Raw genomic sequence first — 110230 nt, 5'->3', positions numbered from 1 at the left:
GGCGTGGTTGGTGGCGCCGGGCCATGCCCGGCGACGCTGCTGGCCGAGCTCATTGCGCCCGCATCAACGGGCCAGCAGTGCCCGAGCCAGTTCCAGATCGCTCTGCTGCTGCGCGCCGGCATCCTGCTCGCGCAGGTGCACCAGCGCCGCCTGCAGGCGCGCACCACGGATCTGGCCATCGGTGGCCACGAAGGCCGCCGCATCATCGCGCGCGGCCAGCACCACCTTGTGATCACCGGAGCTGCTGCCGGACGAACCGGACGAGGCGCCAGTGGCCGAACCAGCCGAGGTACCGGCGAAGCTGGAAGCGAAGCCGACCAGCGGCAGGGACAGCAGGGCAAGCATCAGCGCGGATCGGATCATGGTGGGCGGTTCGCAGGGGGAATGGGTGAAGCGTAACGGCATCGTGAAAAAGATGTGCGACTCAGACGTCGAACAGCTTGCCGGGATTCAGCCGTGCTTCCGGATCGAAGGCGCGCTTGACCGCCTTCATCAATGCGATCTCGGCCGGGCCACGGGTGCTGTCCAGGTAGCCCTTCTTGACCAGGCCAATGCCGTGCTCGGCGGAAATGCTGCCATCGAAGCGCGCCAGCACCTGCGCCAGCAGCTTGGTCACGTGCTCGCACTGCGTTACGAAATCGGCATCGCTGGTGTCATCGGGCTTGAGCACGTTGATATGCAGATTGCCATCGCCGATATGGCCGAACCAGACCACGTCGAAATGCGGGTAGGCCTGGCCGATCAGCCCCTGGGTTTCAGCCAGGAACGCCGGCATGGCCGAGATCCGCACCGATACATCGTTCTTGTACGGCTTGTAGCGGGCCAGCGCTTCGGTGATGCCCTCGCGCAGGCGCCACAGCTGGGCCGCCTGGGCATCGCTGGCACTGATCACGCCGTCGCTGACCCAGCCATTGCCCATGCAGTCTTCGAAGGCCGCCATCGCAGCGGCTTCCTGCGCCTCGTCGTTGGCCGCGAACTCGGTCACCACGTAGTACGGGTGTACTTCGTCGAACGGGGCCTGCGCCCCATGCGCCAGCACGTGCTCCAGCGCCCGGTCGGTGAAGAATTCGAAGGCCTGCAGCTGCAGGCGCGCGCGGAACGCGGCGAACACCTGCATCAGCACGTCGAAGCTGGGCACCGCCAGGAGCATCACGTTGCTGGCCGGCGGCGGGTCGGTCAGCTTCACGGTGGCTTCCACGATCACGCCCAGCGTGCCTTCCGAACCGATCAGCAGCTGGCGGAAGTCGTAGCCGCTGGAGTTCTTGATAAGCCCCTTGTTGAGCTCCAGCAGCTCGCCGCTGGCGGTCACCACCTTCAGGCCGGCAATCCATTCGCGGGTGTTGCCGTAACGGATCACGCGGATGCCGCCGGCATTGGTGGCGATGTTGCCGCCGATCGAGCACGAACCGCGCGCGGCAAAATCCACCGGGTAGATCAGGCCGTGTTCCAGCGCGGCGTTGTGCAGGGCTTCCAGCGGCATGCCGGCCTGCACCACCAGGGTACGGTCCACGGCATCGTAGGCCAGCGCCTTGTTCATGCGCTCCAGGCTGAGCACCAGCTCGCCGTTGGCCGCCACCGCGCCGCCGGACAGCCCCGTGCGGCCACCGGAGGGCACCACGGCCACGCCTTCGGCCGCGCACCAGCGCATCACCGCCTGCACCTCTTCCACCGTGGCGGGCAGCGCGATGACCAGCGGTGCCGGGGTCCAGCGCCGGGTCCAGTCGCGGCCGTAGTGTTCCAGGTCGGCGGGCTCGGTCTTCAGCTTCAGGCCGGGACAGGCCTGCTGCAGCGAGGCGATGCGGGAATCGGTCATGACGGTCCAGCGCGGTGCGTGAAGAACGGGCAAGCGTGCCAGCGGCGCGGGCGGGCGTCCAGTCCCGCCGACACGCGGCGATAGGTTCGAATGCAACCAATTCCGCACTGCACCATGGCCGCGGTGATCTGGCATAGTGAGCGGCCCCTGTCCCACTGGCCGTGCCGTCCCATGTCGCCGAAGAAGACCTCGTTCCCCAAGCAGGATATCCGTGTGCTGTTGCTGGAGGGGGTCAGCCAGACCGCCGTGGAGGTGTTCACCGCCGCCGGCTACAGCCAGATCGAGGCCCACAGCAAGGCCCTGCCCGAAGACGAACTGAAGGCGCGCATCGCCGAGGCGCACATCGTCGGCATCCGGTCGCGCAGCCAGCTCAGCGCCGAAGTGCTGTCCGAAGCCAAGCGCCTGATCGCGGTGGGCTGTTTCTGCATCGGCACCAACCAGGTGGACCTGGATGCGGCCGAGCTGGCCGGCATTCCGGTGTTCAACGCCCCCTATTCCAACACCCGCAGCGTGGCCGAACTGGTGATTGCCGAGGCGATCATGCTGACCCGTGGCATTCCGCAGAAGAACGCCGAATGCCATCGCGGCGGCTGGTCGAAGTCGGCCAGCGGCAGCCACGAGGTGCGCGGCAAGACCCTGGGCATCATCGGCTACGGCCATATCGGCACCCAGGTGGGCGTGCTGGCCGAATCGCTGGGCATGCAGGTGATCTTCCACGACGTGGAGACCAAACTGGCGCTGGGCAACGCACGCGCCGCGGCCAGCCTGGATGACCTGTTGGCGCGCGCCGACGTCATCACCCTGCACGTGCCGGAAACCGCGTCCACGCAGTGGATGATCGGCAGCACCGAGCTGGCCAAGATGCGCAAGGGCGCACACGTGATCAACGCCGCACGCGGCACCGTGGTCGACATCGATGCGCTGGATGCCGCTCTGGCCAGCGGCCACATTGGTGGCGCAGCGCTGGACGTGTTCCCGGTCGAGCCCAAGGGCAACGGCGATATCTTCGAATCGCCGCTCACCCGCCACGACAACGTGATCCTGACTCCGCACGTGGGCGGCAGCACCCTGGAAGCGCAGGACAACATCGGCGTGGAAGTGGCGGCCAAGCTGGTGCGCTACAGCGACAACGGCAGCACCCTGTCGGCGGTCAACTTCCCGGAAGTGACCCTGCCCGAACATGCCGACAGCCTGCGCCTGCTGCACATCCACCAGAATGTGCCCGGCGTGCTGTCCAAGGTGAACGAGATCTTCTCGCGCCACAACGTGAACATCAACGGCCAGTTCCTGCGTACCGACCCGAAGGTGGGTTACGTGGTGATCGACATCACCGCCAGCGAGGAACAGGCCAGCGCCGTGCGCGACGAGCTGGCGGCGATTGCGGGCACGTTGCGGACGCGCATTTTGTATTGATAGACGCGTCGCGCCATCCACGCGTGGCGTGGATCTACTGGTAGCGCCGGGCCATGCCCGGCGGAATGCATCAACGCGCCAACCACCGGCGCGCCATGCGCTGCATCGATGCGTCCGATTGCGGATCTGCCGCGACCTCGGCCACCGGCCGCCAGGCCAGCGCCAGCGATTCCTCGCTCAGCACGAAGGCCTCGCCGCCCACGGCGCGGATCACGAAACGCACGTCGTAGTGCCAATGGCCCGGTACGTCCTTGCGCTCGGGAATCCAATGCTTGTCCAGGTCGAAGATGGCTGGGTCTTCCAGCACCAGGCCGGTCAGGCCAGATTCCTCTTCCCCTTCCTTCAGCGCCACCCGGGCCAGGTCGCGGTCGCCATCGGCGTGGCCGCCCAGCTGCAGCCAGCGCTGCAGCTTGCGGTGATGGGTCAGCAGCACGCGCTGGCCATCGGCGCTGACCAGCCAGCAACTGGCGGTGAAATGCCCGGCCAGGCGCTCGCGACGGAACGGATCTTCCGGATCGTCCAGCAATGTGCCGAATTCGGCAGCCAGCTCGCCGTGGGACGGCTCCCGGCCGGCATAGTCCTGCAGCAGGCTGCGCAGCCGATCATCAAGCACGGCAAGGGATTGGACGGATTCGTTCATGAATGCGGGGCGATCTGGAAAACATCGGCCATTATCGCCGCGCATTGTTGCGATTGCGCTTGTGCGGTGGCTTCAGCTTTGGCTAAGGTACAGCGGGCCGTTCGCACGGCCTTCACCATTCCAGGCCGCCGGCAACGTATCGGCAGCCCTCCCAATCCGATCATCAGGAAAGTTCTGCATGCTGAAAGCTCTGTTGAGGGTCAAGCCGGTACAACCGGCCGGGCACGTCGATGCTGGCGAACCCATCGAAGGCAGCCTGGACGGCGAAGCCACGTTGAAACGGACCCTCACGGCTAAACACCTCATCCTGCTGGGCGTAGGTGCGGTGATCGGCGCAGGTATCTTCGTGCTCACCGGCCAGGCCGCGGCCAACCACGCTGGCCCGGCGGTGATGCTGTCGTTCGTGCTGGCCGGCTTCGCCTGTGCCCTGGCGGGCCTGTGCTACGCCGAGTTCGCCGCGATGATGCCGGTGTCCGGCAGCGCCTATTCCTATTCCTACGCCACCCTGGGCGAAGGCATGGCCTGGTTCATCGGCTGGTGCCTGGTGCTGGAATACCTGTTCGCCTCGGCCTCGGTGGCGGTGGGCTGGTCGGCCTACCTGATCAGCTTCATCACCACCACCCTGCACATGCCGTTCCCGGATCTGCTCAGCGCCGCGCCCATCGCCTGGACCGGCAGCGAATTCGTATCGTCGGGCAAGCTGTTCAACCTGCCGGCGGTGCTGATCGTGGCGGCCGTGTCGGGCCTGCTGTACGTGGGCGTGACCCAGTCCGCGTTCGTCAACGCGATCATCGTGGCGATCAAGGTCACCGTCATCTGCCTGTTCATCGGCATCGGCGCGGCCCATGTCGACCCGGCCAACTGGCAGCCGTTCATTCCGGAAAACACCGGCGTGCCGGGTGAGTTCGGCTGGAGTGGCATCTTCCGCGCGGCCACGATCGTGTTCTTCGCCTACATCGGCTTCGATGCGGTGTCCACCGCCGCCGGCGAAACCAAGGACCCGCAGCGCAACATGCCGATCGGCCTGCTCGGTTCGCTGGCCGTGTGCACCGTGGTCTACATCATCGTCTGTGCGGTGCTGACCGGCATGATGCCCTACCACCTGCTGGGCACTGACAAGCCGGTCGCTACCGCGCTGGAGCCCTACCCGACCCTGGCCTGGCTGAAGACCTTCGTCGAGATCGGCGCCATCGCCGGCCTGTCCTCGGTGGTGCTGGTGATGATGATGGGCCAGACCCGCATCGCCTACACGATCTCGCGCGACGGCCTGCTGCCGAAGTTCTTCGGCAAGGTGCATGCCCGCTTCCGCACGCCCTACTGGGCCACGATCGTGGTCGGCGTCATCGCCGCCGCGCTGGCCGGCCTGGTGCCGCTGAACGTGCTGGGCGAACTGGTATCGATGGGCACCCTGCTGGCCTTCGCCACCGTCTGCATCGGGGTGCTGGTGCTGCGCTACAGCCGCCCGGAACTGCACCGCCCGTTCCGCGTGCCGGCGGTGTGGATCATCTGCCCGCTGGGTGCGGCCACCTGCCTGTTCCTGTTCTGGCAGGCGTTCGTGGTGCATTGGCACCTGTTCGTGGGTTGGACCGTGCTGGGCATGCTGATCTACCTGGGTTACGGCATGCGCAACAGCAAGCTGGCCAAGTCGCCCTGATCCCCCTACGGGCCGGCCCTGCGCCGGCCCGTCCGTTTTCTCCCGCGCCGCCTCGAACGGCGCTTCGACAAGACCGACACACATGTTCAAGCAACTGTGGGCCACCAAGCATCCGCATGCCGCCCATGAAGACGCCAACGGGCTGAGCCTGCGCCGCCACCTGGGTCCCTGGGGCCTGACCGCGCTGGGCATCGGCGCGGTGATCGGCGGCGGCATCTTCGTCATCACCGGCCAGGCCGCGGCCAACCACGCCGGCCCGGCCATCATGCTGTCGTTCGTGCTGGCCGCGATCTGCTGCGCGTTCTGCGCGCTTGCCTATGCCGAATTCGCCGCGATGGTGCCGGTGTCCGGCAGCGCCTACACCTACACGTACGCCACCTTCGGCGAACTGTCGGCCTGGTTCATCGGCTGGATGTTGGTGCTGGAATACGGCGTGTCGGCCTCGGCGGTGGCGGTCAGCTGGACCGGCTACTTCCTCAGTTTCCTCAGCCAGTTCGACATCCATCTACCGGCGGCCCTGGTCAGCGCGCCGCTGGACGCGCAGCTGCGCCCGACCGGCGCGATCGCCAACATTCCCGCCGCCATCCTGGTGCTGCTGCTCACCTGGCTGTGCTACGTGGGCATCAGCAAGTCCTCGGCGATGAACATGGCCATGGTCATCCTCAAGACCGGCCTGATCGTGCTGGTGATCGTGGTCGGCTGGAAGTACGTGGACACCAGCAACTGGACCCCGTTCATTCCGGCCAACGAAGGCCCGGGCAAGTACGGCATGGAAGGCGTGCTGCGCGGCGCGGCCATGGTGTTCTTCGCCTACATCGGCTTCGAGGCCGTGTCGGTGGCCGCACAGGAATCGCACCGCCCGCAGCGCGACATGCCGATCGGCATGATGCTGTCGCTGGTGATCTGCACCGTGCTGTACATCGCCATGGCCGCGGTCATGACCGGCCTGGTGCCGTTCCAGCTGCTGGGCACCGACGAGCCGGTGGTGACCGCCGTGGCTGCGCATCCGCAGCTGGGCTGGCTGCGCTGGGTGGTGGAAGTGGGCGCCCTGATCGGCCTGGCTTCGGTGGTGCTGGTGATGGTGATCGGCCAGCCGCGCATCTTCATGATCATGGGCCGCGATGGCCTGCTGCCGCCGGTGTTCACCAAGATCCACCCGAAGTACCGCACCCCGCACATCAACACGGTCATCACCGGCATCGGCATTGCCCTGCTGGCGGCGCTGTTCCCGCTGGATATCCTGGGCGAGCTGACCTCAATGGGTACGCTGATCGCCTTCGCCGCGGTGTGTGCCGGCGTGCTGATCCTGCGCCGCACCCAGCCCGACCTGCCGCGCCCGTTCCGCATTCCGGCAACCTGGCTGGTCTGCAGCCTGGGCGTGATCAGCTGCCTGGCGTTGTTGTCGGCGATGACGCTGCACAACTGGATGCTGATGGGCGTGTGGACCGTCGTCGGCTTCGTGATCTATTTCGGCTACGGCTTCAAGCACAGCCGCCTGCGGGGCAAGTAAGGGGTTGTTTTGCTTGCAGGGCCTGCGGCCCTGCACCCGCGCTTGAAGCCAGAGCAACGGCAAGAGCGGGTGTGCTGGTCTGGCGGGAAGGCATGGGTACGCGGGGGACGCCGCAAGTACGTCCCTGTAGGCTTGGCAGCCGCATCCATGCGGCTGACACCCCGCGTACCCATGCCTCCCCGCCCCTGACAGTCTCCCGGCGCGTCCGGTAGACCCACACCACACGTGGATGGACTCTGTCTGGGAGATGCTTCGGTGGTCGATCCACGCCACGCGTGGATGAACTCTGTCCGGCGAACGATGCTCCTGTAGAACCGAGCCATGCTCGGCTGCGAGCAAGCGCAGCGCCGCGACCCGCTTTCCGCTCTTCCTTTTTCACTCCGTGGCCGGGCGCGCACGGAACCTGTCCGTGGCCGGGCGGGGTTGGAAGGCGCCTACGAGCGCCTAGGAAGGGTTTACGGCGTGACCCGCCAGCCCAGCCTCGCATATCTGCAGTCGAGCGAGCTCGACTCTACGCTGCCGGTCGGTGGTAGATCCACGCCATGCGTGGATGAACTCTGTCCGGCAAACGACGCCCCTGTAGAGCCGAGCCATGCTGGGCTGCGAGCAAGCGCAGCGCCGCGACCCGCTTTCCGCTCTTCCCTCTTCTCTCCGTGGCTGGCGCGCACGGAACCTGTCCGTGGCCGGGCGGGGTGGGCTGGCGGGACCGCAGGCGCCATGGATGGCGCCTACGAGCCTCCATGGATGGATTCACGGCGTGTTCCGCGGCCCCACCCCCACCGGCCCAGCCAGCGCTCCTAAAAAAATGCCCCACCACGGAGGGGCTCCGCCGTTCGCCGCTTCCCGCCGAAGGCGCGCTTCTCGCGCTGCAGCATGATTCCGCGCAGACCTGCGCCATCATGGTCACCCCGCCCGCCACGCCAGGACCATCCCATGCAGCAGTACCTGCTCCTGATCTACATCGAGCCCGCCCTGCTGCAGGCCCTGCCCAGCGAAGAATTCAACGCGCTGATGCGCGACTGCCTGGCCCACGCCGACCAACTGCAGGCCGAAGGCACCCTGCTGGCCGCACAGAAACTGCAGCCGGTGGACACCGCACAGACCCTGCGCGTGCGCGACGGCCACAGCCGCGTTCTCGATGGCCCCTTCGCTGAAACCCGCGAACTGCTGGCCGGCTTCAACCTGATCGTCGCGCGCAACCGCGACGAGGCGATGGCCATCGCCCGCGACTTCCCCTGGGCACGCTTCGGCAGCATCGAAGTGCGGCCGCTGGAAGACATGGACGCCGAACGCGAACGCTGCGGCGCGCCCGCCGCTACGGCAGCAGCCGCACCCTGATCTCGCGCCGGCCAACGCCTTCGTTGCCGCTGTAGTCACGCGCACTGGCACGCACGATGTACTCGCCCGGCGGCAGCGCCGCCGGCTGCCAGCGCCCGGTTTCCATCAAGCCATCGCGCACGGTGTTGGTCACCAGGTAACGGAAGCGGGTAACCGCGCTGCCGTGCACGGTAATGCCGCTGTCCGGCGCATAGGCCACCTTCGCCGCCAGGTTCTGCGGCGGCATGCGGTTGAACACGATGTTCCAGCGCGGCTGCTCGTAGCCCTGCAACGCCTGGCCGTTGCCATCCAGGATCTGGTAACCCACCTGGTACGGCCCCAGCCGGCGGCGCGGCAGGTTGTTGTCCACCTGGTCCCACGCCTCCACCACGATCTGCACGCCACGCCCCTGCCGCGCCACCATCACCACGCCATCGCTGCCCGGTGCCATGGGTTGGTCGTTGTCGTCCAGCAACGCCACGTCGGTGATACGCGGGGCGAAGTGGTCGGCGTAGTTGTGGAAGCCCAGTGCCACTGCGTTGGTCTCGAAACCACCGGTGCCCAGCGCCAGATGTACGTGCGCCTGGCTGTTGATGCTACCCAGCCGATCCCCCACGTGGATGCGCGTACCACGACGCACGCGGATGCGCTCAAGCGTTCCATCGTCGGCGTACAGCGGCTGCCAGCGTGCATCGAAGGGTTCACCGCGCGGCGTGCGGCCCACGCGCATGTGGATGTACTTCAAGCGATCCACCGCCAGGCCTTCGCCCTGCCCGCCCAAGCTCCAGGCGGCGATCGGGCTGCTGATCTTGCCCTCGGCAATGGCCAGCACGGTCTGCCCCACATCGCCGCGCACATCGAAACCGCCGTGCAGGTGGTGGCGGCTCTCACCCTTGAAGTTGCCACGTACCTCGCCCAGCGTGCCCACCACTTCGTGCCAGCCGTCCTGCGGTGCCAGCGGCCAGCGTCCGCCCGTATCGGGCAACACGGCATCGGCGGCCGGACCCACCAGGGCCGGGGCAGGAAGCTCGCCTACTGGCAGCGGGCGCAGGCGATGCAGGCGGTAGGCAGTCGAATCAGCCACCAGCACGCTGCCATCGGCATCCACGGCCAGACCGCTGGGGCGCGCCAGGCGGGGCAAGCGGTCGTTGCCCAGCAGCGCAATCTGGTGGCCCTGCGGGGTGATCTGCAGCACGCGCCCATCCAGGTCACCCACGTACAGCACCCCATCGTGGGTCGTGGCCAACGACAGCGGGGCGTTCATCACCCCACCGCTGCTCACCAGCGTACTGACCGTGCCGTCGGCACCCACGCGGCGCACTGCGTTGTTGAACAGATCGGCCACCAGCAGCGCGCCATGCGCGTCGAAGACCAGGGCCACCGGGGTATCGAACCGCGCCTCGCCGCCGATCGCATCGGTGAACCCCGGGCGGTCGCCACCGGCCAGGGTCCGCACCTGGCCATCGGTGCCGATCACGCGGATGCGGTCGTTCCAGGTATCGGCCACGAACACCTGGCCCTGCGCATCCACGGCGATGCCCATCGGCCCATCGAAGCGTGCCTGTGCGGCAGGTCCATCGGCATACCCCTGCTCGCCGCCGGCCAGCGTGGTCACCTGGCCGTCGGCAGAAATTCGCCGGATCGCGTGGTTGCCGGTGTCGGCCACGTACAGGTTGCCCTGCGCATCGGCGGCAATGCCCGAAGGCGTGTGGAAGCTGGCCTGCAGCGCCGGGCCGTCCACGCGCCCCTCGCCCTGCCCGGCCACGGTCTGCACGCGGCCGTCGGGCCACCAGCGGCGGATGCGGTTGTTGTCGCCGGCGTCGGTGAAGTACACCGCGCCCTGCGCCGTGCGCACCACTGCGTAGGGATCAGCGAAGCGTGCCTGCGCGGCCGCGCCATCACGATTGCCGGGATGGCCATCGCCGGCCAGCGTTTCGATCTGCGCCGTCCAGGCCAGGGGCGTGGGTTGCGGCCCTGCAGGGGCGGATACCTCGGCGGCCCGATCAGGCCACCAGGTGGCGGCCAACGCCGCTGCGGTCACTACTACCACGCCCACCACCCACCACTGCCGCTGTGCCATCGCTACGCATCATCCCTGCCGATTTCAGCCCACGACGATAGTCGCTGCACTGTCGTTGTGCCACCACCTGCAGCGCCGGCTACCCGGCCCTTGCTTGCCGCCAGCCGCGCGGCGGGTTTCAATCAGCGCTCACGCCAAGGATGGAACCGCCATGTCCCCTGCCCGCCTGCTGCCACTTGCGCTGTCCGCCGTCCTGCTGGCTGCGCCTCTTGCTGCGGGGGCTGCCGACAGCACCGCCGCCGCCACGTTCCAGCAGCGCTGGGAGAACGCGCAGACCACCGCCACCAGCGGCAACACGCTGGGCGCGATGGTCGAATTCGAAAAGCTGATCGACGATCCGCAGTTGGCCACGCTCGCACCCGAAGCGCGTGCCGAGGGCGCGCGGGTTGGTGGCATGACCGCTTACCTGCAGCATGACAACCCTCTGGCCCGCCGCTACCTGCAGATGGCGCTGGCGGTCGACCCGGGCGACGTAGAGGCCTTGATGCCGCTGGTGTGGGTCGATCTGAGCGAAGACCAGAACGAGCTGGCCGTCACCCATCTGCTGCAGGCCACGGCGCATGCGCGCGAGCCGCTCGAATTTGATACCCAGATGGTCAGCTTCCTGCAGTACACGCTGCGCGACCAGCCTGCGCGCCGGCGCGAGGTGCTCAAGGCCCTGTTCGACAACGGCTGGAAGAGTGATGGGCTGGAGCCAGGCGCCTTCTGGGTGCTCCTGGCCAGCCTGCAGATCGACACCGATTCGGGCCGGGATGTAGCGGCCACGCTTGAGCGCGTACGTACACCGCTGGAACTGATCACCCTGCGCAGCGACAAACGCTTCGACCGCTACGTGGATCGCAATGACCCACGCTATGACCCGGAGCGCGCCGCGCGCCAGTATCTGGATGAACTGCGTGTCTCCAGCCTGCTCGATCGCAGCCTGGACGCCGCGCTGGTCGATTTCAGTTCCACCCAGTTGATGCTGGGCGAGAATGAGCAGGTCGTGCAGTTCAGCGACGGCATCGCCGGGTTCGTGGCCGAAGGCAACCTGCCCAATGGCCCCGAGGCGCAATGGCTGGCCTGGCTGCTGAGCAACCGGATGATCGCGCTGCGCCGGCTGGATCGCCTGGACGATTCCGTGGCCACGGCTCGGCTGGCCGAGAAGGTGGGTTCACGCGGGCCGGACCATGTTGACCACGTGATCAACCTGGCCTTCATGCTGGCTGCCACCGACCAGCTGGACGAGGCCGTGTCGGTGCTGGCGCGGCTGGACGACCTGAGCCCCTATGGCGAATCGGCGCAGGCGCTGGTGGGCTTCCTGGCCGCACGCAGGCGTGGCGACACCGCCGCTGAAGCCAGCGCTCGGGCCACCCTGGTACGCAACCGCGACACGGCACGCACCTTCCACCGGGAAATGCTGCTGGAAGAAGGCGATCTGGACGGTGCAGCTGCTGCGCTGATCGGCCAGTTGCAGTCGCCCGATGACCGTACCGAGGCGCTGCTGGACCTGCAGGACATGCGCGTCTACCCGTCGCTGCCCACCGAAGTGGAGATCGATGCACGCTGGCGGCAGCTGAAGCAGCGCGCCGATGTGCGTGCGGCCATCGCCAAGGTAGGGCGGATCGAGCGCTACGCGCTGTATGGAAACGCGTCTTCGCGCTGAATGCCGCTGCGGCCGGAACCACCCTACTTCGCCGGCACTTCGCTACGGATGCCCATGGCCTGCCGGTAGCGCGCGTACAGCGCCATCACTTTTTCCACGTAGGCCAGGGTTTCCGCGTACGGCGGCACGCCGTTGTAGCGCGCCACCGCACCGATGCCGGCGTTGTAGGCTGCCGCTGCCAACGGGCGGTCGCCGTTGTAGCGGCGCAGCAGGCTGCGCATGTAGCGCGCGCCCCCGTCGATCGATTGCTGCGCCGAAAAGGGATCGCGCACGCCGTACTCCACCGCGGTTTCAGGCATCAGCTGCATCACGCCCTGCGCGCCCTTGCGCGAGACGGCAAGCGCATCGAAGTTGCTTTCGGCATGGGCGATCGCACGCAGCCAGGCATCGTCCACGCCGGTAGCCTTGGCTGCTGCCTTGAACTGCGTTGCATGTGGCGCCAGCTGCGGCGCGCCAACCTTGCCCAGGCCTTCATGTGCCGGCTCGCCCGGCGGCGTGGCCACGGTGAACTTCAGGTACACCCGCGAACCGGGCAGGTTGCGGGTGGAATAGACCAGGGTGCCGTCCTGCTCGCGCTCGTACAGCACGCCGCTGAACACCCCCATGTTGCCCCACAGGTTGGGCGCCTGCACCGCGTTGTCGTCAATCTGTTTTGCCGTACAGCGCGAGCCCGGCTCGGGCGCGGTGGCCAGGCTGACCGTGTTGCCCTGCACGCAGCGGTAGACCGTACGGGCGCTGGCCAGGCCCGGCAGCAGCAACAGCACAACGAGGGCGAGGCGAAGGGTCATGGCGGCCGGATGATCCGGCCGCGCCCGCTAAATCCGGGTGAATGGGTAGAGTCGACCGTTGGTCGACTGCACTCCGATCAGATCGAGAAACGCCTGCGGCGCAGCCAATACCCCACGCCCAGCAGCACGAACCACGCCGGGCTGGCCAGCAGCGCCTGGCGGGTGTCGGCCTGCAGGCTCAACAGCACCAGCACGGCCGCGAAGAAGACCAGACAGGCCCAGCACATGGCCACGCCGCCGGGCATCTTGAAGATCGATGCCGCATGCCGTTCCGGGTAGCGGCGGCGGTAGACCATGTAGGCCACCAGGATCAGCGACCAGACGAAGATGAACAGCACGGTGGCCAGCGTGGTCACCAGGGTAAAGGCGGTCACCAGGTTGGGAATCAGGTAGATCAGCAGCGTGCCGCCCAGCAGGCACAGGCACGAGAACAGCAGCCCACGTGCCGGCACCGCTGCGCGCGACAGCTTGGAAAGCCCACGAGGCGCGTGCCCTTCTTCGGCCAGGCCGTACAGCATGCGGCTGGTGGAGAAGATGCCGCTGTTGGCCGACGAGGTGGCCGAGGTCAGCACCACGAAGTTGATCAGGCTGGCGGCGGCGGGGATGCCGGCCAGCACGAACAGCTGCACGAACGGGCTCTTGTCCGGCACCACCTGGCGCCACGGCGTCACCGCCATGATCGCCACCAGCGCCAGCACGTAGAAGATGATGATGCGCACCGGAATGGAATTGATCGCCTTGGGCAGGTTGCGCTCGGGGTTGGCGGTTTCCGCGGCGGTGGTGCCCACCAGTTCGATGCCGACGAAGGCGAACACCGCAATCTGGAAGCCGGCGAAGAAGCCGACCAGCCCCATCGGGAACATGCCGCCGTCATTCCACAGGTTCGACAGCGAGGCGGTGTGGCCGCTGGGCGAGGTGAAGCCCCAGGCCACCAGGCCGGCCCCGGTGATGATCAGCGCGCAGATGGCCACGATCTTGATCAGCGCGAACCAGAATTCCATTTCGCCGAACAACTTCACCGTCACCAGGTTCAGCCCCAGCAACAGCAGCACGCACAGCAGCGCCGGTATCCAGGCGGCCAGTTCAGGGAACCAGAACTGCGCATAGGCGGCGATCGCGATCACATCGGCAATGGCGGTCACGATCCAGCAGAACCAGTACGTCCAGCCGCAGAAGAAGCCGGCCCAGGGACCCAGCAGGTCGGTGGAAAAATCGATGAAGGACTTGTAGTTCAGATTGGACAGCAGCAGCTCGCCCATCGCCCGCATCACGAAGAACAGCATCGCGCCGATGATCAGGTAGACGAAAATGATGGACGGGCCCGCCAGGCTGATGGTCTTGCCCGAGCCCATGAACAGGCCGGTGCCGATGGCACCGCCGATGGCGATCAGTTGCAGGTGGCGGTTGGACAGGCTGCGGCGCAGGTGCTCCGGGGGTGCGGCGGGTTCAGTCATGGACGGGCGCTGGAAGGGGCGGGTGAAGCCCCTGACGGTAGACCTGCGCGGCCCGGAGCGCCAGTCTCAGCCGGATCGCTGCCGTCATCGGTTGTCGCAATTGCCACAATGTGACGGATTATCGGTCCTGCCCCATTCCGCACAGGCGGCCAACATGCTCAGATAGGGCATCCGCCCAAGGATCGGCCGCCATGCCCGCAGCCCTGCCCGCCCGCCCGGAGTTCCGGCCATGAACCGCCTGCGGGTCATCATCCTCGGCGTCTTTGCCGCCCTGCTGGCCGCCATCGTGCCCATTGCCGCCATGGTCTATGCCACCTGGCACAGCGCTGTGGACGTGGAGCAGCAGCGCCTGCATGGCATTGCCGAACGCACCCTGCGGCGGGCCGACCTGTCCTACCAGGAAGCACTGGCAGCACTCAGATCCGCCGAAGCCAGCGCGATGGCCCCGTGCAGCAGCGAGCACATCCGGCGCATGCAGACCCTGGTGACGACCACCCCGTCCATCGACCAGATGGGCTATTTCGAAGGCGGCCGGCTGCGTTGCACCTCGTGGGGCGCCTTCGAAGGCAACGTGGCACAGCCTGCTGCCGACCATGTCACCAGTGATGGCGCCGGCATCGCCGTGGATATCCGCCCGGCCGCCACCGGCGGGCGCAAGGTGCTGGCCGTACTGTACGGTTCCTACGATGTACTGGTGGACCCACGCCACTTCGTCGGCATCATCGCCGACCCCGATGTGCGCCTGGCCCTGGCCAGCCCGGATGGGCGCCTGCTGACCCGCCAGAGCGGCATCAATCAGGCCCTGCTGCTGAAGCTGCTGCGCGACCCGGGCGAAGGCCTGGACGACGAAACGCTGTATGCCAGCGCGCGCAGTGAACAATGGCTGGCCATCGCCACCGCCCCGCGCACCGCCCTGGCGGCCACCTTCCGCCAGCAGGCCTGGCTGTTCGTGCCGGTGGGCCTGCTGCTGGCCGCCCTGGGCGTGGGCCTGGTGGTGTGGCTGTCGCAGCGGCGCCTGTCCATGCGCGGTGAACTGGCCACCGCCATCCGCCGCCGCGAACTGTACCTGCACTACCAGCCCATCATCGAACTGGATACCGGCATCTGCGTGGGCGCTGAGGCACTGGTGCGCTGGCAGCACCCCGACGGCACCCAGGTACGCCCAGACATCTTCATTCCGCTGGCCGAGGAACACGGCCTGATCCAGGCACTGACCGATGTGGTGATCGAAAACGTGGTGAAGGACATGCGCGAGCTGCTGGTGTCCGACCGCAGCGCACACATCGCCATCAACCTCGCACCGGATGACATCAGCAGTGGCCGAGCACTGAAAGTGGTGTCCGCACGCATGGCCGGCAGCGGCATCCTGCCGCAGCAGATCTGGCTGGAAGCCACCGAACGCGGCTTCCTGGATATCGACCGTGCCCGCACCATGATGGCCGCCGCACGCCGGGCCGGCCACAGCATCGCCATCGATGATTTCGGCGTGGGCTATTCCAGCCTGCAGTACCTGGAGCAGCTGCCACTGGATGCGCTGAAGATCGACAAGTCCTTCATCGACGCGATCGGCACCGAAAGCGCCACCACGCCGGTCACCCCGCACATCATCGAAATGGCCCGCGAACTGGGCCTGTGGGTGGTGGCCGAAGGCGTGGAAACCGAGGCACAGCTGGCCTACCTGCACAGCCAGCACGTGCAGTTCGGACAGGGCTGGCTGTTCTCGCGGCCGTTGCCACGCGATGAATTCGTGGCCTTCCACCACCGGCGCCAGCAGCAGTACGGTGCCGCGCGTGAGCACATGCAGAATCCGCGCAGCGTGCCGATCGAGCGCGAATTCTCCGATACCTGACCGTCAGCCCCAGGCCCGCGGCCGGGCCAACAGCCAGGCCCCGCACACCATCAGCAGGCCCAGCGGCAGCCACGCCAGCTGCTGCGCACCGCCCGCCTGCAGCAGCAACCCGCCGGCCACGCCACCGGCGGCAATGGCCAGGTTCCAGCCGGTCACCAGCATCGACTGGGCAAGATCGGCGGCGGCACCGGCGCGGCGCGCCAGCGCGGTCTGGAACAGCGCCGGCACCGCGCCGAACGCCAGCCCCCACAGCGCCGTTGCCAGCAGCAGTACCTGCGGGCTGCCCGGCCACAGCAGCAGGCCCAGCGCGGCCGCGGCAAAGCCCAGCACCGCCGCCCAGACCAGGGCGCGCAGATGCTGGTCCACGCCCCACGCGGCCACCGCAATGCCGGCAATGGCCGATACACCGAAAACCAGCAGCAGGCGGTCCAGCCAGGCGCCGGCGTGGGCCAGCAGGGCCAGCGGCTCGATGTAGGTGTACAGCACGTTGTGCGCCAGCACGTACAGCGCCATCACCAGCAGGGTGCTGCGCACGCCGGGCAGGCGCCATACCGAAGCCAACGGCGTGCGTTTGCCGCTGCCTGCGGCCGGCAGGTCCGGCAACGCCCAGCGCGCGTAGCCCAGCAGGGCCACGGCCAGCACGCTCATCAGCGCGAACACCCAGCGCCAGCCGATCTGCTGCCCCAGCAGCGTGCCCGCCGGCACGCCCAGCGACAGCGCCAGCGGCGACCCCACCATGGCCACGGCAATCGCCCGGCCCTGCAGCGACGGCACCACCATGCGCGCGGCATAGCCGGCCACCAGCGACCACAGCAGGCCTGCGCACACACCGGCCAGGAAGCGCGCGACCAGGATCAGCGGATAGCTGCTGCTAAGTGCAGTCAGTGTGTTCACCAGCACGAAGCCGGCAATGGCCGCCAGCAGCAGCGGGCGGCGCGGCAACCGCTGGGTCAGCGCGGTCATCGGCAGCGCCGCCAGCAGCGACCCCAGCGCGTACACGCTCACCAACTGGCCGGCCGCCGCATCGCTTACGCCCAGGCTGGTTCCAATCGGGCGCAGCACACCGGCCGGCAGGGTTTCGGTCAACAGAGTGATGAAACCGCCGCCGGCCAGGGCCAGCAGGGCCGGCCACGGCAGCCGCGATGCCTCGCCTGCGGGCAAGGCGTCTGCTGCTGCATGGCCGCTCATCGCGCACCGTCCAGGTCGGCGTAGATTGCATCGCGCAGCGCATCCACGAACGGCCCGTGCATGCCGGCATACAACGTGTTGGTCAGCGCCACCACGCTCAGGCCCCGCTGTGGATCGACAAACCAACTGTGGCCGTAGGCACCGCCCCAGCGCCAGGTGCCCATGGCCTGCGGCGTGGCGGCGGCAGCGGGGTCAAACAGCACCGCCGCGCCCAGACCGAAGCCCCACCCCGCCGGCTCGGGAGGCCCGGCACGGCCGACCTGCAGGCTGACCATCTGCGCCGCCAGCTCCTGCGCCAGCAGTTGCGAATGATCGACATCGCGCAGCGCTTCCAGCACCGCCATCAGATCGTCGGCGCTGCCCACCAGGCCCGCCCCGGCCGAGGGGAAGCGCGTGGCATCGGTGGCACGCGCCGGGCTGTAGGCAATGCCCACGGTGTCCGCGTAGACCGGCACTGTCTCGCCTTCGCCCAGCCGGTGCGGCTGCGGCAGATCGTCCACATAGGGCACGGCCAGGCGTTGGCCTTCGGCGGTGGAAAAACCGGTATCACGCAGCCCCAATGGCCGCGACACATGCTGCTCGAACAGGGCCTGCAGGGGCTGCCCGGTGGCAGCCTCGGCCACGGCACCGGCCACGTCCACGCCCAGCGAGTACAGCCATTGCGTACCGGGGGCGAACTGCAGCGGCACCTGGCCGATGCGCCGCACGTTCTCGGCCAGGGTGATCGGGCTGGCGTCCATGCCATCGCTTACCCCTGCCCGCGCATAAGGCCCCTGCGCGTCGGCTTCCAGGAAGCGGTAGCCCAGTCCGCTGCTGTGGCTCAGCAGCTGGCGCAGGCTGATCTCCGGCGTTTCACCGCTGGCCAATGCCGGGCGGAACTGCGGCAGCCAGCGCTGCACCGGCGCATCCAGATCCAGCACGCCCTGCTGCACCAGGCGCAGCACCACCACGGTCAGCAGCAGTTTGCTGACCGACGCCAAGCGGAACACCTGGTCGCGCTGCATGGGCAGCGCCTGTTCCCGGTCGGCCAACCCGCTGGCGCTGGCGTGGCGCCACGCACCGTGCTGGCGCACCAGCACCACCGCCCCCACGATCTGGCCGGGGTGGGCCTGCTGCAGCACGCGCTGCACGGAAGGAAGCACCGGGTCCGGCGCCAGCGTGGGTCGTGCATTCATCACGGCAATCCTTGGGTGGGAGGGCCGCCACGTTAGAGCCCGCCACCCGCGGGAAAAACCCACGTCACGCTCCCTACATCGTGGACTGCCCGGTCCGCAATCGGCACCATGGGCGGACCCACACTACCGCTATGCCCCCGGAACGCCCGCCATGTCCGTGCTCGACAACCTGACCAACCTGCAGACCTTCATCCATGCCGCTGAAACCCGCAGCTTCGTGGAAACCGGCCGCCTGCAGGGCATTTCCGCATCGGCGGCGGGCAAATGCGTGGCCCGGCTGGAACACGCGCTGGGCGTGCGCCTGTTCCATCGCAGCACGCGCAGCATCACCCTCACCGCCGAAGGCCAGTTGTTCCTGGCGCGCTGCCGGCGGATTCTGCACGAACGCGATGCCGCCCGCACCGAACTGGCCCAGCAGAGCGCCTCGCCCAGCGGCACCCTGCGCATCAGCCTGCCACTGGTGGGCGACCTGACCCTGCCCCTGTTGGCCGACTTCATGGCCGCCTACCCCGATATCCGCCTGGAACTGGATTTCAGCGACCGCCTGGTGGATGTGATCGAAGAGGGCTTCGATGCGGTGCTGCGCGTGGGCGAGCCCAGCGATTCACGCATGAACGCACGGCGCCTGGGCATATTCCCGCGCCGCGTGGTGGCCTCGCCGGCGTACCTGCAACGCCACGGTGTACCGCGCACGCCCACGGACATGCTGCAGCACCGCCTGCTGCACTATCGCTTTCCCAGTACCGGCAAGCTGGAAACGTGGCCGGTGCAGTGGCCCGACGGCGAAGTGGCGCAGGAACTGCCGGTTGCCATGGTGGCCAACACCATTGAAGCGCGCGTGGCCATGGCACTGCGCGATGGTGGGCTGGCCTTCGTGCCCGTGCACTCCGTGCGCCATGCGCTGGCCGACGGTCGCTTGGTCACCGTGCTCGACGAGCACGTGCATTCGTGCGGCATCTTCCACCTGCTGTGGCCGTCCGGCCGCCACGTACTACCCAAGCTGCGCGCCTTCATCGACTTCGTCAGCGCCCGCCTGGAAACCGTGCCGTAACCCCCTTCCTGTAGAGTCGAGCCATGCTCGACTGCTCTACGCTTCCCCGTAGAGTCGAGCTTGCTCGACTGCTCTGCGCAAAGCAGTCGAGCAAGCTCGACTCTACCGTTCAGGCAGTAACGCTATACTCGGGTTTCATTCCCCCAAGAGGCTCGCGACCAATGCGCCAGTAATGCCGCCGTCTGCAAACCGGACGGCCTGACTCTTCCCGCCCCTGCGCGCAGGGGAGACATGGCATTGCTTGGAGGTCGCATGACTTCGCATTCCCTCACGCTTGATCGCGTGTCGTATCGGTTGGCCGATGGCCGTCCGTTGTTTTCCGATCTGTCCTTTTCCTTCGAACCGCTGGCCACCGGGCTGGTGGGCGGCAATGGCGTGGGCAAGAGCGTGCTGGCGCGCCTGCTCGCCGGCCAGTTAGCGCCCGACAGCGGCCAGATCCGCAGCAGCGGGCGGGTGTTCCTGCTGCCCACTCCCGGCTATCCGCCACGCGGCACCGTGGGCGAACTGGCAGGCGTCGGAGAAGTGCTGGCCGCCCTGGCCCGTATCGAGGCCGGCAGCATTGATGAGCAGGACTTCGCCTGCGTAGGCGACCGCTGGGACCTGCGCGAACGCCTGCAGCAGCAGTGGCAGTCCATGGGCCTGCCCGATGATCTGCACGTCGACCAGCCGGCTGCGCGGCTCAGTGGCGGCCAGGCCATGCGTGTCGCCCTGTCCGGTGCGTGGGCCAGCGGCGCCGACTGGCTGATCCTGGACGAACCCAGCAATCATCTGGACGCGCAGCATCGCCGCCAGCTACAGACGCAGTTGCAGCAGTGGCGTGGCGGCCTGCTGGTCATCAGCCATGACCGCGATCTGCTGGGCCACATGCAGCAGATCGTGGAACTGGATGCGCAGGGTCTGCACCGCTACAGCGGACCGTGGCAGCACTATGCCCAGGCGCGTGCCGCCGAGCGCGAAGCGGCTGCCGCGGCGCTGGACCATGCGCGCGCGCAGCATCGCCAGCAACAGCGCAGCGCACGCGAACAGCACGAACGCCAACAGCAGCGCCAGGCCCGTGGCGCACGCGATGCCAGGCAGGCCAACCAGGCCCCCATCCTGCTGGGCGGGCAGAAGCAACGTGCCGAAGCCAGCCTGGGCCGCGCGCGGCAGGTCCAGGAGGCGCGCCTGCAGGCCAGCGCCGCCCAGCTGCGCACGGCAGCGGCAGGCGTGCAGGCGGCGCCGGAACTTGCGCTGTTTGCCGGTGCTGGCGAGCGTGGCAGCGCGCGTGTGCTGCAGGCACAGGACCTCGTACTGCCGCATGGCTGCACGGCACCGCTGCAGCTGTCGCTGCGCCGCGGCCAACGCATCGCCGTGGTGGGCGACAACGGCACCGGTAAATCCACCTTGCTGCGTGTGCTGGCAGGACAGCTGCCAGCGCGCGCCGGCCAGGTGCAGCGGCACGCACCGGTCGCGCTGCTGGACCAGCAGCTGCTCGGGCTGGCCGGTGATCGCAGCATCCTGCAGACCGTGCAGGCCGCCAACGCCGGTGCGGACCCGGCCGAGCTGCGCACGCGCCTGGCCCTGCTGGGCCTGGATGCGCAGCGCATCCAACGCCCGGCCAGCAGCCTGAGCGATGGCGAGCGGGTGAAGGGCGCCCTGGCCAGCGTGCTGTACGCCGATCCCGCACCGCAGGTCCTGCTGCTGGACGAACCCGGCAACGCACTGGACCTGGCCGCGCTGGACGCATTGGAATCGCTGCTGGCCGCATGGCCAGGCGCATTGATGATGGTCAGCCACGACGCACATCTGCTGCAGGCATTGCAGCCCACGCAGATACTGCACGTAAGCGCCGACGGCTGGCAGTGGCGCGACCCACAGATGGGGTCAGATCCCTTTTGCAACGCAAAAGGGCTCTGACCCCACCCGACGCCCCGTCATCCACGCCACGCGTGGATGCTGTTGCTTCAACGCTTCCACACCGGAAACGCCTGCGGCAGCTGCTGCCACAACAGCGGCCCGGCCCGCAGTTCCTGATCGTTCAACAGGCAGGCATCCAAGGTGGCGCGCACCGCGCGTTCGTCCATGTGCACGCCAATCACCACCAGTTCCTGCCGGCGGTCACCCCAGAGCGGGTGCCACAACCGCGCCATGGCCGCATGCTCTGCGTCATCGGCAAACGCCTCCACGTCAGGCAGCGGCGCGCTCCAGCACTCGGCCTGCTGCCGCGCCCAGCCCAAGTCGCTGTACGGAAGTGGCGTGGGCGGCAGCAGCGGCGTGGTGTCTTCGTCACCGGCACGCACACGTTCGCGCGCCGCATACCAGAACCCGGCCGCTTGGGTACGCGTAGCCGCCCCGACGCTGCTCAGTTCACCCACCCAGTCCATCCGATTGGCCAGCCAGAACCAGCCCTTGCTGCGGATCACCCCCGGCATGCCCTGCTGCAGCGCGCGTGCGAAGCGGCCCGGGTGGAACGGCCGGCGCGATCGGTAGACGAAGCTGCCAATGCCGTACTCCTCGGTTTCCGGCGTGTGCTCGCCGCGCAGCTCCTTCACCCAGCCGGGCGCCTGCTGCGCACGCTCGAAATCGAAGCGACCGGTATCCAGCAACTCGGTCAACGGCACATCGCCGAAGCGCGACAGCAGCAGCTTCGCCTCGCGGTTCAAGCCGCGCAGCACGGCCAGCGTGTCCTGCAGCACGTCATCGTCGGTCTGGTCCACCTTGCTGACCACGATCACATCGGCAAATTCCACCTGCTCGCACAGCAGGTCCACCACGCCGCGGTCATCGTCCGGCCCGGCCTGCTGGCCGCGCTCGGCCAGGCGCAGGGTGGAACCGAAGTCGGCCAGGAAGGCGCTGCCATCCACCACGGTCACCATCGTATCCAGGCGCGCGATGTCGCCCAGGCTGAAGCCGTGTTCATCGCGCACGGCGAAGGTGGCCGCCACCGGCATGGGTTCGCCGATGCCGGTCGATTCGATCAGCAGGTAGTCATAGCGACCGCTGTCGGCCAGGCGCCGCACTTCCTGCAGCAGATCGTCGCGCAGGGTGCAGCAGATGCAGCCGTTGCTGAATTCCACCAGCGTTTCTTCAGTACGGCGCAGCGCGGCCCCACCGTCGCGCACCAGCTGCGCATCGATGTTGACCTCGCTCATGTCGTTCACGATCACCGCCACCCGCAGGCCCTCGCGGTTGCGCAGGATCTGGTTGAGCAGGGTGGTCTTGCCAGCGCCCAGGAAGCCGGACAGGACGGTGACCGGCAGGCGGCGGTCGGCGCGGGAAACAGGGTTCATGCGGGGCGGGAGGGTGCGGATGGAATTGTTACTGTATAACATTTCCAGATCCATCCACAGTGCCGCCTCCGGGCATGGCCCGGCGCTACTTGCCGTAGCGGCGCAGCAGTTCCACCAGCACCTCGGCCTCGGCGGCGCGCTGCTGCGGGTCTTCAGCGGCCACCACGTGTTCCTGCAGGTGCTCGTGCAGCAGTTCCATCAGCAGGCCGTGGGCGGCGCCGCGTACGGCGGCCACCTGCACCAGCACGCCGGCGCAGTCGCCGGGCTCTCCCTCGGGTCGATCCAGGGCCTGTTCCAACGCCGCCACCTGGCCGCCGATACGGCGCACCCGGGCCAGCAACTGTTTCCGCTGCGTGTGTACATGTGCCATGTACAAATCATATACCCTATGGGGGTATCCATAAAGACCCCGCACCGCCATGCAACTGGACCTCCTCGCCGCCGCGCGCCGCCACGACCATCGCTTCGACGACGGCAACCCGCTGGCCGAACGCAACACCCGCCGCGCCCTGTGGCTGACCGTCGGCATGATGCTGGTGGAAATCGTCGGCGGCTGGTGGTTCAACTCCATGGCCGTACTGGCCGATGGCTGGCATATGAGTTCACATGCGCTGGCGTTGGGCCTGTCGGTGTTCGCGTACCGCTGTGCGCGCCGTTATGCCCATGACCCGCGCTTCGCCTTCGGCACCTGGAAGATCGAGATCCTGGCCGGCTACACCAGTGCCATCGCCCTACTGGGTGTGGCCGCCCTGATGGCGGTGCAATCGCTGCAGCGCCTGTGGGTACCGGCGCCCATCCACTACGACGAAGCCATTGCCATCGCCGCCGTGGGGTTGGGCGTGAACCTGCTGTGCGCGTGGTGGCTGCATGACAGCCCGGGCCATGCCCACCATCACCATGGTCACGGCCACGAACATGCGCACCACCACGACCATGGTCACAGCCACGATCACGCTCATGACCACGCGCACGGGCACGACCTGAACCTGCGCTCGGCCTACATCCACGTGCTGGCCGACGCGGCCACCTCGGTACTGGCCATCGTCGCCCTGCTGGGCGGAAAGCTGTGGGGCGTGGCGTGGCTGGACCCGGTGATGGGCCTGGTGGGCGCAGTGCTGGTAACCGTGTGGGCCATCGGCCTGCTGCGGGACAGTGGACGCATCCTGCTGGATGCGCAGATGGATGCACCGGTGGTGGCCGAAGTGCGCGAGGTCATCGAACAGGGACCGTGGCAGGCGCGGCTGGCCGACCTGCATGTCTGGCAGGTGGGGCGTGGCAAGTACGCGGTGGCCGCCAGCGTGGTCACCCACGATGCCGCCCTGGACGCCGACACCCTGCGCGCAGCCTTGGGCGTGCACGAGGAGCTGGTACACATCACCCTGGAAATCCACCGCACCGCGTAACGCACCGTAGCAGAGCCAGTCCAGCATGGCTCGACTCTACAGAAGCGCGCTGCCCTCGTAGAGTCGAGCTTGCTCGACTGGCTCTGCGCAGAGCAGTCGAGCAAGCTCGACTCTACAACGGGCTCAGGCAATCACAACCGCAACATCATCCGCGACAGATACACCGCCAGCGGCAACGCGCTCAGCGCCGCGCCGCCAATTCCCAGCCACGCATGGCGCTCACCGCGCACCCTCGCGGCCACGGCAAACCCGCCGCCCACCAGCACCGATGCCAGCACGGCCACCGCCAGCCCCGCCACCGGCGCGCTCGCGCCGAACGCCCATGCCGCCAGCCAACCCGCGCCCCAGCCGGCCACCAGCCCCAGCCAGCTCGCCAGCCCACACCACGGTGCCCTGCCCTGTGCCATCGCCGCTCCCTCGTTCTTGCCGATTATCTGCACGGGCCACGCCCGGCTGCTGCCTACACTAGCCGCACCTGCCCTGTGGGGACATCCCATGCGCACGCTCTGCCTGCTGCTGCCCGGTGCCCTGTTACTCGCCGCCTGCAGCGGCGACACCCACCTGCCGTTCTCCAGCGATCCCTTGCTGGGCTGCTTCGCGACCAGCACGCGCCGCGCCGCCGAGTTCCGCATCGACAAGGAAGGCGGCCAGTACTTCGTCTCCTTCGAGCGCAATGGCAGCTGGCAGCGTGAACCGAACGCGCTGTACAAGGCCAGCCGCAGCGACATCGGCAAGTACTTCCCCGACGATGTCCAACAGATCGACAGTGCCCTGATCCGCAGCGCCGGCGGCTTCGGTCTGTTCCACGCAAAGGACGGCGCCACGCTGAAAGCCAAGGCCCGCGACAGCGACTACATGGCCCTGCTGCTGATCGGCGCTGGGCCCGTGTACGCGGTGAAGTGTGGGTAATCTGCAAGGTTTCTGATGGCGCCGCTGCACAACGCGCCCCAGGCTGAAGCTTTGCCGGGGGACCCCCATGCTGCTCAGTCTTCTGCTCGCCGCCACAACGCCCGCCACGCAGGGCGCCTTCGATCAGATACTCACTACTGCCGAAGGTGAAACGCTGGTACTGCGCATGATCGATTGGCTGATCGACGGGGACGCGAGCGAGCGCGTGACCGTGCACTGGGTGCTGGAGGACGATGGCCGAATGCGCTACGAACTCGACCGCCAGCCAGACGCCACCCGCGCAGCGCACCAGCGCGCCTGTGCGAGAAACGGCATGGTGGCCGGCGACGGAACGTCCTGGTTGGGCGGTGAGGCGGCCACCCACGGCTTCTCCTGCACGTCGGTCCGTACGTGGCCCGCCACGCAACCACGCTAGCGCCAGCGTGGGCGGGTGCCCGCCCGCCACGCACTCACGGCCGGTCAGGTACCATGCCCTCCCCCACCTGCCCCCGGTACCGCCCGTGCCCCATTACTCCGGCCCCCTGCTCACCCGCGACAGCGCGCAGGCGCTGCAGCGCGCGCACGACAAGGGCGCAGGCGACTGGCAGGGCTCACTGGACCTGGGCCGCAGCGAGGAAACCGTCACTCTGGATGCAGAGGGCTTCCAGTTCCGCGGCCAGCACTACCCCTGGCCGGGCAAACTGAAGGACCGCACCCTGTACTACTGGGATGGCGAGGACTTCGCGCCCATTTCCCGCTACAGCGGTTCGCTCATCAAGCTGGTGCCCACCGAATGGGGCGCGCCGACCTTCGAGATCGACGGCATCAAGATGCTGCCGACCTCCAAGCTGTCGCCGTTCGAAGATGCGCGGCGCAAGGTGGAACTGGTGGCGCCGGCCGGCAAGGTCATCCTGGATACCTGCGGCGGGCTGGGCTACTTCGCCGCCTGTGCGCTGGAAGCGGGTGTCGGCCAGATCCGTTCGTTCGAAAAGAACGCCGACGTGATGTGGCTGCGCACGCTGAACCCGTGGTCGCCCGACCCGGAATCGGCCGCCGCAGGCGGGCGCCTGCAGTTCAGCCATGGCGACGTCTCGCAGCAGATCGAACAAGTGGCCAGCAACAGCGTCGATGCCATCCTGCACGATCCGCCGCGCTTCGGTATTGCCGGCGAGCTGTATTCGCAGGTGTTCTATGACCACCTGGCCCGCGTCATCCGCAAGGGCGGCCGGCTGTTCCATTACACCGGCGCGCCGAACAAGCTCACCAGCGGCCGCGATGTGCCGCGTGAAGTGGCCAAACGCCTGGAAAAGGCCGGCTTCAAGGCCGAGCTGGCGCTGGACGGCGTGCTGGCCGTGCGCCGCTGACGCTCACTCGTAATTCACCTTCGCCAACTGCTTCACCCACTGCGGCACCACCGGTTCACCGGCGAAGAAGTCCTTGGGCTTGTTCTCGGCCATGGCCCAGCGGTGCAGCCAGCTGGGGCCGTAGCGGCCGTTGTAGCCTTCGGCACCGCGCGCGTAGGCCGGGTCCTGCAGCGCCTCCTGCAGCGATACGAAGCGATAGCCCCGCCGCTGGGTGGCGGCTACCAGCTCGGCGAAGGTCGCCGCATTGAGCTCGTTGGCATGCATCAGCCACACCTGCGGCAACGCGTAACCCAGCAGCGCCTGCGATTGCCGTTCGTAATAATCCACCTTGTTCAACATGTACGGCACGTAGCCGCGGCGCAGGCGCTGCAGCAGGGCCTCGCGCGCCGGTGAATCGGCCTGCTCGTTCATCACGTTGGCATAGGCAAACGCCCACACCCATTCGCCGTTGTCCACGGTCACCGGCGCAACGCGGTAACCATGCTGCTGGAAGAACACGTCCATCTGCGCCCGCTCTTGGGCGGTGCGTCCTGCACGCAGGTAGGGGTGGCGCATCCACTGTAGCACCTGGCCGCGCTCGGCCAGCAGCGGCCGCAGCGTCTGCTCGCCGCGCAGGAAGTCCTGCTGGAAGGCCGCCACGCCCTTGGCATTCAGATCCATGTGCGAATAGGTGTGGTTGCCCAGTTCGTAACCGGCATCGCGCCAGTCGCGCAGCATCTGCACGCGCTGCGGCTGCACCTGGCCATCCACTTCCAGCTTGTTCTCATTCACGAAGCCCACCACCGGCACGTTGGCCTGGTGAAGCTGCGCCATCAGCGCGGCATGGCGCTGCTGCAGATCGGCCGGCACGATCTCATCCACCCGCGCCCATGGCAGATCATCGATGGTGACCGCAATGCGGCGGTCCACCTCGGCGGCGTGGGCCACCAGCGAAAGCAGCAACAACGGTACGGCACGCAGCAACGAACGCATCCATCCATCCTTGTTCGGGCAGGAACCGCTACTCTACCTGCGCGTGCCCCGCCACAACCACAGCCCCAGCACCACGCCCACCAGCAGCACGGCGGCCAACACCATCGCCAACTGCCCCGGGTTGTGCAGCAGCGCGGCACTGCGCCCCAGGAACAGATCGAAGGCCAGCTGCGGGGTCTGTGCCACCGGCACCGACGGATCACTGGAATCCAGCGCGCAAACCACCGGCGCAAGCTGCTTCACGCTGGCCCACGCACGCTCCTGCCGGAACAGGGTCCACGCGGCCAGGCCCAGCGCGCCAGCGTGCAGCAGCACATAGGCGGTGGCCATTCGCCACACGTGGCTCGTGGCGCCGCGCAGCGCCGACAGCCCCACCCACAGCGCAGACAGCAGGGCCAGCAGCACCCCGGCGATCGGCAACCAGCGCAACGCTTGCCAGAGCTGCAGCGCCTGGGCGCGTTCCAGCATCGCGATCATCACTGCCGTACGCGCGGCCAGATCGGGATGGGCACAGGCGCCGGCGGCAGGCTCCAGCACGTACTGCACGCGCAGGTGCAGGCCGGCCTCGGCCAGGGCCAGGGCCAGCGCCAGCAGGGCCAGCACCGGCAGCACGAACAGCCCGGCGCCTCGCCCGGTCGTCAGTGCCGAAGGCTTCATCCGGCGATGTACCTGGGTGGAACGTGGTCGGTCAGCCATACGCCATTGGCCGAACGGTAGAAGCGATGGCCCTCGGCGTGCATGCGGCCGGCATCCACGCTCAGGATGACCGGCGCGCCACGGCGCGAACCCACCTGCTGCGCGGTCTGTCGGTCCAGCGACAGATGCACGTGCTGGCGCTCACCCGGCCGCAGCCCCTGCGTGGCGATGGCTTCCAGGAAGCGCGGCACGGTGCCGTGGTACAGCCACGGCGGCGGTTCCAGCGGCTGCAGCCCCAGGTCCACCGCAATCGAATGCCCCTGGCTGGCGCGGATGCGCAGGCCGTCTTCACTGAGCGCGAAACGCTGTTTGTCGTTGGTCTGCACCAGCCGCTGCAGGTCCGCGCGATCGAGCGCATGCCCGTGTTCGGCTAGCCGCTGCAGCAGGTCGGCAATGTCGGCCCAGCCCTGCGCATCGAGCTGCAGGCCAATCTTCTGCGGTTCATGCCGCAATACCAGGCTCAGGAACTTGCTGGCCCGGATCAGAGAAACATCCTTGTCCATGTGCATAGCGTGCCGCAGCCGACCACACGATGCCAACCCCGACCTTGGCAGGGCGTCATGCCACGAGCGACGCCGCGGGCTGCCGCCACAGCCAGATGCCCACCGCGAACGACGCCAGCAGCTGACCGATCAGCACGATGGCCATCACATCCGGAGCATGCGGTGGCATCACCCGCGCGGCGTCGAACACCTGGAAGGTCCAGCCCATCGATGCCGCACGCGAGGCGTCCTCGCGCACCAATGCGTCGGTCATGCAGGCCGCGGGCAGCAGCGTGATATAGGCCTGCCAGACCCGGTCGAAGGCGTGCAGCATCGTACCGCCCAGGGCAAGCGCGCCAACCTGCAGCGCCACCAGGCGGCCGGCGCTGACCCGGTACGCCGGGCTGCTGCGTCGCCACTGTTCCACCGAAGCGGCCAGTGCGCCGGCCAATGCCAGCAGCAGCGTGGTGGCCGGCACCCAGGCCAGCGGGTCCCAGTCATCCAGCGCGTTGGCGCGGGCCAGAAGATGTTCGGCCACGCGCATGCGCTCGGTGGCATCCTCGCCCCCGCACGCCGGCGACAGCGGCTCCAGCAGCAATGCGACGCGGTGATGGAAGTAGCCCACCTCCAGCCCCACCGCCAACAGCGACACGCACTGCAACAGCAACAGCATCAAGCCGGGCCCGAAAACACGGCCGAAGAAAGCGGTCATCGGCCACCTGCGTGGTTGCATCGAAGAAGGCGCATCCTAGCCAAGCGCACCAACGCTGTCGGCTGGCAGATGCGACATCGGCGCGGATCTCCGCCATCATGTGCGTCCTGCACAGGAGGGATGCCGATGCTGGGGCTGTATCTGTTCGTTCGCTTGGTAGGCCCGCTGCTGCTGGGTGGCCTGGTCGCGCTGTTTGCGTCGCGCTGGATCAACGCGCGCCTGGCCAAGCGCCCGGCGCAGCAGATTGCGCTACCTGCCGAGAGTCTGCTGGACAGCCCTGCCGCACAGCGCCGTTACCGCCGGATGCGTCGGCGCAGGCCGAACCTGACACACTTTCAGGTGCCGCCGCAGGCACCGCGACACTGGCTCTGGATCACCGTGGCCGTGGTGATTCTCGCGGCGTTTGGCGCGACTGCGCTGACACCGGAGGGCGCACGCTTCCAGGTGATGGTGGAAAGTGCCGTGGGTTATCCGTCCACGGTCATCGACGTTGCTATCGACGAAGGGCAACAGGATGCGCTGCTGCAGGCCTGGGCCCCCGTGCTGATGCAGGCGGTGCGACCGGTCAGCATGCGCTACCAGCGCGGCCGCTACGGACCACCGTTTGATTCCCATGCGGTGATTGCCGTGCATGTACGCCGCCACGGCAACCGCCTGCAGATTGCCACGGGCCAGCCGGTACAGGCCGAGCGCCTGCGTGCAGCGCTGGCCACCCTCACCCCGACTGCCGCGCCGGCCGTGCAGATTTCAGAGCGCACGGTGGCGCCGTGGCGGGAAACCGGCTGGCAGGCCTGGGGGCCGCGCGCAGCGCAGTAAGTCGGCTGCTGCGTGGCTTCGCTCTGCAGGATGCAGTAAGCCCGCCCACTTAGCCGCGCGGAAGCTTGGCCGCCCACATGTTGTCCACCAGGTTCGGATAGCGGCGCCCGTTCTCCTCGGCCCGCTGCCGCGCGGCGTCTTTCTGTGCCTGCGACAGCGGCTGCTTCTTCTGCCCCTTCGGGTTGGGCTTCTTCCAGGGCGGGGTGCGGGGGCTGGCCATGGCCGCAGTATGCCTCTCCGGCCCTACTTCTTCAGGAAGTTCAGCAGGGCCAGGTTGAAGTCATCGGTATGACTGGTATTGCAGCCGTGCGGCGCATTCTTCAGCACCACCAGTTCGCTGCCCTCGATGGCCTTGTGCGTGCGCGCTCCCGAGCCTTCCAGCGGCACCGTCGCATCGCTGTCACCGTGCAGCACCAGGGTGGGCACACTCACCTTGTCCAGGTCCGCGCGGAAGTCGGTGGTGGCGAACGCCTGCATGCAGCCCAGCGCCGCCCGCGGGTCGGACTGGTGGCACAGGGCGATGGCGGCCTGGCGGGTTTCTTCGGTCACCATCAACTGGCCGTTGGCGCTGAAGAAATCGCGGGTGAAGCCCTCGAAGAACGTCTCACGGTTGGCCTGCAGACCCTCGCGCATCGCATCGGCGCTCTCCTGCCTGAGCGGACCGTTCGGGTTGTCCTCGGTCTTCAGCAGGTACGGCGGCACTGCCGCGGCGAATACCACGCTGTGCAGGCGATCCTGGCCATGGTTGGCAATGTAGCGCGCCACCTCGCCGCCCCCCATGGAAAACCCGACCAGGGTGACGTCCCGCAGATCACGCGCGTCGATGATCGACGCAAGGTCGGCGGCCAGCGTGTCGTAGTCGAAGCCTTCGGCGGGCTTCTCCGAGCGGCCAAAACCGCGCCGGTCGTAGCTGATCACCCGGTAGCCGGCATCGCGCAGCACCGGCACCTGCGCCTTCCAGGATTCGGCTGACAGCGGCCAGCCATGGATCAGGATGACCGGGCGGCCGGTACCGCCGGTGTCTTCAACGTGCAGGCGAATGGAAGGGGCAGTCATGGCAGCTCCCGTGGGGAAAGGAGGCACCTACCCTAGGCAGTCCCACCGATAGCCGCCGTGAGGGAATCGGCCGCGGCCGTGACACCGCGTGCACGGTCCAGCCCTGGCTGTCATGCCTGCGGGCGCTTCATGCGGTCATAGACATCATCGGCCTGCACATCCACGTGGTCGACCCGGGTCACCTTGAAGTTCAGGTAAGTGCGCTGGTCCTTGCGCGAGGTATCCAGCGTGGGCGTACCGAAGATGAACACCACACAGGCCTCGCCGCTGGCGGCAAAGCGCTGCAAGCGCTTGATGTGCAGGGCACCCATCTTCGAAGCATTCAGCGCGCTGTTCCAGACCATCGCCGTGGGCGCCTGCGGCGGGTCCAGCACCTGCTCACCCAGCGTATCGACGCGCGTCATGAAGCGGATGCGGAAGCCGTCAGGCGTCTGCGCGATCTTCGCCTTGCCCCAGTACACGCGTGGCTGGCCGGACAGACGGGCCCGGCGCGGCGAGAAATTCTCGAACATGTCGCGGTAGCTCAGCGCCGATGTCGCGCCCGCAGTCAGCGTCTGGGTATCGTCCGTACCGTCCCGGCGTGCCTTCAACCAGCGCGACACCAGCGAGGCCACCGAATAGAAATCGGTGCGACGGCTGCGCAGGCCCGCCGCATCACCGCCACCGCCGCGCGTGCTGCCACTGCCGCCCCCTGCGGCGGGCGCCGCATCACGCACGGTGAAGTAATCGGCCGGCCGCTCGAAAAGGAACCGGTCTGGTGGCGGCGTGCCCACTGCATGGGTCTGGCCCTCGCCTGCGGCGCCCGCGTGCTGCGCTTCGCGCTCGGACGCATACGGACAGCCTTCGGCGTGCGCCGGCCCTTTGTGGAGCACACGGTAATGCGGCTGCACCTGCAGGTTCAGCGCGTCGGTTTCCAGGTTGACGCAGGTATAGCGCGCCGGGCAGCCCTCCTGCGGGCAGGCGAAGGCCCGCCGGTCGTTGATCACCCCCGCCCAGTACAGCTCATAGGCGCGCTCGGCATTGATCACATCGTTGAATTGCTCGCTGTACGCCAGTTCCGTTGCCATCGCCTTCCTGTCCGCTCCGTCAGCGCTGGTGATAGCACTGCACCGCCACGCGCCCAGCGTACCGGGTTTGCATGAACTGGTCCGACAAGCCAGGCACTGATTCCACCGCACCCGGCTCAGCCCCGCGGGCGGGCCACCCGGGTCAGCATCCAGCAGCCATAGCGGCGCGCGAAGGTGTACTGCTCGGCCTGCGCATCGTCGCCCAGGCGTACCTGCTGCCCACCGTCGGCCAGCGGCGTGATGGCCGGGTTAGCACGCAGCGTGGCGCCCCGCAGGCGACGCAGCCGCGCCGGCCCCGCTTCCCGGTGCACTTCGGTAGCCACCGGGCTGCCCTCGCTGGCCACGCCGTAGGCGGGCGTCTCGTACTCCAGCGGATCGGTGGTGTAGCGCATGCGCACCCGGTCATCGGCTGGATCGGTGAAATGGCGCAGGAACTGCGCGAACTCCTGTGCCGGACAACTGGGGTCATCGCCCTCGGCCGGCATCGCCTGCGCATGCCCCGAACCGGCCAGTGCGAGCATCCCCATGCCCAGCAGCCAGCGCCTGAATGTGTGCACGTCCATCGTGCCGTTCTCCCCGAAGCATCCTGGTAAACCTGCGCGCGCCATCCCCTGCACCGCAGGCATACAGGCTAGCAACAAATCGGTTACCCACGCAGCCATGGGCGTTCTACACTGCCACCCCAGATCCAGATGCGGCCACACGGAGGCCCCCATGACCCCCGACCACCCCGATTACACCCTTCACCAGCAGATCCGCCAGGGCGTGGCCGCGCTGGACGAAAAGCATGGCCGCAGCTTCGACACCACCAGTGAAAACCTGACAGCCAGCCTGACCGTGAAGGCCCGCGAACAGGGCCTGGAGCGCGCCGACCACGTGGTGGTGAGCAATGCCACGGCCCAGCACCCGGCCGGGCACAACATCTTCGTGGTGCAGGGCGACCCGGCCAACCCGGCCCATCTGCGCGCCATGCTGCCCACCGCCGAAGCGGCCCAGGTGCCGGCCGAGCAGTCGCTGCAGAAGCTGGGCATTGCCCCGCAGCAGCCGGCCGTGGGTTTGCAGCCGGAACAGCAGAGGCGTGAGCAGGAGCAGCAGCAGAACCCGGGGCAGCGTTTGGGCTGAGGCGTTGTTTACCCGATGGCTGGAAAGTGTTGCGGACTTCCAGACACCATCCGGCCTTCTGGCATAGGCGAACCTGGGGTAGTGGTATCGGGGCTGCGCTACACCATGCGCGGCCCGGACTGTTCCTGCACCTGGCGCTGCTGCACCTCGACCTGCGAGCGTGCCTGCGCGGCTTGCGACAGCTCCTGGGCTCGCTCGAACGACGTTTCCGCGGGTGTCTGTGCAGCTACCGCGGTTGCCATGCTCGCGCGCAGATGTGCGGGGTCACCCGGTTCACCTTGGACGACGAAGATGTTCTGTGCGGCATCGGCCAGCGCCGTGCGGTTGCTCAACAGCACATGATCGACGTGGGTCAGGCCATTGGCCTTGGCCAGGGCGTACAAGCTGGCGCTGATGTTCTCGCTCGTGGCGTCGAACGTGCGGCCGTTCTGTGCGTCCAGCGCGGCTACGCCTTGATTGATCTGCGCCAGCATAGGATCGTTGCGATGGCTGACATCCGCGCCTGCAGCTGCCAGCGCGCGCTCGGGTGACAGCGTGGGCGCGTCGTTCTCAGAAAAGATCTTCTCGCGCCAGTTCTGCGTGGGCATCTCGTTGAAATGCTCCTTGTTCAGATCGCTGTCCGGGAACGGCGGTTTGATCATCTGGATGGGTTTGACGTTGTAAACCGGCTTGATGTCACCTTCGAAATCAATAACACCAAGAACCTTGGAATCATGGATTCCCGCGTGCTTCAGAGAGGCCCAGACGAAGTCGGTGCAGCTGTTTGTGAACGTCTCGTAGTTCTTGGAGAATCCGTACTTCTCCGGATCTTTGGCGAACTCACGGATCCGATCAAACTGATCTTTGCTGATTTCGATGGTGCGGGAATAATAGGGATCTTGGTACTGTCTAGTGTCAGTCTCAACGATGGTCCCTGGGACCGCGACGTCGTGCCACTGGCGCTGATACCCGACAGGCGCCCCTCCCGGCTGGAAGCCATGGCTTATCCGATCATCCCCCGCTGCGGTCTCCATGTACACGTGACCTGAAAGCGACCGCTGCGTGCTGCCGGTCAGCGGCGTTCCTGGTGCAGCAACATAGAGGGTCAGCGTATGCCGTACGTCCTTGTCCATTACTTTGACCTCGCCATGTAGCCAATGAGCAGTTCAACGTTCAAGTTCTTCAGGTCGGATCGGTCTTCAAGCAGCTCGATAGATAGTCTGTATCTGCCAGGCTTTGCATTTGACAGGAAGGCCAGGCTAAGTGGCCTGTAGCGGGACGTCGGGGAGATAAGCCCGGCTGATTCCAGCGGCCACGTTGCGGGGCTCATCGCGACTGCCTGTGGCACAAAGCCCTCCGAGTCCAACGGTACATCCCGACGAATGACGGTGTCATAGCGCGTCAGTGGCAGCAATTCCTCTACGTCTTCATGCTTACCGAACAGGCGCACTTTCGCCAACAGCTTTTTACCGTTGAGCAAACTCTCCGCGCTTGAAACGGCTTCCGCGTCTCCAACAACACGCACGCCAATCCAGACTTCGGCAGTCAGATCTGCTCCAGCCGGCGGCAGCTCAAACTCCAGATCCACAATCGGCCCCGCCTTGTCCAACGCAATCGGGCGGGTCAGCGGAACTACCGTGCGCGCAGCGGCTTCCTCTGCGGTCAGAACCTTCGGCGGGGGCGGTGGTGGCTGGGCAGCGCAGCCAAGCAGCATGTGCAGGGCTATGGCCAGTGCGACGGTGCGCAGGGGCGGCACGGGGGCGATGTGCATCACGGCGTCCATGGGTCAGATCGGCATTCCATCAGGGCCGTGCCAGCGTGTGGCCAGGCCGATGGCCGAATCTTCGCACAGGCTTGTGAACACGCCTGTAAGGCAAATCTGAAAGATGACCTGGGCCACGGTTTTCCCGTGGGCCGGAAAGGAAAAAGGCAGGGTCTGCACCCTGCCTTTCCTGCGGAAAGCCGCCAGGCATGGCCTGGCGCTACCCCATCTTCTCTCGCCAGGCATGGCCTGGCGCTACCCCATCTCCGCTCGCCAGGCATGGCCTGGCGCTACTGCGTTACAGCTGGATGCGGGCGACGCTTTCTTCGCTGCCCTTGGCATCCTTTTCGCCATTCTTGATGCTGACGTACAGCACGTTGTTCTTCGCATCCAGCGCCAGGCTGTTCGGGTGGGTGGGCACGTCGTACGTGGCGACCTTCTGGTAGCTGTTGCTGTCGAAGGCGGTGACCGTACCGCCATCGCGGTTGGTGACGTACAGGCGCTTGCGCGGTGCATCCAGCAGGATGCCGAGCGGGCCGGCATCGGTGGGGATGCTGGCCAGTTCCTTGCCGGTGCTGCGGTCAAGCACCAGCACGCGCTGGCCCGGGTGCTTGCTGGTGAAGCCCTCGCTGCTCTTGGTCATGTAGTTACGGATCATCTCCGAACCCTGGTCGGTCACGAACAGGCGCTTGCCGTCCGGGTCCACCGCGATGTTCATCGGCTGCTCGGCGGCGATCTTGTGCTCGGCCACCACCTTCTTCGAATCGGTGCCCACCACCACCAGATCGGCCAGCAGGTTGCTGGTGTACACGCGCTTGTTGGCTGCATCCAGCGCCAGGCCGGGGGCCTTGGCCTTGCCCAGGCCCGGAATGGTGTCGATCAGCTTCAGTGTGGTGGTATCAACCACGAACAGCACGCTGCCTTCGCCGGAATGACCGGTGACGTACAGGCGGTTGGCCGCGCTGTCGACCACCAGCTCGCGCAGGTCGTGGGTGTAGCCGGCCTTGCCGTCCTTGCCCACCTTCTTTTCCATCAGCTGCACGGTGCCGATGGCCTTGTTCTGCGCGGTGTCGACCACGGTCACCGAGGTGTCCACGGTGTTGCCCACGTACAGGCGGTTGTGGGCATCGTCCAGCACCACACCGAAGGCCTTGCGCTCCAGCGGAATGCGGGTCTGCACGGCCAGCGTGGTCGGGTCCAGGCGCAGCACCTGCGACGGGCCGGCGTTGTCGCCGAAGCCACCGGACGAGGCGACGAACACGGCCTTCTGGCTGGGGCTGTAGGCCAGCTCGTACAGGCCCTGGGCAACGGCCTGGCGCTGCACGGCGGTGGTGGTGCGGGTGGCGGCGGCGGCGTTATCGGCGAAGGCCGACGGCGCGCCCACGCTGAGCGAGATGGCCACGGCCAGTGCGGCCGAGCGGAAAAGCGACAAACGGTTCATGCGAGCATCCTTGAAAGGGCACGGGAGGGTGTCCTGGCTCGCTGGGCCGTACTGCGACGGCCCGCCCCGCATCTGTCTGCGCAGGGTGGGCTGGCTGGGTTAGCAGGCCAATGGTAGCAGGTGGGGCTGGGGCATGGGCCGGGTGCGGCCGGTCGGAGGCCTCAGGCCATGCGCGGGCCTTGCGACTGCTGCAGCTGCTGGTCCTCCTGCACGCGCTGTGCGTCGCGCTGCGGCTGGGCCTGGGCAAGCTGTTCGATGCGCTCGAACGAAGCCGCCACCGGGGTCTGCGCCGCCACATCCGCCGGCAGGCTGGCGCGCAGGTGCGCTGGATCGGCGCGATCGCCCTGCACGATGAACAGGTTGGGCGCTACGTCGCCGCGGCGCTCGCCGAGCAGCACGTCGTCCACGCGGGCGAACTGCTGCTCCTTGGACAGCGCGAGCAGGCTGGCGCTGACGTTGGCGCTGTCTGCGCCGAAGGCATTCATCGCAACGACGCGCTCGTGAATCTGATTCAGGCGAGGGTTATCGGCGTGGCTGGGATCTGCGGGCGTACCGGTCCACGCCAAGGCACCCGCACGGGCGGGATCATTGGCATCGGTGGACCACCGCTGTATCGCGTTGGTCTGCTCGGGCATCGGCTTCCATTCTTCCCGGTCCAGCTCACTGCCTTTCACCTGCGGCCGGATGCTCTGCACCGGCCCGATGTTGTCCAGCACCTTCAAGGTGCCTTCGTACGTCTTGAATTCACCAAAAATGGTGTTGCCGTGGATACCGGCGTGGTTCAAGGCGCCCCAGGCGAAATCCACGCAGGAGTTGGAGGCGAGGTTGTAGTTCTTTACGTCGAAGCCATGCTTGGCGGGATCCTTCGCGAACTCGACGATCTTGTCGTACTGCTCCTGCGTAATCTCGATCGTGCGTTGGTAGCGAGGGTTCTCATACGTACGAAGGTCGTAATCGACAACCTTCCCGAGATCACTGTTACCGGGAATTGGCGTTCGCGTATACCCGAAGCTCTGCTGCGGCTCGCCGGAGCCAACGCGATCAACTGACAGGAACATGTGCCCGACATCGGAGGCGCCAACCTGCTTCCGCTCATTGTTCTCCAACGCCACCAAGGGCGTACCCGGTGCGGCCAGGTGAACGGTCAGGGTGATTCGTTCAGAAGAGTCGTTCTTCATGTTTACTTCCCACGTTGTTGGTAGCCAACCATCACATCAATCTGGAGTCCTTCCAGATCAGGACGATCCTCAAGTAGATCAATCCGCAGGCGATATCGGCCTCGCTCTCCTAGCCCCGCGCTGGCCCACTGCAGTTCGCCATAGCTCAGCTGCTGGGAGTAGAGCCCCGCTTCAGCCAAGGTGCTAACTGCAACATCCGCGGCCCATAACCGCTCACCCACAATGTCCGTTGCCAGCTGCACTTGGCTGCGACCGTCGTCGGAAACTCTCCACAACGGAATGGGCTTGGGCGAAGGGGTATCCAGCCGTTCCAGTACTACACGCGCCTTGAGTCCGTCGCGCTGGATGGCGGCGGTCGCTGCGTGCGCCTCTGCCGGCTCCTTACCCTCGCTTCTGAGTCCGATGATCAACGTTGGGGTGGCGGACCGATCGGGCTCCGCTGCATCAAACGTCGCATCCACGATCCGCCCCGCCTTGTCCAACCGCACGCCGCGGGTGAACGGCACCACGTTACGGGCGTCGGCCTCGACGCGGGTGAGCAGCTTCGGCGCTTGCGGTGACGAACCACTGCCGCAGCCCATCAGCAAGGCAAGCGCCGCAGATGCAACAACAGCACGCACCGCCCGCATCACTGCTCCTTCAACCGCAGCGAATCGGCCACGTCGGTCTGCGCCGCCACTTCGGTGGCAATGCTGGCGCGGCGGTGCCCTGGGTCGTTGCGGTCGCCCTGCACGATGAAGATGCTGCCGGCGGCGGGGCTGTCCTGGGTGGGGCGACTGAGCAGCACGTGGTCCACGCGTGACAGGTTGTTCTGCTTGGCCAGCACCAGCAGGCTGGCGCTGATGCGCTGGCTGGTGTCATCGAAGGTGCGCCCGTGTGCGGCATCCAGCTCGGCCACTTTCTGGATCAGCTGTGCGAACAACCGATGGTCGGGGTGCGAGGGGTCCAGCAGCGTGCCGGCCACTTCAATGGGCGTGGGCGGCGGTTGATCGTCAGGGCGTACCCCCTGGCGATGCAGTTCGGCCTCGCGCTCGGGCATCGGGTGGTGATGCTCGGCGTTCAGATCGCTGTCCGGGAACGGTGCGGCAATGCACTGGATTTCCGGCAGGTTGAACAGCACGGCGAATTCGCCCAGGTCGCTGCCACCATCCAGCGGCGCGGGCAGCGGGTGCAGGCGCGCGTAGTTCAGCGCGGCCCAGACGAAATCGCTGCAACGGTTGATGGTGGCCGGGCGGTCCACGTCGAATTCGAACTCGGCCGGTTCCTCGGCAAAATCGCGCAGGCAGCCGTAATGCTCCTCGGTAATTTCCAGCGTGCGGCTGTAGTACGGGTCCACGTGCTCGTCGGCATCGTCGTGGCGCACCTGTGCGTACTGCACGCCGCTGGCGGTTTCGCCCGGCGACAGCCGCGGTGGCGCGAAGCCGTAGCTGTGGGCCTCGTCACCGGCGGCCACCTGCAGGAACATCTGCCCGCGCGGCGAGCTGCCGCCACTCTTCAGCGGGGTGCCCGGCGCGGCCAGGAATACGGTGACGGTATAGCGTGTTGCCTGCTCCATGCCTGCTTTGCCTTGTTGGGTACTGCGGTCCTGGCCGGATGATCGCACAGGTGGGTGGAGCGGCAGGTGGAGGTGGGGGTGGTGACGCAATTGGCATGCTGAATGTGTGAACCAGCGAACACTGAGGCACGAGAAACACGTCCAGACCATCTTGCGCCAAGCGCCAGCAAGCACCAGCGGCTTTGCCTTGGGCAGTGGAAAAGGATGCCGCCACCGAGCAGCTGCGTCCCTCATCCTTCCAAAACCGCTTGGAGCGTGACAGGCGTCGTGGCGCACGCCGCAGAAGCTGCAATATAGTGCTTCGTACACCGCAAGGAACGGCCGCATGAACCTGCCACCGCCGGGCCGCTGGTTGGCCCTGGCCATCGCCTTGGCAAGCAGCACAGCCTGCAGCAAGGCTCCCTCCAAGGAACCGGAGCACCGGGAAACCCCCATGACCAATACCGCACAGTTCCACACCGTGGACGGCTATACCTACACCACCGCCCCCGTGGAAGCCGCGCTGGGCCCGCACCGCTACGCCTTCCCCGCCAACCTGTACGACGACCAGATGGGTCCGGCGGTGGGCGGCGGCGTCGGCCTCACCCTTCTGTGGCCCGACCTGCAGGCGGCACCGCCGGGCACGCGCGCCTCGCGCAGCATGTCCGACCACCACCGCGCCATCAGCCTGTCGCTGGACTACATCGACGCAGTGCCCATCGCCGAGCTGCTGCCACGCAAGACCAGCACCGAAGCGACCACCGAGGACGGCTCGATCAACCGTGACGACCCACGCCGTCGGCTGGACCTGCGCACCGCCGGCACGCCGCATTTCGGGCTCACCCCGTACGCCATTGATGAAACCCGCATGGCGCAGTTTTCCCAGGCCTATGCCGCGCAGCGCGGCGCGCCGCCAGTGCGCTCGCCCGAAACCGACCAGGAGTGGTACATCGCCCGCGACGCACAGGGCGCGCTGGCAACCTTCATCACCTGCAACCCGCCGCAGGATGGGAACGAGGGCCTGACCGTGCAGGGCACCACGCTGGTGGATGACCCCGATGTGCCGGTGGCCACCTGCCTGCATACCTTCATCGATCCGCAGGATGGGTTGTCGGTGCGCGCGATCTATCCGCGCGTGCTGCTCAAGGACTGGAAGGCCGTCGAGGACGCCACACGCGCCCTGCTGGCCCGCTACAAGCTGCGGTAACCGACCACGGTTCAGGAGGAACGGCACATGGGTGAATTGACCCGCAAGGATCTGGAGATCCTCAAGGAATACGCAGACAGCGGTAACCGCGAGCGCTACTGGAGCTACCTGGCACACAAGGAACAGTCCGACGGCTACGGTCTGCTGGCCCTGGGCGTGGTGCGCAACGACAACCTGCCGGGCCAGGTCGCCAATGCCTACGCGCAGTCGCAGGCCCGCGACCAGCACGAGCGCAACCCGGCCCTGCAGAACCGCAACCTGACCGAGCGCGAGTGGGAGGCCTTCGGCCAGACCTTGCTGCACCGCGACCTGGAACGTCGCCAGCACTGGATGGAGGCCAAGCGCCCCGACCTGGCCTTGAACCTTCCCGGCCGCGATGTGCAGCAGGCGCACGATGAAGCCTTCAAGCGCCACCACCTAGACCCCAACTGCTGGACGCCACGTGTTCTGCTGGAAGCCACGCGCAAGGAACGCGGCGAGGGCAAGGCCGAGGAAGTCTGGAAGGAAATGCTCAACAACGATGTCGGCGGTACCCAGCGCGCGATCAACACGCTGGGTAGCGCGTACCTGGCCATGTCTCCGCTCGGCGCCACTGGCTATATCGGCCGGCTTGGCCTGTACGAAGTCTCGCTGATGGCCGAGGCGCTGCCCAGCAGCGATCCCAACGTCATCGGCTCGCGCAGTTCGTATCACATGTATTCGGAAAAGGAACAGGCCTGGTACCTGCAGGTGCCTGGCAGCATTCCACTGCGCGAGCACAACCCGAAGATCATCGCCTCGCTGGACGACGCCCGTGCCGTGCGCCTGGAGCGCGCGGAGAAGGCAACGCACTTCCACCCCGAGGACAACTACCGCACCCACTTGGATACACCCAAGGTAGTGCTGAACGAGCCACTGGAGCGCGGTGGCCTCGAAACGCAGCTGGCTGCCAACCGCCTCGATCACGCCAACGATCCGGTATACCGGCAGATCCGCGGCCAGGTAGCCAGCCTGCAGGCCGAACACGGCCCGGTGCTGGGCAATGACCCTGATGGCCTGACCGCGCGCCTGACGGTGCTGGCCAAGGAGAACAACCTCAGCCAGGTGGACCACGTGATACTCGGCAAGGCCAGCGGGCCAGGGGGTGCGGGGCAGAATGTGTTCCTGGTGCAGGGCGCGCTGGATGACCCGGCCCACCAGCGTGTAGCGATGTCCGCCGAACAGGCCGTGCAGGCACCGCCCGAGCAGAGCTACCGGCAGCTGGACGCCCTGGCGCAGCGGCAGGTGCAGGATGTGGAGAGCTCCCAGCAGGTGCAGCGGGAAGCGATGCGGATGGCGTGAGCCGTCCGTGGGCCGTGCAGAGGGCAGCGCATGCGCCCTGCACGGCCGACCCGATCAGTCCGGCAGCAGTTCGATCCGCCACTGCTAAAGCAGCGCCTGGATATCCCCGCCTGCATCTCAAGAATCTCCCGAACCCGCCGCTAATGCCGTTCAAGCGCCCGTTCGAGAACCCGATGAGCACCGAATACAGCACGCCGCCGTCCCAGGCCGCCACCGTCAACCCGATGCGTCTGCCCAACACCCTGCACCTCACCCTGGGCGCATTCGCCATGGTGATGGGCCTGGTGCTGCTGCTGGGCGTCAGTAACGCCGAACAGGTACGCGCCATGGGCCTGGGCTCGGTCGGCCGTGCCATGACCGGCCTGACCCTGCTGCTGTTGGGCGGCGTGCATATGGGCGTGGCCATGCGCTACTTCCGCTTCACCGTCCTGCCGGGCGAGGCCGGGCAGATTGCGGTGCCGTCGGGCACCGGCTCGGTCAGCAACCACCTGGTGGGGCTCATCAACGACGGCATCACCGTGCGCCAGCGCCCGGATGATCCGCTGCTGTCCATGCTGTACGGCTTGGTGCCACACCTGATCAACGCGCCGTCGGCCATCCGCTGGCATGCCGAAACCCAGCTGCGCCGCGCCGTGTATCTGGCCGGTGTGCTGGTCAGCTTCGCGCTGGCGTGGGTGTTCGCCCAGCCTGCGGCCTTTGCCTGGATGGCCGGCCTGTACTTCGCGCTGGCCGTGCTGCTGCTGAAGCCCTTCGCCACCTTGGCGGCCATCCGCCGCGGCGCCATGGAAGCGGCCCCCAACACCGTGCCCGCACCGCGCTGGGGGGCGATGGTGGCGCTGCTGCTGGTGTCCATTGCCGGCCCGCTGGCCATCACCTTGTCGCCGGTGCAGGTGCCGACGCCGCCCTTCGCCGTGGCCACCGTCGTGCTGCCCACCATCGCGGTGCTGGGCAGTGCGCTGATCGCCAGCGCGTTGTTCACCGTTTCGCTCATCGCCCAGACCGGCGGCTACAGCGCCTCGGCCGCGCGCCATCTGGTGCGCGAGGATCTGCAGATGCCCGATCTGACCAGCGGCCTGCTGGAGCGCCTGAAGACGCGCATGCCCTACCCCAGCCAGTACTACGCGCAGGACCACGAGGTCAGCAATGATGCCTTCGACGGCCACCTGCTGCTGGAAACCGAACCGCGCGTGCGCGCCGACCAGAGCGCACCGCGCTTGGCCGAAGCGTTCAGTGCCGCCTGGAACTCGGACACGCAGCGACCGCTGCTGGCGCTGGGCCTGTTCGGCCTGGTGCTGGGCCTGGTGGGCGTGGTGTTCGCCTTCCTGTACGCGCGCAGCAGCGGCGCAGCCATGATGGGTCTGATCGCACTGGGCTTCATTTCCTCGGCGCAGTTCGCGCTGGCTTCGGCGCATAAACTGTGGAACCGCGTGGACTTCCAGTCCACCGTGTACCGGGTCAGCTACCGCGGCACCTACCACCGCGCCAAGCGCGTGGCCGGCAATGCCTACGCCGGCAACGGCACGCTGGCCGAGGGCGCCGTGCGCTTCGGGCCGCTGCGGGTGGCGGTCTGCGTGGCCGAAGTGACCTCGGTGGCCTTCACGCGTGGCGGCAAGCGCCACATCACCGCGCTGGACCTGCTGCCGGACGAATCGCGCGCCCTGTTCGGCGTCTTTGAGGACTACAGCCGCGATGCGCAGGATCGGGCCGGCCAGTTCTACCAGCAGGAACACCAGGTGCGTGAGGTGATGAGCCAAGGCGCACGCCCGCCGGAGCTGCCGCAACGCCAGCAGACGGTGGAACAGGTGTAATGCACGGCCCCCGAGGTTCGCTTCGGGGGTTTTCCTTTCGGTGGAAAAGTGTCGCCAGGCGTTACGCTGGCTGGCACTGGAAACGGAGATTCCCGATGTCTCGATTCACTGTGATGCTGGCGCTGGCACTGGCGGCGCTCGCCTGTGGCGCGCCTTTTGCTGCGGCCGGCGCCGAAACGCCCGCTGTTACCACCGAGGTGTTTGTAGAACCCGGTGACAACACCGGCTTCGTGCTGGAACACGCCCCCGCCACGCTGTATGCGCCGCTGCCGCGCCTGCCCGAGGGTGTCCAGGCACCGCCGTTGCCGATAGTCGTGGCGGCCGATGTGGATGCCACCGGTGTGGTGACCGATGTGTTGGTGGAGCTCTCCAGCCGCCTGCGTGACGTGGATCGTGCGGCGTTCAGCACGATCAACCAGTGGCGGTTCGAGCCGGTGGTGATCGATGGCGTTGCAGTTCCGGTGCGGTTGCGGGTGAAGGTGCAGTTCCTGGCGGAAGACTGATAGGCCAGAGCCAGGCGGGAGCTGAGCGCACGCGCCGTGCAAGCGGTCTAGCCCGCACTGGCCGCACGCACCTGTATGTCCTGCTGCACGCGCTCGTCCTCCAGCTGCTGCTGCGCAAGATTGGCCGCTGCACGCTGCGCCGCCTCCTGGCTGACCGCATCGAAGGCCTGCAGCGATTCCTCCACCGGTGTCTGCACCGCCTGCTCGGTGGGCATGTCGGCGCGCCGGTGGGCGGGGTCGGCCGGATCACCCTGCACCACGAACAGCCGGTGGCCAGCGGGATGCTCCGCGGTGGCGTTGCTGACCAGCACGTGGTCCACCCGCTCCAGGTCGTTGTCCTTGGCCAGCACCAGCAGGCTGGCGGCCACCCGCTCGCTGGTTGCATCAAAGCTGCGGCCGTAACGGGCGTCCAGGTCCTGCACGCGCTCGCAGATCTGCTGGTAAAGCGAGTAGTCGGCATGGCCCTGGCGCGTGGGGTTCGTTGTGTCCTCAGGCGCGCCCTGCAGCGGCTCAACAGCGCCGGGCTGGGGCGCAGATGCGGGTGCCGCAGGTTCGGGTACAGCCTCCTCAAGCACCACCTCGGGCGCTGGCGCAGGCTTGACTGCGGGCTGCTCGCCGTCAGGCGCTACGGCGCGATCGACGGCGGGCTGTTCCGCAGTTCCCTCTGGCACAACCTGTGTCGCCTCCGGTTCGTTCTGCAGCGGCGCTGCAGGTTCCATCTGCACGTCCGGCGCAGGGGGCAGGGGCAGTTGGTCTGCGACCACAGTGCTCGCGTGGGCAATGGGCTCGCGTTCTGAGGGCTCGTCCCGCACACGCTGCGCAGTGAAAGGCGCTGCCTCGGCCTGCGTTGGCAGTGACTCAGGCGTAGTGTCGTGGCTCGGCTGCAGCGACGGCTCGGCAGCCACCGGCGTGGAATGCGTGGTAGCGGGACGTTCGGCCTCTACCTGCGCCGCCGGGTGCTGCGCCGCTTCGGTGCGCCGCTCGAGCTCTGCAGCTTCCTCAACCTGCCGGGATGGCTGGGAGGTGCGTGGGTCATCCATCGGCAGCAGTGCATTGGGATCGCGCTCCCGTGTTGGGCCAGCCGGCAGCACCGGTGGCGCAGCTGCAGCCGTCGGCTCAACGGGCGTGGGCGGGCGATGCCGTTCCGCTGCGCGCTGTGCTTCGGCGACGGCGTCGCGCGCGTCGGCAGGTGCGGGATCGTCCGGCCGCGCATGCTGTGCAGCAGCCGACGCCACCTGCCCTGCATCCACCGTAGCCGCGCCCTGCCGATTCGCCTCCTGCAGCGCCTGCTGGTACGCCTCTTGTTCGCGCGGCGACAGTGCGGCAATACGCAGCTCGGGCGACTCGGGTATCGGCGCCTGCTCACCAGCGCGCTCGCGCACTTCACGCCACGCCGCCTGCAGCTCTTCGGTGGTTGTCGTGGCAACCGGCCGGGCCACGCCGTCTTCGCCCACCTGGTAATGGGTGATGGCGCGCGATTCACCCGCGACGCCGTCCACCGCGGGCGCCAATTGCTGCAGTGTGGGCCCATTGATGCCGTGCTGGCTGCGTGTACGCTCCATTGCCAGCTCGATGGCGTCCATCCATTGCGGCGAAGGCGTGATGCCGGCCGAAGCGTATCTATGCCGGACCTCGTTGCGGTTCATCTCCGCATTCGTGGGTGCCGGCCTGGCCTCCAGTTCGGCAAGGCTGCGCTCGAGCGCATCCAGCGATGGCTGCTGGATGGTTCGGGTCAGCTCCAGCTCCAACGCCATGTTGCCCTGGGCCACTACACCCTGGTGCGACCATTGCCCAGCCGCATCGCGGTGATACAGGGTGTTGTCGGACCCAAGAATGGCATCGGGCTTGGCGCGCGCCGCGTCCACGGCGTCCGGCACCAAGGGCACGAAATCACTGGCGCGGCTTGCCGCGCGCGCTTCCAGGTAGCTGGCTGCGATTGCCGCCTTGCCATGCGCGATGTTGTCTTCGATGCGCTGCACGGCCTGCCGGTTCAACTCGGCCGCACGTTCCGGGGTGGCTATCTGGGTTTCGTACACGCCGCGATCGTTGGCCCCCACCACGTCTGTCTTGACCTGTCGGATCCATTGCTCGGTCTGCGGATCGCGCTGCCAGTTCTGGTTGTCCAGACCGTTCACATCCTGCGGGCCAGCGGGAAGGTTGAACGGGTTCTGCGGCTCGGGCGCCTTGCCCAGTGCCAACTCGACCGCACGCACGCTGGCCTTGGCACCCAGCTCACGCGCCTTTTCATAGCTGGCACCCACGCTGAACTCGACAGCGTTGGGCGAACGTTCGGCGGCATTCTCCAGCTTCGCCTGGCGCTGCCAGTTCAGCCCGTCGAACTTCCAAGGCACACCCGCCGCGTCTTCCTGCTGATACACCGCGCGGTTGTCGAGCAGATCGGCGCCCTTGTCGAAGGCCTTGCTCATGAACAGCGCGTCGGCCGCCACCACCGCCGCCGGCACGAAGCTGGAGGTTCCGATGAGCGATGCCGTGGCCATACCGCCCATCCAACCACCGCCACTGCGTGCGAGTGTGTGGTTGAACTCGGACTGGGCGGCTGTGCCATTGCCCTGCTGCAGGTGCTCGGAAATGCGTTGGGTGGTCAGGATGGCGTCCACGCCGGAGGCGAGGAGACCGCCGGAGCGGACGAGCTGGCTGGCGGAGGCTTCGCCTATGAGGAGGTCGAGGGTTACGAAGCCGCCTTGCTGCCTGACCGGCACACGTATGCGCGACGCGGTCTCTTCGCCGAGAGCCGACTCAACTAGCAGAACGCCACCCGGAGACATCTGCAGTCGTCCAGCGCGGTGTGCTTCAGTGATAGCTTCCGATAGGCCACTTCGCTGGAGTTCAATGTTCCCACCACGAATTAACGGCTGTCCCGATGCTTGGAAATGCTGAAGCGTCGTGACAACTCGCTGCTCGCTCGAAGTAACAGCACTCCACTGTCTGGACATGATGGGTGCTTGTTCGTGTACCGCAAGCTGTCCAGCGTACCGAGCCGCATATTCATCTGGCTTTCGATAGAACTGCTGGATCTGTGCTCGCGCTTGGTCCGTGGTCTGCCCTAAGGCCGTGTTCGTACGTAGATCACCATTGACTAGGCCAATCTGTGAAACATCGCTCAGCCGGTGCACCTTCGCCGCAATGCGATCCAGTGCGTCGGAGTCACCGGAAATAGCAGCCCGACCATCCTTGGTTTGCTCTAGCCGCGCCAGATAGTCATCCAACCCCACTCGATAGTCTCTTATCGGACCACCGCTATGAGGAGAGACTCCCAACGCATGGGCAAGGGCTTTGTCGGATGGCATATTGATCAGATTCAGATCCGCGTCTATGTCGAAGCGGCCGGAATTCGTCAACGCCCTTAGCAATCGACTGTTACCCAGAGTTTGGTGCTCAATGGCGTGGTGCTGCTGAAAGCTAGGTACTGTCCGAGGCATTTGAAGGCTCCTTCCTTGCAGCCCGACACAATCAAATATCTGCAGCGTCTATGAATGATATTCCGCTTTCAAACGAATTCCCGGGGACACCCGCAGAACGCACCGCGTCAACGAACGTTCGGTCAGCAATAACAAATGTACTGAAAGGCGTCAGAAAGACATGCGCATCAGCCACAGCTTCCGACCGAAATGTCAGCTTCGCACCTCCAGCAATGGAATAGAACTTCCCGTTCACGAAATCTTCGTCAACCTCGATATCAAGCTTTGAAGCAGACTCGTCCAGCGCATCCAGTTCGCGAACCACATCACAAAGATAGTAGCGAGGACCAATCGCGCCATCAGGCAGACGAACTTCGCACTCAGCGAACTCAAACGCCCCTGGGTCCACCTTATTCATTACGCGGTGCAAGCGTTCCGACACGAGCCAGTAGCCACTGAACCCTCCCTCAAGATCACGGGGCGCGGGACCTTTGGATGCATCAAAGATGATTCTCGGCTTCTCGCGAAGAGCAGGAAATCCGCCTTTCTCGGGGCGAACAATGAGTCGAGGGGGCGTGAGCAACTCCTGCTCATTGTCAAACTCAGCACCTCGAAAGGCACGACGGCTCTCCAGATCAGGGGCAAACAGGTAGTACAGTCCGAGTTCGGGACCATTGAGGCTCATCTGTTCCATTCTCTTGTCCTAGAATTCAATGCGCTGCCGGAAGGGTGGAGTAGCTTACCTCCTCATAGTACTGTCACTATGGGGCGCTCGGTCTCGCACAAGCAAGCGCCCAGGGGCCAGGGATCCAACAGCGCAACGACTACATTTCAGGTGGCTGGCTTTCGTCCTGCCACCCTCCTAATAGTCATCGCTGACAATGATCTTCAACTGCGATGACTCTTCATCCAACGCGTCCAACGTTGTTGCGATGATGGCTCTGCAGGATCACTCCATTGGACTGCATTCTCGCGATCTCCTTCGCAATGACTCTCGTGCGGAATTGCTCGCTGGGCGATCAAAGGCTGGCAGCATCCATCAGCCACACTCCACGCGTGAGGGGAGTGTTTCCAAATCCAGACTCAATCATCGCGTCACGCATGACGCGATCGCAGTACACGTCTGCAGTGAACGGAGTCCTGAACACATGGGATCCAGCTACGACGTCCTTGCGAAAGGCGAGATTGGCGCCACCAGCTATGTCATAGAACTTGCCATTTGGATATCCATCCACGAGCACTTCCACGTTGGATGCTGCCTGATCAATTGCATCCAAGGTGCGAACGACTTCACATAGAAAGTATGAATTGTCCGCAGAGAAATCCGCAGATACAAACGCGCACTTCTTGAACTCGAACCCCTCCGGATCAACTCTTTCAAGTAGATTCTTGAAAGCCTCGGAGACTAGCCAATAGCCTTTGAATCCTCCCTCAAGATCACGGGGCATTTCTCCAATCGAACTGTCATAGCGAAGGCACGGGACATCCCTCAGGCCCGAGAGCCCCCCGCTTCCGGGCGGCAGACTGAGGTGGCGTGCCAGCGGGATGTCCTGTTTGTTCTCCAACACTAATCCTCGTCCGCGGCCACCACCCCTGGTATCCGGCGTTACGAGGTAGAACTCGCCACTCCTCGGCGCGTTGACTTCTTTCACTCTGATCTCCCGATTCGAAGCATTCTCTGCCGTACACACGCCTTGGTGCCCCGGCTTCATCCGCCGCCGATTTCTCCGCCTTCTCGCATACAATTCCGTGCCAAGGCAAATCGCGTGCGCCGGCAACCAACGGCAGCAATGTTTGGACGGCTTCATCCACGATGGCCGGCAACGGCCCCTTTTTACTCGGGGCTGGGCCTTCGGGCAATCGGAATGCAATGAAACCCCATATGGAACGGACCTGCGTCACACCCTGCACCCGCCCTCACGGCGAGGAACCCATCGCCGGCCAGGTCTCCAAGGCACCGGGCTGAGAACTCGAATACAGCCGTGCCCAGCGCAGGGAGGTACTCTGGCCTTGCGGGTGGGGACCACAGCCCCCGGCAAAGGCCAGGACCGTCAAGGAGTTCAACATGCAGACAGCTGATCTTGGCAGCTACGCTCGCGCTGTTCAGCGGAACATTCAGCTGCACGTGGTGAAGCTGCAGGAAGCGAAGAAGGGTTTTGTGCTTCTACCATGTCGCTCGGTGGTCGAAAGCAGCTTGGGTTGGGTCAACCCCTTCAGGCGTCTGGCCCGGGACTACGAGCACCTACCTGAGACATTGGCTGGGCTCCACTTGGTCGTCTTCAGTATCCTGCTGCTGGGAAATGCCGCCAGCCATCTTCAACGTCCATAACACGCTCTAGGTCCCATTCCTTGGCTGATCGATTCTGTTAGCGGATTCGTGCTTCTCAATGAATCCCTCCTGCGCCAATAGTTGCAGGAGAGGATGACTGTCAAACTCAGCTTGCTCAAAAACATGGTGACTTTGCAGAATTGTCATTGAAATCGCCCCTTCCTTGGCAGCAGAAACCAATCTATCGACAGAGATCAGTAGTCAGCTGCATCCTCCAACCAGACCCCGCGCGGATGCTCGCACCCACCAAACCCACTCTCCACAAGGGCATCCCTCATGACTCTGTCGCAGAAGATTCGTCGAGAATGAAGATCCATGAAGAGATGCGATCCACGGGTAACATCCTTATGGAACGCAAGACGCGCCCCGCCTGCGAGGCTGTAGTACTTGCCACCAGGGTAGCCGGTGCGCACGTTGACCTCTGACGCAGCTTCATCAATGGCATCGAGCGTCCTCACCACCTCGCAGAGAAAGCGCGCCTCTCCCTCCTGATCACTATCCTGGACGTACTCGCAGCGAGCGAAGGAAACCGCGTCCGGATCTACAGATTCAAGCACCCGCTTCAACGACTCAGATACCAGCCAATAGCCTTTGAGCCCGCCCTGCAGGTCGAGAGGCAGTTCGCCCTTGCTGACGTCGAAGCGCAATTGCGGCATGACCGCCAGCGCTTTGAGCCCACCACTACCCGCAGGCAAGCTCAGAGCCTCAGCGAGTGGAACATCATCGGCATTGCTCAGCGTGATCCCGTGACCGCGTGCGCCTCCCCGGGTGTCTGGGTCGATCAGATAGAACTCGCCCTTCTTGGACGCATGCTGATTGGCCATTCTCCGTCTCTCACGTCTGTCACCGCAGTTACACTGCGTATCCTCTCTGAAATAGGCTGCCGTCAGAGCTCGGCGAGCCCCTAGCCGCCCCATTGGACCGCGCTCCCTCAATCCAAGCGCCTGCGATACCAGCCAGTAGCCCTTGAAGCCGCCATGCAGATCCGAAGGCATGTCACCGATCAGGCAATCGTACCGAAGCCTGGGAACCGCCTTCAGCGAAGCCAGTCCACCGCTTCCAGCCGGATCGCCCATGAATTCATGGCCAGGGGATCTCATCCTCATTGTCCAACTCAACCCCGTGCCCCCGACCAGGCGCGCCGATATCGGGGCTGAGCACATAGAACATGCCTTTAGGCGGGTCAACCTTACTCATGTCTACCTCTTTCATCCTCGAGCTACTTTGCTGGGACGAACGCGAGCCAAATCTTGCCTGCAGGCGTCGCATGCTGGCAGGGCCGTTCTGTAGAAGACATTGGCAACCCCAGGGCAACTACTACATTTCAGCTGGCTGGCTTTCGTTCCGATGCTCCCTGGGGCAACAGCCGTGCGTTCGCTGCTCAACGAACCCTCCAATGTCAGCCGGTCACCCCGTCATGGAACCAGACCCCGTTTGAAGAGCTCTTGGTGACTATTCCGGCGGCTTCCACCGCCTCCTTGAAGACACGATCACAGAACACACCTTCGTAGTACGGGAGGCGAAACACGTGTGCATCGCCAATGACCTCCCGTTTGAACGCCAAACGCACATCGCCGGTAAGTCCATAGTACTTACCCTCTTCGTAGTCATCGCTGACAATGATCTTCAACTGAGATGACTCTTCGTCCAGCGCGTCCAACGTTCTTACAACGTCACATAGAAAGTACGAATCTCCGCTTGCTCCGTCGGCGAAGCGGTAATCGGTTTCGTTGAACGCAAATGCCGCGGGATCCACCGTCTCCATGACATGTCGAAGCCGTGCTGAGACAAGCCAATACCCACTCATGCCTGCCTCAAGATCCTGAGGTGGCCACCCCTCCTTCTCGTAGTACACAAGACGGGGAACTTCGCGGAGAGCCGGGAAGCCACCGCTATCCGGACGCAGCAGAAACTTTGGAGGCGTCTTGAGTTCCGATTCATTCACAAAAATCACGCCATGCCCCTTGCCGCGACGCCTTGCATCTGGCCGCAACTCGAAGTACTCGCCCTTCTTCGGAATATTCGATGTCATGAGGAGCTGTCCTAGCGAATGATCGAGAGCTCGCAGTCATCGACTGCAGAGGACAAGGCTGCCAGATTTCCAGGCGAGCGCCTAAGCAGAAGCGTGCGCAGGCCTGGGAGGTTCTCAAACACCACACCCTGTCGCCTTCCCCGTCGGCTGGCATCCGGCATCAGTAGGACGAACTCGCACCACTCAGGATGACTCATGCGCGAAGGCTCCATTCCATGCAGATCATCATTCATTCCCGCTCCACGATGATCAGATGCGTGCTGCATCGATGAAGGAGATCCCGCTCAGCCTTGTGGCCTTGGGAATCCCCGCCGCCCGGATGGCGTCGACGAAGCGGCGGTCGGCGATGACAAACGTACTGAACGGCGTAAGGAACACGTGTGCGCCGCTCAGGGCGCTCCTGTTGAACGCCAGGCTCGCCCCACCGGTGATCGAGTAGAACTTTCCATTCACGAAGTCGTCGTCCACCTCTATGTCCAGCCGGGATCTGTCCTCATCGAGTGCGTCCAACTCCCGCACGGCATCGCATAGGAAGTAACGCGGTCCCCGCGCGCCGTTCGGCATGCGGATCTCACACTCCACAAATGCAAACGCTTCCGGGTCGACCGCGCACATGGCATTGCGTAGACGCTCGGAGACAAGCCAATAGCCATCGAAGCCACCCTCCAGGTCGCGCGGCGTGGGCCCTAGAGATGCATCAAAGATGATGCGCGGCGTCTCGCGCAACTCGGGAAAGCCACCATCCTCCGGACGCAGGATGAGTCGGGGCGGCGTAAGCAGCGCCTGCACATTGTCGAAGACGGCACCTCGAAAAGGACGATTCGTCTCCAGATCAGGCGCGAAGAGGAAGTACTCTCCCGTCTCGGCCAGGCCATTGTCTGTGGGCTCCATCGCGTGCCTCCTTGGCATCCCTGTAGCGCTGCAACTCGCTTCTATACGGCCAGCACCAGATCCCCATTGATCAGCGCTACTTTCACAATGTCCTGCAAGTCCCTCACAGCGCCCACTGCCCGTGCAACCGCGGCCGCCTCGACAGGCAGGTAGAGCCGATCCTGCGAGGCATTCATATCGAAGGCTCCGGCCACGTCCAGACGCCGAAGCAATGGGCTGCCAGCAACGATGGTCGGCCCAATGATCAGCTGCAGGTCGAACAGCCCTTCCCGTTCATCACTATTGGACATGCTTCTCCCTTCCAATGGGCACCCGGCAAGATGGCCAGCAACGGCCTCTTTTTACTCGGGGCTGGGCCTTCGGACAATCGGAATGCAATGAAACCCCATATGGAACGGACCTGCATCACACCCTGCGCCCGCCACGGCGGGGAACCCATCACCAGGCCAGGTCTCCAAGTAACCGGCCTGAGAACTCGAACACACCCCTGTCCAGCGCCGGAAGGTACTCTGGCCTCGCGGATGGGGCCAAGAGCCCCCGGCAAAGTCCAGGAATTTCAAGGAGTTCAAAATGCAAGGAAGACAACTGATATGGGCCGCTGCCCTCGCGCTGTTCTGCGGAACAACCCATGCCCAGACCTCCGCTGCCGCTGCAGATTTGGACGCGGAAATGGAGATCGTTACCCGCAACTACATCACTGAAAACCCCAGCGTTTCGATCGATGACGCCATCACACGGCTCGCTATCCAGGGCGAACTCAATCCCACGTTCGAAGCGCTCAGGAACGAGTTCGCGGACCGCCTGTCCTCCCTTTCGTTGCGGCATGCACCCGATCAGCACATCTTCGTGGAACTGACCGGAACCGAGCCGGTGCCCAACCGGGTAGTGAAGACCGAAAGCGGAAGCACGCGCGTGGTGTTCGAGACCGGGAACGTGCACACGGAAGCGGAGTTCAGTCGGATACTGGAACGGAATAACCCGCTGATCTTCAGCTCGATTCCTGGGTTGACAGGCATCTCGGGCTTTCCCGGCGAAAACCGCGTGCTGATCATGATCGAGGGCGATGCGGAGATGGCCAGAAGCCTGGACCCGCAGGTGAGGCAGTTGGCGCGCGCCATGGGGCTCCAGGTCGACATTGAGCCCAACCACGGCAGGTCACGCAATCTCACCACTGTGCCTGGAAGCTGAGAGCCGAACCGGCGGGCTGCTCCGGTCACCGTTACCTGTCGTTCGCCCTGAAAACACGCTGCTGACGGAGCGGCGGCCGCAAAGCCCCCCGCCGCTCCTGACATCCCCATCACCCGCTTTCACGCCGCTGGAATCGCGGCCTGCGCACGATCAGTCACACCCCCAAGCAGACCCCAGCGATGGCTTCCAAAGCCTCGCCATCTGATCCTGATGCAGCAACTCGCCCCCGATTTCTGGAACCTGCGCGGCACCTTCAAGGTCGCCGGGCTGCTCGACGTAGGTACGCAGCTTTCCGTACTCCGCCGCAGCAATGGCCGCTTCGTGGTGCTGGACAGCTACACCCCCAGTGACGCCCAGCGCCAGGCCCTGCTCGGCCTTACCGCCGGCGGCACATTGGTGGACGCGATCATCAACGTGCATCCGTTCCATACCCTGCACTGCGAGCCGTTGCACCGGCTGCTGCCCGCTGCCCGCCTGATCGGCACCCGCCGTCATCTGCAGCGGGCGCCGCACCTGCCGTGGGATCCGCACGTGATCGAGGACGTGGCCACCCAGGCCGACTTTGCCGACGACCTGGATTTCTCCATTCCCGCCGGCCTGGATCTGGTGCCGGCCAATGACAGCGTGCACGCCGGTTCGGTGCTGGTCCGCCACCGCCACAGCGGCATTGTCCACGTGGATGACACGCTGAACGTGCTGGCAGCGCCCGGCATGCTGGGCAGGTGGCTGCCGCAGTCGCGCCTGAAGTTCCACCCCACGCTGCCGCGTGCGCTGCAGGCCCGCGCCGGTGCCGCTGATGCGTTTGATCGCTGGGCCCGCGCATTGGCCGAGCGCTGGGCCGGAACCCCGTTCGTCTGTGCCGCCCATTCGGCGGTGCGCGAGCTGCCCGCCCATGGCTGGCGCGACGAAATGCTGAAGGCCCTGCACAACCTGCAGGGCGCGCTGCACCGCCATCGCCGTCGCTACGGCTGACGCCGCTACTACCCTCGCCCTCCCTTCCCCAAGACAAGGTGGACCTGACCATGACCAAGCAACAGCTCACGACCATCAACCCGCTTACCGAACAGGTGCTGGATACCTACGCCTACATGTCCGACGCGCAGGCAGCGGACACCGTAAAGGCCTGCCACGAGGCTTTCCTGCAGTGGCGCCTGCGCAGTCTGGAAGAACGCGCCGCGGTGGTGGCCGCCATTGCCCGCAAGCTGGAAGAGAAGAAGGAAGCCTTCGCCCAGCTGATGACCAACGAAGTAGGCAAGCTGATCGGTGACAGCCGCAGCGAGGTGGATCTGTGCGTGGCCATCTGCAAGTACACCGCCGAGCAGGGTCCGGCGGTGCTGGCCGATGACGAGCGCCCCTCGGCCAATGGCGTAGGCATCGTGACCCACTCGCCCATCGGCGTGGTGTACGGCATCCAGCCGTGGAATTTCCCGGCCTACCAGGCGGTGCGTTACTCCATTGCCAGCCTGATGGCCGGCAACGGCGTGCTGCTGAAACATGCCGAAAGCTGCACCGGCAGCGGCCTGTTCCTGCGCGATCTGTACGAGGAAGCCGGCCTGCCCAAGGGGCTGTTCGGCGTGCTGCTGATCAGCCACGACCAGTCCGATGCCGTCATCGACCACGACCTGGTGCGCGCGGTAACCCTTACCGGCAGTGAAAACGCGGGGCGCACCGTGGCCGAGAAGGCAGGTAAGGCACTGAAGAAGACCATGCTCGAACTCGGCTCCAACGATGCCTATCTGGTGCTGGACGACGCTGACCTGGAACTGGCGGTGAAGACCTGCGTGAAGGGGCGCCTGTTCAACAACGGCCAGACCTGCGTCAATGCCAAGCGCTTCATCGTGACCGAGAAAAACTACGACGCGTTTGTTGAGGCATACGCAAAGCAGTTCGAGCAGATCCGCATGGGCGACCCGAATGACGGCAAGACCCAGCTCGGCCCGATGGTATCCAAGGCCCAGCGTGACACCCTGCATGAGCAGGTCAGCAAGAGCGTTGCCCAGGGCGCGCGGCTGGTGGTGGGTGGCGAAGTGCCGGCCAGGACAGGCTGGTTCTACCCGGCCACGGTGCTGGCCGATGTGGCGCCGGGCCAGGTGGCGTATGAGGACGAACTGTTTGGGCCCGCTGCAGCCATCATCAAGGCCAAGGACGATGATGACGCCATGCGTATTGCCAACGACAGCCGCTACGGGCTGGGCGGCGGCATCTTCAGCCGCGATGTGAAGCGCGCGCGCGAGCTGGCCACCACGTACTTCGATACCGGCATGGTCTGCATCAATGGCTTCAACGTGGCCGGCCCCACCCTGCCCTTCGGCGGGGTGAAGGCATCGGGCTACGGGCGTGAACATGGGCCTGAGGGGCTGAAGGAGTTCGTCAACATCAAGTCGATTACGCTGCCGGCGGCCCCATGAGCACGCCCCTGCACTGTGATGTGGCGGTGATCGGCGCCGGCACGGCCGGTCTGGCAGCAGAGCGGGCCGCGCGCCGTAATGGAGCTTCCACGTTGCTGATCGATCCGCACTTCAGCGGCACCACCTGCGCCAACGTCGGTTGCATGCCTTCCAAGCTGTTGCTGGCGGCTGCCAGGCAGGCCGAGCGCGTGCGCCGTTCAGACCTGTTCGGCATCCGCGTGGAGGGCATGACGATTGATGACGTGGCAGTGATGCGGCGCGTGCGTGAGGAGCGTGATCGCTTTGCAGCACTCACCCGCAAGCAGATCGAAAAACTGGACCCTGCTACGCGGTTGACCGGTCGTGCGCGGTTTGCCGCGCCGACCACGCTGGAACTGCACGACGGCCGACGCATTGAGGCACGCGCCATCGTCATCGCTACCGGCTCCGCGCCTGCCTTGCCGCCGCCCTTTGAAGCACTGGGCGACCGCGTGCTGACCAACGAGAGCCTGTTCGAACTGAAGCAGCTCCCCAAGCGCGTAGCGGTGGTGGGTGCCGGCTCGCTGGGGCTGGAATTCGCCCAGGCTCTGGCCCGGCTGGGCGTGCAGGTAACGCTGCTGAGCAAGGAGACAACGCTGGCCAAGGTGCGCTGCCCGCGTGTGCACGATGCACTACTGGCGGTGCTGAAGCGCGATATGGAGGTTCACCTCGGTGTGGACGTGGCCCCCCAGCGATGCGATGAAGGCGTACGCGTGCGCTGGAGCGGCAAGGACGCAGCAGATGGCAGCGTGCAGGTGGACTACGTTGTGGCTGCACTGGGCCGCCCGCCCAACCTGGACGACGTGGCGCTGGACAAGGCACAACTGGCACTCGACAAGCACGGCGTGCCCTGCCACGACCGCGAGACGATGCGCTGCGGTGACAGCGCGGTGTTCCTCGCCGGCGACGCCGCCGCCGACCTGCCTCTGCTGCATGAGGCCTCGAGCGATGGCGCCATTGCTGGGCGCAACGCCGCGGCGATGCCAGCGAAGATCATGGTGAAGCGCCACGTTCCGCTGAGCATCACATTCACCGACCCGCCGGTTGCCAGCATCGGTCAATCCGAGGACGAGGGCGCCGTGACCGGCACAGCCGATTTTGATGACCAGGGCCGCGCGCGCGTGGAGGGTGTCAACGAGGGCACCCTGACCCTGTATGCGGCGGCCCCCGAGGGCACGCTGATTGGTGCCGACTTGGTGGCGCCAGCAGGCGAGCACCTGGCGCACCTGCTGGCATGGGCCGTTGAAACCGGCTGCACCGCAAGCCGACTGCTGGAGCTGCCGTTCTACCACCCGACGATGGAGGAAGGCTTGAAGCAGGCCCTGCGCAGTATCTGCGCGGCGACGCCGATTGAGTTGCCGGCGGACCATGATGCGGGGGCGCCAGCGGGGGGATAAGCGGCGAGCAGCCGCGTGAGATTCTGCAAATGGCTTAGCCCCCTCCGCTCGCAGCCCGTATCTGAATCTCATGCTGCACGCGCTGGTCTTCCAGCTGCTGTTCCATCTGGTTGGCCGCCGCACGCTGCTGCGCCTCGCGGCTGACCGCGTCAAACTGTTGCGCCGATTCTTCAACCGAGGTTTGAGCAGCCACTTCCGTGGGCATGCTCGCGCGATGGTGTGCCGGGTCTGCAGGCTCCCCTTGCACCAGGAACAACGTATGGCCTGTAGGACGCTCAGCGGTGGCATTGCTGACCAGCACGTGGTCCACCCGCTCCAGGTCGTTGTCCTTGGCCAGCACAGTCAGGCTTGCCGCCATGCGCTCGCTGATGTGGTCGAAGCTTCGGCCATGTTTTGCATCAAGCGCCTCGATGCCCTGGCGGACCTGCTGATACAGGGCATGGTCAGGATGGCCTGGCTGAGCTGGACCAAACGCGGCGCCCGCCGGATGCGGGGTGGCGACCTCGGTATCCGTTCGTGGCTCAGCCTTCGCCAGCGCGCCATCCTCGGTGATTGCAGTGGATGGGACAGCGTCCTCGTACTGCGACGCTTTCTCGAACCGCTCAGCCACAGGCTCGACAACGTTGTTCTGCGCAGGGAGAGCTTCAGCTATGTCCGCCCGCTCAACAACCGGCGTACGAGTAGCCTCCGGTGGAGTCTCAGGCACGACCGGCGGCACAACCGCGTGCTTCGGCTGAGGAGCAACGTAGCTCGGGGCCCGCTGTGCCTCCTGCGCATGTGCGTGGTGAGGAGCGGCATCCGGAGCGACGGCCGCATCAGCAGGCGGCTCAGGCAGCGTTCGCGCCGCAGGCGCATCAGCCACCTCCCGCGCGCGCTCCTGCGCTTCGGCCTGCTGCGGCTCAGGACGGCGCGGTGGCTCGGGCTCGCGCCGCAGCTCTCGCTGCTCCTCCCGCCGGGCAATTTCAGGGGTCTCGCGCTCGGCGGCAGGCGTGCGCACCGCCACGCGCGGCGCAGTGGCGGCAATGGGTTCAGAGGGAACAGGCACGCGGTGCTGGACCTGCTCGCGCTGGGCTTCTGCCAGCGCTTCATCAGCGTCCGTCGCCACCGAGGCACCGCGTTGAATCTGCTGGGCCGCCGCCAATGCGGCCTGGCCGGCATCCACCGTGGCTGCGCCTTGCCGATTGGCCTCCTGCAGTGCCTGCTGATAAGCCTCCTGCTCGCGCGGCGACAATGCTGCGATGCGCAGCTCGGGCGAATCAGGCACCGGGGCCTGCTGGGCGGCACGCGCACGCACTTCGCGCCACGCCGCCTGCAGTTCCTCGGTGGTCGTCGTCGCCACCGGATGGGCAACACCATCGGCGCCCACCTGGTAGTGGGTAATCGCCCGTGACTCGCCCGCATTGCCCTCGACCGCAGGCGCAAGCTGCTGCATCGTCGCGCCGGTGATGCCGTGCTGGACTCGTGTACGCGCCGTCGCCAGCTCGATGGCCTCCATCCACTGTGGGGATGGCGAGATGCCAGCAGAGGCATAGCCATGCCGCACCTCGTTCCGGTTCATCTCGGCATTCGTAGGTGCGGGGCGTGCCTCAAGCGCAGCAACGGAACGGTCGAGGACCTCAATCGACGGCTGCTGGATCTTGCGCGTCGCCTCCAGCTCCAGCGCCATGTTGCCCTGTGCTACGCGCCCCTCGTGGGACCATGTTCCCGCTTCGTCACGCTGGTAGAGCACGTTGTCCGAACCAAGAATGGCGTCCGGCCGGGCGCGCGCCGCCTCGACAGCATCGGGCACCACGGGCACAAAATCGCTTGCACGCGTGGCGGCACGATTCTCCAGGTAACTTGCCGCGATCGCCGCCTTGCCATGGGCGATGTTGTCCTCGATGCGCTGCACGGCCTGCTGGTTCAGCTCCGCAGCGCGTTCGGGTGTCGCCGTCTGGGTTTCGTAGACGCCGCGATCATTCGCACCGACGACATCGGTCTTGATCTGGCGGGTCCACTGTTGGGTCTGGGCATCGCGGTGCCAGTTCGGGTTACCGAAGCCTTTTCCTTCATCGCTGCGGGCAGGAAGGTTGAAGGGATCCTGCGGTGCCGACGCAGCCTTCAGTGCCAGCTCCACTGCGCTGACGCTGGCTCTCGCACCCAGTTCGCGCGCCTTTTCATAGCTCGCGCCGACACTGTGCTCGGTGGCAACCCCAGGGCCGGCAACCGAGTTCTCCATCTTGGCCTGGCGCTGCCAGTTGTTGCCGTCAAATTTCCACTGCACATCGGCATTGTCTTTCTGGTGATACACCGCACGGTTGTCGAGCAGGTCGGCACCCTTGTCGAATGCCTTGCTCATGAACAACGCATCGGCCGCGACCACCGCCGCCGGCACGAAGCTGGACGTGCCGATGACGGAGGCGGTTGCCATGCCTCCGAGCCAGCCGCCGCCACTGCGTGCAACCGCGTGGTTGAACTCGGACTGGGCGGCCGTGCCGTTGCCCTGCTGCAGGTGCTCGGATATGCGGCGCGTGGTGAGGATGGCATCCGCGCCGGAGGCGAGCAGGCCGCCGGAACGGACCAGTTGGCTGGCGGAGGCTTCGCCGATGAGGAGGTCCATGGTTACGAAGCCGCGCTGCGAGACGGGCTTGTACTGCGCTGGAGATGGTGCAGTCAGATCATAGATTCCTCCCCGCGCGGGCCCGATGGATGGCAGATCATCCACTAAGGCGTGCCGGACGCGCGCGTGGGTCACATCCGACAATGTTAGGCGCCCCGCCTGTTCCGCCTGCGATATCGCCAGACGCATCTCCATTCTGCCTGCCACTTCGCGTGCAAACGCGTCCCGCTCACCCGGGCCGGCAACCAGGTTCTTGGGGCTACTGTGGATCTCATCAATGATCCGCCCGATCCTGGCGTCTGAGTGAGTGACTGCTGCCCACTCTGACTCCACTGGCCCCATTGATCGCAGCATCCTGAGCTGGACTGCATGTTCCGCACGGTACGTTTGCGGGTCGGAGAAAAACCTTACGTTTCGAGCGTTGGCTTGATCCTTTGTCAACGCATCTGGCGTGGTGGCAAGAGCATCTCCATTGATTAGACCAAGCTTCAATGTCTCTTGGAACTCAGTCACCCGTGCCGCAATGCGAGCCGCAGCAGCAGGCTCTTTTCTCATTGCGGCCATACCATCGTCAGTCCTGCGCAGGTCATCGAGAAAGCTGGTAACACCGTCCGTGTACGAACTTCTTGTGCGACCACGGTGGGGAGACGATTCAATATCCTCGGCAAGCTCCCCCTCTACAGGCAAGTAGATGCGATTCGCCGAGGAATCTTTCTCAATGAGCTTGAGCTCATCCAGCCGTTTCAGCAGCGGATGATCTCTGAAGAGATTCTGCTCCAGAACATGGTGACTTTGCAGTATTACTTGACCAGCAGCCATAAGATTCCCTTCCGGCACACGCAGGCACTATCAGATATCCGCAGCGTCGATCAGCCGCACGCCGCGCGTCATGGGCTCCATTCCAAAGCCGCCCTCCAGAAGCGCATCACGCAGAGTCCTGTCGCAAAAGACATCAGCGGTATAGGGCGTTACGAACACGTGTGCCGCGCCTACTACTTTCGCGTCAAACGCCAATCGCGCGCCTCCCGCGAGGCTGTAGTACTTGCCATTCCTATAGCCCTCGGTCAGTACCTTGACCTTGGACGACGCCAGATCAACTGCATCAAGCACCCTCGTCACTTCGCAGAAGTAGTGCGGCGCAGCTGTGGCACCACTCTCCAGGACAAACTCGCATTCGACGAATGCAAAACCCTCAGGATCCACTGACGCAAGCAGTTGCTTCAGCGGCTCTGACACAAGCCAGTAGTCGGTGATGCCGCTCTGCAAATCCTTTGGCATGTCCCCCAGCCGGGGTTCATGCCGAAGGCGTGGCTTCACTTTCAAGTTCGCAAGCCCTCCAGCCTCAGGAGGGATGCTCAGGCTGGCGGGAAAAGGAATTTCATCTTCATTCTCGACCTCAACGCCGTGCCCCCGCCCACCACCGCCCATGTCAGCGCGAAGGATGTAGAACTGCCCCGATTTTGGTCCGCTTTCATTTTTCATACTCGAGCCCTATTCGAGAACATGTTTCACGATCTTGCTGGCAACAAGTAATCGCCAGTTAGCAGTCGCTTCCAGTATGTACTTCTCGACGACATGATTTTACCCCGCGGCAGCACCAGCGGGAACGGTCTGACCAGCGGCGCCTGGTCCACCCGGACCGACGCTGAATGCGAGTCCGCCTGAACTCCGGACTCGGCCTGGCAACCGCCGACGAATGCCATGCACACGGTCATGGCCAAGCAGAGAAGTGTTCTTCCCTGTGGAAGCATTGCGGCCCCTCGTTGCTGCATCAAATGGCTACCAGGGCTATGCCTGACGATCTCTTATACACCTCGGTGAAGAATGCTTCCGCGAACAGGTTCACTCCGTCTCAGCCCTTTCCATTGGAGATCGATTCTTCCTTCAGAATGGACCGGCCAGGATTTCGTAGACAACTCAGAGCCATAATCAATGGTAACGAGAGAGGTGTCTATGACGAGCAAGCAGTACACGGCTGAGTTCAAGGCCGAGGCGGTCAAGCAGGTGACCGAACGGGGCTTCGCGGTTGCGGAGTTTGCCAAACGGCTGGGAGTCTCTTCGCATAGCCTTTACCAATGGCTCCGGAAGGCCAGAAGCGAGGCCCTGGCGGGCACACCCGAGGGGGCGATGCTGCCATCGCCCAAGGATTCAGCCGAGGTCCGGCGTTTGAAGGCCGAGGTCAAACGCCTGACCGAGGAGCGCGACATACTAAAAAAAGCCGCGGCGTACTTCGCCAAGGGATGACGGCGAAGTACGCGTTCATGCGTGAGCATCTGGAGCGATTCAGACTGACCGCAATGTGTCGAGTCCTTGGGGTTAACCGCAGTGGGTACTACGCATGGGCGGGCAATCCAGACAGGCCGCGGCGTCGTGAAGATGATCGCCTTCGCGGCCTCATCAAGCACGCCTGGCTGGCGAGCGGCACGGTCTATGGCTACCGCAAGATCACGCGTGAACTTCGGGAGAGTGGCGAGCGCTGCAGTCGCCACCGGGTTCGACGTCTGATGAAGGCAGACGGCATACGCGCGGAAATTGGCTACGGAAGGAAGCCGCGACATCGAGGCGGGCCAGTCGGATTGGCTGAGAACGTCGTCAATCGTGACTTCTCACCCTCTGGTCCCAACAAGGTGTGGGTCACCGACATTACCTACATCCGCACGTACGAAGGCTGGCTGTTCCTGACTGTGATCGTCGACCTCTACTCACGGCAGGTGGTTGGCTGGGCAACGCAGTCCCAGATGACCACGGATCTTGTGTTGCAGGCACTCGTATCAGCGATAGGGAAGCGGAAGCCTGCTGCGGGCTTGATCATTCACTCCGACCAAGGCAGCCAGTTCACTAGTAGCGACTGGCTATCGCTAATGAAGCAACACGGCATAGTTCCGAGCATGAGCCGGCGAGGCAACTGCCGCGACAATGCAGTGGCTGAGAGCTTCTTCAGTGCACTGAAGAAGGAGCGAATCAAGCGACAGATCTATCCGATCCGGGATGAAGCGCACTCTGACGCATTCAATTACATCGAGATGTTCTACAACCCGATCCGCCGGCATGGTTTCGCTGGCGACCTAGCGCCTGTAGAGTTTGAACGGCGCTACGCGCAAAGCGGCTCATGAGTGTCTACGGAACTCTGGCCGGTCCAGCCGCCCATCCCATCGCCTGCAACCGGACTCCATTGAAGAATCAATCATGCCGCTGAAATTTGAGCGTCAGCCTGGCTGCGCAATCGATCGCCACTCCGGCGTGATCATCACCGCACCGCGCATCCTGCCGGCGAGCCCACCGGAGGATCCGAACCACACCGAGTATCAGTATCTCTTCTATCTCAACGCCGAGAGAGTTGAGGGATTGGGGCTATTTGGAAGCGACGAGATGGTTGAGACAGAGAGTGGCCGCGTACGCGTCTTTGCCCTCGATCTAGGTCGCGACTCGGCTCTGAAGTCCATCCTCGGCTTCAAGCAGACGTTGAACAACCAGGACAGCAACTTCGCCTTCCTGTGTTCAGTTGCACAGGGGTTGGTGCTGGCGAACATGGACCACAGCAGTTCAAGGTATGGCGTGCGATACGTTGCGCTCACCAAGGCCGATGCACTGGCTTGCAACGATATTTCTACCGTTGGCATTGCGCCCGCTCACCATGGAGGCGTCATCATCTTGGCTGAAGCAGTCAATCCCGTTCGTGCGGATTGAGGCTGACCGTCATGTCCAGTTTCATATTCGACGATTTGGCTCTCGCAACATTGCACGGAGCGAAGAACACTTCTGACGGCAGAGCGGTTTCAATGCAGCAGAAGCAAGAGGTGATCTCCTACCTGAGATCACGCCAATCGGGGCCTGATGGCGTTACGAGCTTCGCTGGCTACCTCACGACCAAGATGTTGGCTGCCGGCAGGCGCCATTGGTTGTGGCTCCGAGCTACCTACGAGATGCAAGCCGTTCCAGTCGATCTTCCACGGGGTCTACGGCGCCGGCAGGAGTGCGGTGACGGTATGGCGCACCTTCCGTTCATGCCTACCCCCCCCTATGGCGTACTGCTGTCCCGGCGTGAAGATCGGAAAAGTGGGTTCCCGGGCGGGTGAAGGCGGTCTGCGTGACGGAATCGGCCTGCTGAATATGTGAACGAGAGAGCAGTATTGAAGGCCGAGCTACCCGACTTCTGAAATGCGTGGGGCAACGACCGTATAGTCTGCCTGGGGAGTAATCCCGCTCGCATTCAGCGCGTCGCCTGACCGCCGGACATGCATCTCGTTGGCGACGAGATCTGCGGAGTAATCCGAGCAAGATGTCGCCCCTCGCAACAGCTGCGCGACACCAACGATACGAATTGAAGGAACGACTATGCCAATGGATTTCAAGCCGCTCGGGATCTCTGCAATTGACGAAAGCAGCGGCGTGTCTATCCCGCAGCCCCGCATGCTTCCCGCAACTCTGCCGGGAGGCGGAACAGGCATCGAGTTTCAGTACGCATTTCGACGCAATGGCGAGCGGATAGGCGGTTTAGGAATCTTGGGAAAAGAGACGGCATTGGTTACCGATGGTCACCGCGAGTGGCTATACAAGCTCGAGATCACTCACCACTCGGCATTCGATTCGATCTTTAGATTGAAGCGGAAGATTGGAAACACGGATGATGATTTCATCTTTCTTTCCACCATTGCCGAAGGCCTTGTGGCCGTGTTCGTAGGAAGCCATGACAATGTCGAACCACAGAGAAATGTGGTTGTGACTTCTCTCAGCGCTCTCAATCAACAGGGAATTCTGGTACCCGAGCAAATTCCGTTTTCACAGGATGGCGAGATTGTCTTGGCAGATGCATACGTTCCCGGCAGCCAACCCCGGGCGGTGCAGCCGTGAGCAGATACGTCTTCGATGATTTTGTCCGCACAACCTTGGGTGGAGCGACCAACAGAGCGGATGGAAGTCCGTTATCGCCCCATCAGGTGGAGCGGATTACCGACTATCTCAAGGCACCTGGTTCTGGCCCAGACAGTGCAACCAGCTATGCCGATTTTGTCGCAGGAAAGATGAGCGCGCTTCCGCCTCAGCTTCCAGCGGGGAAGGACTATGTTGCCTTCTCTGGTACGGACAGGGGAAACGCACTCAACTACTCCAACGCGCTCGCCTACGCGGAAGATGTTGATGGGCGCGCAGGGATTATTGGCGATACCGCATGGGGCAAGTACATCCAGAGCATCGAGGACCTGCCGACACAGCACCCCGATTTCAGCATCATGGAAGCCAAGCTAAAAGCCTTCTTGCAGACAGAAGGCGTGATGCCCATGAAGGATAGTTCCGGTGGCGCCCTTCGAGACATCATGTGGAACGCCGGCAGTTCCCAGTTCCTCGAAAACGCCATCGGCACCGGCAAACCGCTTGTCGCCTTCGTAGATGGAGCGCCAGCCAACCGCGGGTTCAGCAACTTCGAGCTACCCACCGCCCTCGAACACCCTCAACTCCGCATCAACGGCTACCCCATAAGCGCCTTCGGTACAGACCCGCTCACCTTCGCCAGCCAGTCAGCCGCCGAGTACCAGACCCTCGAGCGCACCCTGGCCCAGCACGCCACCACCAACACGGGCCAAGCGGTTGACGTGGCCCAGGTGCGCCTGCACCTGAAGCCCATCGATGGCTATGACGCCATGGGCAAGACCCTCTTCGAAAAGCCCCTGCACGACTACAGCGCCCTAAGCCTGCACGAGATGTCCACCACCCGCGCGGAATGGGTCGCTGCTCGCTCGGCGCTGTCTACGGGCCCGCGTCTGTTCGCCGATCTTCCCGAGCCACTGCCCCATTCGCCGCTGCAGCCGGGCGCACCGCGCGGGCCTCCGGGCGTGGCAGTAGCCGAGGCCGTACCCCACGGGGTGAACCCCGGCATGAAGGCACTTGGCGTTGCCGGCGTCGCCCTTATGGCGCACGACTTCGCCACCTCCGGCCACAAATGGGTGGAACTGAACTCGCAAGGCAACACTGCAGGGGCCGATTCCACTTCGGCGCATTTCGTCGGCCGCAACCTGGGCGGTGCGCTGGGCGGCTTCGCCGCAGGTGCGGGCATTGGGGTCGTATCCGGTTCGTGGTCGGGCCCCGGCGCTGTCGTTGCGGGCATCGCTGGCGGCGCGCTTGGCGCCCATCTGGGTGAACAGTGGGCCGCACAGAAGGACATCGAGCGGGTCTATATCCAGCAGGACCCGTTGCATCGCACCTGGACACGTAGCCCGGCAGACCCGGAGGGCCGCTGGCTGCGCAGCGCCGAGCAACAGCAGGTGCAGAGCGCCGATCTGGGGACTGGCGTGGAAGTGCGGCCCGTGCAGACGGCACAGGGCGCCGATGTCACCTTCAAAGCCGACTATGTGGCCACCGGCACGCTGGAGCGCCAGTTGAATTGGCAGGCCGCCCGTGCCTCCTACGAGCTGGGCCTGGCCAACCTGCCACCGCCGCAGAATCCCTATCGACTGAATGCCAGTGGCTTGAAAGAGCCGCCACCCAGCGCCTTCGAGACCGGAAGGGAGTTCGTACGCGATACCGTCTCGCGGCAATGGGAGCTGGAGATACGGGAAGTCGTTGACGGGCGCACACCCATCACCCGGCGCGAGCCCATTCCGCCGGAACGCGAACCGGCCCTGGATGAGCAATCGCGCACCGTCATCGCGCAGAACGCGGCCAACACCCCCGCGTCGGTGGCGTCGCGCTACATGGTGGCCCACGAGCAGGGCCGCTGGAGTGATTTCGGCGACGCGCAGAACCCGTCCGTTCCGCAGGCAATCCGCAAGGCGCAGGACGGCGCCGATACCCTGCGTGCAAGCGACGGCCGCAGCTACAGCCGCCATGCGGATGGCCAGTGGGTCCACGAGGGCGTGGCCTACGACAGCCAGGCAAATCGCAATATCGGCGATGAGCTGGAGATCACCTGGCAGAGCCAGAACGCCGGCATTGCAGACATGGGCAGGATGGCCGAGCAGATCAAGGCCACCGTACACATCGCGCCTGAGGGCGTGCGCGGCCAGGTGGAGACGCTGTACGCAAAGCACGGCATTACACGCACCGAGGAGCAGCTTGCCGCCACGACGGCTGCAGTTGAACAGAAGCTTGCCGCCGTTGGAAAGCAGACCGACATCACGCTGGAACTGATGCCGGACCCGCGCACGCACGCGCCCAGCGCGGACAGCGCCATCGCCTCCTTCGGCACCGCCCCGGGCAACCGCATGGAGCTGACTTCCACCACCACCGTGGAGGACATGGCGCGCATGCAATCGGCCCATGGGGCCCCGTCCCCTGCCCTGCCGCAGAGGGATGGGCAGCAACGCGAACGCCCAATCGTTCCCGCCGTGGTACAGGAACCGGAACGCCCCGGCCATGCAGTGCACGGCCACGCCGGCAAGGCCGCGGAGGAAGCCCAGAATGCAGGCAGCCCGCTGTTGCCGGGCCACCCCGACTACCCCCTCTACGAGCAGATTCGCGATGGAGTAGCTGCCCTGGACGCCAAGCATGGCCGCAGCTTCGACGCGATCAGCGAGCGCATGAGCGCGAGCCTTCTGGTGCTGGCCAAAAACAGCGATCTGTCACGCGTGGACCACGTAGTGCTGAGCAACGCGAGCGCGCAGAGCCCTGCGGGACAGACGGTGTTTCTGGTGCAGGGCGAGCTGAACGACCCCTCGCATGTGCGTTCTTCGATGCCCACAGCGCAGGCCGTGCAGACGCCCGTTGAGCAATCACTGCAGCGGTATGAAAGCGTGAGCCAGGAAGCGCAGCAGCGTGCGATGGGCCGTGAGCTTGAGCAGCAGTCGCAGGAAGAGCGGATGCAGCAGGAGGTGAGAGGGCGTGCGGCGAGTATGGGGTGATCGCCGCCCGGTACCCACTAATTCCCTCTTGGACCATGACCGTGCTACCGATCGATCCCGCCTGGCTGGCCGCCTTCGATGCCGAGCTCCGCTACCTGTTCGCCATCGACCACCAGGATGCTGGCATGGATGCCTTCCTGATGGGCTGCTACGCCGATCTGCCGCCGCGCGAGGCGGCGTTGCGTTTGGCAGTGACTACGATCGGGAGCGCGACGATGCGCTCTGGCCACGCCCTGGGTAACGCAATGGATCGCTGAAGTCCTTTGAACCGGAATCCACTGAAGGATCAATCATGTCGCTAGTGATCGACGCGCCAACCGCACGGCACGTATATTTCTCAGCCAGATGAGCAATGGATTGACTCCATGAAGATTGCTGCTTTCAGCTTCCGCTGTGCTGTCACGGCAGTGCTGGCACTGGGCGCCGGCGGGTGTATGAATTCCTCATCCATGGAATCGCAAAGCAAGGAGGCTGAAATGAGTGAAGATCCCACCGTGCGCCGCACGATCAAAGGGCACACATACACCACTGAACCTGTGGAGGCCAGGATAGGCCCGCACCGATTCATGTTCCCCGCCAATTACTACGACAACCAGATCGGTCCGTACTTCGATGGCAGCGTTGGGCTGACCGTTCTGTGGCCCGACCTGGGCCCCGCCCCACCGGGCACCCGCCCGGATCGTTCGATGGAAGACTTCCAGCGCTCTGTGGTCATTGGCCTGCAGCATATTGATCGCACCCCCATCAGAGGCTTGTTGGAGCGCTATGCCAGCACGGAGCAGACCTCGACGCCGACATCGGTACTGCGCAACGACCCAACCGAACGGCTTGACCTGCGGATACCCCAGCCAGAGCGCTTCGGCCTGGTGCCCTATGCAATCAACGAAGCATTGATGCCTGCGTTCCAGAAGGCACTGGAGCAGGAAACGAAGATGCCCCAGCCCCGCAATCTGCGCATGGAGAAGGATTGGTACGTTGCTCGAAATGGCGATGGCGAACTTACCACCTTCATCAAGTGCGAGAGCGAAGCTCACTTCCCCGACGGTCTCACCATCTCCGGTGATCGACTGGCCGACACGGAAGACAGCCGGGTAGCCGGCTGCATTCACTACTTCGTGGATGTTGAGGACAGCATCTCGATCACTGCAACCTATCCCCGGGTCATCCTGAAAGACTGGAAGCACATCGAGTCTGCTGTGCGCACCGCCCTTGCCAAGTACAAGAGGTCCTGACAATGGCCGCTCAAGGAAGAACTGACGCCCCCGGCCTGAGCCAACGCGATATTGATGTTCTGACCGCCTACGCGAAGTCTGGAAATCGCGAACTCTACTGGAATTACCTGGCACAGCATGGAGGGTCAGATGGCTACGGAAAGCTGGCCTTGGGCGTGGTGCGCAACGACAACATGCCCGGCGCCACCGCCAACAGCTATGCCCAGGAGTTTGCAGCGGACCAGCAGGGCAAGGGCAGCGGCTTCGCTAACCGCGTTCTGAGCGAAAGGCAGTGGGACGACTTCGGTCAAACGCTGCTGTTGAGGGACCTGGAACAGCGCCAGAAGATGATGGAGGAGAACCGGCCTGACCTCGCCCTCAATCTGCCAGTAGCACGCGTGCAGCAAGCGCATGACGATGCGTTCAAGGATCACAAGCTCGACCCAAACTGCTGGACACCCCGCCTTCTGCTTGAGGCCGCCTATGCAAAGGGTGGCACGGAGGCGACACAGGCGATCTGGAAGAGCATGCTGGACAACTCTACGTATGGCGTCATCCGCGGTAAGGACACCGTGGTCAACGTCGCTCAATACATGGAGCCTACAGACGCTGCGGCCTACAGTGCTAGCTTGCTGAGGGCAGGCGCGTTGGCCAGCATCAGTGAAGCAAGTGTCGACCCGAATCACATTGGCAACAAGATCCGGATGCACGAATACTCGCCGGAAAAAGACCAATGGCGGGTGGGCGCGGGTGAAGCCGTAAAGGCAAGCAGCCCCGTCGCCCGTGCACTGGGGCAGATCACGATTGAGGAAACCGATCGACAGACCATTGATCGGCTCAATGAAACACGGGAACTCCGCCTCGAGCGTCAGCAGAAGTCGCACGCGTTCCATCCTGACGATCCACACCGGACGATCATGAAGAGCCCGGTGACCCTGGCGTCCGAACAGGTCCCCCTGCGGGAGGACTCCCTTGCAAGCGCCCAAGGCCTGCCCGCGAGGCACGAGAACGCCGCACTGCATCAGCAGATCAAGCAGCATGTTGCCGAAATCGACGCCGGGCTAGGCCGCCCCTTCGATGAAACCAGCGAAAGGCTGGCCGCAAGCCTGACTGTGAAGGCCGTAGAGGCGGGCATACACCGGGTGGACCACGTCGCCCTCAGCAATGCCACTCCCCAGGCCCCCGCTGGCCACACGGTCTTCGCCATCCAGGGCGACCCAGCTGACCCGGCCCATCTTCGTGCGGCCATGCCCACAGCGCTGGCGGTACAGACGCCGGTCGAGCAGTCCATGCAGCAGCTTGAAGGGCTTCGTGTTGACGGCCAGGAACGTGCGCTGGCGATGCAGAAGGAGCAGCAGAGCCAAGATGCACGCGCCCAGGAGAGCCCATCGCATTCCATGCGGATGGGCTGATCGCCCACTGTCAGCACGCCCCGGCCACAGCCTGATGGATGGATGTCAGGCTAATCCCGACACCACATCAGACAAATCTGATGTTCTAGAGATGAGCAACACGTCACACTCTTGGCGGGGCCAGGCCGGGTCCTGCTCGAAGAGTGCTGCTCGTCAGCCATGGCAGCCTCTGCCTGGTGGATGTCGGTGACGCAGCACTACGCTCTGGCGGTGACATCATTGGCTTCCTGCTTAGAGGAAACATGGTGGCATGGGTGCGCTTCGGGTGCGTCTCGTTGACTGAAACGAAGGCACTCATAGCCGCCGGCAGCCTTGATCACGACGCCGTTGATGAGTACCTCGATGGCGAGTACGCACGCCTGCTGCGGGCATGACCGCGCACGGGCTTCTTTGTGAATTTTGTTCGATCTGCCAAGGGGATGGCTGCAATGGCCTTTGATCTGAGTAATGACGCCGGACTGCGAGAAGCTAGCGCAAGAGCGCTGGAGCTACACCGGAACGGGCACAGCCTGGATAGCTGGATCTCGCGCGTAGCCGAATGGCTTGTTCATGTGGAGGCCGCTGACCACGACACGTTCGTCGGGCGCGACTTCCAACACCAACTCTGGGAAGTCCAGACCATCGCGGCTACCGGCCAGGGCCACATTGATGTGTCTGCCGTCATTGCCAACAAGGAAATCGCCGAGAAGCTCTGGTCACTCAAACAAGCCAGACTGCCCGATTCCTTCAGCGAGCGTGTCGCCTGGCTGGGCGCGGCGTGGGAAGAAGTAAGCGCGCTGGTCGTTGCGCTGACTGACCGCAAGCCCAGACTGAAGCAGTACCGTGTTTTCGCCTCGCTGTGGCCGCAGGACTTCACCACCGTTGCGCACTATCAGAAGCTGAAAAGCCTGGCCAGAGCGTTGGGGCTGAGCATTGGCTCCGACCACCGCACGGAGCTGCATCAACGCATCCTGCAGCGGCTGGATAGCGCTGGCATTGTCTTCCGTAGTCGCGAGGAACGCATGACCCTTCCGTGGGTCCTGTACGTTCACTACGTTCAGGAGAATGGAAGCGAGGCGACCGAGCTTCCCAGCGAATCTGCTGGCGACCTTCGGCTCAACCCGCTACCCGCTGGCCGCCGCCGGCGGGGCATGCTGGCCATCAACGGATCAGTCGCCAGCGTGCTGGCGATGCTGGAGTTTGCCAAGGGAGGGCGCAAGCGTGCGGACTTCCTTGAACATATCCGTTCGGTGAATCCAAAGCTGGCGACCAATTCGCTGGGTACGAACTTGAACGCGTTGATCGCTGAATGGGGCGCGTTGCGCTCGTCTGGCGACGATCTGTTCCTGACACCGCGAGGCGAGGCCTTCCTGGAATCGGGCGAAACAGAGGAGGTCTCCGACTGGCTGCTCACCCAGATCCTGGGCTTCGACAATCTCCTTTACATGCTCAACCAGGCCCCCCTTCCGCAGAAGCAGGCGATCAGCCGTCTGCAGAAGGTCAATCCTGGCTGGACCAGCAACTTCGCCCCGACCGTGCTCATCAACTGGATCAAGGGGATGGAACTGGCCGAGCTGGATGCCGGGAAGGTCCTGCACCTGACCCAGCGGGGGCGTGCGTGGGCGTCCCGTATCCATTGGACACCGGGCGAGCTGTCTCCCGTAGTGAAGGATGCAGACGAGGTCCGGACCGATTCGCCCGTCGATGAAGTTGAGGACCTCTGGTCGAACCTGCCCTCGCTTAGCGAGATCACTGCATCGTTCCCCGCCGATCTGGCCTTCGATCCCAGTCTGATTGCGCAGTTGCACGCTGGGCTGTGGAACCGCAGACACCCGCGCCGCCACTTCGCCGTATTGACCGGGTTGAGCGGCGCCGGCAAGACACAACTTGCGCTGGGCTATGCCAAGGCACTGTGGGCTGGCGTGGCTGAGGCCGATCCTGGGCAGCGCGGGTACCACATCGTTGCCGTACAACCCGGGTGGCATGACCCGAGCAGCCTGCTTGGCTATGTCAATCCGATCGACACCGATGTCTACATGCGCACCGGCTTCCTGGAATTCCTGCTGCGTGCGATTGCAGATCCTGACCGTCCCTACGTTGTGCTGTTGGATGAGATGAATCTCTCCCATCCCGAGCAGTACCTGGCGCCCCTGCTGTCGGCCATGGAGAGCGGCGATGCGGTTGAGCTGCATGCGCTTGGGGATGAGGTTGGCGATGTGCCCGGACACATCGACTATCCGTCCAACCTGGTCATCATCGGCACGGTGAACATGGACGAGACCACCCATGGGCTGAGTGACAAGGTGCTGGACCGCAGTGCCGTGATCGAGTTCTGGGACATACCGGTGAACGACTACCCCGGCTGGACCTCTTCGGCGCTGGGCGCAGAAGCACTGGGACAGGTAAAGGCCGTACTGAACGCACTCATGACGCCGCTGCGTGCCGTTCGTCTGCACTTCGGCTGGCGCACGATTGCCGATGTGCTGGGCTACGTGGAAGCGGGCGTGGAAGGGGGCGCTCTCACTGCGGCCCAAGCCTTGGATCACTCTGTGTATGCCAAGATCCTGCCCAAGCTCCGTGGTGAAGATACCAAGCGGCTACGCGATGCCTTTGATGCGGTCGCAGGCGTGCTGGAAAGCCATGGGTTGAGCAAGTCTGCTGGCAAGGCACGTGAACTCTTTGCGGATCTGCGCGAGCAGGGAAGCGCGCGGTTCTGGCGCTAATGCGATGACAGCACTGATCTGCCTGGACCAGACGGGCGTCGAATTCCACTTGGTACCCGGCGCCGTCTGCGGCGGCTTTCGTGAGCGGGGGGTCTATCAATTCCCGGCAGTTCCGGCAAACGCCTTGCTCTATATTGACGAGGCGTTGCTGGATACGGTGAGTACCAGCAGCGGACCGATGCTGCAGTGGTGCCCCGGCTTCTATGCGGGCCAGGTGTGTGTCGAGCTTGTGGATAGGGCCGGTCACCGGCTGGCCACGTACCATCTGGATGTGGCACCTGAAGAAGGAAAGCTGGGGTCCGACGTGTTCCAAGGCATGTTGGACGACCTTTACGCGTTCGATCCTGCACTGGTTCTTGGCACCGAGGCCGCCCAGTCTGGAATCGGCGTGACCGGCGATCTGACAACGGTGTTGCTGCAGTACGCGCGCTTGAGGCGCCATGCTGATGCCGCACTTGCCGCCTTCACAGCAGTAGCCGAGCGCCCTCTTTCCCGGCTACGGCACGAGCGCCGGCGGACCCCTTTTCACCAGGTGAAGCGCATCGATGCCACATCAGCGCGAAGGATGATGCGTCATCCAGATGCCGGCGCCGTTCTCCGACGGCAGCCAGGGTTGGATGCGTGCGCACCTCCCATGGAGGTGATGCACTCCTACGAGCACCTGGACAACCCCGCGAACCGTGCGCTGGCCCGTTCGTTGGCTGCGTTGCGTCTGCGCTGCAGCAACGTGGAAGAGGCCCTTCGGCGGATAGCACTGCACGAGGACGCCGAAGGCGCTCGCACACCGCTGGCCACGCGTATGGAGAGAAAGCTGATGTTTCTGAATGCTTTCTCCGCACGACTGCGCAGCCTGGCAATGCGCGATCCGTATGCTGCAGTCGCGCGCGCAGAGGTCGATGCATCGGGACTGACTGCAATCTCCGCCAACCCCACCTATGCAAGAGCGTACCGCCTGGGATGGGCAGCGCTTCGCCCGGGCGTGGATGGACCGGATCGAAACGAATCGCTATGGCTGAGTCCTACCTGGGAGATCTATGAACGATGGTGCTTCGTGCAGGTCGTTCAAGCAGTTCGCGCCCTCTTCCCCGGACTGACATGGACGTGCAAGCGCAGCGCGACGGTAGATATCGTCCGGCACGTGGGCACATGCGAGGGGACTCGGGTAGAAGTCTTGTTGCAGCGAACCTTCCCCACAGCGGAGAAGAGCACATCGGGCATGAGCAGCGTTTCGCTGCAGTTGAAGCCTGACATTGTGGTAACCACCGAGATTGGAGCAGACAAGAGGATGCTGGTGCTGGATGCCAAGTACCGCACCTCGCGGAAGAACGTACTGCACGCCATGCGTTCCGCGCACGTCTACCAGGATGCGCTGCGTTGGAATGGGCAGCGCCCCGACTGCTCACTACTGCTGGTGCCACGTGCCGGTGGAGCGCCGTGGCTTGAGGATGTGGCATTCCACGCCAGCCATCGAACTGGCGTGCATGTACTGTCGCCTGACCAGCGCCCTGATGAGCTCCAGGAGATGCTGCGAAGGTGGGTAGGGCCGGCTTAGGTTTTCTGGCGTGGCTTTTTCACGCCAGCCGATACTGATTGATCGCGCCTGGGTATCCCGCTGCTACGCCGACCTGCCGCCGCGCGAGGTGGCGTTGGCGTTTGGCAGTGACTACGATCTGGAGCGCGATGATGCGCTTTGGCCACGCCCTGGGTTGGGCATCAGTGTTAAGTAAGTGACGCAATTGGCCTGTTTTTATCGTGGGCGCTAGATGAGGGTGTGTCGCAATTAAGCATCTGTTGCTGCGAGAAGTGCGCTCCGCGTTCGACGTAGCGGTGGCAGCTTAACTTTCGCCGCAAGCACTGTGCTGCAAGGGGTTTCGCGGCTTTTCTGCCGTGCCACAATGCTGGAAGCGTCAGAACTTTCGGCCTAGTTGACTGCGGTTTCTTGGCATTGGGCATCTGTGCGGGTACATCTTTGCGTGCCACCGGAAAAGGGTGGTACGGGCGTCGAAAACCCGTGTAAGTACCAGATGTTTACGCTTGTCAGCCGGCGCCACCTTCGAGTGGCGTCGGCTGGCAATCCGTTCGCGTTCCATGGCGGGCGGTGCGTGGGGGCTTTCGAGCCCGCCGGTCTGGTACTCACCGGTTTTCGAGCCACGCATCGTCCGCCACCTTTTGGGGTGGCGCTGCCGTCTGTCCTGTACGGAGCACTGCCATGAACGCATCGGAATTCCGCCCCCTGCACGCTGCCACCGACCCGGCCAATGCCGAGCCTGAACTGGACAGCGGTGCAGACTCCACCGCCTTCCTCGCCACACTGCGGCGCATTCAGAGAGGCGCGGCCGCCGATGGCCAGCCCTGGCCGGAGCGCTCGGCCGCGCCCGGGCTGCGCATGGCCTTGGCCGATGCCGACTGCGCCCTGGCAGGCCTGCGCGTGGTGCAGGAGATGCTGTTGGCCGGAGAGCGCGCGCGACAGAACGGAGAACCCGCGCAGCACCTGGGCGACCGCACGATGGAGGGGCTGATGCTGGCGTGCGTGGCGCTGACGGCGCAGGCCAGCGCCTGCCTGCAGGTGCGTGGGTAGTGCCTGCACTATGGGCCTGGTGCGCTGCGGCTGGGTTTCCGCAGCGCGGCCCATGAGGGTGCCGCCCGTCGTTGTAACCAGCACGCTCATGGTGATGGGTCTGGTGATCGCGGACTACTTCCTTCCCCAGGCGACGCTGGAGGTGAAGGCCTACCGCAGGCTGTCCGATTACTCCTTCGAGGTCATGCGGGAAGAGGCCAAGGCGTTTGCTCAGGCGCGGGGTGGCGTCCGGTTGGAGGAGAGCTCGAGGGATGGGAGTGAGCGGTACTTCGTACTGCACGCCGACGGGCAGGCGGTGATGCTGGTGGATAACTCTTCAATGCAACTGGTGGTGATGGTTGTCGGGGATGCGGGGGAGCGGGCTCCGGATTTGCGGGATTTGCGGGAGCAATGGCGGGTGCGGACGCGGCCGGATTGGGACCGGTGGCGCTGATGTGCTCAGTAACCAGTTGTGGCCCCCATAAGTCCGGGCCTGCCTTGCCTTTGAGCTTTCCCGCCACCGCGGAGGAATCCCCTTGCCTGCGCTGCCTGCCGGACGTTCGTGTCTACTTCTTCAACAACTCATCCCGATGGTAGTTGAGGTAGCGAGCCTGAGCCGCAGAGAACGGAATGCGTGGAGTCTTCTGCACAACATCCCATTTCACCCGCACCGCATCTGGCAACTGGCTGCTAAGAATTAGGCCACCATCATCCTCAAAGGAGATGTAGCCCCGGTCGAACAAGCGATCGATATGGGGCGCGAGCATGAGGCCGTTGTGGCCATCAAGGCGCTCGCTGTTCTCGCTCTTTGACCATGGCTTGATGTGACTGGCAATCAGGAAGCTGGCATCGCTGGTGCCGGTCACCCGACAGGCTTTCTCAATGTCGCTGACATTCTTTCGGTAGATACCCTGACCTTTCCTCGCTTTGATCAGCTGGAGCTTCTCGGTTTCGTCGATGTTCTTGTCATTCACGATGTCCTGGACCGGCCCCTCGTCCTGCCACTCTCCGAGGTCATCAAGATCGACTTCGAGCAGCTCCAGCAGCTTGGCAGCCATCGCCTCGGGAACTGGGAACAGGTAGGCCTGATTGCCCTTGCCGTCAGCCTTTAGAGGTGAGTACTTCGCAGGAAGCAGCGGCCCAATCTGGGCCATGTAGTCGCTCACCTTCAGCGGGACGTCCACCAGATGGTAGTCCACCGGCACGGCCCAACCATCCTTGCGCCACTCCTCGTCCGTCTTCTTGAACTCCTCAGGGCGATCCATCGAGTAGTGGGCGCCGCTGACAACTGCGATAGCCCTGATTCGGGTGCTCGCGAACGCAAAGACCACATCACCCGGCCGCACTTGAGTCATGTTCTCGTAGGAGGCGTTGATGTTCCCCTTTACGTTGGTCTTAGGCGACCACAGATAACCTGCCTTAACAGCCTTGTCGAAGGTCTGCTTCTGGTTCACCCACCAGTACCTCATCCCCGCCCCCTGTCTCAACCAATTGATGCGGCCTATTGGCCGTTGAGACGGTGATGGTACCTATGACTGTCGCGATCGGCACGCTGGGCACGATGGGCCGCCACATGAAGCGGCGATACGCTCCATCTAATGCACCACGACCAAGATCCGGCTATCACCTTTATGACGCAGCTAGCAATTCGCGCTCAAGATCAGAACTGAGCAGCCGTAGCCAAACATTCTGATAGAACTAGAAAACCTGCATTGTCAGCGCAACTTGAACAGGTCGACGCCTCTGCTCTGGGCCCAGCGAGCATCGTCCCCTGCAAGAGAAAATTACCACACATTCCTGCCGTACTCGGCCGAATTTTTCGTGAAACACTTCCATTTCCACATAAAACATGCTGATCTCATCGCACGACCTCATGGAAATATATAAAGTCAGATATGACGAAGTGAATCCTCTTTGGCCAAGAAGATAATTCTGTGCGGCACCACCAAGACTCATTTCGGTTCCAGCTTGCGAGGAAGCGGCAGCCATACATTGCGTTTACAGAGGTGATCCGTGCAGAACATCATCTTGAGTACTGGACAATCAAAGTCCGAAGACGATGGGATCCGGCCAAACGGAATCGACCAAATCAACGCTCAACTACTCTTTATCGCCCGTCGCTTGGTCGCCCGGCCGGTGTGCCGGACGTGGGATGGGGGCGAAGATCGCCTAACGCAGAGGAATTCCCGTTAACCAAATATGATAGCCAATAAGCAAACAAAAACTGCTACCAAATGCCCGTCACACACCGCCTGTAGGTAAATTGGACACGAGTCGAATCGGCACGAACAACCCAGAAACATTGGCCACCGTAATCATCCGAATCGACCAAAAAGTGATCGATACCAACTCCCGTCTTTTCCTCCACGTTAATATGCCGAAGAAGAAGTGCATTTAACTCAACTGCATCAGAGTCAGACACACGCTCACCTCGACGATAAGAATTGAGCATTACACGAAAGAATTCCAAAGCATCCGTCTGGCGCGCAAACATGCGCTCTCCAATCTTTACCGGCTTAGCAGGCATCGAATCTCCTATCTCTTATAGATACCACTCAACCGCGGCACTTAGCTTCTGGTTGACATCTGAAACGCTTTTCTTAAAAACAATCTCATCTTCACTTATTCGAAGAACATGGGGAATCAAATCTTCTATTTGATCAGGAAGAAATCCATATCGCATCAGAAGCACATTGATTGGCTCGTTCGTTCCGAATCTAAGCAACTCGATGAACTTCCTGGCCCTACCATCCTTGGTTTTATCATGGTAAATGTGCGCCGCAGCCACAAAAACGTCAAACAAGCTGAACGATATTACCTTGTCAAGGTAGTCGTAGGTATCAAACATCACGACGTCGTAGCTCACACGCACCTTTGGCGTTTTCACAGGGTAGAGCGAAAACTTCGCTTTCAGCGTCGAGTCTGGAAGCGTTGTCGCGGGCTGCGAGAAGTCTGCGTGAACCTTGTCCTTCTCGTCGCGCCGAGATATGGAGCTGTAGCGCATTCCCACTATCTCCCTGAAAGTCCTTCCTGAGAACGATTGAATCAGTATAAAAATCGCCTCTTTGAATACGGCGTTTTCGCCATCGAACAGCGATCTTCCCATGTACGCCTCGTAGATGAGCCTCAGGGAAGCCTCAAACTGCACCCGCTCCGCTCGTCTTTCACTTCCCCGCAGCGCCTGCTTAACGGGTGTTCCCTCCATGTACAGGAGATCCAGGACTGTATTCATCGCCGCTATTGACGGATCAGACTGCAGACGCTCAGCTCTAGGGTTGGGGATATGTAGCTCGTCATTAAAATCGGCGTCTCTGATTGCCTCCACGACCTCCAAGTCTTGTCCCGCCCCATCTCCATCCATAGACTCGATGACGGACCTTTCGGAAAGCCTGTACTCCTCACTTAGTCGTTCTATAAGTACCTTTGGGCTTTTGGTGTACACATAGCCAAAATCGAAACTTTCAGACTCTGACAATCTACCAGCGCGACCTATGAGGTTCTTGAAAGCAAGCGATCGTCTAGCCTTATCTTCCGCGCGTATGGACATCGTATTGAGCCACACCACGTCAAACGGCATGTTCACACCCTGTGCAAGAGTACTTGTCGCGAAACATATTCGACAAAACCCGAGCCTAATGTAGTCCTCCAGCATGAACCTAACTTCGAGCGGAACTGATCCATGATGAATCACCACTCCTTTACGCAAAAGCTCAATCATCTTTGACCGGTGATTGACTTGATCAGCCCCAACGAGCTTGCTAATTTCGTCAATCATCGAGAGAGCTTTCGCACTCGTCAGCGACGGCAACGTTCCAACGTAGCCCTCAAATTCACCCATGAACTTTCCGTCGTATATGGACTTCTTGCTCACGTAGGACAGTATTGACATGCCTGAGTTCAGAACAAACTCAGAGAACTTCCCATCAAATTCGACGCAAGACGAAAGCAGCTCCCCACGAGGTGCAAACGGACTGAAATAATAGTCTTTTCCGTTCGAATGTCTTTGTATGAATATTTTTCCGACGGCTCCCTGCTCATACGATCTCGCGAAAGAAGTTCTCTTTTTAAATCCATGCTTCTTGAATTGAGCATCCGGATTCACCACGAAAGGATGGGCAAAAATAAGCTTGGCGTGCGGGAAATCTTTTGAGACTCGCCTTACAAGATGATCAAAAACGACACCCCTCATGCCCTCGTCAGAAACCTGAGCCTCATCAAAGAAGAAGACATTTATATTTAGCCCAAGAGATTTATCAAAAATATCCCTTGCACGCTCCGGAGTTAGAACGAGTATTCTTCTCGGAGCTCTTATTTTGAATACCGAATCAACGAAGGGCATGACCATCACCCCCTTTTCGCCTGAGAAGTACTTTCGAAGCGCGCCCACGTACTCGGCGATTAGCGCTCGAGATGGCACGACTATCACCGCGTCGCCTTCTCCCTTAGAGATAAAATCTCTAATTGAATAGGACTTTCCGGCACTTGTTGGTGCCGAGATAGAGACCAAGTCGTGATCTTCTATTGCAGAAACCAGACTGGCTTGAACCGGCGTCAGGATATGACCACTATCCACTCTATTCGCCTCACCCATCCTCGAAATGAGAAATGAATATAGGCTTTCAGGCTGCCGCAACTTATAGAACAGCCCCATAGATGCAACTATGTCTTGCTCGAATTTCTCGAAGTCCCCAGCGTGAAATTCTCTGTAGAGACTTATAGTTTCCAGCTTTTCCTGGGAATCCGGCCCTTTATTGTGGAGGTCCTCAAGAATGCGAGATAGCGTTTGTAGCGGATGGCGATCTCTCACAACAGCGTCAGGCGTCATTGGAAACTCCAACCAAGAAAATCTGCTTCAAGCCAAATTTCTGGGAAAGCTCAACAGCTGACGCTAGAGCGTTATTCATTATCTTGGCGTGGTCCTTTCCATTTATAGAGAATGCCGCGATCACTCCAAACTCGTCATTTACCAACAAGGCCGCAGGCCCCGGACAGATGCTCGACAAATGGACGTAATCCCTATGGTGTTTCTCCGCCTCTATGAAATCAGACACCTGCGAGATAGCCAAGCCATGCGGCGACGCGCCCCCAGAGTATTTTGCTTCTCCGAAGTTCAGCATTCCATTCCCGCATACTGTGTGGAAGGCGAATCCTTCGTTCTGCTTCCGCTGGGGTTTCCAGAGTTCCGCGAGCGGAACCTCTGCGTGTCCGAGAAGCGACTTGAGGGCTCGAGCGGAGCCCATCGATACCATGAGCTCACCAAATTCTTCGGCCACCGGAGATCCTGGTGCAACTTTGAATATTTGGCAGAGAATTTCTGCAGTTTCCGCAACTGTCTTTTGGTAGGCACGCTGAGTACCTTTATCGAGGGCGGCCATCCACGAGGTATCAACAACAGTTTCAGTCAATCTCGCGGAAAGCTTGGAGATATCCTTTACGGAAACTTTGCAGCATACGATTGAAAGCCCTGCGTTCCCCAACATGGGAAAGTGCTCACACCCCCAGTCGACATCAGTGCAGCTAGTTCCAGCGGACATCCCTTCCCCCGTCAGCAAATCATGTGTACAACCTACCAAAAATCGGGGAGCCAGTGACCTTCTTTAGTTCTATAGACAAGTCAACTGTAACTACCCCAAAAAAAAGCGGCCACAAGGGCCGCTTTCTTCCTGTTACATCGCTCGGAATCAAACCCCAACAGGGTTAGCCTTCTCCGGATCAATCTTGTACTGCTTGATCGCCCGCGCCACATCCTTCGCCGTCATCTTCCCGTCCTTCGCCAGCGCCGCAATCGCGGCATGCGCGATGTAGTACCGGTCAACCTCGAAGAAGCGACGCAGGTTCGCACGGGTATCCGAACGGCCGAAGCCATCGGTACCCAGCACCGTATAAGACATCGGCACGAACGCACGAATCTGGTCCGCATACGCACGCACGTAGTCGGTGGCGGCAATCGCCGGGCCCTGGCGGCCGTCCAGCAGCTCGGTCACGTAGGCCTTGCGCTGCTCACCTTCCGGGTGCAGGCGGTTGGCACGTTCCACGTCGAAACCATCGCGACGCAGTTCGTTGAAGCTCGGGCAGCTCCAGATATCGGCGGTCACGCCGAAGTCCTTGTCCAGCAGCTCGGCGGCGGCAATCACTTCACGCAGGATCGTGCCCGAACCCAGCAGCTGCACGCGCAGGTCGCCCTTCTTCGGCTTGCCGGCGTCGGTCAGCAGGTACATGCCCTTCACGATGCCTTCGGCTGCACCTTCCGGCATTTCCGGGTGGGTGTAGTTTTCGTTCATCAGGGTCAGGTAGTAGTACTCGTCTACCTGGTCTTCCATCATGCGCTTGGTGCCGTGCTGCAGGATCACCGTCACTTCGAAGCCGAAGGTCGGGTCGTAGCTGCGCACGTTCGGAATGCCACCGGCCACCAGATGGCTGAAGCCATCTTCGTGCTGCAGGCCTTCACCGTTCAGCGTGGTGCGGCCGGCGGTGCCGCCCAGCAGGAAGCCGCGGGTACGCATGTCGGCGGCCTGCCAGGCAATGTCGCCCACGCGCTGGAAGCCGAACATGCTGTAGTAGATGTAGAACGGCAGCATCGGCACGTTGCTGACCGAGTAGCTGGTACCGGCGGCCATCCACGAGCTGATCGCGCCCGGCTCGCTGATACCCTGCTGCAGCACCTGGCCGCTCTGGTCTTCGCGGTAGAACATCAGCTGGTCGGCGTCCACCGGCTTGTACTTCTGGCCGAACGGCGCGTAGATGCCGATCTGGCGGAACAGGCCTTCCATACCGAAGGTACGGGCTTCGTCGGCCACGATCGGCACGATGTGCGGGCCCAGTTCCTTGTCACGCAGGGTGATGTTCAGGCTCTGCACGAAGGCCATGGTGGTGGAATAGCTGCGCTCGCCGCTGCTCTTCAGCAGGCGCTCGTAGGTTTCCAGCTTCGGTGCGTTGAAGCTCTTTTCGGCCTTGCGGCGGCGCTGCGGCAGGTAGCCACCCAGCGCGGCACGGCGTTCCTGCAGGTACTGCACTTCCGGCGAATCCGGGCCCGGGTGGTAGAACGGCACCTGGCCATCGGCCAGCTGCGCGTCGGTCACCGGAATGTTGAAGCGGTCGCGGAAGTGGCGCACCGCTTCGTCGTCCAGCTTCTTGGTCTGGTGGGTCGGGTTCAGCGCTTCACCGGCGCTGCCCATGCCGTAACCCTTCACGGTCTTGGCCAGGATGACGGTCGGCATGCCCTTGGTGTTCACGGCCTGGTGGTAGGCGGCGTACACCTTGTGCGGGTCGTGGCCACCACGGTTCAGGCGCCAGATGTCGTCGTCGGAAAGACCGGCCACCATGGCGGCGGTTTCCGGGTACTTGCCGAAGAAGTGTTCGCGGGTATACGCGCCACCGAAGGCCTTGCAGTTCTGGTATTCGCCGTCGACGGTTTCCATCATCAGCTTCTTCAGAACACCGTCGGTGTCCTTGGCCAGCAGGGCATCCCAGTAACCGCCCCACAGCAGCTTGATCACGTTCCAGCCGCCGCCACGGAACACGCCTTCCAGTTCCTGGATGATCTTGCCGTTGCCGCGCACCGGGCCGTCCAGGCGCTGCAGGTTGCAGTTCACCACGAAGATCAGGTTGTCCAGGCCTTCACGGCCGGCCAGCGCGATGGCGCCCAGGGTTTCCGGCTCGTCGCTCTCGCCGTCGCCGATGAAGCACCACACCTTGCGGTCGCTCTTTTCGATCAGGCCACGGTTTTCCAGGTAGCGCATGAACTGCGCCTGGTAGATGGCGGCCAGCGGGCCGAGGCCCATCGACACGGTGGGGGTCTGCCAGTAATCGGGCATCAGCCACGGGTGCGGGTACGACGACAGACCGCCGCCGTCCACTTCCATGCGGAACTTGTCCAGCTGCTCTTCGCTGATGCGGCCTTCCAGGAAGGAACGCGCGTAGATGCCCGGGGCGCTGTGGCCCTGGATGAACAGCAGGTCGCCCGGGTGGCTGTCGCTGGGGGCGCGCCAGAAGTGGTTGAAGCCCACGTCGTACAGGGTGGCACCGGAAGCAAACGAGGCGATGTGGCCGCCCAGGTCGCCCGGCTTGCGGTTGGCGCGCACCACGGTGGCCATCGCATTCCAGCGGATGATGGAACGGATGCGCCATTCCAGCTCGGCATTGCCGGGGCTCTTGGCCTCCAGCTGCGGCTCGATGGTGTTCACGTATTCGGTAGTGGGAGAGAACGGCAGGTACGCACCCGAACGACGGGTCAGTTCCACCATGCCTTCCAGCAGCTGATGCGCGCGCTCGGGGCCCTCGACATCAATGACGGCCTTCAACGACTCGATCCACTCCTGGGTTTCAACAGGATTGGTGTCGTTGTTCAGCACTTCGTTCAACCAGTTCATTAGCGCTCCCATTACCGCACGCACGCGCGCGACTGTTGTATAGATTTCTAGACCGCAAAGTGTAGCGCACCAAGGGCTTTCGTCACTTCGCTACGCTGCCGTATGGAGGCGTTTGGCCTGTGTCCGCAAGGCCTGTCCCGGGCTGTCCCGGCGCCGGACAGTCTGGTTTTTCAGGCACCTGCGGGCGGCAGGCCCCCTGCCCCGGTGTCGCTTCTGCACCGCTGGGTGCATCGGCAGGACGCAGTGTTACCGCTGGCGATGACCGTTGTAGGGCAAGGCCTGCGCCGTTGTAGGGGCGTTCTGGCGGCTGGCGATGAACCACCGCCAACATGTCGCAACTGCCTCTGGATTGCCCATGGGCGGGGCGGGAAGCTGCACCGCGCAGGCAGCCCCTTCCCCTGCGGCGCCCGCCACCTGGCGCCGCAGCTGCTTCGCCCAGAACCCACCGCAGCTTTGCGGTGGGTTCTCTCGTTGTGGGCCGCCGTGGCCTGAATGCAGCATGGATTTGGCCCGAATCTGGACTTGTCCGGTCCGGCTTATCGATATATCGTTTGCGCACTCGTTACCGATATATCGAAATGAGCCGATCCGCTACCCTGCGGGCCCGCCCGGCCCCGTCCCCCGAAGTGCCCCGCCGCAATGGCCAGCCGCGCGTGCTGAGCCGCGGCGACCTGCGCCTGCTGGTGCTGGCCCTGATTGGCGAACAGCCGCGCCACGGCTACGAGCTGATCCAGCACATCAGCGGCTTGTTCATGCAGGCCTACACGCCCAGCGCCGGCACCATGTACCCGCTGCTGGCCAGCTTCGAGCAGGCCGGCTGGGTGGAATCGCACGAAGAAGACGGCCGCCGCGTGTTCCGCATCACCGCCGCTGGCGAATTCGAACTGAAGGTGCAACGGCCGCAGGTGCGGCTGGCCCAGCGCCGCGCGTTCGACCGTGCCCGCGAGATCACCAAGGCCTCGCTGCCGGCACCGCTGGCCGCCGCCCTGCGCGAGTTCAAGCAGGCGCTGGTGCGCCACCATGGCCGCTGGAGCGAAGGCGAGGCCGAACAGGTGGCCGCCCACCTGCAGCACGCCGCTGCGTTGTTGAACGGATCGCTGGGCGATGGACCGCTGCCGATCACCCCGACCGAGCCAGACTGACGCCCGCCAGGTCTTCCCCCTTTGCCGCGCGCCCCGCGCGACCTTACCGCTACAGGTACTGACATGACCGACCATGAAAACAAGCGACTGCGCCTGGATGTGCGCTTCCGCCAGCTGACCGTGCTGCGCACCGAAACCGTAACCCCGCACATGCGCCGCGTGGTGCTGGGTGGTGCCGACCTGGCCGGCTTCGATTCGCCCGGCGCCGACGACCACATCAAGCTGTTCTTCCCCAACAGCAGCGGCGAGATGGTGCTGCCCACCATGACCGCCGAGGGCCCGCGCTACCCCGAGGGCAAGGAACATTCGCCGGCGCGCGATTACACCCCGCGCTGGTGGGACCATGAAACCGGCGAACTGGCCATCGACTTCGTGCTGCACGACCAGGGCATTGCCGGGCCGTGGGCACAGCGCGCGCAGCCGGGCGACACCCTGGCCATCGGCGGCCCGCGCGGCTCGTTCGTGGTGGCCGACACCTACGATGCCTACGTGCTGATTGGCGATGAAACCGCGCTGCCGGCCATCGCCCGCTGGCTGGACGTGCTGCCCGAGCATGCCGAAGTGCAGGCGTGGATTGAAGTGAGCGACGAAGACGAGCGCCAGGACCTGCCGCAGTACGAAAACGTGCGCATCCACTGGCTGGAGCGCAACGGCTTCCCGGCCGCGACCAGCACCCTGCTGGAAGACCAGTTCACCGATTTCGAAGCCCCCGAGGGTGACACCTTCTACTGGATCGCCACCGAATCGCGCCGCGCGCGCATGATGCGCAAGTTCCTGGAAGGCCACCTGGGTGTACCGCGCGACTGGATTCGTTCCACCGGCTACTGGAAGGCCCACCCGGACGAAACCGACGGCGATTGATCGCCGTTCTGTAGAGTCGAGCCATGCTCGACTGCCGCTGTTCTGTAGAGTCGAGCCATGCTCGACTGCTGTTCGACGGAATCGAGCACGGCTCGACTCTACAGAAACGCATCGCCACGATCTCTGCCACAATCGCGCTCCTTTCCCGCACCTGTGAGGCCCACCATGGGCAAACTGACCCTGGCCGGCATCGACAAGCTGCGTACCCGTTTCGCCGATGACGCCGCCTGCGATACCGCCCTGGCCGCCTTCGCCGACGCCGCCGCCCTGCGCGCGCCGCTGCGCGAACTGCTGGATGCCGAGCGCCGCTACCTGCAGGCCGAATTCGAAGTGGCCCAGGTGGCCGATGTACTGCGCCGCGACCAGAAGTACGCACCGGTGGGCCGCCCGTCGGTGCACATCGTGCAGCTGCGCAAGCAGCAGGCCGCCACCAAGCAGGCCGCCCTGATCGCCCGCCAGGTGGTAGCGCAGGCCGCGCAGACCTTCGTGCGGCTAAGCGGAATGGCGGTGAAGGCCAAGCAGAGCCCCAGCGACGCATGCGCCGCATGGTTGATCGCGCAGCGGTGATTGCAGGGGTACCGGAAACGGCCGACGGGATTCCGGAAACTACCGACGCGGTACGGAACGAACGACGGGGTACGGAATGAACGACGGGATTCCGGAAACGGCCGACGGGGTACGGAATGAACGACGGGATTCCGGAAACGGCCGACGGGGTAGAGTCGACTGTTAGTCGACTATCGCGCGCAGCGCGGGGTTTTGGCATCCCGCGAAGAGCAGTCGACTAACAGTCGACTCTACCAAAGCAGGTTTCCGCGCAGCCCCGACCCAAAGCAGGTTTCCGCGCAGTCCCAGCCCACAGCAGGTTTCCGCGCGTTTCCCGCAGAGTGTGCGGACCAACGGTCCGCACCCACCAGAGCGGTTTCCGGCGCTACCCCACCCCAAAAAAGAAGGCCCGCTTTTCAGCGGGCCTTCTGCCTTCTCACGACGAGTGAGCGGGTTACATCAAGCGGCCGGCTTTTCGCCGGTGGCTTCGGTGGTGATGCGGATCTTCACTTCATCGCTCACGTTCGGGGCGTACGCGCCCACGCCGAAATCGCTGCGCTTCAGGGTGGTGGTGGCGTCGAAGCCCGCCGCCGGCACCTTGGCCATCGGGTGCTCGCCACCGCCGTTGATGGTCACGTCCAGGGTGACCGGCTTGGTGATGCCCTTGATGGTCAGGTCGCCGGTGACGGTCAGCTTATTGGTGCCGGCCGCTTCAACCTTGGTGCTCTTGAAGGTGGCATCGGCGAACTTGGCGGCGTCGAAGAAATCGGCGCTCTTCAGGTGTTCGTCGAACTTGGCGGTGAAGCTGTTCAGGCCGCTCAGCGGCAGCTTCACTTCCACGGTGCTCTTGGTCACGTCGGCGGCGTCGTACACCAGGGTGCCTTCCACGTTGCCGAAGTGGGCGCTGGGGTTGGAGAAGCCGAAGTGGCTCCACTGGGCCAGCACGTCGGTGTGGCTCGGGTCCAGCTTGTAGGTGCCCGAGGCGATCTGGATCGCTTCGGCAGCCGGGGCAGCAGCAGCGGCGTCGGCAGCCGGGGTGGCGGCCTGTTCGGTGGTGGCCGGGGCGGCGGCATCGGCGGCCGGGGCAGCGGTGTCGGCCGGCTTCGAGCAGGCGGCAATGGCCAGGGTCAGGGCCAGCGGCAGCAGCAGTTTACGGGTGGCGCTCATCAGGAAACTCTCCGGATCGTAGGGTGGGTACACGGTGCAGCAGGGGCCCGCCAAGGTGGCTGGGCCGAAACCGAGACAGCGACTTACGCGATGCGCGCCGCTTCGTCGAACGACAGACGCGGCAGACGGGGGAACAGGCCCGAGGGGTCACCGTAACCCAGGTTGACCAGGAAATTCGACTTGATGCTGGTGCCGGCGAAGAACGCTTCGTCCACCTTGGCATTGTCGAAGCCGGACATCGGGCCGGCATCCAGGCCCAGCGCGCGCGCGGCCAGGATCAGGTACGCACCCTGCAGGCTGCCGTTGCGGAACGCGCCTTCGTGGCGGCCTTCACGCGGGCCGTCGAACCAGGCCTTGGCATCGGTGTGCGGGAACAGGTACGGCAGCTTTTCGTGGAAATCTTCGTCGAAGGCCACGATGACGGTGACCGGCGCGGCCAGGGTCTTGTCATGGTTGCCTTCGGACAGCGCCGGGGCCAGCTTGGCCTTGGCTTCGGCCGACTTCACGAAGACGAAACGCGCCGGGCTGCCGTTGGCGGCGGTGGGGCCCCACTTCAGCAGCTCGTACAGCGCGTGCAGCTGGCTGTCGTCCACCGCCTTGTCGGTGAATGCGTTCTGGGTGCGGGCGGTGCGGAACAGCTGGTCCAGTGCAGCAGCGTCAAGCGCGTGGGACATCGTGGATCTCCAGGGCAGCAACAGGGAAAAGGGCGAAGCAGCGCAGGGGCTGCGGCGCGAAACAATGAGCCGCAGTGTAGAGTGTCGCGACTGTTGCAACACCCAGCAGGGCTGAAACGAATTAATGCCAATGGTGAAACGATCGAGCGCGCCGTGGACGATCACGGACGGCCGTGCAGGCAATGTGCGCCAGGCCGTGGCGCTGGCCTCGGCGCTGCGCCTGGGCACCCACCGCCCGCTGGTATTGCAGCCGCGCGCACCGTGGCGCTGGCTGTCGCCGCGCCGCCTGCCCGGGGATGTGCGCGGTTACGGTGAGGCGTTGGCGACACTGGCTGCCCAGCCGCCGCCGCTGGCGATCGGCTGTGGCCGCCAGGCCGCCGGCGCGCTGCGCGTGCTGCGTGCACGTGGCAGCAAGGTGGTGCAGATCCTGGACCCGCGCACTGCCGCCCGCCATTGGGACCTGCTGGTGGTGCCCGAACACGATGCCCTGCGCGGCAGCAATGTGCTGACCCTGCTGGGCAGCCTGAACCCGGTGGACGATGACTGGCTGAGCCTGGGCCGCGCCGCCTTCGCCGATTTCAATGCCCTGCCCGGCCCACGCACCGCCTTGCTGGTGGGCGGGCCGACGCCGCTGGCGCCGTGGGACGAAGCCGGCATGGTGCGCGTGTTCCAGGCCCTGGCCGAACAGCTGCGCAGCGAAGGCGGCAGCCTGCTGGCCACCACCTCGCGGCGCACACCGCCGGCGCTGGCCGAGACCCTTCGTGCCATCTTCGCCGACCTGCCGCATGTGATCTGGGGCGACGGCGGCGATGGCGTGAACCCCTACGCCGGGCTGCTGGGCTGGGCACAGCGGGTGGTGGTGTCGCCCGATTCGGTGAACCTGCTGTCCGAGGCCTGCGCCACGCGGCTGCCGGTGGCGGTGGCGCTGGCCGATACCGCGCAGGGCCGGTTGGCCCGCTTCCAGCAGCAGCTGCGCGAACGCGGGCGGCTGCAACCGCGCTGGCTGGACTGGCAGTGCGCGACCATCGAGCCGCTGCGCGAAACCGCACGGGTGGCGGCCGAAGTGAAGGCCCGGCTGGGGCTGGGCTGACGCCAGGCGCGCCCGTGCCGGCCGCACAACGCCGCCACGGGCATTGGGTATGATCGGCCACGCGGGGCCGCCCCGCGCCCGCTCGCTCCATGGAGGAACAGACGATGCGTACCCTGCCCTGCACTGCCGCCGCCCTGGCACTGGCCATGGGCCTGCTGGCCACCGCCCCTGCCGATGCGCGGCGCGTTTATCACATTGTGGAAAACACGCCGGAGCCGGTACGCCTGGATGTCTCGCCCGGCCTGGTGGCCAGCATGGCCGCCGCCGACGAAGCCGCACGCAACCCGCCGCCGGGCCAGGCGCCCACGCCTCCGTCCAACGGTGCGCCGCCGCCGATGCAGGTGGTGTCCATCGGCACCAACGTGGATGGCGAACGCGAGGTGCTGCTGCAGCAGCCGGGGCAACCGGGCAACACCGCCGCGGTGCGCTGGCCGAATCAGGTGGGTGACCCGTCGGTGTTGTTCCATGTGGGGCAGCAGGTGCAGTTCGACCACACCCCGTCCGAAGGCCGGAAGGGCCTGATGGCGCGTGATGCGCAGGGCCGCCCACTGACCCATATTCCCGAACCGGCGCCGGCATCGCAGGGCTGGAACACGCAGTATTGAGCACCCAGTACCAAGCCCGCAGTACCGAGGCTGCCGCGCCGCCTGAACGGCGGTTTTTGGCGTTGCGTGGGTGCGGGGGGATAATGGCCGATTCCTTTTTCCTTCCCGCCCGCCATGTCCGTGCGTCCTGCCCCCGTGTTTGCTCCCCTGACCCCGCGCGCCCTGGTGCTGGCCGTGCTGGCCATGGGCGCGGTGGTGCTGCTGTCCAACGTACTGGTGCAGTACCCCATCAATGACTGGCTGACCTGGGGTGCCTTCAGCTACCCGGTGGCGTTCCTGGTCAGCAACCTGATCAACCGCCGCTTCGGCCCCGGCCCGGCGCGCCGCGTGGCGTGGATCGGTTTCCTGGTGGCGGTGGTGCTGTCGGTGTGGGTGGCCACCCCGCGCATTGCCATTGCCTCGTGCTCGGCGTTCATCGTGGCGCAGCTGCTGGACATCACCGTGTTCGACCGCCTGCGCCGTGGCAGCTGGTGGCGCGCACCGATGGTGGCCACCACCTGCAGCGCCACGGTGGACACCACCATTTTCTGGTCGATCGCCTTTGCCGGCTCCACCTTGCCGTGGGTGAGCTGGGCCGCCGGCGACCTGGCCGTGAAGCTGGCCATCGGCGTGTGCCTGCTGGCCCCGTTCCGCGCGCTGCTGTGGAAGATGGCGCCGCTGCGCAGCGAGCTGCGATAAGCGCGGGGTCCCGGCCGGCCACATGACCCGGTAGTGGCCAACCTTGGTTGGCCTGCGGGTTCTCTGCGTGCCAACCAAGGTTGGCACCTACCAAGAGCGCATTCCCGGTCGGCCACATGACCCGGTAGTGGCCAACCTTGGTTGACCCGCGGGTTCCGTGCGTGCCAACCAAGGTTGGCACCTACCAAGAGCGGGTTCCCGGCCGGCCGCATGACCCGGTAGTGGCCAACCTTGGTTGGCCCGCGGGTTCCGTGCGTGCCAACCAAGGTTGGCACCTACCAAGAGCGCATTCCCGGCCAGCCACATGACCCGGTAGTGGCCAACCTTGGTTGGCCCGCGGGCTCTCCGTGTGCCAACCAAGGTTGGCACCTACCAAGAACGCATTCCCCAGAGCGGGTTCCCGGCCGGGCGCGCATCACGCGAACGGCAATCCTGCAGCCACGCATGCAGCGGTAATCACGCTGCAAGCGTCTTCAATCGCAGGCGTGGGCGGGGCCAGGCGCGGGCGGCGATCCAGCGTGCAGGCCAGGCCGACATCCAGCAGCGCGGCATGCGCGCCTTGCAGTTGCTGCGCGGTAGCGGCAGGCAGGAATTCCGCCGCGGCCAGTGCATCAATCAGCGAGGGCGTGTCGCGCGGCTGCAGCAGCGCGGGCTGCTGCGCGCTGCGCGCCAGTACGCCGGTCTGCAGCAGGAATTCCAGATCCACCACGCCGCCGCGCCCCTGCTTCAGGTCGAAGAGGCCGGCATCGCTGCGGTCCAGTTCGCTGCGCATGCGCCCGCGCATTTTCAGCACGTCGGCATACAGGGTGTCCGGGTCGCGCACGCGACCCAGGGTCTGTGCGCGCACCTGTTCGAAATCGGCCAGCAGGCTGGCATCGCCGGCCACGCCGCGCGCACGCACCAGGGCCTGGTGTTCCCAGGTCCACGCGCGTTCGCGCTGGTATTCGGTGTAGCTGGCCAGCGAGGACACCAGTGAACCCTTGCCGCCGTCGGGGCGCAGGCGCACATCGATGTCGTACAGGCGGCCGGCGGCGGTGACCGCACCCAGCAGCGCCATCACCTTCTGCGCCAGGCGCGCGTACCAGCGCCCCGGTTCCAGCGGGCGCGGGCCATCGCTGGCGTCCACGCCGGCGGGATGGTCGTGCAGGAACACCAGGTCCAGATCGGAACCGAAGCCCAGTTCCAGCCCGCCCAGGCTGCCGTAGCCGATGATGGCAAAGCGCCCGCCGGGCACCTGCCCGTGGGCGGCGTGCATGTCAGCCTCGGCCAGGGCCAGCACGGTCATCACCACCGCCTGCGCCAGTTCGGCCAGTTGCCGGGTGCTGTCCACCGCGCCCTGGCGGCCATCCAGCGTGGCCATGGCCATGCGGAAACTGAGCGCCAGGCGCGTTTCGTTCAACCAGCGCAGTTGCGATTCGGGATCTTCCACCGGCAGCACCTGCCGGCATTCGGCCAGCATGCCGGTGAAGGCAGGCATCGGCCCGGACACGCGCACATCCAGCAGTTCGTCCAGCAGCAGCGGATAGGCGGCCAGGCGTTCGGCCAGCAGCGCGCTGCGTGCCAGCACGTCGACCAGGCGTGCCAGCGCGCTGGGTTGTTCGTCCAGCAGTGCCAGATAGCTGGTGCGGCGCAGGACCGCCTGCAGCAGGCCCAGCACGCGCTTCAATGCGGCATCGGGCTGCGGCGAACGGGTGGCGGCATGCAGCAGCGCCGGCAGCACGCGATCCAGGCGCGCACGGGCGTTGTCAGAGAGCGCCTTCACCCCGGTGCTCTGGGCGAAATCGCGCAGCGACTGGTCGGCGCCGTTGGCATCGAAGAAACCGGCGTCGGCCAGCAGTTCCGCATTGCTGCCCTCGGGCAGGCTGCGCCAGTAGCTGGCCAGTGCATCGGGCGCGGCCTGGCCCTGGCGCGGCGCCAGCAGCGCAGCGAATTCGGTGCTGACCCGCTGCTGCTGTTCGGCCAGCGCGGCGCGCAGTGCGTCCCAGTGCGGGTAGCCCAGGCCCGTGGCGATGCGCTGGCGATCCAGTGGATCGCTGGGCAGCACGTGGGTCTGGGCATCGCGCAGCATCTGCAGGCGGTTTTCCAGCCGGCGCAGGAACAGGTAGGCCTCGCGCAGTGCCGCGCCATCGTCCGGGGCAATCTGCCCGGCGTTCACCAGCGCCTGCAGCGCCACCAGCAGGCGACGCTCGCGCAGCACCGGTTCGCGGCCGCCGCGGATCAACTGCAGCGCCTGGCACAGGAATTCGATTTCGCGGATGCCACCGGCGCCGCGCTTGATGTCTTCGTGCAGCTCGCGACGCGCGACTTCGGCGGTGATCGCCGCCTTCATCTCGCGCAGGCCGTCCAGCGCGGTGAAATCCAGGTAACGCCGGTACACGAACGGGCGCAGGCTCTGCAGCCACGCCTCGCCGGCGGCGATATCGCCGGCCACGGTGCGCGCCTTCAGCCAGGCGTAACGTTCCCAATCGCGGCCTTCGCGCTGGAAATACTGGTCCATGGCAGCGAAGGACAGTGCGACGCGGCCGGCGCTGCCGAACGGGCGCAGGCGCAGGTCCACGCGGTGGCTGAAGCCATCGACCGTGGTGTCGTCCAGCAGCTTGGCCAGGCGCTGGCCGAGGCGGGCGAAGTACTCCTCGGCGGCCAGCGGGCGCGGACCGTCCGATTCGCCGCCGTGCGGGTAGGCGTAGACCAGGTCGATATCCGAACTGAAGTTGAGTTCGCCGCCGCCCAGCTTGCCCAGGCCGAACACCACCAGCTGCAGCGGCTGGCCGTCGGCATCGCGCACCACGCCGTGGCGCTGGGCGAATTCCTGCTGCAGCGCCTGCAGGGCCAGCCGCAGGCAGTCCTCGGCCAGCACGGTGGCGCCGGCCAGGGTCTGCGGCACGTCGTCCAGGCCGGCCAGGTCGCGCCAGATCAGCCGGGTGGACATGGCGGTGCGCCAACGCCGCAGCTGCGCCGGCCAGTCGCTGGGCTGCAGCGGGTCGAGCACCGGCGCCGGCACCGGCGGGCAGCCCGGCGCGGCCAGCTGGGCCAGCAGGCCGGGTTGGCGCACCAGGGTGTCCAGGGCGAAATCGCTGGCCACGGCCAGTTGCGCCAGGAACGGCAGCCGTTCGGCGGCGATGGGCTCGGGCACGGCCTGGGCCAGGCGCGCCAGGGCGCGATCTACCAGGGGCTGCAGGGAAGCGGGCACTTCGGCGGGGGCAACGGTCATGCCCCGATTCTCGCGGGGTCGGATCCCTTTGCCAACGGCTTGTCGTAGAGTCGAGCTTGCTCGACTGGCCGTTCCAGAGCAGTCGAGCAAGCTCGACTCTACGCGGAGCACTGCGTATTCAGCTTGGGCGCCAGGCAATAAAAAAGCCCGCTTGCAGCGAACTGCCAGCGGGCTCTGCTCCCTCCCCCACGTCGGGATGCAGGGCCATCGTGCGGGCTGCGGGCGGACAATGCACGCTGCACTGCAAAACAAAACTGCTGGGTATGGTAGCCCCGGCCCCGGAAAAGCCATTCCACGAAGGTAGAACGCCCCGTACCGGGGGGGATGGTCGATAATCGAGCTTTCCCCCCAGAAACACTGTCGTCATGTCTGTTGATCGCATCGCCAACGCGCGTCTTCGTGACCGCGTGGTCTCTGCCGAGGCCGCAGCCGCGCTGATCCAGCCCGGTGAAACCGTGGCCATGAGCGGCTTCACCGGCTCCGGTTACCCCAAGGCCGTTCCCGTGGAACTGGCCCGCCGCATCGAAGCGGTGCACGCCCAGGGCAATCCCTTCCAGATCAAGCTGATGACCGGCGCCTCCACCGCGCCGGAGCTGGATGGCGCGCTGGCCAAGGCCGATGGCATCGCCATGCGCATGCCGTTCCAGAGCGACCCGGATGCGCGCAACCGCATCAACGAGGGCAAGCTGGATTACATCGACATCCACCTGAGCCACGTGGCCCAGCACGTGTGGTTCGGTTTCTACGGCGAGATCGACACCGCGGTGATCGAAGTGTCGGCCATCCGCGAAGACGGTTCGCTGGTGCCGTCCACTTCGGTGGGCAACAACAAGACCTGGCTGGACCTGGCGAAGAAGGTGATCGTCGAGGTGAACGAGTGGCAGCCGGCCGGCGTGGATGGCATGCATGACATCTACTACGGCACCGCCCTGCCGCCGCACCGCAAGCCAATTCCGCTGGTGAACGCCAACGACCGCATTGGCGATACCGCGCTGCGCTGCGACCCGGACAAGATCGTGGCCGTGGTGCGCACCAACGGCCCGGACCGCAACAGCCCGTTCAGCCCGATCGATGCCACCAGCGAACAGATCGCCTCCCACCTGATCGAATTCCTGAAACATGAAGTGAAGAAGGGCCGGCTGCCGCCGAACCTGCTGCCGCTGCAGTCGGGCGTGGGCAATATTCCCAACGCCGTGCTGGCCGGCCTGGCCAAGAGCGGTTTCCGCGATCTGGCCGCGTTCACCGAAGTGATCCAGGACGGCATGCTGGACCTGCTGCGCGACGGCGTACTGAGCTATGCCTCGTGCACCGGCTTCGCACTCAGCCCGCAGGCCAATGAAACGTTCAAGGAACACATCGATTTCTACCGCGAGCGCATCATCATGCGCACGCAGGAAATCTCCAACCACCCCGAACTGGTGCGCCGCCTGGGCTGCATCGGCATGAACGGCATGATCGAAGTGGACATCTACGGCAACGTCAATTCGACGCACGTGATGGGCACGCGGATCATGAACGGCATCGGCGGTTCGGGCGATTTCGCGCGCAACGGTTTCCTGTCGGCGTTCCTGAGCCCGTCCACGGCGAAGAACGGCACGATCTCGGCGATCACCCCGATGGTGAGCCATGTCGACCACACCGAGCACGACGTGTCGGTGATCGTGACCGAACAGGGCCTGGCCGATCTGCGTGGCCTGACCCCGCGCAAGCGCGCGCAGGTACTGATCGACAACTGCGCACACCCGGATTTCCGTCCGCAGCTGCAGGATTACTTCGACCGTGCCAGCCGCGAAAGCTACGGCAAGCACACCCCGCACCTGCTGCCCGAGGCGCTGTCGTGGCACCAGCGTTGGCTGGATACCGGCACGATGAAGGGCTGATTGCGGTCGGGGTCAGAGCCCTTTTCTGCCGAAAAGGGCTCTGACCCCACCTCTGCATCAACCGCGCAGCGCCGCCAGCGATTCAGCCTGCAGGCGCTCGTAGATCTCGAACTCGTCATTCACCACCACGCCCAGCGCCTGCTCGAAGGCCTCGCGGTTGGCGTGCGCGGCATAGGCGCGCTGTTCTTCGCCGCCCAGGTTCGACTGGAAGATGCCCGCGGCACTGACCGGCAGGAAATCTTCGTAGACGATCGGGTCGGCCGTGGCCAGGCCCGCCGCCACCAGCACTTCGGCCGGTAGATCGGCCACGCGCTCCGGCGCAGCACGCCCGGCCTCGGTCAGCTGGTAACGGTAGTAGCCCAGGCCTTCCTGGCGCAGGGTGTCATGGTCGTCGGGGAAGCTGGCGAACACCGCCTGCAGGCGCTGGCCGTAGTCGCCGCCGGTGCTGCCGGCACCCCCGGCATCGCGCGCCTGCGCCAGCAGCTGGTCGTACAGCGCGCGGCCCTTCGGGGTCAGGGCCAGGCCGCGCTGTTCGATCTCGCCGAAGCGCGCGGTATGGGTGCCGGCGTCGCCGCCTTCCGCATCCGGGAAATGCACGGCCTCTTCCAGTGCCTTGAAGCTGGTCTGCCGCAGCAGGATCGGGCAGGCGCGGCGCGGCGGGCCCTCGATCACCGCCTTGGCGGCCATGCCCTGTTCGATCATCGCGCCCTGCGCGGCATCGATATCCAGCGTGCGCGGGGTCAGGTGGTTGATATGTGGGCCACGGAAGCTGACCACGTCGGCCACCAGCCGGTGCGCGTTGTGCAGGGCGTGGTAGGTGGGCAGATCCACGGTGGCATCGCCGTGCCAGCGGAAGGTTTCCAGTGCCTCGGCCACGAAGCGTTCGGCATCGGCCTGCGACAGGCCACCGTCACGCTCGGCTTGGTCGATCAGCGCCAGCGCGCCGTCGGTGAAGATGCGGCGGCGTTCGAGGATGCCCGCGGATTCGGCGCGCAGGGTAGCGTCTTCGATCAGTTCCAGCCGCAGCAGCGAGGTGAACACGCGGAACGGGTTCTGCGCCAGCGCGGCGGCAGTCAGCGGGCGGAAGGCGGTGGAATGCACCGGCACGCCGGCCACCGACAGGTCGTAGTAGCCCACCGGGTACATGCCCATGACCGCAAACAGGCGGCGCAGGGTGGCCAGTTCCTGCACCGTGCCGACGCGGATGGCGCCATGGCGCTCTTCGTCCAGGCGCGCACGTTCATCGTTGCGCTGCAGCTGCGCGGCCAGGGCCGGGTCTTCTTCCAGAACCTGCGTGTTGATGCGCTCCACCAGGTCCACCAACGCGCCGTACAGCGGCACTTCGGTGCGGTACATGCGGGACATGGCCTGGGCGAACAGGCGGCGGATCAGATCAGGCGAAACGAAAGAGGCGCTCATCGGTTACTCGATCACGGGAACGGGGAACAACGCGAATGCCTATTGTCGCCGCAGCGCGCGGCCGCGGCGAGACGCACAGCAGCATGACGGATAGGGGCGTGCGAACCAAGGTTCGCACCTACCGGGCAACTGCCGGGCATGGCAGCAGCCGGGGACTGCTTTGGTAGGTGCGAACCTTGGTTCGCACTCGCCGGGCATGGCCCGGCGCTACCGGCCCAGCTGGCGCTTCAGGGTGGCATCAAGGGTGATCGGCCGGTCCCAGTGCTCGAAGCTGGCCACCACGGCGTGGCGCACGGCGCGCACGTGCAGATTGGTGGGCTTCACCGGCATGCGCTCGACCACCGCTTCCCAACCGCCTTCCGGATTCTGGCTGAAGGCACGCACGCTGTCGCGGCAGGTCTGGCCGCTGGCCTTGGCCCAGAAGCAGGCGAAGTAGATATCGCCGGCCTGCCAGCCATGGGCGGTGAACAGCGCGCTGACATAGGCGCGCGGCACGTCGGCATAGCGCGAGACTTCGTCCAGGAAGGCGTCGGGGTAGCGCTCGGCGTAATGGTTGATGTCCTGCAACTGGGCATCCAGCCAGCTGTCGCCGCTGTTCACTTCGTAGGCCGCCGAACGTTCGGCGGTCTGCTGGGCCAGCACGGTGGCCGGCACCAACAGCAGGATCGACAGCAGCGCGCGCAGGATCAGGTTCATGCCCCGATTCTGCCGCAGCCGCTGCGCCCTGTCAGGCCGCGGCGGCCTTGGCCTCGATGGCGGCCAGCGCGGCCGGCCAGTCCCAGGCGGTATCGGCGGTGACCATGCGCGGCTCGTCCTCGGCCACGCCGTGCTCGGTTTCGTGCGCCCAGGTGACCGCGTACGGGGTATGGATGCCCCAGCCACCCAGGGTGACCACCGGCTCGATATCCGAACGCAGCGAGTTGCCGACCATCACGAACTGCGAGATCGGCAGTTCGAATTCGGCCAGCACGCGGGCGTAGGTCTGCGGGTCCTTCTCGGACACGATCTCGATGCGCGGGAACAGGTCATGCAGGCGGGCGACGTCGATCTTCGCTTCCTGGTGGAACAGGTCGCCCTTGGTGATCAGCACCACCGGGTAGTGTTCGGCGATGGCCGCCACCGATTCGCGCACGCCGTCGATCAGCTCGACCGGGTGGCGCAGGGTGTCATGGCCAATGTCCAGGATGCGCTGGATGTCCTTGGCTTCGATGCGCTGGCCGGTGATGTCGATGGCCGCTTCGATCATCGACAGCGCCATGCCCTTCACCCCGTAGCCAAACACGCCCAGGTTGCGCTGCTGTACTTCCAGCAGGTGGCGCGCGGTGCGGGTGTCGTGCACGTCGATGTAGCGCGACAGCAGGTCCAGATAATCCTGCTCGGCCTTGCGGTAGTAGTCCTCGCTCTTCCACAGCGTATCGTCACCGTCAAAACCGACCAGGCCGATGGCGCGCGACGGCGCGGGCGTGGAAGTGTTCATCGCACAAGGATACAGGCCCCCGGCACGCAGAAAAAACCCAGGCGGCCGAAGCCGCCCGGGTCCCCATGCACCGGTTGTCCCGACGGTGTTGGATCAGCGGCCCGGCGCGGCGTTGCCACCGGCCGCGGCGCCCTGCTGGGCCGCCACGTAGGCCTTGTATTCATCGGGGCTCAGTTCCCCATCCTTGTTGGCGTCGGCCTGGTCGAACACCTGGGCCAGGCCCGCGTTCACCTGCGCCTCGGCCTTGCTGATGGTGCCGTTGCCATCGGTATCGATGCTGGCCCAGGTCTGGCCGCCGCCACCGCCACCGCCACCGCTGGCCTGCGCCGACGCTGCGGCCGCTGCGTTGCTGGCCTGGTCAGCGGCCTGGCCGGCCTGTGCCGCAGACTGCTGGGCCTGCGCGGCCTGGTTCTGTGCCTGCGCGGCCTGCTGCTGGGCGGACTGCGCCATGGCCGGAAGGGTGAGCAGGCTGCCAGCAGCAACGACCAGGGCGATCAGGGGCTTACGGTTGCGAATCGTCATAGGGGATGTCTCCTTTGGGTGGTGTTGCGCGGCCTGTTGTTTCCGCACGGCACCTACCCTGCCACCCCGTTTCTGAATCGATTTTGCGCCGCGACCGCCGCCAACACGCGGCATTAACCACTCGGCCACGCGCATGCTTTAGCGCAGTGGTTAGCGCGAAGTGAGCGGCTCATAAGACGCGCATTCAGCGCGCGCGGATTTAACCTGCAGGCAACGAAAAACCTGCGTCAGTCGACGTTCTGCGTGGATGACCGCGAACTGAACACGATCCATCCCAGCGCCACGCCGGCGAGCGCGCCGGCGATTTCCAGCACCACCCGGCTACCCAGTTCGTTGGGATCGTGGATGGTGGACAGGAAGATGCGCGCATACAGCGGCGACTCCAGCCGCACGATGCCCATGTAGAACAGCTTCCAGATATCGATGCCGGCGCCGATGATCACCGCCAGCACGCACGAAGCACCGATGGCCTGGTTCACCGAACCGCCCAGCCCGCGCACCACGCGCAGCATCAGCAGGTACATCAGCAGGCCGACCAGCAGGGCGATGCCGCCGGCTTCCAGGGTGCCAAGCAGGCCGAAGTGCAGCGGAAGGTTCATGCGGGCGCGCGTGCGGGGAGAGGCGGCCAGTGTAATTCCATCGGCAGGGCTGCGCCCTGCACCCCTGTAGAGTCGAGCCATGCTCGACTGAAGCAACGGCAACGGCAACGGCAACGGCAAAAGCGTGCATTGCGTGGGATGGCGGGACGGTGTGGATGAAATCCTGGACGGGCATCGAACACCATCCACGCGTGGCGTGGATCTACTGCACGGGGACGTCGTAGGCGGTGCCGGGGTCGGGTTCGGGCTGCAGGGTGTAATGCCACCATTCCTGCGGGTAGTTGGCGAACCCGTGCCGGGCCATGGCCAGCAGCAGCTGCTGGCGGTTGCCGCGCTGCGCCGGGGTCAGCCCCGGTGTTTCGGTATGCGCGCGCACGCCGAAGAAATCGAAATCGGTGCCCATGTCCATCACCACGCACGCGCCCGTGCGGCAATCCAGCAGGCCCAGGTCGACGGTGGCGCCACGGCTGTGGCCCGAACGTTCGGCGATGTAGCCGTCGGCCAGCAGCTGCGGCTTGTCCAGGTCTGGGTACTGCAGGGCCTTGCGCGACTGCTCACGCGGATCGTGCACCCAGGCCATGAACGCCTGTACCGCCCGCACGGGGCGGTAGCAGTCGTACACGCGCAGGCCATAGCCGGCGCTGCGCAGGTCGGCTTCCACCTTCGCCAGCGCCTGCGCCACCGGTGCCAGCAGATAGCAGGCCGGCGCCTGGTAGCCCGGCACGGGTGCGCCGGTGAAGTTGTTGGCGCCGGCGTAACGGATGTCGAGCTGGATCTGCGGCGACAGCGAGCGGATCTCCACCAACCCGGCCGCCGCAGCATCGGTGGCCGTGGAAACACGCGGCGGTTCAACGGCGCGGGACGTCGCCGCCGCTGTCAGTGCAATCGCCAGTGCGAGTGAAATGTAGATCCTGGAAGTCATAGCTGAAGTCGATCTCGGGGTCGATGGCACGCAGGTCCAGCGTTGGCGACGCGCCGTCGCCCGGCTGCAGCCATGCCTGTGCCTGCTCACCCAGCGTATCCCAGTGCAGCAGCCAGCGCCCCTGCACCTGCTGCACGCTGGCCTGCAGCTTCGGTGACTTTTCCACGGCAAAACGCAACCCCTTCGGCCCGGAGCACAGCGACGCATTGCCCAGCCAGGGATCACGATAGCGGCCCTGCCAGCGCGCCAGGTCGTCAGACGTAGCCGCGCGCGCCCCGGCGGTGGACGGCCGCCCGCCAGCGCTGGCCGCACGCACCGCGCGATCGGCGGCCAGTTCGGCCAGATAGCTCATGGCAGAGGCGGCCTGCTCGGGCGCGGTGTAGCCCTTCAGCATCGACTGCATCAGCGCTGTGCGTGCATCCTCGCCTTCGCCGTTGATCAGCATCACCACGCCCACCTTGCGGTCGGGCAGCAGCCCCAGCGAGGAATACATGCCCGACAGCGTACCGGTGTGCGCCACCTTCCACTGCCCGTCCATGTCTGAAACCCGCCAGCCATAGCCATAACCGTAGAAGTGCGCGTTGTCCCAACGGCGCTGGCGTTCGCCCAGCGGCATGGGCATGTGCAGGGTCCACAATGTGCGCCGCTGCTCGCTGCCCAGCCAATCGGGCACCAGCGCCGGGTCCAGCAGCACCTGCATCCAGCGGGTCATGTCAGCCAGCGAACAGCGGATGCCGCCGGCGGCCATCGAGGTCAGGTCAGGGCTGCGCGCGCCGTCGGCGTTGACCACCACCGGTTGCCCATCGCGAACGGTATGCGGCTGCGCCACGTTACCCACGCGCTTCACCGACCACGCACCCACCTGGCAGCGCCGCATGCCCAGCGGCTGGAACACCTGTTCGCGCAGCAGCTGGTCATAGGGCTTGCCGCCGGCGGCGGCGGCCACTTCGCCGGCCACCACATACATCAGGTTGTCGTAGGCATAACCACTGCGGAAGCTGCTGACCGGCTTCAGGTGGGCCAGCCCAGCGATGATGTCGGCGCGGGTGTAGGCATTGGGCTCGGGCCACAGCATCAGGTCGCCCGCGCCCAAACCAAGGCCGCTGTTGTGGATCAGCAGGTCGCGCACCTGCATGTGCTCGCCTACCCAGGGGTCATGCATGCGGAAGGCCGGCAGGTACCTGCGCACCGGGTCATCCCAGCGCAGTTTTCCCTGCTCCACCAAGCGGGCCAGCAGGGCGGCGGTCATGGCCTTGCTGTTGGACGCGATCTTGAACAGGGTGTCTTCGTCGATGCGTCCACCATCGCCGCGTGCGCCCTGGACGTAGCGGTAGGCCACGCGGCCGTCTTCCACCACGGCCAGGGCGATGCCCGGCAGGTGCTCGTGCTGGACCACGGCGGCTACGTCGGCATCGATGGATGCGGTGCTGGTGGCCTGTGCGTGGACCGCCGGTGCCAGTGCCAGCAGGGCCATGCCGGCGTAACGCCGGTAACGGCCCCGCACGCGGTGTCGCGCGCCCTGCGAAGAGCAGTCGAGCAAGCTCGACTCTACCGGGCGCGCGCCGGCGGGACGGCTCAGAAGTTCCACGTCACCACCAGCTGGGTGTAGCGCGGGGCCTGCCAGCGCGTGCCCGTGCCGAAGGTGGCTTCGCGGTACACGCCCGGCTGCGCTTCGTAGCGCTGGTGCACGTTGATGGTTTCCTGGTTGTTGAACAGGTTGTACACCGACAGCCGCGCGCTCAGGTCGATGCCCTCCACCGGCAAGCGCCAGGTCACGTTGGCCCCCAGCGTCCAGGTCCAGGGCAGGCGGCCGAACGCACCGCGCGGGCTGTACTCGAACTGGCGCTGGTCATACGGCCCGGAACAGTTGGCCACGCACAGCCAGCCGGTGCCGCCGCCGCTGCCCTCGCTGGAGGTGCTGCCGCCGGCGATGCTGTCGTTGGGCCACATCACGCCATAGGCGGTGATCGGGCCACCGGACTGCACCTGCAACGTGGTGCCGAACGACCACTGCTTGTTCAGCGCATACGCCGCGCGCAGCTTGAACTGGTGGCGGAAATCGTTGAACAGCACGCCATAGCGTTCGTTGGTGGCCGGGTGGTCCCAGAACTGCACCATGCCGGTGTCGCCGTAGTTGGTATCCGAGTTCACCGGGCCTTCGAAATTGCCTTCGCTCTTGGACCACAGGTAAGAGGCGTTGAACAGCCACTTCTCGTCCCAGGCGCGGTCGATCTGGAATTCCAGGCCCTTGTAGGTGCGCTTGGGCTTGGAATAGCCGATCACTTCGCCGCTGCCGCCCTTACGGTAGCCGCTGTTGGCGGTATCGATGGTGATCCAGCCTTCCTGCGCGCAGCCAATGCTGGAATCGCCCCAGATCGTCAGCGATTCGCCGGGGTTGGCGATCGGCCACAGGGTGCTGGGGGTCGGACCACACGGGGTGTAGTTGATGCGGATGTCATCCAGCGCGCGGGTCATGCGCCGGTAGGTGGCATTCACGCCCCACGACCAGGCCTGGTTGATCATGCTCTGGAAGCCCAGGATGTACTCGTCCTGGTAGACCGCCTTCAGGTCCTTGTCCACGCTCTGCCGCAGGTCGGCGCCGCCGGTGTTCATGCGCGTATCGGTCGGGCCGATCTGCTGGCCGATGATGGGCGCCATGTACGCCGAGCCGGTGGGCGAGGTCTGCTGCTGCCAGCCTTCCAGCACGTAGTAGCTGTATTCGTCGGTCAGGCCGCCGGCGAAGTTGACGTTGATGTTGTTGGTGACCGGCAGGTAGTAGCGGCCGGCGTTGCCGAACAGCTTGGTGCTGCCATCACCGCGCATGTCCCACGAGAAGCCCACGCGCGGCGCCACCAGGTCGTCCATCTTGATGAAGGCATTGCCCTGCGCGGTGCGGTTCTCGAAGCGGTCCCAGCGCACGCCCAGGTTCAGCATCAGGTTCGGGGTGACGTTCCAGATGTCTTCCAGGTAGAAGGCATTGGCTTCGGTTTCGAACTTGCCACCGGACTGGCGGTTGCGTGCGCGCAGCATTTCGGTCACGCCGGCCGGCACGTAGGCATTGGCGCCGTCCCACACTTCATCGCCGGGGCGCGCCACGTAGGCGGTATAGCTCAGCGCGGTGGGGCCGGGGTAACGGGTGGACTGATCGGTGGTCATCAGTTCGCGGTCCACGCCGAAGCGCAGCAGGTGGTCGCCCAGCTGCCATTCAAAATCCAGGCGCGCCACATCGCGGGTGTCATCACGCTCGGCCACCGCGGTACCGGTGGGATGGCAGCCGGCGCGCAGGCCCTGCAGCTTGTACAGGCGCGTGCCGTAGGTGCTGTCGGTGAACACCGGGCTGCAGGCCTGGTCCAGCGACGAATTGGTGAACGCACGCTGGTTGTTCTGGCCCACCATGGCGCGGGCGGTGAAGTTCTGGCCGAAGTGGCCGGTATAGGTGGCCGACCAGTTCTTGCCGCCGGTCTCGGTTACCGAATCGCCGCCCCAGGCGCCGATCTCGTCCTCGTCCCAGTCATAGCCATAGGACGCGTTGGTCACATCGCCTTCGTCGGAAAACGCCAGCAGGGCCAGGCTGTGGTTGTCGTTGATGTTCCAGTCCAGCTTGGCGCCCCAGAAGCCGTTGCCGGAATCATTCTTGAACCACGTACTGCCATCGGACGAGGTGTTGTGGCCCTTGTCGCTGCGGTCTTCGTACATGGCAAACAGGAACAGCTTGTCCTTGATGATCGGGCCGGAGCCCCAGACGTTGGTCTTCAGGAACGAGTTGTTGTCACGGCTGCCATACGAATGCGCACTGCCATCGCGGTGGAAGTGGTCGCCCGCGCTGGAACGCCAGGCGCTGGGTTCGGCGGTCACTTCCACGCCGCCCTTGAATTCGTTGCTGCCCGAGCGGGTGACGGCGTTGATGACACCGCCGGTGGAACGGCCGAACTCCACCGAATAGCCGCCGGTCTTGACCTGGAATTCGTTGAAGAACGCGAACGGCGCGGTGCTGAAACCGCGCCGGGTGTACATGTCGGTCACGTTCAGGCCGTTGATGAACACCGCGTTTTCGGCCACCGACGAACCGGCGAAGGACAGGCCACCGAACGAGGAATTGCCGCCCACCACGCCCGGCGCCATCAGCGCTACCGCCGACAGATCCTGCGCCACCGGCAGCCGCGAGATCTCCTGGCGGTTGATGTTGAACGAGGTTTCGGTGGAATAGACATCCACGCGGTTGACCACGCGCGTGCCGCGCACCTGCAGGGCGTCCAGGTTGGTCACGCCGCCACCGCTGGCCAGGTTCACCGTGGTGGTGCCGCCCACCGCCACGCTCACCGCCACCTGCTCACCCAGGGTCTGCCCATCGCGGCTCAACTGCAGCTGGTAGTCGCCCACCGGCAGTTGGCCCAGGCGGTAGCTGCCATCGGCGCCCACGGTCACCGTGCGGGTCAGGCCGGTGCTGCTGCTGACCACGGTGATCTGGTCACCGGCACTGGCCCGGCCGGCCACCGCGCCGGTCACGTTCTGTGCGAATGCGATGCCCGGCGCGATCACGCCCAGACACGCGCCCAGGGCGACGCTCAACGCCGCCCGCTTGATGCTGTAAGCCTTCATCCCCTGCTCTCTCCTGCAAGAATTGAATGGTGTGGAATGGATCTAGCGGATATCGCGCTGGGGTTGCCTGGCGGGCAGTACCTGCCACTGGAGGTCATAGCTCCACTGGTCGAAGTACAGGTTGCCGCCTGCCCACTCGGCCTCGCCGCGCTGCGAGTCGACCGTTTCCGAGCGGTAATGCTGTTTGGCCGGCACCAGGGGCTGGCCGAAATCGTCGTTGAAGGCGATGCGGTAGCCGTCCAGACCACCCAGGTAGAAGTCGCGCAGCGCAGGCACATCGCTGGCCAGCGCGCCGGTGGTCACGTCCATCGGCAGCCAGCCATACGGCGCCAGGTAGACCTGCCCCCAATCGTGCAGGTTGTTGTAGCCGCTGCCATCGTCTGAAAACACCATGCCCGACTGCCAGCGCGCGGGAATGCCGTTCATGCGCAGCAGGGCGATCAGCAGCAGCGTCTGCTGGCCGCAGTCGGCATGGCCGGCGCGCAGCGCGTAATCGCTGATGTTGCTGAGCGTGGAGTACTCGCGCGCACCGGCCCACGGAATACGATCGACCGCGGCGAACAGCCTGCGCACCACTTCATACGGCCGCGATTCGCCCTGCAGCACCTGGTCGGAGAACAGTTTCAGCGCCGGGCTGAACTGCACATGCGGCACCTGCTCGGCCAGGTACGGCTGCAACGCGGGGTCGGCAGGCGTGGCCTGCACGCGCGCCGGATCGATGGCCGTATGCCGCGCGAAGATCGTCAGCGCGTAGCGGATTTCGAAGCGGGTGGGTTGCCCGGCCACGGCTTTGGCTTCCATGTACACCGTGCGCTGCAGGGTGCTGCGCGGCGCTACCTGCGCGTTGCCCGGGGTGTTGCCCAGCCACTGCAGTTGTTCCTGCTGGCCGGCAATCTCGCGCGGGTACGGAATCCACGCGCGCACGGTTTCGCCGGCCGGCACCGCATCGGCCTTCACCGTCAGCGATTGGGTGAATGCAATGCGCTGCGGCAGCACCGAGGCATTGCCGGTGCGCGCGGCCGCAGCCAGCACCTGCTGGTGATGCGCGTTCAGCACTTCGTTGGGGCCGGGCGCTGGCAGCGGCGCATCGGCACGGCGCCGCGCACGCGCTTCATCACTGAGCAGGAACAGGTTCGACGGCGCGCGTTTGAAGTACCAGCGGGTGCCGTCGATATCCAGGTGCTCAATCAGCCCGCGCTGGTCCCAGCGCGCGAATTCTTCGTCGGTCAGGTCGGGAATCCAACGGCGCACGGCCGCCTGTGCGGCGGCGCGGTCCAGGCTGAAATCCAGACGGACGCGGCGCATGCGCTCGTCCTGGAACTGCAGTTCGGCGGTGCCGGGCGCTTGTGCGATCAACGCCTGCGCCTGCGCGAAGTGGCCGGCGTCGACGGCATCGATCACCTGCAGCAGGCGGGCGCCAGACGACGGTGCCGCCGCAGCCGCGCACGCCCACAGCAGCAGCGCGGCACCCAGGCCGGCGGCAACAGGCAGACGCGGTTTGCGAACGACGGATTCCACAGCGACACTTCCCCAGCGCGGGTGGTAACGGCTGTGTAACACGGGCGGCAGGGGTGGTCAATAATTTATTCTTGCTTTCGCCGTCGAAAGGAATAAATATTCCCACAGGCATTCGAGGAGGGTGTGCAGCGCATGATCCTGGCTTCCCGCAAACCGCGCCGTGGCACCTGGCGCCGCTGGTCCCTGGCCCTGTGCCTGCTGGCCACGCCGGTCTTCGCACAGGCCGCACCCGATCCCGGCGCAGCGCTGCCGTATGTGATCGGGCTGCACGAGGCCTACCTGACCCCGGACTACTGGGCCGCGCGGCTGGACAACGCCGATGCACCGATCCTGGACCGCGCGCAGATCCAGGCGCAGAACGCGCGCATGCGTGCTCAGGATGCCCACATCCAGGATATCGCCGCACTGCCCGCGCAGCTTTCGGCGCAGCAGGTGCGCGCCAGCATCACCGCCCTGTCGCAGTGGCCGACGCGTGCGCTGTACAACGACGCCGGCCAGGACATCGCCCCGGCCCAGCGCAGCGCGATCGAGGCCAACCTGGGCCTGCAGGGCGTGCCGGCCCAGGTCAGCCCGGCCTATGGCCTGGTGGTGAAGCGTGCCGCACTGCGTACCTTCCCCACCCGCCAACGCGTTTTCAGCAGCCGCGGCGATACTGATATCGATCGCTTCCAGGAATCGGCGCTGTTCCCCGGTGACAAGGTGGCCGTCGTGCACCGCAGTGCCGATGGCCGCTGGCTGTTCGTGCACAGCGAACGCTACAGCGCCTGGATCGAAGCCGAAGCCGTGGCCACCGGCGAGAAGGCCAGCGTGCTCGGCTATGCCACGCAGGGCCCCTACCGCATCGTGACCGGTGCGGTCGCGCATACCGCCTACACCCCGGAAGAACCGCGCGTATCGCGCCTGCAGCTTGACATGGGCGTGCGCCTGCCGGTGCTGGCCGACTGGCCGGCCGCCACCGCGGTGAACGGCCAGCAGGCGCATGCCGCGTGGGTGGTGCAGCTGCCGGTGCGTGAAGCCGACGGAAGCCTGAAGCTGGTGCCTGCCCTGCTGCCGCGCTCGCAGGACACCGCCGCCGACTACCTGCCCCTGACCCCGCGCCTGCTGCTGCAGCAGGCCTTCAAGTTCCTGGGCGAACGCTACGGCTGGGGTCACGACTACGACACCCGCGACTGCAGCGGCTTCGTTTCGGAAATCTACCGCAGCTTCGGCGTGCTGCTGCCGCGCAATACCAGCGCACAGGCAGTCAGCCCGGCGCTGGACCGCCTGCCGTTCACCGACAAGGACAGCAAAGCCGTGCGCGACCGCGCCGTGGCCAACCTGCAGGTAGGCGACCTGGTCTACATTCCCGGCCACGTGATGATGGCCATCGGCCACGTCGACGGCCGCACCTGGGTCATCCACGATACCGCCGGCGGCAGCTGGTTCGGCGCCGACGGCAAGCGCGTGCAGGCCCATCTGAATGGTGTCTCGGTCACCCCGCTGGAGCCGATGATGGCCAGCGACACCGTCCGCTACATCGACCGCATCACCAACATCCAACGCCTGCGCACCAAGACCCCTGAATGAAGATCACCGCCATCGAACTGGGCATGCTGCGCGTGCCGCTGAAAACGCCGTTCAAGACCGCCCTGCGCACGGTGGAAACCGTGGAGGACGTGGTGGTGCTGGTGCGCACCGATACCGGCCACACCGGCTACGGTGAAGCACCGGCCACCGCGGTGATCACCGGCGATACCCACGGCTCGATCATCGAAGCGATCCGCCACTTCATCGCCCCGCGCCTGATCGGCCAGGACGTGGTCAACCTCAACCGCCTGAGCGGACTGGTGCAGACCGCCATGGAGCGCAACACCAGCGCCAAGGCCGCAGTGGAAATCGCGCTGTACGACCTGTGGGCGCAGCTGCACGGCGCACCGCTGTACCAGATGCTGGGCGGTGGCGATCCGGTCATCACCACCGACATCACCATCAGCGTGGACTACATCGACAAGATGGTGGCCGATTCGCTGTCGGCCATCGACCGCGGCTTCGAATCGCTGAAGATCAAGGTGGGCAAGGACATCGGCCTGGACATCGAGCGGGTGAAGGCGATCCACACCGCCGTGCAGGGCCGCGCCCTGCTGCGCCTGGATGCCAACCAGGGTTGGACCGCCAAGCAGGCGGTGCATGCCATGCGCACGCTGGAAGAGGCCGGTGTGGTGCTGGAACTGCTGGAACAGCCGGTGAAGGCCGCCGACATCGACGGCCTGAAGTACGTGACCGACCGGGTGAACACCCCGGTGATGGCCGACGAAAGCGTGTTCAGCCCAAGCCAGGTGATGGACCTGATCCAGCAGCGCGCGGCGGACATCATCAACATCAAGCTGATGAAGACCGGTGGCCTGTCCAACGCGATCCGCATTGCCGACATTGCCGGCATCTACGGCGTGCCGTGCATGATCGGCTGCATGATCGAATCGAGCATCAGCGTGGCCGCCGCCGTGCACCTGGCCGTGGCCAAGAGCGATGTGATCACCAAGGTCGACCTGGACGGCCCTTCGCTGGGCCAGTTCGACCCGGTCAGCGGAGGGGTGCATTTCAACGAATCGGAGATCAGCATTGCCGATGTGCCCGGGCTGGGCATCACCGAAGTGCGTGGGCTGGAGATGCTGGGTTGACCCGATCAGTCGAGCATGGCTCGACTCTACAAGGGCCGCGCCACGGTAGATCCACGCCATGCGTGGATGCTCTTGCCTTTGCTCTAGCCCGTATCCCCTTCGCGGCTGGCACGCGCGCGATCTGTCCGGGGTCGGGCGGGTGG

94 protein-coding genes and 2 pseudogenes are annotated in these 110230 nt (G+C 64.9%); 44 read left to right on the top strand and 52 right to left on the bottom strand.

The window, feature by feature from the left end:
- Window positions 1-63: 63 nt before the first annotated feature.
- Window positions 64-363: a DUF2388 domain-containing protein gene (locus IAE58_RS01050; protein WP_199934526.1), complete on the bottom strand. Its 300-nt coding sequence runs from the start codon at window positions 361-363 to the stop codon at window positions 64-66.
- Between the two features lie 61 nt (window positions 364-424).
- Window positions 425-1813 carry an FAD-binding oxidoreductase gene (locus tag IAE58_RS01045; RefSeq protein WP_164275494.1) on the bottom strand — a complete coding sequence of 463 codons (1389 nt, stop codon included), beginning with the start codon at window positions 1811-1813 and terminating at the stop codon, window positions 425-427.
- A 171-nt stretch (window positions 1814-1984) separates the two neighbouring features.
- Here IAE58_RS01045 and serA point away from each other — a divergent pair, with 171 nt between their 5' ends.
- Window positions 1985-3226 carry a phosphoglycerate dehydrogenase gene (gene serA / locus IAE58_RS01040; protein WP_199934527.1) on the top strand — a complete coding sequence of 414 codons (1242 nt, stop codon included), beginning with the start codon at window positions 1985-1987 and terminating at the stop codon, window positions 3224-3226.
- 70 nt (window positions 3227-3296) lie between these two features.
- On the opposite strand, the gene IAE58_RS01035 is transcribed toward serA, so the two are convergent.
- Entirely contained in the window at window positions 3297-3866 is a 570-nt protein-coding gene (locus IAE58_RS01035) for an NUDIX hydrolase (protein WP_233615039.1), read from the bottom strand.
- A 178-nt stretch (window positions 3867-4044) separates the two neighbouring features.
- On the opposite strand from IAE58_RS01035, the gene IAE58_RS01030 reads away from it, so the two are divergent.
- The 3 genes from IAE58_RS01030 to IAE58_RS01020 all read left to right on the top strand — a co-directional run bounded on the left by IAE58_RS01030 (window position 4045) and on the right by IAE58_RS01020 (window position 8368).
- On the top strand, window positions 4045-5520 hold the full coding sequence (locus tag IAE58_RS01030) for an amino acid permease (RefSeq protein ID WP_108749481.1): 1476 nt from the start codon (window positions 4045-4047) through the stop codon (window positions 5518-5520).
- A gap of 82 nt (window positions 5521-5602) precedes the next feature.
- On the top strand, window positions 5603-7030 hold the full coding sequence (locus IAE58_RS01025) for an amino acid permease (RefSeq protein ID WP_199934529.1): 1428 nt from the start codon (window positions 5603-5605) through the stop codon (window positions 7028-7030).
- 933 nt (window positions 7031-7963) lie between these two features.
- Complete coding sequence (locus tag IAE58_RS01020; RefSeq protein WP_108755287.1) at window positions 7964-8368, top strand: YciI family protein; 405 nt, start codon at window positions 7964-7966, stop codon at window positions 8366-8368.
- Here IAE58_RS01020 and IAE58_RS01015 read toward each other — a convergent pair.
- A complete protein-coding gene (locus IAE58_RS01015) occupies window positions 8346-10427 on the bottom strand; it encodes a gluconolaconase (RefSeq protein WP_199934214.1) in 2082 nt (693 codons plus the stop codon). The two genes, IAE58_RS01020 and IAE58_RS01015, sit on opposite strands and share 23 nt — an antisense overlap.
- A 151-nt stretch (window positions 10428-10578) precedes the next feature.
- Between IAE58_RS01015 and IAE58_RS01010 the strand changes: the two genes are divergently transcribed.
- Entirely contained in the window at window positions 10579-12072 is a 1494-nt protein-coding gene (locus IAE58_RS01010; RefSeq protein ID WP_199934215.1) for a hypothetical protein, read from the top strand.
- 23 nt (window positions 12073-12095) lie between these two features.
- Here the strand turns inward: IAE58_RS01010 and IAE58_RS01005 are convergent, their stop codons facing one another.
- Window positions 12096-12860: a lytic transglycosylase domain-containing protein gene (locus tag IAE58_RS01005; protein ID WP_199934216.1), complete on the bottom strand. Its 765-nt coding sequence runs from the start codon at window positions 12858-12860 to the stop codon at window positions 12096-12098.
- Window positions 12861-12937: 77 nt separating this feature from the next.
- Complete coding sequence (gene cycA / locus IAE58_RS01000) at window positions 12938-14314, bottom strand: D-serine/D-alanine/glycine transporter (RefSeq protein ID WP_199934217.1); 1377 nt, start codon at window positions 14312-14314, stop codon at window positions 12938-12940.
- 229 nt (window positions 14315-14543) lie between these two features.
- Between cycA and IAE58_RS00995 the strand changes: the two genes are divergently transcribed.
- A complete protein-coding gene (locus IAE58_RS00995) occupies window positions 14544-16163 on the top strand; it encodes an EAL domain-containing protein (protein ID WP_199934218.1) in 1620 nt (539 codons plus the stop codon).
- Window positions 16164-16166: 3 nt separating this feature from the next.
- On the opposite strand, the gene IAE58_RS00990 is transcribed toward IAE58_RS00995, so the two are convergent.
- Together IAE58_RS00990 and IAE58_RS00985 are read right to left on the bottom strand one after the other, a co-directional pair.
- On the bottom strand, window positions 16167-17351 hold the full coding sequence (locus IAE58_RS00990) for an MFS transporter (RefSeq protein ID WP_199934219.1): 1185 nt from the start codon (window positions 17349-17351) through the stop codon (window positions 16167-16169).
- Window positions 17348-18526: a serine hydrolase domain-containing protein gene (locus IAE58_RS00985; RefSeq protein WP_199934220.1), complete on the bottom strand. Its 1179-nt coding sequence runs from the start codon at window positions 18524-18526 to the stop codon at window positions 17348-17350. The genes IAE58_RS00990 and IAE58_RS00985 overlap by 4 nt, the downstream gene beginning before the upstream one ends.
- A gap of 151 nt (window positions 18527-18677) precedes the next feature.
- Between IAE58_RS00985 and IAE58_RS00980 the strand changes: the two genes are divergently transcribed.
- Both IAE58_RS00980 and IAE58_RS00975 read left to right on the top strand, forming a co-directional pair.
- Window positions 18678-19577, top strand: coding sequence for a LysR family transcriptional regulator (locus IAE58_RS00980; RefSeq protein ID WP_199934221.1), 900 nt, complete (start codon window positions 18678-18680; stop codon window positions 19575-19577).
- 252 nt (window positions 19578-19829) lie between these two features.
- Window positions 19830-21473, top strand: coding sequence for an ATP-binding cassette domain-containing protein (locus tag IAE58_RS00975; protein WP_199934222.1), 1644 nt, complete (start codon window positions 19830-19832; stop codon window positions 21471-21473).
- 47 nt (window positions 21474-21520) lie between these two features.
- On the opposite strand, the gene IAE58_RS00970 is transcribed toward IAE58_RS00975, so the two are convergent.
- Complete coding sequence (locus tag IAE58_RS00970) at window positions 21521-22846, bottom strand: GTP-binding protein (protein WP_199934223.1); 1326 nt, start codon at window positions 22844-22846, stop codon at window positions 21521-21523.
- An 85-nt stretch (window positions 22847-22931) separates the two neighbouring features.
- Window positions 22932-23216 (bottom strand): metal-sensing transcriptional repressor, encoded by a 285-nt coding sequence (locus tag IAE58_RS00965; protein ID WP_108748337.1) that lies wholly within the window; start codon window positions 23214-23216, stop codon window positions 22932-22934.
- 49 nt (window positions 23217-23265) lie between these two features.
- On the opposite strand from IAE58_RS00965, the gene dmeF reads away from it, so the two are divergent.
- Window positions 23266-24249 carry a CDF family Co(II)/Ni(II) efflux transporter DmeF gene (gene dmeF / locus IAE58_RS00960; protein WP_199934224.1) on the top strand — a complete coding sequence of 328 codons (984 nt, stop codon included), beginning with the start codon at window positions 23266-23268 and terminating at the stop codon, window positions 24247-24249.
- 131 nt (window positions 24250-24380) lie between these two features.
- Here the strand turns inward: dmeF and IAE58_RS00955 are convergent, their stop codons facing one another.
- A complete protein-coding gene (locus IAE58_RS00955) occupies window positions 24381-24656 on the bottom strand; it encodes a hypothetical protein (RefSeq protein ID WP_199934225.1) in 276 nt (91 codons plus the stop codon).
- A gap of 88 nt (window positions 24657-24744) precedes the next feature.
- On the opposite strand from IAE58_RS00955, the gene IAE58_RS00950 reads away from it, so the two are divergent.
- The 3 genes from IAE58_RS00950 to IAE58_RS00940 all read left to right on the top strand — a co-directional run bounded on the left by IAE58_RS00950 (window position 24745) and on the right by IAE58_RS00940 (window position 26501).
- Window positions 24745-25158, top strand: coding sequence for a hypothetical protein (locus IAE58_RS00950; protein WP_199934226.1), 414 nt, complete (start codon window positions 24745-24747; stop codon window positions 25156-25158).
- 67 nt (window positions 25159-25225) lie between these two features.
- Entirely contained in the window at window positions 25226-25573 is a 348-nt protein-coding gene (locus IAE58_RS00945; RefSeq protein ID WP_199934227.1) for a hypothetical protein, read from the top strand.
- 85 nt (window positions 25574-25658) lie between these two features.
- A complete protein-coding gene (locus IAE58_RS00940) occupies window positions 25659-26501 on the top strand; it encodes an MnmC family methyltransferase (RefSeq protein ID WP_164270620.1) in 843 nt (280 codons plus the stop codon).
- A 3-nt stretch (window positions 26502-26504) separates the two neighbouring features.
- Here the strand turns inward: IAE58_RS00940 and IAE58_RS00935 are convergent, their stop codons facing one another.
- The 4 genes from IAE58_RS00935 to IAE58_RS00920 are packed head-to-tail and all read right to left on the bottom strand — an operon-like array spanning window position 26505 to window position 29363.
- Window positions 26505-27473, bottom strand: coding sequence for a polysaccharide deacetylase family protein (locus IAE58_RS00935; RefSeq protein WP_199932463.1), 969 nt, complete (start codon window positions 27471-27473; stop codon window positions 26505-26507).
- Window positions 27474-27506: 33 nt separating this feature from the next.
- On the bottom strand, window positions 27507-28130 hold the full coding sequence (locus IAE58_RS00930; RefSeq protein ID WP_199932462.1) for a hypothetical protein: 624 nt from the start codon (window positions 28128-28130) through the stop codon (window positions 27507-27509).
- Complete coding sequence (locus IAE58_RS00925; RefSeq protein ID WP_233614543.1) at window positions 28127-28672, bottom strand: RNA 2'-phosphotransferase; 546 nt, start codon at window positions 28670-28672, stop codon at window positions 28127-28129. The genes IAE58_RS00930 and IAE58_RS00925 overlap by 4 nt, the downstream gene beginning before the upstream one ends.
- A gap of 55 nt (window positions 28673-28727) precedes the next feature.
- Window positions 28728-29363 carry a hypothetical protein gene (locus IAE58_RS00920; RefSeq protein ID WP_199932460.1) on the bottom strand — a complete coding sequence of 212 codons (636 nt, stop codon included), beginning with the start codon at window positions 29361-29363 and terminating at the stop codon, window positions 28728-28730.
- Between the two features lie 126 nt (window positions 29364-29489).
- Here IAE58_RS00920 and IAE58_RS00915 point away from each other — a divergent pair, with 126 nt between their 5' ends.
- Window positions 29490-30179 (top strand): hypothetical protein, encoded by a 690-nt coding sequence (locus IAE58_RS00915; protein ID WP_199932459.1) that lies wholly within the window; start codon window positions 29490-29492, stop codon window positions 30177-30179.
- 49 nt (window positions 30180-30228) lie between these two features.
- Here IAE58_RS00915 and IAE58_RS00910 read toward each other — a convergent pair whose 3' ends face one another.
- The 4 genes from IAE58_RS00910 to IAE58_RS00895 all read right to left on the bottom strand — a co-directional run bounded on the left by IAE58_RS00910 (window position 30229) and on the right by IAE58_RS00895 (window position 32865).
- Window positions 30229-30399: a hypothetical protein gene (locus IAE58_RS00910; protein WP_199912398.1), complete on the bottom strand. Its 171-nt coding sequence runs from the start codon at window positions 30397-30399 to the stop codon at window positions 30229-30231.
- A gap of 23 nt (window positions 30400-30422) precedes the next feature.
- Window positions 30423-31235: an alpha/beta hydrolase gene (locus tag IAE58_RS00905; RefSeq protein WP_199932458.1), complete on the bottom strand. Its 813-nt coding sequence runs from the start codon at window positions 31233-31235 to the stop codon at window positions 30423-30425.
- Window positions 31236-31345: 110 nt separating this feature from the next.
- Entirely contained in the window at window positions 31346-32302 is a 957-nt protein-coding gene (locus tag IAE58_RS00900; RefSeq protein ID WP_199932457.1) for a hypothetical protein, read from the bottom strand.
- Between the two features lie 116 nt (window positions 32303-32418).
- Entirely contained in the window at window positions 32419-32865 is a 447-nt protein-coding gene (locus IAE58_RS00895; protein ID WP_199932456.1) for a hypothetical protein, read from the bottom strand.
- A gap of 151 nt (window positions 32866-33016) precedes the next feature.
- Here IAE58_RS00895 and IAE58_RS00890 point away from each other — a divergent pair, with 151 nt between their 5' ends.
- Entirely contained in the window at window positions 33017-33424 is a 408-nt protein-coding gene (locus IAE58_RS00890; RefSeq protein ID WP_233614541.1) for an XVIPCD domain-containing protein, read from the top strand.
- A gap of 98 nt (window positions 33425-33522) precedes the next feature.
- Here the strand turns inward: IAE58_RS00890 and IAE58_RS00885 are convergent, their stop codons facing one another.
- From IAE58_RS00885 to IAE58_RS00855, 7 genes are all read right to left on the bottom strand, one after another.
- On the bottom strand, window positions 33523-34536 hold the full coding sequence (locus IAE58_RS00885; protein WP_199932454.1) for an XVIPCD domain-containing protein: 1014 nt from the start codon (window positions 34534-34536) through the stop codon (window positions 33523-33525).
- A complete protein-coding gene (locus tag IAE58_RS00880) occupies window positions 34536-35174 on the bottom strand; it encodes a hypothetical protein (protein ID WP_199932453.1) in 639 nt (212 codons plus the stop codon). Before IAE58_RS00880 ends, IAE58_RS00885 begins: the two co-directional genes overlap by 1 nt.
- Before the next feature lie 15 nt (window positions 35175-35189).
- A complete protein-coding gene (locus tag IAE58_RS00875; protein ID WP_199932452.1) occupies window positions 35190-35345 on the bottom strand; it encodes a hypothetical protein in 156 nt (51 codons plus the stop codon).
- 118 nt (window positions 35346-35463) lie between these two features.
- On the bottom strand, window positions 35464-36606 hold the full coding sequence (locus tag IAE58_RS00870) for a YncE family protein (RefSeq protein ID WP_164270589.1): 1143 nt from the start codon (window positions 36604-36606) through the stop codon (window positions 35464-35466).
- Window positions 36607-36767: 161 nt separating this feature from the next.
- Window positions 36768-37784: an XVIPCD domain-containing protein gene (locus IAE58_RS00865; RefSeq protein ID WP_199932451.1), complete on the bottom strand. Its 1017-nt coding sequence runs from the start codon at window positions 37782-37784 to the stop codon at window positions 36768-36770.
- A gap of 2 nt (window positions 37785-37786) precedes the next feature.
- The gene (locus tag IAE58_RS00860; protein ID WP_199932450.1) at window positions 37787-38413 is read right to left on the bottom strand and encodes a hypothetical protein; all 627 of its coding nucleotides are present in this window, start codon (window positions 38411-38413) and stop codon (window positions 37787-37789) included.
- Complete coding sequence (locus IAE58_RS00855; protein ID WP_199932449.1) at window positions 38413-39339, bottom strand: XVIPCD domain-containing protein; 927 nt, start codon at window positions 39337-39339, stop codon at window positions 38413-38415. The genes IAE58_RS00860 and IAE58_RS00855 overlap by 1 nt, the downstream gene beginning before the upstream one ends.
- A gap of 325 nt (window positions 39340-39664) precedes the next feature.
- Between IAE58_RS00855 and IAE58_RS00850 the strand changes: the two genes are divergently transcribed.
- From IAE58_RS00850 to IAE58_RS00835, 4 genes are all read left to right on the top strand, one after another.
- Window positions 39665-40525 carry a hypothetical protein gene (locus IAE58_RS00850; protein ID WP_199932448.1) on the top strand — a complete coding sequence of 287 codons (861 nt, stop codon included), beginning with the start codon at window positions 39665-39667 and terminating at the stop codon, window positions 40523-40525.
- Window positions 40526-40552: 27 nt separating this feature from the next.
- On the top strand, window positions 40553-41845 hold the full coding sequence (locus IAE58_RS00845; RefSeq protein WP_199932447.1) for an XVIPCD domain-containing protein: 1293 nt from the start codon (window positions 40553-40555) through the stop codon (window positions 41843-41845).
- Between the two features lie 143 nt (window positions 41846-41988).
- Complete coding sequence (locus IAE58_RS00840; protein WP_199932446.1) at window positions 41989-43653, top strand: hypothetical protein; 1665 nt, start codon at window positions 41989-41991, stop codon at window positions 43651-43653.
- Window positions 43654-43748: 95 nt separating this feature from the next.
- A complete protein-coding gene (locus tag IAE58_RS00835; RefSeq protein ID WP_199932445.1) occupies window positions 43749-44156 on the top strand; it encodes a TonB family protein in 408 nt (135 codons plus the stop codon).
- Window positions 44157-44203: 47 nt separating this feature from the next.
- On the opposite strand, the gene IAE58_RS00830 is transcribed toward IAE58_RS00835, so the two are convergent.
- The 3 genes from IAE58_RS00830 to IAE58_RS00820 all read right to left on the bottom strand — a co-directional run bounded on the left by IAE58_RS00830 (window position 44204) and on the right by IAE58_RS00820 (window position 49227).
- Window positions 44204-47383: an XVIPCD domain-containing protein gene (locus IAE58_RS00830; RefSeq protein WP_199932444.1), complete on the bottom strand. Its 3180-nt coding sequence runs from the start codon at window positions 47381-47383 to the stop codon at window positions 44204-44206.
- A gap of 244 nt (window positions 47384-47627) precedes the next feature.
- Complete coding sequence (locus IAE58_RS00825) at window positions 47628-48269, bottom strand: DUF1629 domain-containing protein (RefSeq protein ID WP_199932443.1); 642 nt, start codon at window positions 48267-48269, stop codon at window positions 47628-47630.
- A gap of 325 nt (window positions 48270-48594) precedes the next feature.
- Window positions 48595-49227, bottom strand: coding sequence for a DUF1629 domain-containing protein (locus IAE58_RS00820; protein ID WP_325166809.1), 633 nt, complete (start codon window positions 49225-49227; stop codon window positions 48595-48597).
- A 461-nt stretch (window positions 49228-49688) separates the two neighbouring features.
- On the opposite strand from IAE58_RS00820, the pseudogene IAE58_RS00815 reads away from it, so the two are divergent.
- Window positions 49689-49904: pseudogene (locus tag IAE58_RS00815) on the top strand (IS5/IS1182 family transposase); the annotation flags it as partial.
- 194 nt (window positions 49905-50098) lie between these two features.
- Here IAE58_RS00815 and IAE58_RS00810 read toward each other — a convergent pair.
- The 4 genes from IAE58_RS00810 to IAE58_RS00795 all read right to left on the bottom strand — a co-directional run bounded on the left by IAE58_RS00810 (window position 50099) and on the right by IAE58_RS00795 (window position 53117).
- Entirely contained in the window at window positions 50099-50728 is a 630-nt protein-coding gene (locus tag IAE58_RS00810) for a DUF1629 domain-containing protein (RefSeq protein ID WP_233614537.1), read from the bottom strand.
- Between the two features lie 575 nt (window positions 50729-51303).
- Entirely contained in the window at window positions 51304-51936 is a 633-nt protein-coding gene (locus IAE58_RS00805; protein WP_199932440.1) for a DUF1629 domain-containing protein, read from the bottom strand.
- A gap of 249 nt (window positions 51937-52185) precedes the next feature.
- Window positions 52186-52827 (bottom strand): DUF1629 domain-containing protein, encoded by a 642-nt coding sequence (locus tag IAE58_RS00800; protein WP_199932439.1) that lies wholly within the window; start codon window positions 52825-52827, stop codon window positions 52186-52188.
- A gap of 41 nt (window positions 52828-52868) precedes the next feature.
- Window positions 52869-53117 carry a hypothetical protein gene (locus tag IAE58_RS00795; protein ID WP_199932438.1) on the bottom strand — a complete coding sequence of 83 codons (249 nt, stop codon included), beginning with the start codon at window positions 53115-53117 and terminating at the stop codon, window positions 52869-52871.
- Window positions 53118-53397: 280 nt separating this feature from the next.
- Between IAE58_RS00795 and IAE58_RS00790 the strand changes: the two genes are divergently transcribed.
- The 4 genes from IAE58_RS00790 (at window position 53398) to IAE58_RS00775 (ending at window position 57838) form a co-directional block, all read left to right on the top strand.
- Window positions 53398-54015 carry a hypothetical protein gene (locus IAE58_RS00790; protein WP_199932437.1) on the top strand — a complete coding sequence of 206 codons (618 nt, stop codon included), beginning with the start codon at window positions 53398-53400 and terminating at the stop codon, window positions 54013-54015.
- A 210-nt stretch (window positions 54016-54225) separates the two neighbouring features.
- Entirely contained in the window at window positions 54226-54987 is a 762-nt protein-coding gene (locus IAE58_RS00785; RefSeq protein ID WP_199932436.1) for a hypothetical protein, read from the top strand.
- A 50-nt stretch (window positions 54988-55037) separates the two neighbouring features.
- Window positions 55038-56423 (top strand): NAD-dependent succinate-semialdehyde dehydrogenase, encoded by a 1386-nt coding sequence (locus IAE58_RS00780; RefSeq protein ID WP_199932435.1) that lies wholly within the window; start codon window positions 55038-55040, stop codon window positions 56421-56423.
- Window positions 56420-57838 carry a dihydrolipoyl dehydrogenase gene (locus tag IAE58_RS00775; RefSeq protein WP_199932434.1) on the top strand — a complete coding sequence of 473 codons (1419 nt, stop codon included), beginning with the start codon at window positions 56420-56422 and terminating at the stop codon, window positions 57836-57838. The genes IAE58_RS00780 and IAE58_RS00775 overlap by 4 nt, the downstream gene beginning before the upstream one ends.
- Window positions 57839-57872: 34 nt before the next feature.
- On the opposite strand, the gene IAE58_RS00770 is transcribed toward IAE58_RS00775, so the two are convergent.
- Window positions 57873-61256, bottom strand: a complete 3384-nt coding sequence (locus IAE58_RS00770; protein WP_199932433.1) for an XVIPCD domain-containing protein — start codon at window positions 61254-61256, stop codon at window positions 57873-57875.
- A gap of 30 nt (window positions 61257-61286) precedes the next feature.
- Entirely contained in the window at window positions 61287-61919 is a 633-nt protein-coding gene (locus IAE58_RS00765; RefSeq protein ID WP_199932432.1) for a DUF1629 domain-containing protein, read from the bottom strand.
- A 471-nt stretch (window positions 61920-62390) separates the two neighbouring features.
- Here IAE58_RS00765 and IAE58_RS00760 point away from each other — a divergent pair.
- The 12 genes and pseudogenes from IAE58_RS00760 to IAE58_RS00705 all read left to right on the top strand — a co-directional run bounded on the left by IAE58_RS00760 (window position 62391) and on the right by IAE58_RS00705 (window position 76605).
- Window positions 62391-63550 (top strand): IS3 family transposase gene (locus IAE58_RS00760; protein WP_199932431.1). Its coding sequence is split into 2 segments (ribosomal slippage): window positions 62391-62646 and window positions 62646-63550, totalling 1161 coding nucleotides; the frame shifts between segments, so codons are not numbered across the junction.
- A 73-nt stretch (window positions 63551-63623) separates the two neighbouring features.
- Window positions 63624-64124 (top strand): hypothetical protein, encoded by a 501-nt coding sequence (locus tag IAE58_RS00755; protein ID WP_199932430.1) that lies wholly within the window; start codon window positions 63624-63626, stop codon window positions 64122-64124.
- A gap of 654 nt (window positions 64125-64778) precedes the next feature.
- Window positions 64779-65288, top strand: a complete 510-nt coding sequence (locus IAE58_RS00750) for a hypothetical protein (RefSeq protein ID WP_199932429.1) — start codon at window positions 64779-64781, stop codon at window positions 65286-65288.
- On the top strand, window positions 65285-68269 hold the full coding sequence (locus tag IAE58_RS00745) for an XVIPCD domain-containing protein (RefSeq protein WP_199932428.1): 2985 nt from the start codon (window positions 65285-65287) through the stop codon (window positions 68267-68269). The genes IAE58_RS00750 and IAE58_RS00745 overlap by 4 nt, the downstream gene beginning before the upstream one ends.
- 35 nt (window positions 68270-68304) lie before the next feature.
- Window positions 68305-68510 (top strand): annotated as a pseudogene (locus IAE58_RS00740) (hypothetical protein).
- A gap of 124 nt (window positions 68511-68634) precedes the next feature.
- Window positions 68635-69501: a hypothetical protein gene (locus tag IAE58_RS00735; protein WP_233614535.1), complete on the top strand. Its 867-nt coding sequence runs from the start codon at window positions 68635-68637 to the stop codon at window positions 69499-69501.
- 2 nt (window positions 69502-69503) lie between these two features.
- The gene (locus IAE58_RS00730) at window positions 69504-70892 is read left to right on the top strand and encodes an XVIPCD domain-containing protein (protein WP_199932427.1); all 1389 of its coding nucleotides are present in this window, start codon (window positions 69504-69506) and stop codon (window positions 70890-70892) included.
- Window positions 70893-71035: 143 nt separating this feature from the next.
- On the top strand, window positions 71036-71266 hold the full coding sequence (locus tag IAE58_RS00725) for a hypothetical protein (protein WP_199932426.1): 231 nt from the start codon (window positions 71036-71038) through the stop codon (window positions 71264-71266).
- A 54-nt stretch (window positions 71267-71320) separates the two neighbouring features.
- On the top strand, window positions 71321-73594 hold the full coding sequence (locus IAE58_RS00720; RefSeq protein WP_199932425.1) for a hypothetical protein: 2274 nt from the start codon (window positions 71321-71323) through the stop codon (window positions 73592-73594).
- A gap of 4 nt (window positions 73595-73598) precedes the next feature.
- Entirely contained in the window at window positions 73599-75146 is a 1548-nt protein-coding gene (locus tag IAE58_RS00715) for a nuclease domain-containing protein (RefSeq protein WP_199932424.1), read from the top strand.
- A gap of 657 nt (window positions 75147-75803) precedes the next feature.
- The gene (locus IAE58_RS00710; protein ID WP_199932423.1) at window positions 75804-76172 is read left to right on the top strand and encodes a hypothetical protein; all 369 of its coding nucleotides are present in this window, start codon (window positions 75804-75806) and stop codon (window positions 76170-76172) included.
- Between the two features lie 52 nt (window positions 76173-76224).
- The gene (locus IAE58_RS00705) at window positions 76225-76605 is read left to right on the top strand and encodes a hypothetical protein (RefSeq protein ID WP_199932422.1); all 381 of its coding nucleotides are present in this window, start codon (window positions 76225-76227) and stop codon (window positions 76603-76605) included.
- A gap of 112 nt (window positions 76606-76717) precedes the next feature.
- Here the strand turns inward: IAE58_RS00705 and IAE58_RS20070 are convergent, their stop codons facing one another.
- From IAE58_RS20070 to aceE, 5 genes are all read right to left on the bottom strand, one after another.
- Window positions 76718-77605 (bottom strand): HNH endonuclease, encoded by an 888-nt coding sequence (locus tag IAE58_RS20070; protein WP_199932421.1) that lies wholly within the window; start codon window positions 77603-77605, stop codon window positions 76718-76720.
- 773 nt (window positions 77606-78378) lie between these two features.
- On the bottom strand, window positions 78379-78678 hold the full coding sequence (locus tag IAE58_RS00695; protein ID WP_199932420.1) for a DCL family protein: 300 nt from the start codon (window positions 78676-78678) through the stop codon (window positions 78379-78381).
- A gap of 15 nt (window positions 78679-78693) precedes the next feature.
- The gene (locus tag IAE58_RS00690) at window positions 78694-80976 is read right to left on the bottom strand and encodes a DEAD/DEAH box helicase (protein ID WP_199932419.1); all 2283 of its coding nucleotides are present in this window, start codon (window positions 80974-80976) and stop codon (window positions 78694-78696) included.
- On the bottom strand, window positions 80966-81631 hold the full coding sequence (locus IAE58_RS00685) for a hypothetical protein (RefSeq protein ID WP_199932418.1): 666 nt from the start codon (window positions 81629-81631) through the stop codon (window positions 80966-80968). Before IAE58_RS00685 ends, IAE58_RS00690 begins: the two co-directional genes overlap by 11 nt.
- 201 nt (window positions 81632-81832) lie before the next feature.
- Window positions 81833-84520 (bottom strand): pyruvate dehydrogenase (acetyl-transferring), homodimeric type, encoded by a 2688-nt coding sequence (aceE, locus tag IAE58_RS00680; RefSeq protein ID WP_108748283.1) that lies wholly within the window; start codon window positions 84518-84520, stop codon window positions 81833-81835.
- 578 nt (window positions 84521-85098) lie between these two features.
- Here aceE and IAE58_RS00675 point away from each other — a divergent pair.
- From IAE58_RS00675 to IAE58_RS00665, 3 genes are all read left to right on the top strand, one after another.
- Window positions 85099-85662, top strand: coding sequence for a PadR family transcriptional regulator (locus tag IAE58_RS00675; protein ID WP_108770967.1), 564 nt, complete (start codon window positions 85099-85101; stop codon window positions 85660-85662).
- A 63-nt stretch (window positions 85663-85725) separates the two neighbouring features.
- Window positions 85726-86523, top strand: coding sequence for a siderophore-interacting protein (locus tag IAE58_RS00670; RefSeq protein WP_199932417.1), 798 nt, complete (start codon window positions 85726-85728; stop codon window positions 86521-86523).
- A gap of 165 nt (window positions 86524-86688) precedes the next feature.
- Window positions 86689-87090 (top strand): hypothetical protein, encoded by a 402-nt coding sequence (locus IAE58_RS00665; RefSeq protein ID WP_199932416.1) that lies wholly within the window; start codon window positions 86689-86691, stop codon window positions 87088-87090.
- A 438-nt stretch (window positions 87091-87528) separates the two neighbouring features.
- On the opposite strand, the gene IAE58_RS00660 is transcribed toward IAE58_RS00665, so the two are convergent.
- Both IAE58_RS00660 and IAE58_RS00655 read right to left on the bottom strand, forming a co-directional pair.
- Complete coding sequence (locus IAE58_RS00660; protein ID WP_108751972.1) at window positions 87529-88236, bottom strand: YceI family protein; 708 nt, start codon at window positions 88234-88236, stop codon at window positions 87529-87531.
- An 83-nt stretch (window positions 88237-88319) separates the two neighbouring features.
- Window positions 88320-88910 (bottom strand): malonic semialdehyde reductase, encoded by a 591-nt coding sequence (locus IAE58_RS00655; RefSeq protein ID WP_199932415.1) that lies wholly within the window; start codon window positions 88908-88910, stop codon window positions 88320-88322.
- A gap of 130 nt (window positions 88911-89040) precedes the next feature.
- Here IAE58_RS00655 and IAE58_RS00650 point away from each other — a divergent pair, with 130 nt between their 5' ends.
- From IAE58_RS00650 to IAE58_RS00640, 3 genes are all read left to right on the top strand, one after another.
- Window positions 89041-90000 carry a mitochondrial fission ELM1 family protein gene (locus tag IAE58_RS00650; protein WP_199932414.1) on the top strand — a complete coding sequence of 320 codons (960 nt, stop codon included), beginning with the start codon at window positions 89041-89043 and terminating at the stop codon, window positions 89998-90000.
- A gap of 104 nt (window positions 90001-90104) precedes the next feature.
- Window positions 90105-90605, top strand: coding sequence for a hypothetical protein (locus IAE58_RS00645; protein WP_108751969.1), 501 nt, complete (start codon window positions 90105-90107; stop codon window positions 90603-90605).
- 114 nt (window positions 90606-90719) lie between these two features.
- A complete protein-coding gene (locus tag IAE58_RS00640) occupies window positions 90720-91283 on the top strand; it encodes a queuosine precursor transporter (RefSeq protein WP_108748275.1) in 564 nt (187 codons plus the stop codon).
- A gap of 415 nt (window positions 91284-91698) precedes the next feature.
- Here IAE58_RS00640 and glnE read toward each other — a convergent pair whose 3' ends face one another.
- On the bottom strand, window positions 91699-94494 hold the full coding sequence (gene glnE, locus IAE58_RS00635; protein ID WP_199932413.1) for a bifunctional [glutamate--ammonia ligase]-adenylyl-L-tyrosine phosphorylase/[glutamate--ammonia-ligase] adenylyltransferase: 2796 nt from the start codon (window positions 94492-94494) through the stop codon (window positions 91699-91701).
- A gap of 365 nt (window positions 94495-94859) precedes the next feature.
- On the opposite strand from glnE, the gene IAE58_RS00630 reads away from it, so the two are divergent.
- A complete protein-coding gene (locus tag IAE58_RS00630) occupies window positions 94860-96374 on the top strand; it encodes an acetyl-CoA hydrolase/transferase family protein (RefSeq protein ID WP_199932412.1) in 1515 nt (504 codons plus the stop codon).
- A 57-nt stretch (window positions 96375-96431) separates the two neighbouring features.
- On the opposite strand, the gene IAE58_RS00625 is transcribed toward IAE58_RS00630, so the two are convergent.
- The 9 genes from IAE58_RS00625 to IAE58_RS00585 form a co-directional block, all read right to left on the bottom strand.
- Complete coding sequence (locus tag IAE58_RS00625) at window positions 96432-97793, bottom strand: VOC family protein (RefSeq protein WP_199932411.1); 1362 nt, start codon at window positions 97791-97793, stop codon at window positions 96432-96434.
- Between the two features lie 207 nt (window positions 97794-98000).
- On the bottom strand, window positions 98001-98489 hold the full coding sequence (locus tag IAE58_RS00620; RefSeq protein WP_108751965.1) for a hypothetical protein: 489 nt from the start codon (window positions 98487-98489) through the stop codon (window positions 98001-98003).
- A 31-nt stretch (window positions 98490-98520) separates the two neighbouring features.
- Window positions 98521-99270 (bottom strand): HAD family hydrolase, encoded by a 750-nt coding sequence (locus tag IAE58_RS00615; RefSeq protein ID WP_199932410.1) that lies wholly within the window; start codon window positions 99268-99270, stop codon window positions 98521-98523.
- 93 nt (window positions 99271-99363) lie between these two features.
- On the bottom strand, window positions 99364-99792 hold the full coding sequence (locus IAE58_RS00610) for an EF-hand domain-containing protein (RefSeq protein WP_199932409.1): 429 nt from the start codon (window positions 99790-99792) through the stop codon (window positions 99364-99366).
- Window positions 99793-100019: 227 nt separating this feature from the next.
- Window positions 100020-100391 carry a hypothetical protein gene (locus IAE58_RS00605; RefSeq protein WP_108770959.1) on the bottom strand — a complete coding sequence of 124 codons (372 nt, stop codon included), beginning with the start codon at window positions 100389-100391 and terminating at the stop codon, window positions 100020-100022.
- A 202-nt stretch (window positions 100392-100593) separates the two neighbouring features.
- The gene (locus tag IAE58_RS00600; protein WP_199932408.1) at window positions 100594-101313 is read right to left on the bottom strand and encodes a M15 family metallopeptidase; all 720 of its coding nucleotides are present in this window, start codon (window positions 101311-101313) and stop codon (window positions 100594-100596) included.
- A complete protein-coding gene (locus tag IAE58_RS00595) occupies window positions 101240-102787 on the bottom strand; it encodes a serine hydrolase domain-containing protein (protein ID WP_199932464.1) in 1548 nt (515 codons plus the stop codon). Before IAE58_RS00595 ends, IAE58_RS00600 begins: the two co-directional genes overlap by 74 nt.
- A gap of 101 nt (window positions 102788-102888) precedes the next feature.
- Window positions 102889-105912 carry a TonB-dependent receptor gene (locus tag IAE58_RS00590; RefSeq protein ID WP_108751960.1) on the bottom strand — a complete coding sequence of 1008 codons (3024 nt, stop codon included), beginning with the start codon at window positions 105910-105912 and terminating at the stop codon, window positions 102889-102891.
- 42 nt (window positions 105913-105954) lie between these two features.
- Window positions 105955-107430, bottom strand: coding sequence for a transglutaminase-like domain-containing protein (locus IAE58_RS00585; RefSeq protein WP_199932407.1), 1476 nt, complete (start codon window positions 107428-107430; stop codon window positions 105955-105957).
- Window positions 107431-107562: 132 nt separating this feature from the next.
- Here IAE58_RS00585 and IAE58_RS00580 point away from each other — a divergent pair, with 132 nt between their 5' ends.
- Window positions 107563-108996: an SH3 domain-containing protein gene (locus IAE58_RS00580; RefSeq protein ID WP_164276166.1), complete on the top strand. Its 1434-nt coding sequence runs from the start codon at window positions 107563-107565 to the stop codon at window positions 108994-108996.
- Entirely contained in the window at window positions 108993-110087 is a 1095-nt protein-coding gene (locus IAE58_RS00575; protein WP_199932406.1) for a dipeptide epimerase, read from the top strand. Before IAE58_RS00580 ends, IAE58_RS00575 begins: the two co-directional genes overlap by 4 nt.
- The last annotated feature ends 143 nt before the right edge of the window (window positions 110088-110230 follow it).

The sequence above is a fragment of the Stenotrophomonas sp. S49 genome (assembly GCF_016624905.1).
In the GTDB taxonomy this organism is placed as follows: domain Bacteria; phylum Pseudomonadota; class Gammaproteobacteria; order Xanthomonadales; family Xanthomonadaceae; genus Stenotrophomonas.
Note: the sequence above shows the minus strand (reverse complement) of the source record. Positions and strands in the feature narration are given on the sequence as shown.

Excerpts from the sequence above, each read along its gene's own strand:
- IAE58_RS00705 (WP_199932422.1), top strand. The coding sequence starts at position 76,225 with ATGAGGGTGCCGCCCGTCGTTGTAACCAGCACGCTCATGGTGATGGGT.
- IAE58_RS00625 (WP_199932411.1), bottom strand. The coding sequence starts at position 97,793 with ATGAGCGCCTCTTTCGTTTCGCCTGATCTGATCCGCCGCCTGTTCGCC.
- IAE58_RS00750 (WP_199932429.1), top strand. The coding sequence starts at position 64,779 with ATGGATTTCAAGCCGCTCGGGATCTCTGCAATTGACGAAAGCAGCGGC.
- IAE58_RS01005 (WP_199934216.1), bottom strand. The coding sequence starts at position 12,860 with ATGACCCTTCGCCTCGCCCTCGTTGTGCTGTTGCTGCTGCCGGGCCTG.
- IAE58_RS01015 (WP_199934214.1), bottom strand. The coding sequence starts at position 10,427 with ATGGCACAGCGGCAGTGGTGGGTGGTGGGCGTGGTAGTAGTGACCGCA.
- IAE58_RS00905 (WP_199932458.1), bottom strand. The coding sequence starts at position 31,235 with ATGACTGCCCCTTCCATTCGCCTGCACGTTGAAGACACCGGCGGTACC.
- IAE58_RS00935 (WP_199932463.1), bottom strand. The coding sequence starts at position 27,473 with ATGCGTTCGTTGCTGCGTGCCGTACCGTTGTTGCTGCTTTCGCTGGTG.
- IAE58_RS00770 (WP_199932433.1), bottom strand. The coding sequence starts at position 61,256 with ATGGCTGCTGGTCAAGTAATACTGCAAAGTCACCATGTTCTGGAGCAG.
- IAE58_RS00990 (WP_199934219.1), bottom strand. The coding sequence starts at position 17,351 with ATGAGCGGCCATGCAGCAGCAGACGCCTTGCCCGCAGGCGAGGCATCG.
- IAE58_RS00695 (WP_199932420.1), bottom strand. The coding sequence starts at position 78,678 with ATGCCTGCTAAGCCGGTAAAGATTGGAGAGCGCATGTTTGCGCGCCAG.
- IAE58_RS00965 (WP_108748337.1), bottom strand. The coding sequence starts at position 23,216 with ATGGCACATGTACACACGCAGCGGAAACAGTTGCTGGCCCGGGTGCGC.
- IAE58_RS00755 (WP_199932430.1), top strand. The coding sequence starts at position 63,624 with ATGCCGCTGAAATTTGAGCGTCAGCCTGGCTGCGCAATCGATCGCCAC.
- IAE58_RS00735 (WP_233614535.1), top strand. The coding sequence starts at position 68,635 with ATGAAGATTGCTGCTTTCAGCTTCCGCTGTGCTGTCACGGCAGTGCTG.
- IAE58_RS00610 (WP_199932409.1), bottom strand. The coding sequence starts at position 99,792 with ATGACGATTCGCAACCGTAAGCCCCTGATCGCCCTGGTCGTTGCTGCT.
- IAE58_RS00955 (WP_199934225.1), bottom strand. The coding sequence starts at position 24,656 with ATGGCACAGGGCAGGGCACCGTGGTGTGGGCTGGCGAGCTGGCTGGGG.
- IAE58_RS00995 (WP_199934218.1), top strand. The coding sequence starts at position 14,544 with ATGAACCGCCTGCGGGTCATCATCCTCGGCGTCTTTGCCGCCCTGCTG.
- IAE58_RS00930 (WP_199932462.1), bottom strand. The coding sequence starts at position 28,130 with ATGAAGCCTTCGGCACTGACGACCGGGCGAGGCGCCGGGCTGTTCGTG.
- cycA (WP_199934217.1), bottom strand. The coding sequence starts at position 14,314 with ATGACTGAACCCGCCGCACCCCCGGAGCACCTGCGCCGCAGCCTGTCC.
- IAE58_RS00850 (WP_199932448.1), top strand. The coding sequence starts at position 39,665 with ATGAACCTGCCACCGCCGGGCCGCTGGTTGGCCCTGGCCATCGCCTTG.
- IAE58_RS00970 (WP_199934223.1), bottom strand. The coding sequence starts at position 22,846 with ATGAACCCTGTTTCCCGCGCCGACCGCCGCCTGCCGGTCACCGTCCTG.
- IAE58_RS00640 (WP_108748275.1), top strand. The coding sequence starts at position 90,720 with ATGTCCGTGCGTCCTGCCCCCGTGTTTGCTCCCCTGACCCCGCGCGCC.
- glnE (WP_199932413.1), bottom strand. The coding sequence starts at position 94,494 with ATGACCGTTGCCCCCGCCGAAGTGCCCGCTTCCCTGCAGCCCCTGGTA.
- IAE58_RS00840 (WP_199932446.1), top strand. The coding sequence starts at position 41,989 with ATGCCGTTCAAGCGCCCGTTCGAGAACCCGATGAGCACCGAATACAGC.
- IAE58_RS00685 (WP_199932418.1), bottom strand. The coding sequence starts at position 81,631 with ATGTTGGGGAACGCAGGGCTTTCAATCGTATGCTGCAAAGTTTCCGTA.
- IAE58_RS00885 (WP_199932454.1), bottom strand. The coding sequence starts at position 34,536 with ATGGACAAGGACGTACGGCATACGCTGACCCTCTATGTTGCTGCACCA.
- IAE58_RS00665 (WP_199932416.1), top strand. The coding sequence starts at position 86,689 with ATGGGCAAACTGACCCTGGCCGGCATCGACAAGCTGCGTACCCGTTTC.
- IAE58_RS00590 (WP_108751960.1), bottom strand. The coding sequence starts at position 105,912 with ATGAAGGCTTACAGCATCAAGCGGGCGGCGTTGAGCGTCGCCCTGGGC.
- IAE58_RS00785 (WP_199932436.1), top strand. The coding sequence starts at position 54,226 with ATGCAGCAACTCGCCCCCGATTTCTGGAACCTGCGCGGCACCTTCAAG.
- IAE58_RS00975 (WP_199934222.1), top strand. The coding sequence starts at position 19,830 with ATGACTTCGCATTCCCTCACGCTTGATCGCGTGTCGTATCGGTTGGCC.
- IAE58_RS00670 (WP_199932417.1), top strand. The coding sequence starts at position 85,726 with ATGACCGACCATGAAAACAAGCGACTGCGCCTGGATGTGCGCTTCCGC.
- IAE58_RS00925 (WP_233614543.1), bottom strand. The coding sequence starts at position 28,672 with ATGGACAAGGATGTTTCTCTGATCCGGGCCAGCAAGTTCCTGAGCCTG.
- IAE58_RS00775 (WP_199932434.1), top strand. The coding sequence starts at position 56,420 with ATGAGCACGCCCCTGCACTGTGATGTGGCGGTGATCGGCGCCGGCACG.
- IAE58_RS01045 (WP_164275494.1), bottom strand. The coding sequence starts at position 1,813 with ATGACCGATTCCCGCATCGCCTCGCTGCAGCAGGCCTGTCCCGGCCTG.
- IAE58_RS00655 (WP_199932415.1), bottom strand. The coding sequence starts at position 88,910 with ATGTCCCACGCGCTTGACGCTGCTGCACTGGACCAGCTGTTCCGCACC.
- IAE58_RS01025 (WP_199934529.1), top strand. The coding sequence starts at position 5,603 with ATGTTCAAGCAACTGTGGGCCACCAAGCATCCGCATGCCGCCCATGAA.
- IAE58_RS01030 (WP_108749481.1), top strand. The coding sequence starts at position 4,045 with ATGCTGAAAGCTCTGTTGAGGGTCAAGCCGGTACAACCGGCCGGGCAC.
- IAE58_RS00780 (WP_199932435.1), top strand. The coding sequence starts at position 55,038 with ATGACCAAGCAACAGCTCACGACCATCAACCCGCTTACCGAACAGGTG.
- IAE58_RS00900 (WP_199932457.1), bottom strand. The coding sequence starts at position 32,302 with ATGGCAACGGAACTGGCGTACAGCGAGCAATTCAACGATGTGATCAAT.
- IAE58_RS00615 (WP_199932410.1), bottom strand. The coding sequence starts at position 99,270 with ATGAACACTTCCACGCCCGCGCCGTCGCGCGCCATCGGCCTGGTCGGT.
- IAE58_RS00985 (WP_199934220.1), bottom strand. The coding sequence starts at position 18,526 with ATGAATGCACGACCCACGCTGGCGCCGGACCCGGTGCTTCCTTCCGTG.
- IAE58_RS00630 (WP_199932412.1), top strand. The coding sequence starts at position 94,860 with ATGTCTGTTGATCGCATCGCCAACGCGCGTCTTCGTGACCGCGTGGTC.
- serA (WP_199934527.1), top strand. The coding sequence starts at position 1,985 with ATGTCGCCGAAGAAGACCTCGTTCCCCAAGCAGGATATCCGTGTGCTG.
- IAE58_RS00860 (WP_199932450.1), bottom strand. The coding sequence starts at position 38,413 with ATGCGGGCGGTGCGTGCTGTTGTTGCATCTGCGGCGCTTGCCTTGCTG.
- IAE58_RS00805 (WP_199932440.1), bottom strand. The coding sequence starts at position 51,936 with ATGACATCGAATATTCCGAAGAAGGGCGAGTACTTCGAGTTGCGGCCA.
- IAE58_RS00730 (WP_199932427.1), top strand. The coding sequence starts at position 69,504 with ATGGCCGCTCAAGGAAGAACTGACGCCCCCGGCCTGAGCCAACGCGAT.
- IAE58_RS00895 (WP_199932456.1), bottom strand. The coding sequence starts at position 32,865 with ATGGACGTGCACACATTCAGGCGCTGGCTGCTGGGCATGGGGATGCTC.
- IAE58_RS00790 (WP_199932437.1), top strand. The coding sequence starts at position 53,398 with ATGCAAGGAAGACAACTGATATGGGCCGCTGCCCTCGCGCTGTTCTGC.
- IAE58_RS00825 (WP_199932443.1), bottom strand. The coding sequence starts at position 48,269 with ATGGAACAGATGAGCCTCAATGGTCCCGAACTCGGACTGTACTACCTG.
- IAE58_RS00575 (WP_199932406.1), top strand. The coding sequence starts at position 108,993 with ATGAAGATCACCGCCATCGAACTGGGCATGCTGCGCGTGCCGCTGAAA.
- IAE58_RS00945 (WP_199934227.1), top strand. The coding sequence starts at position 25,226 with ATGCTGCTCAGTCTTCTGCTCGCCGCCACAACGCCCGCCACGCAGGGC.
- IAE58_RS00620 (WP_108751965.1), bottom strand. The coding sequence starts at position 98,489 with ATGAACCTGATCCTGCGCGCGCTGCTGTCGATCCTGCTGTTGGTGCCG.
- IAE58_RS00980 (WP_199934221.1), top strand. The coding sequence starts at position 18,678 with ATGTCCGTGCTCGACAACCTGACCAACCTGCAGACCTTCATCCATGCC.
- IAE58_RS00855 (WP_199932449.1), bottom strand. The coding sequence starts at position 39,339 with ATGGAGCAGGCAACACGCTATACCGTCACCGTATTCCTGGCCGCGCCG.
- IAE58_RS00595 (WP_199932464.1), bottom strand. The coding sequence starts at position 102,787 with ATGGCCCTGCTGGCACTGGCACCGGCGGTCCACGCACAGGCCACCAGC.
- IAE58_RS00845 (WP_199932447.1), top strand. The coding sequence starts at position 40,553 with ATGGGTGAATTGACCCGCAAGGATCTGGAGATCCTCAAGGAATACGCA.
- IAE58_RS01010 (WP_199934215.1), top strand. The coding sequence starts at position 10,579 with ATGTCCCCTGCCCGCCTGCTGCCACTTGCGCTGTCCGCCGTCCTGCTG.
- IAE58_RS00720 (WP_199932425.1), top strand. The coding sequence starts at position 71,321 with ATGGCCTTTGATCTGAGTAATGACGCCGGACTGCGAGAAGCTAGCGCA.
- IAE58_RS00870 (WP_164270589.1), bottom strand. The coding sequence starts at position 36,606 with ATGAACCGTTTGTCGCTTTTCCGCTCGGCCGCACTGGCCGTGGCCATC.
- IAE58_RS00915 (WP_199932459.1), top strand. The coding sequence starts at position 29,490 with ATGCTGGGGCTGTATCTGTTCGTTCGCTTGGTAGGCCCGCTGCTGCTG.
- IAE58_RS00890 (WP_233614541.1), top strand. The coding sequence starts at position 33,017 with ATGACCCCCGACCACCCCGATTACACCCTTCACCAGCAGATCCGCCAG.
- IAE58_RS00810 (WP_233614537.1), bottom strand. The coding sequence starts at position 50,728 with ATGGCCAATCAGCATGCGTCCAAGAAGGGCGAGTTCTATCTGATCGAC.
- IAE58_RS00690 (WP_199932419.1), bottom strand. The coding sequence starts at position 80,976 with ATGACGCCTGACGCTGTTGTGAGAGATCGCCATCCGCTACAAACGCTA.
- IAE58_RS00645 (WP_108751969.1), top strand. The coding sequence starts at position 90,105 with ATGCGTACCCTGCCCTGCACTGCCGCCGCCCTGGCACTGGCCATGGGC.
- IAE58_RS01020 (WP_108755287.1), top strand. The coding sequence starts at position 7,964 with ATGCAGCAGTACCTGCTCCTGATCTACATCGAGCCCGCCCTGCTGCAG.
- IAE58_RS00605 (WP_108770959.1), bottom strand. The coding sequence starts at position 100,391 with ATGAACCTTCCGCTGCACTTCGGCCTGCTTGGCACCCTGGAAGCCGGC.
- IAE58_RS00865 (WP_199932451.1), bottom strand. The coding sequence starts at position 37,784 with ATGAAGAACGACTCTTCTGAACGAATCACCCTGACCGTTCACCTGGCC.
- IAE58_RS00675 (WP_108770967.1), top strand. The coding sequence starts at position 85,099 with ATGAGCCGATCCGCTACCCTGCGGGCCCGCCCGGCCCCGTCCCCCGAA.
- IAE58_RS00600 (WP_199932408.1), bottom strand. The coding sequence starts at position 101,313 with ATGACTTCCAGGATCTACATTTCACTCGCACTGGCGATTGCACTGACA.
- IAE58_RS00835 (WP_199932445.1), top strand. The coding sequence starts at position 43,749 with ATGTCTCGATTCACTGTGATGCTGGCGCTGGCACTGGCGGCGCTCGCC.
- IAE58_RS00715 (WP_199932424.1), top strand. The coding sequence starts at position 73,599 with ATGACAGCACTGATCTGCCTGGACCAGACGGGCGTCGAATTCCACTTG.
- IAE58_RS01035 (WP_233615039.1), bottom strand. The coding sequence starts at position 3,866 with ATGAACGAATCCGTCCAATCCCTTGCCGTGCTTGATGATCGGCTGCGC.
- IAE58_RS00650 (WP_199932414.1), top strand. The coding sequence starts at position 89,041 with ATGGTGAAACGATCGAGCGCGCCGTGGACGATCACGGACGGCCGTGCA.
- IAE58_RS00920 (WP_199932460.1), bottom strand. The coding sequence starts at position 29,363 with ATGACCGCTTTCTTCGGCCGTGTTTTCGGGCCCGGCTTGATGCTGTTG.
- IAE58_RS00880 (WP_199932453.1), bottom strand. The coding sequence starts at position 35,174 with ATGCACATCGCCCCCGTGCCGCCCCTGCGCACCGTCGCACTGGCCATA.
- IAE58_RS01050 (WP_199934526.1), bottom strand. The coding sequence starts at position 363 with ATGATCCGATCCGCGCTGATGCTTGCCCTGCTGTCCCTGCCGCTGGTC.
- aceE (WP_108748283.1), bottom strand. The coding sequence starts at position 84,520 with ATGAACTGGTTGAACGAAGTGCTGAACAACGACACCAATCCTGTTGAA.
- IAE58_RS00800 (WP_199932439.1), bottom strand. The coding sequence starts at position 52,827 with ATGGAGCCCACAGACAATGGCCTGGCCGAGACGGGAGAGTACTTCCTC.
- IAE58_RS00910 (WP_199912398.1), bottom strand. The coding sequence starts at position 30,399 with ATGGCCAGCCCCCGCACCCCGCCCTGGAAGAAGCCCAACCCGAAGGGG.
- IAE58_RS00950 (WP_199934226.1), top strand. The coding sequence starts at position 24,745 with ATGCGCACGCTCTGCCTGCTGCTGCCCGGTGCCCTGTTACTCGCCGCC.
- IAE58_RS00795 (WP_199932438.1), bottom strand. The coding sequence starts at position 53,117 with ATGTCCAATAGTGATGAACGGGAAGGGCTGTTCGACCTGCAGCTGATC.
- IAE58_RS00580 (WP_164276166.1), top strand. The coding sequence starts at position 107,563 with ATGATCCTGGCTTCCCGCAAACCGCGCCGTGGCACCTGGCGCCGCTGG.
- dmeF (WP_199934224.1), top strand. The coding sequence starts at position 23,266 with ATGCAACTGGACCTCCTCGCCGCCGCGCGCCGCCACGACCATCGCTTC.
- IAE58_RS00660 (WP_108751972.1), bottom strand. The coding sequence starts at position 88,236 with ATGAGCGCCACCCGTAAACTGCTGCTGCCGCTGGCCCTGACCCTGGCC.
- IAE58_RS00765 (WP_199932432.1), bottom strand. The coding sequence starts at position 61,919 with ATGAAAAATGAAAGCGGACCAAAATCGGGGCAGTTCTACATCCTTCGC.
- IAE58_RS00710 (WP_199932423.1), top strand. The coding sequence starts at position 75,804 with ATGAACGCATCGGAATTCCGCCCCCTGCACGCTGCCACCGACCCGGCC.